The organism is Corynebacterium sp. KPL4072 (assembly GCF_037908395.1).
Lineage (GTDB): Bacteria > Actinomycetota > Actinomycetes > Mycobacteriales > Mycobacteriaceae > Corynebacterium > Corynebacterium kefirresidentii.
The window spans coordinates 114,344-227,898 of record NZ_JBBMGE010000002.1 but is presented as its reverse complement, the minus strand read 5'-3'; the positions used below and the strand labels follow the sequence as shown (position 1 = coordinate 227,898).

The 113,555-nt window shown below is 59.4% G+C and carries 111 protein-coding genes (2 of these 111 running past the window's edge); 35 read left to right on the top strand and 76 right to left on the bottom strand.

Annotation, left to right across the window (positions count from 1 at the left end):
• Positions 1-1,493 carry the 5' portion of a pyruvate carboxylase gene (locus tag WMP97_RS02935; protein WP_239208744.1) on the bottom strand. The gene continues 67 nt to the left of window position 1, outside the view, so only the first 1,493 of its 1,560 coding nucleotides appear in the window; the start codon lies at positions 1,491-1,493; its stop codon lies off the left edge, out of view.
• A gap of 398 nt (positions 1,494-1,891) precedes the next feature.
• Between WMP97_RS02935 and WMP97_RS02930 the strand changes: the two genes are divergently transcribed.
• Complete coding sequence (locus tag WMP97_RS02930; RefSeq protein ID WP_239208742.1) at positions 1,892-3,244, top strand: MFS transporter; 1,353 nt, start codon at positions 1,892-1,894, stop codon at positions 3,242-3,244.
• Between the two features lie 160 nt (positions 3,245-3,404).
• Here WMP97_RS02930 and WMP97_RS02925 read toward each other — a convergent pair whose 3' ends face one another.
• On the bottom strand, positions 3,405-4,046 hold the full coding sequence (locus WMP97_RS02925; RefSeq protein WP_086589098.1) for a 3-oxoacid CoA-transferase subunit B: 642 nt from the start codon (positions 4,044-4,046) through the stop codon (positions 3,405-3,407).
• A complete protein-coding gene (locus tag WMP97_RS02920; protein ID WP_023021017.1) occupies positions 4,047-4,790 on the bottom strand; it encodes a CoA transferase subunit A in 744 nt (247 codons plus the stop codon).
• Positions 4,791-4,905: 115 nt separating this feature from the next.
• On the opposite strand from WMP97_RS02920, the gene WMP97_RS02915 reads away from it, so the two are divergent.
• Complete coding sequence (locus WMP97_RS02915; protein ID WP_086589099.1) at positions 4,906-5,676, top strand: IclR family transcriptional regulator domain-containing protein; 771 nt, start codon at positions 4,906-4,908, stop codon at positions 5,674-5,676.
• Between the two features lie 12 nt (positions 5,677-5,688).
• A complete protein-coding gene (locus WMP97_RS02910) occupies positions 5,689-6,906 on the top strand; it encodes an acetyl-CoA C-acetyltransferase (protein WP_340439742.1) in 1,218 nt (405 codons plus the stop codon).
• Positions 6,907-6,961: 55 nt separating this feature from the next.
• Here WMP97_RS02910 and WMP97_RS02905 read toward each other — a convergent pair whose 3' ends face one another.
• The 3 genes from WMP97_RS02905 to WMP97_RS02895 all read right to left on the bottom strand — a co-directional run bounded on the left by WMP97_RS02905 (position 6,962) and on the right by WMP97_RS02895 (position 10,213).
• Positions 6,962-7,627: a DUF1707 SHOCT-like domain-containing protein gene (locus tag WMP97_RS02905; protein ID WP_259825542.1), complete on the bottom strand. Its 666-nt coding sequence runs from the start codon at positions 7,625-7,627 to the stop codon at positions 6,962-6,964.
• A 4-nt stretch (positions 7,628-7,631) separates the two neighbouring features.
• Positions 7,632-8,846 carry a non-hydrolyzing UDP-N-acetylglucosamine 2-epimerase gene (gene wecB, locus WMP97_RS02900; protein WP_311201259.1) on the bottom strand — a complete coding sequence of 405 codons (1,215 nt, stop codon included), beginning with the start codon at positions 8,844-8,846 and terminating at the stop codon, positions 7,632-7,634.
• An 86-nt stretch (positions 8,847-8,932) separates the two neighbouring features.
• On the bottom strand, positions 8,933-10,213 hold the full coding sequence (locus WMP97_RS02895) for an acid phosphatase (protein WP_259825543.1): 1,281 nt from the start codon (positions 10,211-10,213) through the stop codon (positions 8,933-8,935).
• A gap of 432 nt (positions 10,214-10,645) precedes the next feature.
• Here WMP97_RS02895 and WMP97_RS02890 point away from each other — a divergent pair, with 432 nt between their 5' ends.
• Positions 10,646-10,927, top strand: coding sequence for a hypothetical protein (locus tag WMP97_RS02890; RefSeq protein WP_023021011.1), 282 nt, complete (start codon positions 10,646-10,648; stop codon positions 10,925-10,927).
• A 66-nt stretch (positions 10,928-10,993) separates the two neighbouring features.
• Here WMP97_RS02890 and dnaG read toward each other — a convergent pair whose 3' ends face one another.
• A complete protein-coding gene (dnaG, locus tag WMP97_RS02885) occupies positions 10,994-12,916 on the bottom strand; it encodes a DNA primase (protein ID WP_248099624.1) in 1,923 nt (640 codons plus the stop codon).
• Between the two features lie 211 nt (positions 12,917-13,127).
• On the opposite strand from dnaG, the gene WMP97_RS02880 reads away from it, so the two are divergent.
• Together WMP97_RS02880 and WMP97_RS02875 are read left to right on the top strand one after the other, a co-directional pair.
• The gene (locus WMP97_RS02880; RefSeq protein WP_239208734.1) at positions 13,128-13,589 is read left to right on the top strand and encodes a ribonuclease domain-containing protein; all 462 of its coding nucleotides are present in this window, start codon (positions 13,128-13,130) and stop codon (positions 13,587-13,589) included.
• A 2-nt stretch (positions 13,590-13,591) separates the two neighbouring features.
• Positions 13,592-13,825: a barstar family protein gene (locus WMP97_RS02875; protein ID WP_023021008.1), complete on the top strand. Its 234-nt coding sequence runs from the start codon at positions 13,592-13,594 to the stop codon at positions 13,823-13,825.
• A 150-nt stretch (positions 13,826-13,975) separates the two neighbouring features.
• On the opposite strand, the gene WMP97_RS02870 is transcribed toward WMP97_RS02875, so the two are convergent.
• The 4 genes from WMP97_RS02870 to WMP97_RS02860 all read right to left on the bottom strand — a co-directional run bounded on the left by WMP97_RS02870 (position 13,976) and on the right by WMP97_RS02860 (position 18,441).
• Positions 13,976-15,268 (bottom strand): deoxyguanosinetriphosphate triphosphohydrolase, encoded by a 1,293-nt coding sequence (locus WMP97_RS02870; protein ID WP_248099619.1) that lies wholly within the window; start codon positions 15,266-15,268, stop codon positions 13,976-13,978.
• A 50-nt stretch (positions 15,269-15,318) separates the two neighbouring features.
• Positions 15,319-17,082, bottom strand: coding sequence for an FtsX-like permease family protein (locus WMP97_RS02865; RefSeq protein ID WP_340439738.1), 1,764 nt, complete (start codon positions 17,080-17,082; stop codon positions 15,319-15,321).
• Positions 17,079-17,651, bottom strand: a complete 573-nt coding sequence (locus tag WMP97_RS11800; protein WP_349839670.1) for an ABC transporter ATP-binding protein — start codon at positions 17,649-17,651, stop codon at positions 17,079-17,081. Before WMP97_RS11800 ends, WMP97_RS02865 begins: the two co-directional genes overlap by 4 nt.
• A 202-nt stretch (positions 17,652-17,853) precedes the next feature.
• Positions 17,854-18,441: a YdcF family protein gene (locus WMP97_RS02860; RefSeq protein ID WP_340439737.1), complete on the bottom strand. Its 588-nt coding sequence runs from the start codon at positions 18,439-18,441 to the stop codon at positions 17,854-17,856.
• A gap of 54 nt (positions 18,442-18,495) precedes the next feature.
• On the opposite strand from WMP97_RS02860, the gene WMP97_RS02855 reads away from it, so the two are divergent.
• Positions 18,496-20,514: a TPM domain-containing protein gene (locus WMP97_RS02855; RefSeq protein WP_340439736.1), complete on the top strand. Its 2,019-nt coding sequence runs from the start codon at positions 18,496-18,498 to the stop codon at positions 20,512-20,514.
• 60 nt (positions 20,515-20,574) lie between these two features.
• Here WMP97_RS02855 and WMP97_RS02850 read toward each other — a convergent pair whose 3' ends face one another.
• Genes WMP97_RS02850 through WMP97_RS02840 form a run of 3 tightly spaced genes read right to left on the bottom strand, consistent with a single transcriptional unit; the run spans position 20,575 to position 22,912 of the window.
• Positions 20,575-21,021, bottom strand: a complete 447-nt coding sequence (locus WMP97_RS02850) for a hypothetical protein (RefSeq protein ID WP_200288794.1) — start codon at positions 21,019-21,021, stop codon at positions 20,575-20,577.
• The gene (locus tag WMP97_RS02845) at positions 21,021-21,530 is read right to left on the bottom strand and encodes a hypothetical protein (RefSeq protein ID WP_239207874.1); all 510 of its coding nucleotides are present in this window, start codon (positions 21,528-21,530) and stop codon (positions 21,021-21,023) included. The genes WMP97_RS02850 and WMP97_RS02845 overlap by 1 nt, the downstream gene beginning before the upstream one ends.
• Before the next feature lie 2 nt (positions 21,531-21,532).
• Positions 21,533-22,912, bottom strand: a complete 1,380-nt coding sequence (locus WMP97_RS02840; protein ID WP_200288792.1) for a glycine--tRNA ligase — start codon at positions 22,910-22,912, stop codon at positions 21,533-21,535.
• Positions 22,913-23,095: 183 nt separating this feature from the next.
• Between WMP97_RS02840 and WMP97_RS02835 the strand changes: the two genes are divergently transcribed.
• Both WMP97_RS02835 and WMP97_RS02830 read left to right on the top strand, forming a co-directional pair.
• Complete coding sequence (locus WMP97_RS02835) at positions 23,096-23,386, top strand: ArsR/SmtB family transcription factor (protein WP_200288791.1); 291 nt, start codon at positions 23,096-23,098, stop codon at positions 23,384-23,386.
• Between the two features lie 70 nt (positions 23,387-23,456).
• Entirely contained in the window at positions 23,457-23,876 is a 420-nt protein-coding gene (locus WMP97_RS02830; protein ID WP_049361563.1) for a Fur family transcriptional regulator, read from the top strand.
• 110 nt (positions 23,877-23,986) lie between these two features.
• Here WMP97_RS02830 and WMP97_RS02825 read toward each other — a convergent pair whose 3' ends face one another.
• Complete coding sequence (locus tag WMP97_RS02825) at positions 23,987-24,649, bottom strand: CPBP family intramembrane glutamic endopeptidase (RefSeq protein ID WP_200288790.1); 663 nt, start codon at positions 24,647-24,649, stop codon at positions 23,987-23,989.
• A 120-nt stretch (positions 24,650-24,769) separates the two neighbouring features.
• Between WMP97_RS02825 and WMP97_RS02820 the strand changes: the two genes are divergently transcribed.
• Positions 24,770-25,237, top strand: a complete 468-nt coding sequence (locus WMP97_RS02820) for a hypothetical protein (protein ID WP_234288167.1) — start codon at positions 24,770-24,772, stop codon at positions 25,235-25,237.
• 3 nt (positions 25,238-25,240) lie between these two features.
• Positions 25,241-25,435 carry a helix-turn-helix transcriptional regulator gene (locus WMP97_RS02815; RefSeq protein WP_239205122.1) on the top strand — a complete coding sequence of 65 codons (195 nt, stop codon included), beginning with the start codon at positions 25,241-25,243 and terminating at the stop codon, positions 25,433-25,435.
• 24 nt (positions 25,436-25,459) lie between these two features.
• On the opposite strand, the gene WMP97_RS02810 is transcribed toward WMP97_RS02815, so the two are convergent.
• The 4 genes from WMP97_RS02810 to WMP97_RS02795 form a co-directional block, all read right to left on the bottom strand.
• On the bottom strand, positions 25,460-26,215 hold the full coding sequence (locus tag WMP97_RS02810; protein ID WP_259825551.1) for an isoprenyl transferase: 756 nt from the start codon (positions 26,213-26,215) through the stop codon (positions 25,460-25,462).
• Positions 26,216-26,225: 10 nt separating this feature from the next.
• Positions 26,226-26,942, bottom strand: a complete 717-nt coding sequence (recO, locus tag WMP97_RS02805) for a DNA repair protein RecO (protein ID WP_049361567.1) — start codon at positions 26,940-26,942, stop codon at positions 26,226-26,228.
• 6 nt (positions 26,943-26,948) lie between these two features.
• Positions 26,949-27,986 carry a GTPase Era gene (gene era, locus WMP97_RS02800; RefSeq protein ID WP_200288786.1) on the bottom strand — a complete coding sequence of 346 codons (1,038 nt, stop codon included), beginning with the start codon at positions 27,984-27,986 and terminating at the stop codon, positions 26,949-26,951.
• 182 nt (positions 27,987-28,168) lie between these two features.
• Positions 28,169-28,315: a hypothetical protein gene (locus WMP97_RS02795; RefSeq protein ID WP_234288166.1), complete on the bottom strand. Its 147-nt coding sequence runs from the start codon at positions 28,313-28,315 to the stop codon at positions 28,169-28,171.
• On the opposite strand from WMP97_RS02795, the gene WMP97_RS02790 reads away from it, so the two are divergent.
• On the top strand, positions 28,314-28,694 hold the full coding sequence (locus WMP97_RS02790; RefSeq protein ID WP_200288785.1) for a hypothetical protein: 381 nt from the start codon (positions 28,314-28,316) through the stop codon (positions 28,692-28,694). The genes WMP97_RS02795 and WMP97_RS02790 overlap by 2 nt on opposite strands.
• Before the next feature lie 84 nt (positions 28,695-28,778).
• On the opposite strand, the gene WMP97_RS02785 is transcribed toward WMP97_RS02790, so the two are convergent.
• The 8 genes from WMP97_RS02785 to hemW all read right to left on the bottom strand — a co-directional run bounded on the left by WMP97_RS02785 (position 28,779) and on the right by hemW (position 36,820).
• Positions 28,779-29,795, bottom strand: coding sequence for a formamidase (locus WMP97_RS02785; protein WP_200288784.1), 1,017 nt, complete (start codon positions 29,793-29,795; stop codon positions 28,779-28,781).
• Between the two features lie 276 nt (positions 29,796-30,071).
• Positions 30,072-30,920, bottom strand: coding sequence for a pyridoxal kinase PdxY (pdxY, locus tag WMP97_RS02780; RefSeq protein ID WP_200288783.1), 849 nt, complete (start codon positions 30,918-30,920; stop codon positions 30,072-30,074).
• Positions 30,921-30,971: 51 nt separating this feature from the next.
• A complete protein-coding gene (gene ybeY, locus WMP97_RS02775; RefSeq protein ID WP_200288782.1) occupies positions 30,972-31,589 on the bottom strand; it encodes an rRNA maturation RNase YbeY in 618 nt (205 codons plus the stop codon).
• Entirely contained in the window at positions 31,586-32,566 is a 981-nt protein-coding gene (locus tag WMP97_RS02770; RefSeq protein WP_340439735.1) for a PhoH family protein, read from the bottom strand. Before WMP97_RS02770 ends, ybeY begins: the two co-directional genes overlap by 4 nt.
• A gap of 23 nt (positions 32,567-32,589) precedes the next feature.
• On the bottom strand, positions 32,590-33,351 hold the full coding sequence (locus tag WMP97_RS02765) for a 16S rRNA (uracil(1498)-N(3))-methyltransferase (RefSeq protein ID WP_200288780.1): 762 nt from the start codon (positions 33,349-33,351) through the stop codon (positions 32,590-32,592).
• Positions 33,351-34,502, bottom strand: coding sequence for a molecular chaperone DnaJ (gene dnaJ / locus WMP97_RS02760; protein ID WP_200288779.1), 1,152 nt, complete (start codon positions 34,500-34,502; stop codon positions 33,351-33,353). The genes WMP97_RS02765 and dnaJ overlap by 1 nt, the downstream gene beginning before the upstream one ends.
• Positions 34,503-34,571: 69 nt before the next feature.
• Positions 34,572-35,621, bottom strand: a complete 1,050-nt coding sequence (gene hrcA, locus WMP97_RS02755; RefSeq protein ID WP_200288778.1) for a heat-inducible transcriptional repressor HrcA — start codon at positions 35,619-35,621, stop codon at positions 34,572-34,574.
• Between the two features lie 59 nt (positions 35,622-35,680).
• Positions 35,681-36,820 carry a radical SAM family heme chaperone HemW gene (gene hemW, locus WMP97_RS02750; RefSeq protein ID WP_200288777.1) on the bottom strand — a complete coding sequence of 380 codons (1,140 nt, stop codon included), beginning with the start codon at positions 36,818-36,820 and terminating at the stop codon, positions 35,681-35,683.
• Between the two features lie 147 nt (positions 36,821-36,967).
• Here hemW and WMP97_RS02745 point away from each other — a divergent pair, with 147 nt between their 5' ends.
• The 3 genes from WMP97_RS02745 to WMP97_RS02735 all read left to right on the top strand — a co-directional run bounded on the left by WMP97_RS02745 (position 36,968) and on the right by WMP97_RS02735 (position 40,513).
• On the top strand, positions 36,968-38,362 hold the full coding sequence (locus tag WMP97_RS02745; RefSeq protein WP_239207877.1) for a hemolysin family protein: 1,395 nt from the start codon (positions 36,968-36,970) through the stop codon (positions 38,360-38,362).
• The gene (locus WMP97_RS02740) at positions 38,362-39,420 is read left to right on the top strand and encodes a CNNM domain-containing protein (RefSeq protein WP_284798752.1); all 1,059 of its coding nucleotides are present in this window, start codon (positions 38,362-38,364) and stop codon (positions 39,418-39,420) included. Before WMP97_RS02745 ends, WMP97_RS02740 begins: the two co-directional genes overlap by 1 nt.
• A 220-nt stretch (positions 39,421-39,640) precedes the next feature.
• Positions 39,641-40,513: a hypothetical protein gene (locus WMP97_RS02735; protein WP_200288774.1), complete on the top strand. Its 873-nt coding sequence runs from the start codon at positions 39,641-39,643 to the stop codon at positions 40,511-40,513.
• Positions 40,514-40,754: 241 nt separating this feature from the next.
• On the opposite strand, the gene WMP97_RS02730 is transcribed toward WMP97_RS02735, so the two are convergent.
• From WMP97_RS02730 to WMP97_RS02720, 3 genes are all read right to left on the bottom strand, one after another.
• Positions 40,755-42,257: a hypothetical protein gene (locus WMP97_RS02730; protein WP_200288773.1), complete on the bottom strand. Its 1,503-nt coding sequence runs from the start codon at positions 42,255-42,257 to the stop codon at positions 40,755-40,757.
• 366 nt (positions 42,258-42,623) lie between these two features.
• On the bottom strand, positions 42,624-43,304 hold the full coding sequence (locus tag WMP97_RS02725) for a hypothetical protein (RefSeq protein ID WP_086588326.1): 681 nt from the start codon (positions 43,302-43,304) through the stop codon (positions 42,624-42,626).
• Positions 43,305-43,555: 251 nt separating this feature from the next.
• Positions 43,556-45,388, bottom strand: coding sequence for an AMP-dependent synthetase/ligase (locus WMP97_RS02720; protein ID WP_340439734.1), 1,833 nt, complete (start codon positions 45,386-45,388; stop codon positions 43,556-43,558).
• Between the two features lie 94 nt (positions 45,389-45,482).
• Here WMP97_RS02720 and malQ point away from each other — a divergent pair, with 94 nt between their 5' ends.
• Entirely contained in the window at positions 45,483-47,606 is a 2,124-nt protein-coding gene (gene malQ, locus WMP97_RS02715; protein WP_239207881.1) for a 4-alpha-glucanotransferase, read from the top strand.
• 50 nt (positions 47,607-47,656) lie between these two features.
• Here malQ and WMP97_RS02710 read toward each other — a convergent pair whose 3' ends face one another.
• Positions 47,657-47,896 carry a hypothetical protein gene (locus WMP97_RS02710; protein WP_086588323.1) on the bottom strand — a complete coding sequence of 80 codons (240 nt, stop codon included), beginning with the start codon at positions 47,894-47,896 and terminating at the stop codon, positions 47,657-47,659.
• Positions 47,889-48,104 (bottom strand): hypothetical protein, encoded by a 216-nt coding sequence (locus WMP97_RS02705; RefSeq protein WP_200288770.1) that lies wholly within the window; start codon positions 48,102-48,104, stop codon positions 47,889-47,891. Before WMP97_RS02705 ends, WMP97_RS02710 begins: the two co-directional genes overlap by 8 nt.
• Positions 48,105-48,142: 38 nt before the next feature.
• Between WMP97_RS02705 and WMP97_RS02700 the strand changes: the two genes are divergently transcribed.
• The gene (locus tag WMP97_RS02700; RefSeq protein WP_239207882.1) at positions 48,143-49,441 is read left to right on the top strand and encodes a carboxylesterase family protein; all 1,299 of its coding nucleotides are present in this window, start codon (positions 48,143-48,145) and stop codon (positions 49,439-49,441) included.
• Here WMP97_RS02700 and idi read toward each other — a convergent pair whose 3' ends face one another.
• Together idi and WMP97_RS02690 are read right to left on the bottom strand one after the other, a co-directional pair.
• Positions 49,442-49,978, bottom strand: coding sequence for an isopentenyl-diphosphate Delta-isomerase (idi, locus tag WMP97_RS02695; protein ID WP_239205092.1), 537 nt, complete (start codon positions 49,976-49,978; stop codon positions 49,442-49,444).
• Complete coding sequence (locus tag WMP97_RS02690) at positions 49,975-50,523, bottom strand: hypothetical protein (protein WP_239205090.1); 549 nt, start codon at positions 50,521-50,523, stop codon at positions 49,975-49,977. The genes idi and WMP97_RS02690 overlap by 4 nt, the downstream gene beginning before the upstream one ends.
• Before the next feature lie 181 nt (positions 50,524-50,704).
• Between WMP97_RS02690 and WMP97_RS02685 the strand changes: the two genes are divergently transcribed.
• The 4 genes from WMP97_RS02685 (at position 50,705) to WMP97_RS02670 (ending at position 56,628) form a co-directional block, all read left to right on the top strand.
• Positions 50,705-52,594, top strand: coding sequence for an ABC transporter ATP-binding protein (locus tag WMP97_RS02685; protein ID WP_239207883.1), 1,890 nt, complete (start codon positions 50,705-50,707; stop codon positions 52,592-52,594).
• A 91-nt stretch (positions 52,595-52,685) separates the two neighbouring features.
• Positions 52,686-53,816, top strand: a complete 1,131-nt coding sequence (locus WMP97_RS02680) for a MalY/PatB family protein (RefSeq protein ID WP_239207884.1) — start codon at positions 52,686-52,688, stop codon at positions 53,814-53,816.
• Between the two features lie 205 nt (positions 53,817-54,021).
• Positions 54,022-55,422, top strand: coding sequence for a branched-chain amino acid transport system II carrier protein (brnQ, locus tag WMP97_RS02675; protein ID WP_200288765.1), 1,401 nt, complete (start codon positions 54,022-54,024; stop codon positions 55,420-55,422).
• Between the two features lie 186 nt (positions 55,423-55,608).
• The gene (locus tag WMP97_RS02670) at positions 55,609-56,628 is read left to right on the top strand and encodes an LLM class flavin-dependent oxidoreductase (RefSeq protein ID WP_200288764.1); all 1,020 of its coding nucleotides are present in this window, start codon (positions 55,609-55,611) and stop codon (positions 56,626-56,628) included.
• Here the strand turns inward: WMP97_RS02670 and WMP97_RS02665 are convergent.
• The gene (locus WMP97_RS02665; protein WP_340439733.1) at positions 56,625-57,161 is read right to left on the bottom strand and encodes a hypothetical protein; all 537 of its coding nucleotides are present in this window, start codon (positions 57,159-57,161) and stop codon (positions 56,625-56,627) included. The genes WMP97_RS02670 and WMP97_RS02665 overlap by 4 nt on opposite strands.
• A 200-nt stretch (positions 57,162-57,361) precedes the next feature.
• On the opposite strand from WMP97_RS02665, the gene WMP97_RS02660 reads away from it, so the two are divergent.
• From WMP97_RS02660 to WMP97_RS02635, 6 genes are all read left to right on the top strand, one after another.
• Positions 57,362-58,126 carry a GntR family transcriptional regulator gene (locus tag WMP97_RS02660; RefSeq protein ID WP_316349229.1) on the top strand — a complete coding sequence of 255 codons (765 nt, stop codon included), beginning with the start codon at positions 57,362-57,364 and terminating at the stop codon, positions 58,124-58,126.
• Positions 58,127-58,165: 39 nt separating this feature from the next.
• Positions 58,166-59,713, top strand: a complete 1,548-nt coding sequence (locus WMP97_RS02655; RefSeq protein ID WP_340439732.1) for an ABC transporter substrate-binding protein — start codon at positions 58,166-58,168, stop codon at positions 59,711-59,713.
• The gene (locus WMP97_RS02650; RefSeq protein WP_340439731.1) at positions 59,710-60,678 is read left to right on the top strand and encodes an ABC transporter permease; all 969 of its coding nucleotides are present in this window, start codon (positions 59,710-59,712) and stop codon (positions 60,676-60,678) included. The genes WMP97_RS02655 and WMP97_RS02650 overlap by 4 nt, the downstream gene beginning before the upstream one ends.
• Positions 60,678-61,499 (top strand): ABC transporter permease, encoded by an 822-nt coding sequence (locus WMP97_RS02645; RefSeq protein ID WP_340439730.1) that lies wholly within the window; start codon positions 60,678-60,680, stop codon positions 61,497-61,499. The genes WMP97_RS02650 and WMP97_RS02645 overlap by 1 nt, the downstream gene beginning before the upstream one ends.
• Positions 61,496-62,950 (top strand): ABC transporter ATP-binding protein, encoded by a 1,455-nt coding sequence (locus tag WMP97_RS02640; RefSeq protein WP_340439729.1) that lies wholly within the window; start codon positions 61,496-61,498, stop codon positions 62,948-62,950. Before WMP97_RS02645 ends, WMP97_RS02640 begins: the two co-directional genes overlap by 4 nt.
• Positions 62,951-63,017: 67 nt before the next feature.
• Positions 63,018-64,709, top strand: a complete 1,692-nt coding sequence (locus WMP97_RS02635; RefSeq protein WP_340439728.1) for an FUSC family protein — start codon at positions 63,018-63,020, stop codon at positions 64,707-64,709.
• On the opposite strand, the gene thpR is transcribed toward WMP97_RS02635, so the two are convergent.
• The 3 genes from thpR to WMP97_RS02620 form a co-directional block, all read right to left on the bottom strand.
• Complete coding sequence (gene thpR / locus WMP97_RS02630; protein ID WP_340439727.1) at positions 64,706-65,248, bottom strand: RNA 2',3'-cyclic phosphodiesterase; 543 nt, start codon at positions 65,246-65,248, stop codon at positions 64,706-64,708. The genes WMP97_RS02635 and thpR overlap by 4 nt on opposite strands.
• A 3-nt stretch (positions 65,249-65,251) precedes the next feature.
• Positions 65,252-65,374, bottom strand: a complete 123-nt coding sequence (locus tag WMP97_RS02625) for a hypothetical protein (RefSeq protein ID WP_275042107.1) — start codon at positions 65,372-65,374, stop codon at positions 65,252-65,254.
• Positions 65,375-65,459: 85 nt separating this feature from the next.
• Positions 65,460-66,854, bottom strand: a complete 1,395-nt coding sequence (locus WMP97_RS02620; RefSeq protein ID WP_239207893.1) for a YeeE/YedE thiosulfate transporter family protein — start codon at positions 66,852-66,854, stop codon at positions 65,460-65,462.
• Between the two features lie 173 nt (positions 66,855-67,027).
• On the opposite strand from WMP97_RS02620, the gene WMP97_RS02615 reads away from it, so the two are divergent.
• Positions 67,028-67,408, top strand: coding sequence for a hypothetical protein (locus tag WMP97_RS02615; RefSeq protein ID WP_340439726.1), 381 nt, complete (start codon positions 67,028-67,030; stop codon positions 67,406-67,408).
• Positions 67,409-67,427: 19 nt separating this feature from the next.
• Here WMP97_RS02615 and WMP97_RS02610 read toward each other — a convergent pair whose 3' ends face one another.
• From WMP97_RS02610 to WMP97_RS02585, 6 genes are all read right to left on the bottom strand, one after another.
• The gene (locus tag WMP97_RS02610; RefSeq protein WP_340439725.1) at positions 67,428-68,081 is read right to left on the bottom strand and encodes a response regulator transcription factor; all 654 of its coding nucleotides are present in this window, start codon (positions 68,079-68,081) and stop codon (positions 67,428-67,430) included.
• Positions 68,078-69,289 (bottom strand): sensor histidine kinase, encoded by a 1,212-nt coding sequence (locus WMP97_RS02605; protein WP_340439724.1) that lies wholly within the window; start codon positions 69,287-69,289, stop codon positions 68,078-68,080. The genes WMP97_RS02610 and WMP97_RS02605 overlap by 4 nt, the downstream gene beginning before the upstream one ends.
• A gap of 66 nt (positions 69,290-69,355) precedes the next feature.
• Positions 69,356-70,021 (bottom strand): response regulator transcription factor, encoded by a 666-nt coding sequence (locus tag WMP97_RS02600; RefSeq protein WP_340439723.1) that lies wholly within the window; start codon positions 70,019-70,021, stop codon positions 69,356-69,358.
• Entirely contained in the window at positions 70,018-70,629 is a 612-nt protein-coding gene (locus WMP97_RS02595) for a hypothetical protein (protein ID WP_340439722.1), read from the bottom strand. Before WMP97_RS02595 ends, WMP97_RS02600 begins: the two co-directional genes overlap by 4 nt.
• Positions 70,626-71,846: a sensor histidine kinase gene (locus WMP97_RS02590; protein ID WP_340439721.1), complete on the bottom strand. Its 1,221-nt coding sequence runs from the start codon at positions 71,844-71,846 to the stop codon at positions 70,626-70,628. Before WMP97_RS02590 ends, WMP97_RS02595 begins: the two co-directional genes overlap by 4 nt.
• A 42-nt stretch (positions 71,847-71,888) precedes the next feature.
• On the bottom strand, positions 71,889-73,265 hold the full coding sequence (locus tag WMP97_RS02585) for a M20 metallopeptidase family protein (protein ID WP_023020965.1): 1,377 nt from the start codon (positions 73,263-73,265) through the stop codon (positions 71,889-71,891).
• Positions 73,266-73,422: 157 nt separating this feature from the next.
• On the opposite strand from WMP97_RS02585, the gene WMP97_RS02580 reads away from it, so the two are divergent.
• Positions 73,423-74,412, top strand: coding sequence for an HNH endonuclease signature motif containing protein (locus tag WMP97_RS02580; RefSeq protein ID WP_200288749.1), 990 nt, complete (start codon positions 73,423-73,425; stop codon positions 74,410-74,412).
• A 79-nt stretch (positions 74,413-74,491) separates the two neighbouring features.
• Here the strand turns inward: WMP97_RS02580 and efeB are convergent, their stop codons facing one another.
• The 4 genes from efeB to lepA all read right to left on the bottom strand — a co-directional run bounded on the left by efeB (position 74,492) and on the right by lepA (position 81,013).
• On the bottom strand, positions 74,492-75,772 hold the full coding sequence (gene efeB, locus WMP97_RS02575; RefSeq protein WP_316360518.1) for an iron uptake transporter deferrochelatase/peroxidase subunit: 1,281 nt from the start codon (positions 75,770-75,772) through the stop codon (positions 74,492-74,494).
• Positions 75,772-76,935 (bottom strand): EfeM/EfeO family lipoprotein, encoded by a 1,164-nt coding sequence (locus WMP97_RS02570; protein WP_340439720.1) that lies wholly within the window; start codon positions 76,933-76,935, stop codon positions 75,772-75,774. Before WMP97_RS02570 ends, efeB begins: the two co-directional genes overlap by 1 nt.
• A 3-nt stretch (positions 76,936-76,938) precedes the next feature.
• Positions 76,939-78,903, bottom strand: coding sequence for an alkaline phosphatase family protein (locus tag WMP97_RS02565; protein ID WP_340439719.1), 1,965 nt, complete (start codon positions 78,901-78,903; stop codon positions 76,939-76,941).
• Positions 78,904-79,162: 259 nt separating this feature from the next.
• Positions 79,163-81,013, bottom strand: coding sequence for a translation elongation factor 4 (gene lepA / locus WMP97_RS02560; RefSeq protein ID WP_340439718.1), 1,851 nt, complete (start codon positions 81,011-81,013; stop codon positions 79,163-79,165).
• An 18-nt stretch (positions 81,014-81,031) separates the two neighbouring features.
• On the opposite strand from lepA, the gene WMP97_RS02555 reads away from it, so the two are divergent.
• Complete coding sequence (locus WMP97_RS02555; protein ID WP_023031165.1) at positions 81,032-81,568, top strand: type II toxin-antitoxin system PemK/MazF family toxin; 537 nt, start codon at positions 81,032-81,034, stop codon at positions 81,566-81,568.
• 227 nt (positions 81,569-81,795) lie between these two features.
• Complete coding sequence (gene rpsT, locus WMP97_RS02550; protein WP_049361613.1) at positions 81,796-82,059, top strand: 30S ribosomal protein S20; 264 nt, start codon at positions 81,796-81,798, stop codon at positions 82,057-82,059.
• An 83-nt stretch (positions 82,060-82,142) separates the two neighbouring features.
• On the opposite strand, the gene WMP97_RS02545 is transcribed toward rpsT, so the two are convergent.
• The gene (locus WMP97_RS02545) at positions 82,143-82,721 is read right to left on the bottom strand and encodes a TetR/AcrR family transcriptional regulator (RefSeq protein ID WP_340439717.1); all 579 of its coding nucleotides are present in this window, start codon (positions 82,719-82,721) and stop codon (positions 82,143-82,145) included.
• 331 nt (positions 82,722-83,052) lie between these two features.
• Here WMP97_RS02545 and WMP97_RS02540 point away from each other — a divergent pair, with 331 nt between their 5' ends.
• Both WMP97_RS02540 and WMP97_RS02535 read left to right on the top strand, forming a co-directional pair.
• A complete protein-coding gene (locus tag WMP97_RS02540; protein WP_340439716.1) occupies positions 83,053-83,895 on the top strand; it encodes a DNA adenine methylase in 843 nt (280 codons plus the stop codon).
• Positions 83,888-85,240 carry a type II restriction enzyme gene (locus WMP97_RS02535; protein WP_301732153.1) on the top strand — a complete coding sequence of 451 codons (1,353 nt, stop codon included), beginning with the start codon at positions 83,888-83,890 and terminating at the stop codon, positions 85,238-85,240. The genes WMP97_RS02540 and WMP97_RS02535 overlap by 8 nt, the downstream gene beginning before the upstream one ends.
• Here the strand turns inward: WMP97_RS02535 and WMP97_RS02530 are convergent.
• The 22 genes from WMP97_RS02530 to WMP97_RS02425 form a co-directional block, all read right to left on the bottom strand.
• The gene (locus tag WMP97_RS02530; protein ID WP_340439715.1) at positions 85,237-85,884 is read right to left on the bottom strand and encodes a LysE family translocator; all 648 of its coding nucleotides are present in this window, start codon (positions 85,882-85,884) and stop codon (positions 85,237-85,239) included. The two genes, WMP97_RS02535 and WMP97_RS02530, sit on opposite strands and share 4 nt — an antisense overlap.
• Positions 85,881-86,270: an ankyrin repeat domain-containing protein gene (locus WMP97_RS02525; RefSeq protein WP_340439714.1), complete on the bottom strand. Its 390-nt coding sequence runs from the start codon at positions 86,268-86,270 to the stop codon at positions 85,881-85,883. Before WMP97_RS02525 ends, WMP97_RS02530 begins: the two co-directional genes overlap by 4 nt.
• A gap of 10 nt (positions 86,271-86,280) precedes the next feature.
• Positions 86,281-87,258 (bottom strand): DNA polymerase III subunit delta, encoded by a 978-nt coding sequence (gene holA, locus WMP97_RS02520; RefSeq protein ID WP_239205028.1) that lies wholly within the window; start codon positions 87,256-87,258, stop codon positions 86,281-86,283.
• Between the two features lies 1 nt (position 87,259).
• Positions 87,260-88,672 carry a ComEC/Rec2 family competence protein gene (locus WMP97_RS02515; protein ID WP_340439712.1) on the bottom strand — a complete coding sequence of 471 codons (1,413 nt, stop codon included), beginning with the start codon at positions 88,670-88,672 and terminating at the stop codon, positions 87,260-87,262.
• A gap of 18 nt (positions 88,673-88,690) precedes the next feature.
• On the bottom strand, positions 88,691-89,401 hold the full coding sequence (locus WMP97_RS02510; RefSeq protein WP_023020950.1) for a ComEA family DNA-binding protein: 711 nt from the start codon (positions 89,399-89,401) through the stop codon (positions 88,691-88,693).
• Positions 89,402-89,500: 99 nt separating this feature from the next.
• Positions 89,501-90,376 (bottom strand): DegV family protein, encoded by an 876-nt coding sequence (locus tag WMP97_RS02505; protein WP_340439711.1) that lies wholly within the window; start codon positions 90,374-90,376, stop codon positions 89,501-89,503.
• Complete coding sequence (locus WMP97_RS02500) at positions 90,376-91,074, bottom strand: histidine phosphatase family protein (protein WP_023020948.1); 699 nt, start codon at positions 91,072-91,074, stop codon at positions 90,376-90,378. Before WMP97_RS02500 ends, WMP97_RS02505 begins: the two co-directional genes overlap by 1 nt.
• Before the next feature lie 6 nt (positions 91,075-91,080).
• Positions 91,081-91,524 (bottom strand): ribosome silencing factor, encoded by a 444-nt coding sequence (gene rsfS, locus WMP97_RS02495; RefSeq protein ID WP_179387589.1) that lies wholly within the window; start codon positions 91,522-91,524, stop codon positions 91,081-91,083.
• A gap of 146 nt (positions 91,525-91,670) precedes the next feature.
• Positions 91,671-92,288, bottom strand: a complete 618-nt coding sequence (gene nadD, locus WMP97_RS02490; RefSeq protein ID WP_023020946.1) for a nicotinate-nucleotide adenylyltransferase — start codon at positions 92,286-92,288, stop codon at positions 91,671-91,673.
• Positions 92,285-93,244, bottom strand: coding sequence for a cutinase family protein (locus tag WMP97_RS02485; protein ID WP_340439710.1), 960 nt, complete (start codon positions 93,242-93,244; stop codon positions 92,285-92,287). Before WMP97_RS02485 ends, nadD begins: the two co-directional genes overlap by 4 nt.
• Positions 93,245-93,255: 11 nt before the next feature.
• A complete protein-coding gene (locus WMP97_RS02480; RefSeq protein WP_340439709.1) occupies positions 93,256-94,524 on the bottom strand; it encodes a glutamate-5-semialdehyde dehydrogenase in 1,269 nt (422 codons plus the stop codon).
• 72 nt (positions 94,525-94,596) lie between these two features.
• Complete coding sequence (locus WMP97_RS02475; RefSeq protein ID WP_023020943.1) at positions 94,597-94,932, bottom strand: hypothetical protein; 336 nt, start codon at positions 94,930-94,932, stop codon at positions 94,597-94,599.
• Positions 94,932-95,837 (bottom strand): D-isomer specific 2-hydroxyacid dehydrogenase family protein, encoded by a 906-nt coding sequence (locus WMP97_RS02470; RefSeq protein ID WP_023020942.1) that lies wholly within the window; start codon positions 95,835-95,837, stop codon positions 94,932-94,934. The genes WMP97_RS02475 and WMP97_RS02470 overlap by 1 nt, the downstream gene beginning before the upstream one ends.
• The gene (locus WMP97_RS02465) at positions 95,837-96,766 is read right to left on the bottom strand and encodes a D-isomer specific 2-hydroxyacid dehydrogenase family protein (RefSeq protein WP_023020941.1); all 930 of its coding nucleotides are present in this window, start codon (positions 96,764-96,766) and stop codon (positions 95,837-95,839) included. The genes WMP97_RS02470 and WMP97_RS02465 overlap by 1 nt, the downstream gene beginning before the upstream one ends.
• 33 nt (positions 96,767-96,799) lie before the next feature.
• A complete protein-coding gene (gene proB / locus WMP97_RS02460; protein ID WP_034660157.1) occupies positions 96,800-98,032 on the bottom strand; it encodes a glutamate 5-kinase in 1,233 nt (410 codons plus the stop codon).
• Between the two features lie 60 nt (positions 98,033-98,092).
• On the bottom strand, positions 98,093-99,625 hold the full coding sequence (gene obgE, locus WMP97_RS02455) for a GTPase ObgE (protein ID WP_340439708.1): 1,533 nt from the start codon (positions 99,623-99,625) through the stop codon (positions 98,093-98,095).
• A gap of 1,801 nt (positions 99,626-101,426) precedes the next feature.
• Positions 101,427-101,561, bottom strand: coding sequence for a hypothetical protein (locus tag WMP97_RS02450; protein WP_023020938.1), 135 nt, complete (start codon positions 101,559-101,561; stop codon positions 101,427-101,429).
• A 36-nt stretch (positions 101,562-101,597) separates the two neighbouring features.
• Positions 101,598-101,777, bottom strand: coding sequence for a hypothetical protein (locus tag WMP97_RS02445; RefSeq protein WP_023020937.1), 180 nt, complete (start codon positions 101,775-101,777; stop codon positions 101,598-101,600).
• Positions 101,778-103,199: 1,422 nt separating this feature from the next.
• Positions 103,200-103,259, bottom strand: coding sequence for a hypothetical protein (locus WMP97_RS02440; protein ID WP_232212622.1), 60 nt, complete (start codon positions 103,257-103,259; stop codon positions 103,200-103,202).
• A gap of 775 nt (positions 103,260-104,034) precedes the next feature.
• On the bottom strand, positions 104,035-104,313 hold the full coding sequence (rpmA, locus tag WMP97_RS02435; protein ID WP_005324079.1) for a 50S ribosomal protein L27: 279 nt from the start codon (positions 104,311-104,313) through the stop codon (positions 104,035-104,037).
• Positions 104,314-104,355: 42 nt separating this feature from the next.
• Positions 104,356-104,661, bottom strand: a complete 306-nt coding sequence (gene rplU, locus WMP97_RS02430) for a 50S ribosomal protein L21 (RefSeq protein WP_005324077.1) — start codon at positions 104,659-104,661, stop codon at positions 104,356-104,358.
• Between the two features lie 226 nt (positions 104,662-104,887).
• Positions 104,888-108,724 carry a translation initiation factor IF-2 N-terminal domain-containing protein gene (locus WMP97_RS02425; RefSeq protein ID WP_340439707.1) on the bottom strand — a complete coding sequence of 1,279 codons (3,837 nt, stop codon included), beginning with the start codon at positions 108,722-108,724 and terminating at the stop codon, positions 104,888-104,890.
• Positions 108,725-108,926: 202 nt separating this feature from the next.
• Here WMP97_RS02425 and WMP97_RS02420 point away from each other — a divergent pair, with 202 nt between their 5' ends.
• Positions 108,927-109,694, top strand: a complete 768-nt coding sequence (locus WMP97_RS02420) for a hypothetical protein (protein ID WP_340439706.1) — start codon at positions 108,927-108,929, stop codon at positions 109,692-109,694.
• Here the strand turns inward: WMP97_RS02420 and arsB are convergent.
• Positions 109,691-110,755: an ACR3 family arsenite efflux transporter gene (gene arsB, locus WMP97_RS02415; RefSeq protein WP_239207916.1), complete on the bottom strand. Its 1,065-nt coding sequence runs from the start codon at positions 110,753-110,755 to the stop codon at positions 109,691-109,693. The genes WMP97_RS02420 and arsB overlap by 4 nt on opposite strands.
• 109 nt (positions 110,756-110,864) lie before the next feature.
• Here arsB and WMP97_RS02410 point away from each other — a divergent pair, with 109 nt between their 5' ends.
• The gene (locus tag WMP97_RS02410; RefSeq protein WP_239207917.1) at positions 110,865-111,215 is read left to right on the top strand and encodes an ArsR/SmtB family transcription factor; all 351 of its coding nucleotides are present in this window, start codon (positions 110,865-110,867) and stop codon (positions 111,213-111,215) included.
• Between the two features lie 13 nt (positions 111,216-111,228).
• Here the strand turns inward: WMP97_RS02410 and WMP97_RS02405 are convergent, their stop codons facing one another.
• From WMP97_RS02405 to WMP97_RS02390, 4 genes are all read right to left on the bottom strand, one after another.
• Positions 111,229-112,533, bottom strand: coding sequence for an exonuclease domain-containing protein (locus WMP97_RS02405; RefSeq protein WP_340439705.1), 1,305 nt, complete (start codon positions 112,531-112,533; stop codon positions 111,229-111,231).
• A 161-nt stretch (positions 112,534-112,694) separates the two neighbouring features.
• A complete protein-coding gene (ndk, locus tag WMP97_RS02400) occupies positions 112,695-113,105 on the bottom strand; it encodes a nucleoside-diphosphate kinase (protein ID WP_005324068.1) in 411 nt (136 codons plus the stop codon).
• Positions 113,106-113,183: 78 nt separating this feature from the next.
• Positions 113,184-113,495 carry a hypothetical protein gene (locus WMP97_RS02395; protein ID WP_023020931.1) on the bottom strand — a complete coding sequence of 104 codons (312 nt, stop codon included), beginning with the start codon at positions 113,493-113,495 and terminating at the stop codon, positions 113,184-113,186.
• A 55-nt stretch (positions 113,496-113,550) separates the two neighbouring features.
• A protein-coding gene (locus WMP97_RS02390; protein WP_023020930.1) for a DUF4233 domain-containing protein crosses the window boundary here: on the bottom strand, positions 113,551-113,555 show its end. 508 nt of this gene lie beyond the right edge of the window; the window shows 5 of its 513 coding nt (coding positions 509-513); its start codon lies beyond the right edge, outside the window — the gene reads right to left on this strand; the stop codon is at positions 113,551-113,553.

The following is a 113,555-nucleotide window of genomic DNA, read 5'->3' as shown; positions in this document are numbered from 1 at the left end:
GAAGAGTTGTAGATTTGCTGGACGAGGGAGGTCAAGACGCCTCCTTTGACGCCTTCGCCCTCGCCGGCGCGGCCCTCAGCTACGAAGCGCTTCATTTCATCGACTTGGCTGCCGGCGAACATAACGCGCAAAAGCAGGGTGTCGATGTCCTCGTCCGGATGCGCCTCTTTCAGGCCCGGCAGTACCGGCTTGAGTTCTGGGATTTCCTCGGTGATTTCGGAGGAACCGTTGGCCAGGATCTTTTCCAATACCTCTGGGTCCAGCGGGGCCAGAGGTTCACCGTAGTAACCCAGGGCATACTTCTTAATCTCATTTGGGACCACGGAGTAGCGCTCACCAGTCATCACATTCATGACGGCCTGTGTACCCACGAACTGGGCAAATGGCGTAATCATGATGGGGTATGCCAGCTCTTCTCGCACGCGAGCCACCTCATAGAGCAGCTCCTCAAATCGATCTCCTAGTCCCGCAGTTTCCAGCTGAGATTCAAAGTTCGTCAGCATGCCGCCTGGCAGCTGGTGCATATAGTGGAGGCCGTCGAAAGCACGCGGCACACCCACCGGCTTATCCTCAGTATCGGCGATTTCTTGGATCCGGTCACTGGCAGAGGCGATGCGATCATCGTCAACGTTTACGGTATAGCCGAGCGCCCGCAGATCTCGTACCAAGGCCTGGGTCGCAGGCTGACCGGGGCCGTTGGCAAGCGGGGCGATGGAGGTGTGAATGGAATCCACGCTCAACTCCGCACCAAAGAGATAGGTCAATGGAGATAAGCCAGTCAGGGAGTGGGTGTGTACCTCCAGCGGGATATCTTCTCCAATGGAGCTGCGGATAGCCGGGATAAGGGTTCTCATGCGGTCCGGAGTGAGCAATCCGCCGGCGTCCTTCAGCATGATGCGGTCGACGTCGGTGCGTTCAAGCAGCTCCTCCGCCTTTTGCTTGTAGAGCTCATCGGTGTGCACTGGGCTAAGGCAGTAGGACAGTGCACCAAAGGTCTCAGCGCCAAGTTCCTTGGCAAGCTTGAGGCCCTTGTCAATGTTGTCGATGTCATTGAGCCCATCAAAAGAACCAATGACACGGAAGCCGTTGGCATAAAGGCGTTCAGTCCAGTTAAGGATGGCATCATCCGGCAGGAAGTCAAAGGATGCCAGATTCTTGGAGCGAATCAGCGCGCGGAACTTAGTACCGGGGGCGGCATGCTCGTGGACGAGGCGCACACGTTCCCACGGATCCTCTTTGAGATACCGCACGGCCACGTCGAACTGAATGGGGGCAACTAGGTCAACGTGTTCGAACCCGGCATTGGTGATGTCATCCAGCAGAGAAAGGATGTGTTCCGTGGTCATTCGGGTGGCCCAGATACTCTGGTGCGCATCGCGCAGGGTGGTATCGATGATCTTTATTTCACGCTCGCTATCGGCTGGGCGTCCGCCCGCGGCCATGACTTCGGCGAGGCTTTCTGTGCTCAATTCCTCGGGACTAAGAGCAGTCATAAATCCCTCCTTAGGGTGTGGCTCCGACAAGACTCGGGTGGCTTAGGACTCATACCTTTCCGTCCGTGTCATGTGTCACACGCTACACCAGTGTCCACCCCTGTGAACCTAAAACTTTTACCTAAGGAGGGCTTTCCCGCCGTTATCCAAGCTCAGAAACGCTAGACATTTACCCAACTACCCCCAAGTGGGGTCACAATGCGCACCCAAGTTCACAATGCGAACCATAAATCTAACCACAGGTTGTCCCCGAAAGGGGTTCATCACGTGCAGTTTCTCACGCGGTAAACAACATCAATAGCGTCAGACGATCTCAATACTTTGGATCCTCGCCGCCCATTTGTGTGATCTAGGTAATATTTTTCCCAACCGTCCCGGTCCCACTACAAGGAGAACTCATGACATCCACCACCAAACCGACATCGCCACCAGATACCGAATCCGGCAAAAACGCAGCTTCTACCACCGACATCAAATCCCTAGGAGCCAGCCTTACCGGGCAAATCCTAGAGTGGTATGAGTGGAGCTCCTATGCAGTCTTTGCCCCATTCATTGCCACCGCAATGTTCAATAAGGGCGACTCCACCTCCGCCCTTTTAGCTACCTTCGGCGTTTTTGCCGTTGGTTTCCTGGTGCGTCCACTCGGAGGAATCGTCTTCGGCCGCGTAGCAGATAAGCGCGGCCGAAAATCCGTACTTATGATGACCATCATCATGATGGCCATCGCCTCCGCGATCATCGGAGTCATGCCCACCTATGAGCAGATCGGCATTTGGTCCTCTGTGGGTCTTTTGGTGATCCGTATCCTGCAGGGCTTCGCCCACGGCGGTGAATCAGCCGCCGCCAATAGCTATATCCCAGAAATCGCCCCCAACGCCCACCGCGGTAAATGGGGCTCTATGGTCTACGTTTCCATTTTCGGTGGCTCCGTCATCGCCTACGTGCTCGGCGGCCTAATCTCCCTCGTACTCAATGATGACCAACTTGCCTCATGGGGCTGGCGCATACCCTTCTTCCTCTGCGCGCTCTCTGCCTGTGTAGCGCTATACCTACGCCGCCACATGAAAGAGTCTGATCACTTCAAGGAAATTGACAGTTCCGATCCCAGCGTAGACACCCCAGCGCGCAAGGAGCGCGCAGCAATCCCTCAATCTGCCTCCGCTACTCGTCCGGCTTGGATCAATATCCTGCTCATTATCGGCATGGTCTCCGGCGTTACTTCAGCGCACTACACGTGGACCTCCTACGTTTCTACCTATGCCATTAGCCACGAAGGAATGACCACACAAGGCGCGTACTGGGTCACGGTGGTTGCTCAAGTTGCTGGCCTTATCGCTCTACCGCTGTGGGGCAGTCTCTCGGACAAGATTGGGCGCAAACCCGTCATCTATATCTGCGCGGTAGGTATGGCCGTTTTGCAAATCCCACTCATGGCGTTGATCGATTCCCGTCCGTGGACCCTGCTCGTCGCTTCTACTGTAGGCGTGATTATCGTCGCCGCCGGTGGTGCGCTGCTATCTTCCATCATGTCCGAGGTCTTCCCTACCGCCCAGCGCACGCATAGTATCGGTCTTGCATACTCCCTCTCTGTAGCTGTCTTTGGCGGAACCGCGCCCTATATCTACCAGTGGTTTGTCGCGCACGATCTGGCGTGGGCCTCTGGCTTTTATGTCATCGCCCTATGCGTCCTCACCATCATTAGCATGTACATTCTCCCTGAAACCAAGGGTGTAGACCTACGCGATGTCTAACTAGTACCTCTCTCATTCCCACCTAGGGCTGGGCCGAAGCATGAATCATTTCGGCCCAGCCTTTAGCTAATTCAGTACCAAAGAACCCCACTCATTAGAAATGAAAAAGAAAGCCCGCCTTCCGGGTGCTAGAAGGCGGGCTTTCGGGAACAGTTCAGGACTAAGACAGGTCCAGCGTGAATGGGGCATCAGTAACCTCGCGGATGGAGTCCTCAGTCTCCCCCTCAGCCATCTGAACTAAGGTCAGACCTTCTAACTCATCAACCTCGAAGACGGCGCGGTCCGTAATAATAAGATCCACGCAACGCGCGCCGGTGAGCGGCAGTTGGCATTCTGAAAGGATTTTGGACTTGCCATGTTTGGACACGTGCTGCATCATCACCACGATGCGTTTGGCGCCATGAACCAAATCCATGGCACCGCCCATACCTTTGACCATCTTGCCCGGAATCATCCAATTGGCAAGGTCTCCGAATTGGGATACTTCCATGGCACCAAGTACCGCTACGTCGATAGCGCGTGATCGAATCATTCCAAAGGATTCCGAAGAAGAAAAGAATGAAGCTCCGGGAGCAGCAGTGATGGTCTCTTTGCCAGCATTGATAAGTTCCGGGTCCACCTTATCTTCGGCCGGGTACGGACCTACGCCCAAGATGCCATTTTCAGAATGAAGCACCACTTCGAGGCCCTCTGGGAGGAATCCAGGAATCAACGTTGGCATGCCAATTCCTAGGTTGACGTAGTCGCCGTTTTTCAATTCCTGTGCGGCCCGAGCCGCCATTTCTTCACGTGACCAGGTCATTTACTTGCTCACCGTCCTAAATTCGATTCCAGTTTCTTGCTTTCCCACTTCTACGACGCGATCGACGTAGATGCCCGGCACGTCAACCTCGGCCGGCGGAATCGCCTCCACCAATTCTTCTGCCTGCACAATGGTGATATCAGCGCAACGAGCGGCATCCGGGTTAAAGTTCTGCGCAGTCTTGGCAAAAGCTAGGTTGCCGTATCGATCTGCGCGAGCGGCATGAACGAAGGCAAAATCTGGGGTCAGTGCCTCCTCCAGCACGTAGAGCTCGCCGTTAAACTCACGAGTTTCCTTCGGCTTAGAAGTCTGCGCTATGGACCCATCCGGGTTATAACGGGTGGGGATATCCCCTTCCGCAAGCGGGGTTCCCACGCCGGCCTTGGTATAGAAGGCGGGAATGCCAGCACCGCCGGCACGCATACGCTCGGCCAACGTTCCCTGCGGGGTAAATTCCACAGTCAGTTCTCCTTCGAGATACTGGCGGGCGTACTCCTTATTCGTTCCGAGATAGGAACCAATAGAGCGGGAAATGCGATGATCTTTAAGCAAGAGCCCGAGCCCGAAATCGTCGGTACCAAGATTATTGGAAATGATGGTGAGGTCTCCAGAGCCGAGTTCGCGCAGAGCATCAATTAGACGCGCCGGAATTCCCACGAGCCCGAATCCGCCCACCGCAATGGAAGCGCCGTCTGGAATATCTGCTACGGCATTTTCTACTGAGTCGATGACTTTATCTAACATGGCTTCAGCCTACGTGTGGTTCATATATTGCACAAGGGTTCACAGTGCGAACACTTTTGGATACAATTACGAGACGTAGGCCACTTCATCAATTTTTAGAATCGGAGACCACACCTTGAACGACACCCCCACGGTGCAGTCACTCGCCCGCGGATTAGCCGTTTTGCACTCTTTTAATGGCGAGCGCCCACGCCAGACTCTGGCCCAGGTTGCCGAGGTCACAGGGCTAGCACGTGCCACTGCACGTCGTTTTTTGCACACCTTGGTAACGGAGGGGTACGCGCGCACGGATGGCTCTGAGTTTTGGCTTACCCCCCGGGTTTTGGAACTGGGCTATTCCTACCTATCGAGTTTGGGCCTTCCCGATATTGCCCAGCCCCATTTGAGGGAGTTATCCACCAAACTCGATGAATCCTGCTCTGTCAGTGTGTTGGATAGGGACACCGTGGTTTATATTGCCCGCGCCGCTGCACACCGCATTATGGCCACCAATATCACCATCGGCACCCGCTTTCCCGCGCACGCGACCTCAATGGGACAGGTACTGTTAGCGGATCTCACTCCAGCGCAGTTGGACGAATTCCTAGAAACGGCGTCGCTGGAGAAAGTCACCCCTCACACGCTCACCGCACCCGCGGATCTTCGGGCGCGCCTAGCGGAGATCCGGAAACGCGGTTGGGTCATCGTAGACCAAGAGCTGGAGAAGGGCCTGCGTTCCATTGCAGTTCCTATTCGCGATGGTTCGGGCCGCACTGCTGCAGCCATCAATGTCTCAACCCAAACATCCGTCTATTCCACTGAGGATCTCACCACGCGCATCCTGCCGGAGCTCATCGCAACCTGCAAGGCAATCTCCCATGACCTTGCCACCACCGAACTTTCTTAAAGGAGAATTATCATGCACACCCGCGACGTAGTCCTTTGCTACCCCAAGCGCACCCCTGTCGGCCGTTATGGTGGCGCGCTAAAGTCCGTCCCCGTCCAAGAATTAGCTAGCCTCGTGGTCAAGACCATTGTGGAAGAGTCCGGTATCGACCCCACCAAAATCGATGACGTCATCTTGGGCCAAGGCTCCCCTAATGGTGCCGCACCCGCTTTGGGCCGCGTGGCTGCCTTAGACGCTGGCCTGCCCACCACCGTGCCGGGTATGCAGCTCGATCGCCGCTGCGGATCGGGTCTGCAGGCCATTATTACCGCAGGTGCCCACATTGCTACTGGCGCTGCCGATGTCATCATCGCCGGCGGCGCGGAGTCTATGTCCCGCACCGAATACACCGTTGATGCGGATGTACGCTGGGGAGCAAAGGGAGGAAATATGATCTTTCGCGATCGCCTCCAAGAAGCCCGCGAGGCCGCCGGCGGAAAGCACCACCCGATTGCCGGCGGCATGATTGAGACCGCCGAAAATCTCCGCCGCGAATACTCCATCGAGCGCGTCGCCCAAGACGAGCTCGCTGCACGTTCCCACCGCAATGCCGCCGCTGCACAGGAGCAATCGCTTTTCGACGCCGAAATCATCCCCGTCACCGTCCCCCAGCGCAAGGGGGAGCCTATCGTCGTAGACAAGGATGAACATGTCCGCCCAGATTCCAGTACAGACAAGCTATCTAAACTGCGCGCGGTCATGCGCAAGGAGGACGAAGAGGCAACGGTTACCGCCGGTAATGCCTCAGGCCAAAACGATGGTGCCGCGGCCGTCCTAGTGACTACCCGTGAAAAAGCCGAGGAGCTGGGTCTTACCCCAATGGTCACGCTCAAGGGATGGGCCCTAGCCGGCGTGGATCCGGAACGCATGGGTATCGGCCCGGTGAAGGCTTCCCGCAAGGTTATGGATCGCCTCGGCATCACCTTCGATGATCTTGACCTCATTGAGCTCAATGAGGCCTTTGCCGCCCAAGCGCTGGCTGTACTCAAAGAATGGGACATTTCGGCAGATGATCCGCGCTTCAACCCGCACGGTTCTGGCATTTCGCTCGGCCATCCCGTGGGTGCTACCGGTGCCCGCATCGTCGTCACCGCCGCGCATCACCTTCACCGCACCGGCGGTAAGCTCGCGCTGGTTACCATGTGCATTGGAGGCGGACAAGGTCTAGCAGCGATCATCGAGGCCGACTAAGCACTGGCCCACGCTCATTAGTGCAAGTGGTTGCTTGCCCTACAATCGCGCTTGGTTACTCGCCGTAGCGGCGCCCCACGTGAACGTCTACGCCGCCGAAGAGGCTATAGCAGTTCACAATAATTTCTGGCGCGTCTACCGGGAGGTCATTCGGATGGATGGCGCCGTTCTCTACCTTGAGGTCATGTCCGCCAAAAAGGCCTACGCCACTGACGTGGACGCGGAAGCCTTCGGGAATATAAACATCGACGCCACCAAAGACGCCCGCCGCGTTGATGGTGGTAGTACGACTGTGCAGGGCGACGCCCGTGAGATCGATGTCCACTCCGCCGAAAAAGCCCAGGCCTGTCAGAGAACGAGCTACTGCCCCGCCGCTGACAGTAGACCCGCCGAAGATCCCCGCCGCAAGGGAGCGGGTCTCCTGCACGCTCGGCTGCACCTGGCGGATAGCCTGCTCCACCTTGGCGATGGCTTTGGATTCTTGCTGGCCCGCATAGGCCTTTGCGATTTTTCGTTCTTGCCCGAACAGGAGAATTTCTGGGTCCTCTACAAGGTCAGCCAGCGGCTCGATGAGCTCAGCGCGAGTCGTTGCATTAACGCAGACGGCCGAGCGTTTTTCAAAATCATCGAGGTCAATCTGCCCTGCCGAAAGCGCATCTCCTAAAATATCTGCAGCTTTCATGCGCTCTCGGTGGTTACAGCGGATATCCAGCGGTTTCATACCTTTAATATATCCGCTTTCTCCGGCAGGCGCGCGAGTTATTCCTCGCCTTGGGGCCCCTAGAGGAACCTGCCTCCGGCAGAAAATCCTCTACGCGCTCGCCTACCCCGGTCAACTCTGCGATAGCCGCAATAGCGCGCTGCGCGCCCTTGCCGTCACCATAAGGATTGACGGCGTTGGCCATGGCGTCGAATGCGGCGGCGTCGGAAAGCAAAAGCTTTGCCTCTGCCACAATGAGCTCGCGATTAGTGCCCACCAGCTTAACCGTGCCGGCGACCACGGCTTCGGGGCGCTCGGTGTTTTGGCGCATGACTAGCACCGGCTTGCCCAATGCTGGTGCCTCCTCCTGGACTCCGCCAGAGTCAGTCAGGATGATGGTGGCACGGTTTTGTAGCTGCGTGAACTGGTCATAAGGCAGCGGATCCGTGATGATGATATTTGGCAGGTGCTCGACCTCCGGCAGGACCGCCTGGCGCACCTTGGGGTTGAGGTGCAGCGGCAATGCGAAGTTAATCTCCGGATAGGCTTCTGCCAAGTCCTTAACTGCACCACCGATTTCCTTCATCGCCTCAAGGTTCTCGCGGCGGTGGGTGGTAACTACGACAAGCCGCTTATCGGACTCTGCGGCTTCCTGCAGGGCAGGGTCTGCGAACTTCGTGTCCCACGATGCTGCTTCCAGCAGAGCGTCAATGACGGTATTACCGGTGACCACAATGTCCTTGGAACGCACATTCTCGCGGCGCAGGTTCTCCATCGAGCCTGCGGTTGGAGCCAGATGCAGCTCGGCTACCTGGCCAATGAGCTTACGGTTAGCTTCTTCTGGGAACGGCGAGTGGATATTGCCGGTACGCAAACCGGCTTCGAGGTGAACGATCTTGACCCCGCGATGGAAACCGGCAAGTGCTGCAGCCATAGCCGTAGAGGTATCGCCCTGGGAGATAATGACGTCCGGCTTTTCTTCTTCAATGATGGAATCCAGACCCGCAATTGCGCGGGACACAATCTCATTGAGTCCCTGGCCCGGCTTCATAAGCCCCAAATCATGCTTCGGGGTAATGCCAAACATGGTGTTGACCTGCTCCAGCATCTCCTTGTGCTGGCCAGTAGAAACCGGAATGGATTCAAAGCGCTCATCTTTATCCAGCGCCTTAACGACGGGGGCGACCTTAATGGCCTCCGGCCGGGTGCCGTAAACGGTCATTATCTTGGGCTTAGTCACTAATCTTTTCCTTTAGAGTGACGGAGATATTTCTAAATTGAACCATGTGCGGGAGAGCTGTACCCCCGCTCAGGTATTGGAGCGTTCTAGCCGCTGACGCTCACGCCGCCGTCTGGGGCGATGGTCACCCTGGCCGCCATGGCGCGGGCTAGATCGAGACGCTGCCACGAGCCTCCCTCTGCTTGCCAATCCAATGGGTTGCCGGCTGGACGCGCGGTCTGGCGCAGCACCTCGGCGCGCTGATACCAGGTCAGCTCTGGGTGGGACGCTGCTAGCAGCACTGGAGCGGCCTGCGGGACGACCATCGGGGCGTCGGTTCGGTAGCGCGGGGCGAAGTCATAGTCCATGAATGTGGAGTATTGTTCTACCGCATCCGCCGTGGACCGATAGTCGGTGCCCTCTTCCCTATCCTGGGCCACCAGTTCTTCTACCGTCTTGCCGGTGCGCCACTTAATTTCTTGGCGCACTTCCATCGAGGCTTCCCATAGGGCATGGCGCATGCGCTTATCGTTGAGACGATCTGCCGCGGCGGCCTGGCCTGTCATGCGCCCACCGATGACATCCAGCGGGTAATGCACGCCCAGTACTACGCGGTGGTTGCCGGCCTCCGCGCCGCGCAGCATGAGCTGTGGGCCTACCTCAGGCAGCATGAAGGACATCAGCGTGGTAATCCACGTTGCCTGATTGGTATGGCCCGAAGGGAAGGCTGGCGAGGTGGGATAGAGATCCTTGGAGCCATCGTCATAGCGCTTAATCGCCTGCGGCGCGCGCTGGTACGGGCGTTGATAGTTGAAGTAGTACTTCTCCGACATCGTGGAATTGGCCAGTCCGCCTGCGCGGGCCGCATAGCCATTTCCTAGGAGGTATTCGGTCTTGGGCAGGCGGTGCTCGGCCAAGGCAGCGCGGAAGGCATCGCCTAGGTTCTTGCCCATCGAGTCAGAAACGGCGTTGAGCACGCTCGTCGAGCTGGCTTTGGCATCGGCCTGCGCGCGGCGGATCAAAGCGGGGTCACCGGCTGCGGCGTTATTGATGGCCACGGCCTTGTCCATATTTTCTTGGCGGATTTCTGGCTGAGCCTTGATGTGATCAAAAAGCTGGACTACCTGCCAGTAGTTGCCAAATTGATAAGAGGAAACATCGGATTCAAAGCCCGCGATATAGTCCGTGGTAAACGGCTCTGGAACCGGGGCACCGGGGTGCTGGACCGGAGGAGCGCCGGTGGTCTGCTGGGTAACAGGCTCGCGGAGCTGTGGCACGGCCACGGGGAGGGCGGCGCTGGCAGCCGGTGCCAGCGTTATGGTCAGTCCGGTGGCCGCGCACAAGGCGAGTGCGCGAACTGCCGGGCGGAGTTTATTCCGATAGTTCAACGTGGAAACCTTTCACTAGTAACGAATTCCCACGCATAATATCTAACTAAAGTTACAAAAAGGTGAACGTGACGCTAAACCCGCATGCACAAAGCTGGGACGGTGACTACACCTTCCCGGTACTATCTAGCAATCCTCGGACCAAGCTGAAGCTTTCTGCGTAGTAGCAACACCGGTGTTCTGGTTACTCGATTCTGCCGAAATACTCGCGGTAAATAGCGCGGCCAGCGCTACTGCTGAGGCCGCGGCCGAGTCCCTACGCGCGTTTATGTCCACCTCTTTAAACTAGCGCGAATTCCTGTTTATGAAAAGAGCTGTTCTACAGCAAATCGAGCTTTACCCCTTAACGGTGGCTAGCAGCGAGCGACGGGCCTTCGCGGTAGGCTGGTGGAGAACTTTTACTCGTACTGGAATAAGGGGACACGCTAAATAATGATCCAATTCGTCTTCGGCGCCGCAGCAGGATACGTTTTTGGCACCAAAGCAGGCCGCAAGCGCTACCACCAGATCAAGGGCGCCTACGAGAAGGCCATCAACTCCCCCGTGACCAAATCTGCCGTCACTTCTGCACGCAAGGCAGTAGCCAACCGCTTGGATCCGGAACCGCGCATGCGCGAGGTTCGCGATCTATCTTCCAAGCGCAAGGGCAAAGGCCGGCTGCGCGGCTCCCAGGTAGACAACGCGGACCGCATTTATGAACCTGATGAGGACTAAATTAGTTTCAGCCTCTTCCCTCCCCTCGCTGCGCACCTGAATCGGTGACATGGCGAGGGGATATTTTTAACTTTGGGGAGGCGTGCCGCGGAAGGCGCGGTCATTGAGCTCGCGGCGGGCCTGTTCCAGAGCGACGAGGTCAGCAAAAAGCGAGTTATAGCTAGCCTCATCATCGGAGGGACGCATGCGGCCAAGACGAGCCTTCAACTGGGCGATTTGATCGCCCACCACCGTCTCTTGCAATCGGGAGAGCACGGAGTCGGCGTATTTTTCGGGACCGACGTCGGTGGGCAAAATGGCCTCTACGGCAAGCTCCGAGACGAAGTTGCGGCCGGTAAGGTCCTGCATTTCGCCGGCCACCGCGGCGATCCACTCCACGGCCGGCATGGTGGCGCCCTGAGCTGCGCCACCCACAGTAGAAATGGCTTGGCGCACGAGGCGGTAGGCGTCGTTGGTATAGGCGTCGGCAGTAATGCCATCGAAATAGGAACCTGCCACCTGCGGCATCTGCAAGGCCAGCTTGAGGGCCTCGCGCTGAGGCCACAGGTGGGTCTCCTTCGGGCTCGGCGGGTGGATCATCGGCACGTCTTGTTGTGCCGGCTGTTGCTTCGCATTGTCGAAACGACGAATGGTGGGCTTTTCGGCCTTTTTGGGTTTGCGCGCTTCCGCGCGGACCTGTCGGAGAACCTCTTCCGGATCCGGCCAGCCCACCCAGCCGGCGAGGCGGCGGGCATATTCACGCTGCAAAGGTTGATCACGGATCTGTGCGACGACGGGTACCGCGCGGCGCAGGGCCTGCAAACGCCCCTCGGCGCTGTCAATGCTGTACTCCGCGATGACGGACTGGATAACGAACTCGAACATGGGGATGCGGTCCGCGATGAGCTCGCGCACGGCGGCATCGCCTTTGTGCAAACGCAGATCGCACGGATCCATGCCGTCGGGCGCTACGGAGACAAAGGATTGACCGGTGAACTTTTGCTCGCCGTCAAAGGCGCGCATGGCGGCCTTCTGGCCTGCCTCATCGCCGTCAAAGGTATAGATGAGCTCGCCATTGAAGTAGGAATCATCCAGCATGAGTCGGCGCAGCACTTGCAGGTGCTCGCCGCCAAAGGCGGTACCACAGGAAGCAACAGCGGTCTTGACGCCTGCGGCATACATAGCCATGACATCCGTGTAGCCTTCCACCACTACGGCCTGGTGGTTTTCGGCAATATTGCGCTTGGCCAAATCGAGGCCAAAGAGCACCTTGGACTTGCGGTAGAGCATGGTCTCAGAGGTGTTCATATACTTGCCGAGCTTGTCGTCGTCGAAAAGCTTGCGGGCGCCAAAGCCAATGACGTTGCCGGAAAGGTCCTTAATCGGCCACAGCAAACGACGATGGAAGCGGTCGATGGGACCACGCTTGCCCATCTTGGAAATGCCAGCTGCTTCCAGCTCTTCAAAGGAAAAGCCTAGGCGCAGCAGGTGTTTGGTAGCCGTATCCCATCCCTCTGGGGCATAGCCGCACTCGAAGTCATAGATGACCTCGCGGGAAAAACCGCGATCCAGCAGGAAATCGCGGGCTGTAGCCGCTTGTGGGGTCTCCAACTGCTGGCGGTAAAACTCGTGGGCGGCTTTATTGGCAGCGATGAGGCGCTGCCGCGTGCCCGGCTTCTCATTGCGCGCGCCCGTAGAACCGCCCTGGTAGTTAATGTGGTAGCCGATCTTCTGCGCTACTGCCTCAACTGCTTCTGGGAAGGAAACCTGCTCCATTTCCATCAAGAAGCTGAAGACATCGCCACCCTTGCCGGTGGAAAAGCAGTGATAGTAGCCGCGCTGCGGGCGCACGTGAAAGGACGGCGTCTTTTCATCCTTGAACGGGCTAAGGCCCTTGAGCGAATCGTGCCCAGCGGGCTTGAGCTGCACGTACTCGCCGACGATTTCTTCTAAAGGCGCGCGTTCACGGATAGCTTGGATGTCGCTGTCCGGAATTCTGCCTTTTGCCATGCGTACAGACTACCCCGCGCGTGGTGGGAATGTTCAAATAGCTAGGGCAGGATGGTGACGTTGAACAGGGTTCACAGTTTGGACGCAAATTACCCTCTGTTGGGGTACTTTCCACATACTGTTACCTACCCCCGTGACGGGGCAATTTTTGACCTCGCCATTGTCTCGGGCCAATTTCCACTTTTAGCGCCGCACCTGCAACAATAAAGGTATGCCCAAGTCCAAAGCGTCCAAGAAATCGCTCCCCGTTGCCCTCGGCGGCCTTGCGCTTGTCGTCGTAGCAAGCTATTTCGGTTTCGACCTCGGCGGCGATGGTGATTCCGCTGCCTCCTCCACTTCTGAGTCAGCACAAGCGGCCGCAACTGGCGACACCGATACTTGCGAGATGTCTTCCCTACCCGCCGAGGCCAAAGACACCGCGGACGATATCTTGGCCGGTGGCCCCTACGACTACCCGGATAATGACAACGTCCGCTTTGGCAATTACGAGGGCCGGCTGCCTCAGCAGGACAAGAATTACTACCGCGAATACACGGTAGAAACCCCAGGCAGCCACAACCGCGGCGCCCGCCGCATTATCACCGGTGGCGGCAGCGAGACCGACCCAGACGTGTGGTACTACACCGATGACCACTATGAAAGCTTCTGTTCTATTCCGGACGCAGAGGAGTAATCATGCGACGCATCCTCATTACTGAACACATCCGCACCCGCGCGGACTTCTTTAACGCACTCGGCCGCACCCGCGGCTGCGAAGACTGCGGCCCGCGCAACCTCGATGACCTAGCGGATTTCCTACGCGAGCAGCGCACCAGCGTCATCGTTGCCTCCAATATGGATATCGAAGGCGAGGACCTAGCGGCGGTAGCTAGCGTGCTCGAGGACCAAGGTGTCGCGTTGGTGCGCTAGCGACTCGGGCCCTGGGGTTGGAGCTGAGGCGTTAGGTCCATAGATATGAGGCCGAATTGAGGGTTTTGAGCTCTCAATTCGGCCTTTTCGCGCTCAGATCGGCCTGATGACTCTCGACCTAACTCTAGCGCGGTGGTGGGCAAGCCAGGTTTAGCTGAGGAACCCAGACAGCTCCGCACTCCGGCGGGCCAAGCGCTCGAGGCGAGACTCGGTCATAGACGCAATTTGGTCAATGATGGCGCGGTCGCGGGCGGCGTCAGTTTCGGCTTGCTCCCACCACAGCCGGAAGGTGGCATCGAGGGAGCCAGGGGCGCCGGCGACAAGGTAATCGTAGACGCGGTAGATGCGCTCGCGTTGACGGTCCTGGCGGGCAAGGTGGGCGGGCTCGTCCATGACGTAGAGGACCGCGATGGTTTTAAGCAGCTTGACCTCGGCCTCGGCTTGCTTGGGCACAATGAGGTCACCGTGCATGCGGCCAAGGGTATTGGAGGAGATGAGCTCGGCATTGGCTTCGCTGGTGGCGCCGACGGTCGCACCGACATAGCGGCCTACGAGCTCAGAGGTCATCTTCTTCAAGTTGGCATAGTCGCGCAAGGAGTAATCAAAATCGCCGATGGCGTTGATGACGCTTAAGTTGCGCAGGCTATCGGCCGCCTCCAAGAGCTCATCGGCGGTGCCGCCAAAAGCTTTAGCGCCCTTTTCTGCCAGCTGGGCTAGCTCAACTAGGTCCCACAGAACATTGAGGGAGATGCGCCGGGAAATAATGCCGTCTTCCACATCATGCACGGAGTAGGCGATGTCATCGGACCAGTCCATGACCTGAGCTTCGATGCATTTGCGATTATCGCTATGGCCCTCGCGCAGCCACTCGAGCAGATCCGCGTCCTCGTCATAGGCGCCGTATTTGCGGTTGGTGCTGCCATCGGGATTGGTTTTGGTCCAGGGGTATTTGCAGGCACCGTCGAGGGCGGCGCGGGTGAGGTTGAGGCCGAAGCTGCGCGGCACGCCGCTGGCATCGTCCACGATGATCTTGGGCTCTAGGCGGGTGAGGATGCGCAGGGTCTGCGCGTTTCCTTCAAAGCCGTTGAGGGCGACCTCATTGAGTGCGTTTTCGCCATTGTGCCCGTAGGGCGGGTGGCCGATGTCATGGGTCAGCCCTGCCATGTCGCACAGATCAGGATCGAGTCCAAGTCCAGCACCGATGCTCCGCGCAATTTGGCCCACCTCCAGCGAGTGGGTCAGACGGGTGCGTGGAGTATCGCCATCGCGCGGCCCGACGACCTGAGTTTTATCGGCCAGACGCCGCAAGGCTGCCGAGTGCAGCACGCGGGCGCGGTCACGGGCAAAGACGCCGCGATGTTCTTCCACGGTATGGAAGGCTGAGCCCTTCGGCTTTTCATCGGCCAGGCGGGCGAAGTCGGCGGCGGAATAAGAATAGGACACGACCCAAGCATATTCCGTGAACTGGCCTTTTGGGTGAGCAACGTGGCCGCCTAGTTTTTAGCAGGCCGCGGGCCTTTCACAAAGTTGCTGCCCACCGCTGCCAGGCCCACAACCACCACCAAGAAAAGTATGAGTCCAAATGGGACATCCGGAAAGTGCAATACAAGTTTATGCGCTATATAAGAGTCCATATACGTGCTCAGTAGAACAGCTGCTCCTAGCGACAAAGCCAACGCAAAAGCCGAAGGCAAACAATTGGCCAATTTCCTGTTTCTGTGCGCTTCTGCAACTGAGACGCCTTGTTCCCAAATGGTTTTAGTGAAGCGGATAAGCCGACCTTGTTGTGCTAAGGCCAGTCCGAAGATGAGAACTGCTCCCCCAACAATCACGTAGGCAAACAACGGAATAAATTCGCTTGTACCGGTACCGTTTGGACCGTAAAGCAACGTTGAAGGTAGGTTTTCTGCCCATTGCTGAGCGCCTACAACCTCCATCGCTTGGCTGTCGCTCAATTCCACTTGCTTCGAAAAAATGGCTACAGCATAACCTTCGTCTTGCCTTTCGCCCGTTCCCCAAGAAGGATCTGCTTCAGAATTAAAGGTTTTATCCCATGGCCGCATCCACGTTTGGTCAAACGGCGATCGGGGTTCCGTCTCAACTACCTCTCGGTCATTAACCAAGGAACTTACTGTTCCGTCCCGATCTTCTACCAGCGCAAAGACAGCGCCTTCTTCCATGGTGGAAGGTTGGAGCTCTTCCGAGTCTTGGTCAGCAGGCACCCAGCTAAGAACTCCTAGGCAATCTGCGGCGTGATCCTGACAAATGTTTTGGGCAGTGGATGTGCTGATAGTTTGTTCATCCTGCGGCGACCCTACATACACGTTCTTCACATTGTCAGCTAATTCTTCCCTTGCTGAGTAGAGTGCCGAATCATTCGCAATAAAAGGAATGATGGGAAACAAGATAAAAATACAAGAGACCCGCAATATGGTGGTGGCGATAAAAGATCGCGCATATCGGACTCCCAAAATCGGAGGATTCCATCCCCCAAACTTGAGGGAGAGGTATTCGGCGGAATATAAGACAACCGCGTAGACAAATACAGAGGCAGCACTCACCAAGAAGGGCACGCAGTAGACGAAAATAAACGGCCACCTACTAGATGGATCCGCTTGGGGCATCGCCACAAATCCCACTAGCAATACAACACAGGCTGCTATCCCCAGCGGATATCGAAGGAGTTCTGCAGCCCGCGGATTCCTTGGAGTTGGATCTATGCGAGTTGGGCCTTGGCTCAAATCCTCCAAAACTCTCGTTTCCTGTTGGAAAGGAACGAAGCTCAGACAAACGATAGCGCACCATGAGATCACAGCGACGAGTAGTGGTGAAGGGAGTCCTTGAGGAAGATCAATGCCAAAACCCGAATACAGAACCAAGAAGATTGGCTTCATCAGCACTGGAACCAGAACTGCGCTAACTATTGAAAAGAAAAAATAAACCGTAAGTAGCTCAAGGAATAGCACTCGGCGAATTCGTTTTAATGTTAACCCAAATAAACGAAGCGCCTCATAGTGGTGGCGCCTCCCCTCCACCACATGCCTAAAGCAGTATTTGAGCGCCAGAGCAAAGGGAATGATCGATATGAAAGCCGAATACATCAGCCCCATTGACATAGATTCGGCTACCTTGTCCGCCGCTACTGTGGAGACTAACAGACAGACAAAGAAGAAAAGCACAAACGAGGTAGCTAGTAACGGGATACTCTCCACAAAAGTGCTCTTACGGATCCTCGCTTCCACAGCGCGAAAATTCATTGGTTTACCCCGATTTCCAAAACCTGATCACAAAACTGCGCTAAACGATCATCGTGGGAAACTACCAAGGCGATTGCGTGGTTTCTTACTGTGTAATTATGCAGATATCGCAACACTGAATATGTGTTGTCCTCATCCAAGGCACTCGTCGGTTCGTCTGCGAAAACGAGTTGGGGCTTTTTGGACATTGCCGTTGCTATGGCCGCGCGTTGGCGTTGTCCCCCTGAAAGCTCGTGCGGTAGAGAGGCTCCGTATTCACTCATATTGAGTTGAGCTAGCAAAGAGCTATTAGCGTCCGAGTCCGCAGTGGCTCCGCTTAGCCCTTGTGCGAAGGAAAGGTTTTCGTCGATTGTCAAACAGGGCACTACGCCGGAATCTTGAAACACTATTCCCATCGATTTAGCTCGAAGCCTATCTCTATTTCGAGCAGAAGAGCTCCATAAGTCATGTCCGAAAATACTGACGGTTCCTGATGTTGGCTTCTGGAGTCCAGAGATAACGCGAAGCAGCGTGGATTTGCCGGACCCAGAGGCGCCTCGAATCCAAGTGAGGGTGCCTGGCTCATGCACAGAGTCGATAGAGAATAGCGGGCTACTTTTCCTGCTTAGCTTTACAGACAGGTTCTCCAGTTTTAACACGCTTTCCTCCTGAGGCTTCGTAGCATTTCAGCGCTGGCCGACATGGCTCGGTGTTACTTCCTGATTTAACGGAAAAGAACCCCTTTTTCCCTAAAAATGTATCGGCAGCTTAAAAAATATCATGCGATGCTTCTTATCGCCGGGGAAAAGAATCCCTATCTTCCTGCTCAATCGTCTGATGCCGCAGCTTTTGATTCGGGCGCAGGAGCTGCTCCACGCGGTAGAACCCATTGCGCAGTGCGGCGGCACCGCGCGGGGGCAAAAGTCCTGCTACCAGCGCGTAGGCCACGCCACCGGTTTCGTGGGCAAGGTAGCGCCACCAGGGTTTGGAAAAGCGCGCGGCCGGGTAATACGGCGTGCCGGATACGGTGGCTTTTAGTCCTTCCTGGCGGGCGATGAGTGCGGTGCGCGGGCGGTGGAGGGGATCGGTGATGATGGTGGCGTCGGAAAGCGCGAAGGCTTCCTTGGCCGCTTTCAGGGAGCTGCGGGTATCTAGCCCCTCCTCCACCGCGTGGACGGTCAGGTGTGGGTAGTGCTCGCGCAGAAAGGTGCGGCCGACGCCGGCCTCAGTAAACCTATCGCCGGGTAGCTTGCCGCCCACGGTAATAACTTCCAGGCCCTCGGCGGTGGCTAGCTCGCCGGCATGGCGCAGGCGTCCGGCAAGGATGCGGGAGGGCCGGCCGTCATATTGGGCAGTGCCTAAAACAATTACGTACTTCACTGCCCCATTACACTACCCGCCGAAGAGCTAAGTGGAGCCGGTAAAGTGGTGGGCATGAATTTGAGTGCACGTTTGGGCCGCGCGGCCGTCGCCGCTTTCATTTTGGGCTGCACCTCCATCGGTGCGGGGTCTGCCTTTGCCGCTGAAACCACCACCGTGGCGCAGGGCACCGGTACGACCACCCTTAAGGAGAAGGTTACCGATGACGCGGGCGTTTTAAGCACCCAAGAAAAGGCCGAGCTGAGAGAAAAGATTGGCCAGCTACAAAAGGATGAGCACCGGGTCCTCTTTGTCTACATCACCAATAAGCTAGATGCGGATCCGGAAAGCTTTGCTGCCCAAGTGGTCAAGGACAAGGGGGAAAACTCTGCGGTGTATGTCCTGTCCGTCGATGACCGCAAAATGGGCGTGCAGACCGGCAAAGCTTGGCCCAAAGGCCGGCTCGACCAGATGTATGACGCTGCCTATGACAAGCTGGCCAGCGATGAATACGGTGCTTCCGCCCTCGCGCTTGCCGACGCCGCCCTGGGCAACCCTAGTGCCTCCAGCTCTTCTGGCTCCTCCGATTCTTCCGGCCTAGCGTGGCTGGGCGGTGGCGCGGCCGCCATTGTCGCCGCCGGTGGCGGAATCATGTACTACTCCCGCCGCAATACTAAGAAGAATAAGGCGCAAACGCTCGAGTCGGCCCGCGAAATCGCCCCGGGCGATACCGGTCAGCTCAACCGTTTGTCACTTGAGACCTTGGACCAGTTGGCGCAGGAAGAGTTGGTCTCTACCGATGAGTCCATTCGCCGCGGCAAGGAGGAGCTCAATATCGCGCTTTCGGAGTTTGGTCCAGAGCGCGTGCGCCCGTTTACCAAGGCGATGAACCACTCTACTTCTACCCTGCAAAAGGCTTTCCACCTACGCCAACGCCTAGATGATGCCGTTCCGGAGTCCCCGGCCGAACGACGCCAGATGCTCGTGGACATCGTCTCTTCCTGTGGTCAGGCCGACGATGCCCTGGATGCCCAGGCCGCTGAATTTGCCCAGATGCGCGACCTACTTATCCACTCCGATGAGAAACTGGACGAGCTCACCCAGCGCACCGTGGGCCTGCGCGCCCGCCTGCCGGAAGCCGAATCCACGTTGGCTCGGTTGAAGGGCAACTATGACGAGCACGTTTTGTCCTCCATTGCCGATAACCCGGAGCTTGCCGCCGCTTCGCTTGATGAGGCAGAAAAACTGCTAGAAAAGGCCCGCGGGGTCCAGGCCCAGCCGGCCGGTCAGCAGGGCCCGCTGGTGGGGCTCATCCGCGATAGTGAACATGCCTGCGCGATGACGGATCGCCTAATTTCCGGCGTGGAAAACGCGGAGGAGAATATCGCCACCGCCCGCGCTAACCTCGAGTCCCTCATTGCCGAAGTCGAAGGCGAAATCGACGAAGCCCGCGAGCTCGAGCGCCAAGGCAAGGCGCAGGGAACCACGGCGGATTGGAACGCGCTCGAGGAACTGCTCGGTCGCGCTGGCTCCGCAGTCACTGAGGCCAAGGCCCAAGGCCAGCAGGATCCATTGGGCCAGCACACCGCACTTACTTCTATTGACACGCAGCTGGATGAGGCGCTTGACCGCGTGCGGGAAAAGACCTCCACCCACGCGCGCCAACTGGATCTCTTCCGCCAGCAGATTTCCGTGGCGGAATCCAATATTCAGGCTGCGGAGGACCTCATTTCCTCCCGCGGGCGCATCATCGGCTCGGGCGCACGCACCGCGCTTGCCGACGCCAAACGTCTCCACGCCCAAGCCCTCCACACCGAGCGCAGCGATATCCGCGCCGCCCTGCAGTCTTCCCGCGAAGCGGTGGCCGCGGCCCAGGCGGCGCTGCAGCGCGCCAAGGATGACATTGACGAGCACCGTCGCCGCCAGCAGCGGCAGCAGATGGGCAACGCGGCCGGCAATATCGTCACCGGTATGGTCCTGGGCCAAATGCTCGGCGGCGGCCGCGGCTTTGGTGGCGGTTTCGGAGGCGGCGGCTTTGGTGGAGGCAGCTTTGGCGGCGGCGACGGAGGCGGCTTCCGCGGCGGCTCCTTCTAGCCGAGCAAAGGCCGCCCCGTCTCACTCTCCGTGGGCGGCGCCTTCGTTGATTGCGCCGGACTAGGTGCGCAGGGTGCGCGGGGTGGCGTCGAGAAGCGCACAGGCGTAGCTCAAGAATATGGCGTCGAGCTCCGGCAGCTCACCCACGCTCACCTGCAGTCCGTTTCCCGCCGGGGCGGTGCTGGCAACCTCGGCGCCCGAGCGGCGAGCTACGATGCGGCGCTCGCGGCGGAAAGGGTTGCGGCGTTCTAGCAGGTACTCGCGCTCCCCGCAGGCCGCACGCAGGCGGGTGATGGTAATCCCGGCCTGGGAGACCGAGAAATCCTCGCCCGCGCCCGCCGCGGTCTGCGCGCGCAAGAAGAAGCGCGGGGAGGAGTAATCCAGCGAAGATTCCAAGGTTAGGCGCTCGCCGGCCGCGGTGGCGAGCACACCGTCGCACACGGAAGCCAGTTGCTCCCCCGCGGCACTGCTGAGCGCACCCTCGCCCCAAGTCCACTGCACAGTCATTAGAAGATGAAAAGCGCGAGGATGGCAACGATGGAAGCGAGGACCAAGGTGATGATCCACGCCCAAGCCTTGCCTTGGGTATTGGCATCAAGGATGACGCGGGTAAACCAGCTCAAACCGGCAATTTCGGCGGTGGTGAGTCCTTCGGCTTCGTGCTCGAATTCGAGGATGGACTTGCGCACCCCAGAGTTGCGGGAGGAGAACTGGCCTACCTTGTCATCATCGACATCATCGATGATCCAGTCGCCGCTGTTTTCATTGATGAAGTGAAAAGTGCGGCCGTTGAGCGATGCCTCTAGGCGCTTATCGCGGCCGAGGCGGCCGGCGAGGCGGTAGATGGAGCCGTCGGCAAGCGTGGCAGAGGCGCCAAGGTCACTGACCTCGGTGCGCCAGAAGTGGCCGTCGACCTCCGCGGAATGCTCCGAGAATACGCCCAGCTGCTCCGGGCCGTCTTCGGCCAAGAGCACGGGTTTTGCGCGGTCAGAGCGATCCCAGCTGGTGTAATGCATCCCTAGCACCCAATCAGGCGGGAGGCGAGGTAAGCCTCGAGGTCATCGAGCTTCACGCGCTCCTGCTCCATGGTGTCGCGCTCGCGCACGGTCACGGCATCGTCTTCGAGGGTGTCGAAGTCGAAGGTGACGCAGAACGGGGTGCCAATCTCATCCTGGCGACGGTAGCGGCGGCCGATGGCACCGGAGACGTCAAAGTCCACGTTCCAATAAGCGCGCAGCTTATCGGCCAACTTGCGGGCAGGCTCAGAGAGCTCTTCCTTCTTGGAAAGCGGAAGCACGGCTACCTTGATGGGGGCCAGGCGGCGGTCCAGGCGCAGGACCACGCGCTTATCGGTACCACCCTTGGCGTTGGGAGCTTCTTCCTCGTCGTAGGCATCAACCAGGAAGGCCATCATGGAACGGCCCAATCCGGCGGCCGGCTCGATGACGTACGGGATCCAGCGCTCGTCATTGGCCTGGTCATAGTAGGACAGGTCCTCGCCCGAGCCCTTGGCGTGTACGGACAGGTCATAGTCGGTGCGGTTAGCCACGCCTTCCAGCTCGCCCCACTTGGAGCCCTTGAAGCCAAAGGCGTACTCCACGTCCACGGTGCGCTTGGAGTAGTGGGAGAGCTTTTCCTTCGGGTGCTCGTAAAGGCGCAGGTTTTCTTCCTTGATGCCCAGGTCCACGTACCAGTTATAGCGGTCATCGATCCAGTACTGGTGCCACTCTTCGTCCTCGCCTGGCTTAACGAAGAACTCCATCTCCATCTGCTCGAACTCGCGGGTGCGGAAGATGAAGTTACCTGGGGTAATTTCATTGCGGAAGGACTTGCCAATATTCGCAATGCCAAACGGCGGCTTCATGCGCGAGGAGGTCATCACGTTCTTGAAGTTAACGAAGATGCCCTGTGCGGTCTCCGGACGCAGGTAGTGCAGGCCCTGCTCATCATCGACTGGGCCAAGGAAGGTCTTGAGCAGGCCGGAGAAAGCCTTCGGTTCGGTCCAGTCACCCGGCTGGCCGGTTTCCGGGTCATTGATATCTGCCAGGCCGTTTTCTGGCTCGTGGCCGTGCTTTTCCTCGTAGGCCTCAATGAGGTGGTCGGCACGGTAGCGCTTACCGGTGTGGCGGGATTCCACCAGCGGGTCGGAGAATACTTCAACGTGACCGGAAGATACCCAGACCTGGCGTGGCTGGATGACGGAGGTATCGACACCCACGACGTCTGCGCGGGACTGGACCATGTGGCGCCACCACTGACGCTTGATGTTTTCCTTGAGCTCTACACCAAGAGGGCCGTAGTCCCACGCGGAGCGGGAACCGCCGTAAATTTCACCTGCCTGGTAGACCAAGCCGCGGCGCTTACACAGGTTTACAACGGTATCGATGACGGATGCCATAAGTTTTCGGACTCCTCTGGTAGGGGACAGTCTTGACAATCTCGTTCAGTCTAACCCTAAGCGCTTGCCGGCGGTGGATTAGGGCATGAATTTAATTTGAAATACATACGAGTTATTGAACACATCGGGTAATATAAGGGTGCCCGACAGGTAATAGGTATTTAATTGAAAGTGACATTCCCTATGACGACCACTGATACGGCGATTAATAGTTCTGCGGCCGCCGGCGTGATCGCTGCCCTCGATTCGCCCCTACGCATCGCCATCATCTCCCGCCTGGCCGAACGCGATCACTTTGTACACGAGATCGTCAAAGCCACCGGCAAGTCTCAGCCGCTCATTAGCCAGCACCTGCGCGTTCTCAAGCAAGCGGGCATTGTTGACTCCGAGCGCAGCGGGCGCGAGGTGACCTACTCACTCATTGCGCCGCAGGTATTGGACTTGCTTGCCGACGCCGCCAGGATCGCCTCCTAGCCCTCCCCTCCTTGCATATAAAGCCGCCTGACTATGCAGTTGTTGAAAAAGAATTGATAATATAAAGGTCATGGCTTTACACGACAGTATTCCCAAACTAGGAGCGCGCAATACCAAGCAGCGCACCGCAGTCGTCGAGGTGCTGCGGGATATGGAGAAATTCGCCTCCGCCAAGGAGATCTATCACGAACTTCAGGAGCGGGAGGAAAAGGTGGGTCTGACAACCGTGTACCGCACCCTGCAGTCCCTAACCGATATCGATGCAGTGGACGCGCTCCACATGCCCAATGGCGAAACCCTCTACCGCCATTGCGAGACCGACGCCCATCACCACCACTTGGTATGCACCAAGTGTGGCCGCACCGAGGAAATCGACGGCGGCCCCATTGAAAAGTGGGCGACCTCCGTGGCCAAGGAGTACGGCTTCGAGCTCACCGGCCACGATGCCGAGGTCTTTGGCATCTGCAGCAACTGCGCCGCTTCCGCCTAAGCATCCCCACTCCGCCTAGTGAAGCCGCTCCTCCCCTAGCCCCAGTCTCCACTCCGGAGCCTGGGGTTTTCTTGCGCGGCCCGACTGTGGCAGGGCCTTCCACGCCAAGACTATAGCGCCGAGACCGCAATCAACTGCACGACCACATTATTGACCAAGTGCACAATAAAGCCTGCGCGCAGCGAATTGTGGAAGCGGGTTACAAGCGCGCACCCCATTCCTAGAAACGTCGCATACACCATGACCGGCGGCGCAATATGGACGAGACCAAATAGCAAAGAGCTGAGGATCACGCTGGCAAACGCTGGGACGCTGCGATCTAGATACCCCATCAGCAGGCGGCGAAACACAATTTCTTCCACCAGCGGTGCCAGCAAAAGATAGGAGGCCAAAGAAACGACCACCATGACACCGCGTCCATCTGCTGCAGATGTACTTTCCGAGGGCGATAGCCCCAACAGCGGCCCCACAATCGCGGCAGCGACTCCCGCTACAAAAATGGCGAGAGGAACTTGCCACAATAAGTGCCAACCACGTCGACCTAAGGGAACAAAGCCGAGACTAATTCCCCGACGCTTGAGGTAATACACCAACGCAACAGTCGGCACTACCACTGAAATAACAAGTGCAGCAGGCAGAACTACACCGAGCCCACCCGTGGTCAAACCGGTCTTCAGCATGGCAAAAACTGTCACTACCAATAGGACATCCATTGAGATGATTGCCACTATTCCGATTAGTGCGTCTTTTAGCCTGATGTCGTCTTCTGCCATGCTTTTACCCTAAAAGGCCGTCAATCATCCTTAAGAATGAATTTACCCGGGACAGTAAAGCACCCTTTACAGTAAAGGATGCTTGACATATAGTGGGCGTCAAGCACGCTTTACAATCACTTGTTAGAAGAGGCTTCCTTGCAGACCACCCGCTTTGGCCGCCCCAAGTTTGGCGGCACCCAAACCAAGCTCATCACACTATCCGTTGCAGCAGGCGCGGGCCTTGCTGCAGCCGCCGGTGCCATCGTGGCCGCTTTCGTACACGATGATTCACCGCTACTAGCGTTTGCTGTGTACGCACTGTGCCTATTTCCTGTAGCTACGGCGGCTAGCTGGGGATTCATGGTGGATCGAGACACCATCCGTGGGGCAACACCCGATCCGGAAAATTCCATCGAATCCCATTGGTATTCGCAAGCCTCCGAAAACACCCTGCACGCCATGCTCTTTGGCATCGGCGGACTTGGCATCGCCTCCTCTTTTTGGGATTTCCACGTTTCGGGCACCCTGCTCACTATCATCTTGGGAGTCTTTGTGACCGGCACCTTTGGCATTAGCTACTTTGCCCACAAGCGGGCGGCAAGCTAAGCCATGGACAACCGGCTTAAAGAGATTCGCGAGAGCCAAGGTCTCTCCCAGCAGGGCTTAGCCACGGAGCTAGGCGTATCGCGCCAAACGGTCATCAGTATTGAAAAGGGGCGCTACGATCCTTCGCTCCCCCTCGCATTTCAGATCGCGCGCCACTTTTCCTGCCGAATCGAGGACATCTTTATCCCCGAGGTATAAAGCACACCACTTTGGTGCTGCGCGTTACTTCTTAACGCCACCGAAGCGGCGGTCGCGCCGCGCGTATTCCTCGATGGCGGCGAAGAGATCCTCCGGGGTGAAATCTGGGAAGAGCTTATCCTGGTAAATCATCTCCGCATAAGCCGACTGCCACAGTAGGAAGTTGGAGGTGCGCTTCTCTCCGGACGGGCGCAGGAAGAGATCGACATCCGGCATGCCCGGGTCATAGAGATGCTGTGCGATGGTTTCTTCCTTAATATCGCGCGGGGTGAGCTCGCCGGCTGCAACCTGCTTGGCGATGTCCCGAAAACCATCCACCAGCTCTGCCCTACCGCCGTAGTTCACGCACATGGCCAAGGTCATCTTGGTGTTATCCTTGGTCAGCTCTTGGGCGGCCTCGAGCTCCTTAATCACTGAGCGCCACAGGCGCGGGCGGCGCCCAGCCCACACCACGCGCACGCCCCGCTCGTTGAGCCACTCGCGCTGGCGGCGCAGCACGTCGCGGTTAAAGCCCATGAGGAACCGGACCTCCTCGGGACTGCGGCGCCAATTCTCCGTAGAGAAGGCATATGCCGAAAGATAAGGAACGCCGGCGGCCAGGCAGGCATCGACGACGTCAAGAAGCACGGCTTCGCCGCGCCTATGCCCCTCGGTGCGCTTCATGCCCTTCTCTTGGGCCCAGCGGCCATTGCCGTCCATAACCAGCGCAATATGGCGCGGCATGAACTCATCCGGGATATTCGGCGGGGTCAAAGTGCGGTTCGGGTCTGGCGTAATCACGGGCTATATTCTACTGCTCCATTACCTGCAATGCGGAAACATTGCGCTCCATGTGCCACTGCAGGTGCGCCCGCGCTAGGCGATGCCCCTCCTGCTTTTGCGCATTCGTGGGATTCGTCGGGTAGTTATGCGCTAAAAGCCACAGGTGATGCAGCGTTTCCGGATCCACCTCGGCTGCACCCGGCGGCCGGCATTCGTGGCACGCCGCCCCGCCGACTGCCGGGTGAAAGGCGTGGTGCGGGCCGGGCCGGTTGCACTGGGCACAGTTGAAAAGGCTCGGCGCCCAACCGGCATGCGCCATCGCCTGCAGCAAGAAGGCATCCAGAGTCATGGTTGGGTCCGCAGTTTGCAGCCGCTCCAAGGTCGCGGTGACGGATTCGTAGAGGTAGGGGTCATGGGCTGCGTCGGCAAAAGCCAGGCGCTCGGCTGACTCCAGCACCGCGCAGGCCGCCGTGTAACGCTCATAGTCCTCGATGAGGCGCGCGCCAAAGTAATCCACCGTATCCGCTTGGGAAATGGTGGCTAGGTTCTTGCCCACGTACAGCTGAACATCAAGGTTAACGAAGAGCTGCAGGCGCGAGCCAAAGCGCGACTTGGCACGGCGCACGCCCTTGGCCACCGCGCGCACGAGGCCGTGATCGCGGGTGAGTAGGACAATGACGCGATCGGCCTCACCAAAATCGTAGGTGCGGATGACCACTGCGCGGTCACGATAGTTCTCGCGCATAGTGGTTTAAAACCCGAGCCTACCCAGCGACTTCGGGTCAGACTGCCAATTTTTCAGCACTTTAATGCGCAGGTCTAGGTATACGTTCTGGCCCAGCAACTCGATGATCTCCTTGCGGGCATTGCCCACAATGCGGCGGAAGCGCAGGCCATCCTTGCCTTCGATAATGCGCTTTTGGCCAGGCCGCTCCAAATACAAAATGGCGTGGATATCCAGCACACCCTCACGGGTGCGCGATGGCAACATCTCATCCACCTGCACCGCCACCGAGTGCGGCAGCTCCGCCTTCAAGCCGGATAATGCAGCCTCACGAATGAGTTCCTCGATGCGCTTTTCCTGGCCTTCATCGGTGATGTGATCATCTGGGTAGAACTTCGGGCCTTCTGGCAGGTGATCCACGATGACCTGCACGAGCTCATCAAGCTGTACACCTTCCTTGGAGGACACCGGGATGACTACCGCATTCGGGTCATCTTGGGAAAGTAGCTCGTGCAGGGCCAAAAGCTGTGCGCCTACCTGGTCTTTGCTGGCTTTATCCAGTTTGGTGACGATGCCGATGATCGGCGTCTTCGGCGCAATGGAGCGCACGTTGTCCAGGATCCAGCGGTCACCCGGGCCAATCTTCTCATCGGCCGGGATGGTCAGGCCAATGACATCCACATCGGCGTAGGTATCCTTGACTACCTCATTGAGGCGCTCACCCAACAGGGTGCGCGGGCGGTGTAGGCCCGGCGTATCCACGACGATTACTTGGGCATCTTCGCGGTGTACCAAGCCACGGATGGTGTGGCGGGTGGTCTCCGGCTGGTCAGCCGTAATCGCAATCTTCTGACCTACCAGGGCATTGGTCAGCGTCGATTTACCGGTATTCGGGCGGCCGACAAAGGACACGAAGCCGGAACGGAATCCTTCCGGGGTGTCGGTGTACTGCGAATAGTCAAGCGGGGCGGCCGCATTCTCGGCGCCTTCCGGCACGGCATCATCGGGGTCTTCTGGAAGACCCTCGAATGCCGCATCAAACTGTGCATCAAAATCAGAACTCATTACCCGCAATAATAGCCCACAGAGCCAAAATCTCCGATTAGTTCACAGCCAATTTCTACCAGCGGTACAGAATAGGGCTAATCTATGGAGAAACCTCTTCTCCCCAGCACAAACCGTGCTGCCTCCCCGGAAAGGCTCCTCCATGCCCCGCACCTCTCCTGCGCTCATTTTGAGCGCTGCTCTTACCCTCTTCCTCTCCGCCTGCTCCTCCCCGATTCCGAGCCATCAGCAGAGACGAGCACTACCTCTGCGACGACCTCTTCTTCGTCCGCCACCAGCTCTTCGAGTACGGCCTCTTCTGCTGCTACCAGCAGCGGCGAAGAGAGCATGCCTGAAGAACCTGCAAATAGCGTTGCTGCAGAGCCAGAGACCCAGGCCGAGGCTGCAGCTGCGGAGCCAGAGTTGCTGTATTGCGATGACGGGCTAGGCGCGTTTGGCCATTTTTCCGATGGCTCTTGGCACCCAACTGAGCTCTGCAACACTCCAGAGCTACAAAGAGCTGTTCGGGCTGAAGAAGTCTGCGGTGGTCCAGGCGGACAATATAAGTACCCCGAAGAATGGGCCGAGCTGTGCAATGGAGGCCTTCCGCCTTCAGATTCGCTTAATGACTATGGCGACGTAGATGCCGGATACACACCAGAGTCTGACGCAGTGTTAGATACGCCAGCCGATGCCGATACAGGTGCGGTAGAAGGCGACGAGTATTAGCAGCAAAAAGACCGCACGCTGGACAACACCAAGGCCCTGCGCCCGTCGAAACGGGTGCAGGGCTTGCCGCTAAATTAGTGAAGCTTACTTAAACTCGTCCGGCAGCGGTCCAAGCTGCGGGCCGTCCGGGTAGTACTTCCAGCCGTCCTTGATGCGGACGTCGTCAGCCCACGGGAGCTTGTATTCGCCCTTGGCCAAGTCCTCGACCCAGGTGAGATAGTTTTCGGTCTTGCCGCCGGGGTAGCCAACGTAGCCGCGGTTACCCAGGTTGAAGATGTTGTTTTCAAGGCCCCAGTTGATGCGAGCCTTATCGGCCAATTCTGGGAAGATTTCGGCGGTGACGATTTCACCGGGGTTGCGGTGACCCTCAGAAATCATGTGGCCATCGTAGTTGCAGACGTTGCCCTCACCGAAGTAGTAGAAGGTGTTGTCATAGCCAGCCAGGTTCACCGAAGCAGTGAACATGAGGTTCTGGAAGGCATTGGTCTTATTGGTCATGATCCACTGATCCTGGGTCTGCGTGGAGTAGCCAGAAATGCGGATATAGACATTGGCGCCCTTATAAGCGGCCTCGCGTGCCAGCTCGGGGAACATGCCATCGTGGCAGATATTCACGGCGAGCTTGGAACCCTTGGGACCGTCACATACCGGCATACCCAAATCGCCTGGGTACCACGGTTCGATAGGAGTCCATGGCTGGAGCTTGCGGTAGTGCAGCGCAATTTCGCCATCGGAGTTGATGATGATGGCGGTATTAAATGGCGGCTTTCCTTCCTCATGGTTGGGCTCCATGATGGAGAAGACGCCCCAAACGTCATTTTCCTTACAAGCCTGCTTGAACTGATCTACCTTGGGATCATCGAGACCAATGAGGAATTCATCATAGGACCAAATCTTGGTGTTGAGACCGGAGGAAGAATATTCCGGGAAGACAATGAGATCGAGATCTGGGTAGCCCGCCTTGGTGGAGGCAACCATGCGGCAGATTTCATCCACGCTGGCTTGGACGTCCTCTGGGGTGTTAACCACGGGGACGGGGTACTGAATGAGTGCCATCAAAAGGCCGTCGGGAGAGGCGCTGATGCTTCCGGTACTAGACATGGTGAGCTCCTTCTACTTGATGAGAACGTGACTGCCGCCATATTAATAGGGCATGGTGCGCCATACCACTTTTAAGCAGGCGTGGGTGTCTCATATGAGAGACTCGGAAAGTAATACAAGGAGCAGATAAAGAAAGCCGAGCTGAGGCTGCATCCTCAGCTCGGCCAAATCAAGCTAGACCTAGCGTGGCATTACGCCGCAGTGCTGCGCTAGGCAACCTAACCTCTCACTGGATAGGGTCCGCAACAATGGGCTTTCCGTAGAGATTGCCCAGGCCTAAAGCTCCTCCGCGTGGAACTGCATGCGCGGGTGTGCGAATACATCCTGAGACTGGATGAGCTGAAGCTCAGCAGTCTCGGCCTCATAGGTGTTTTCCAGCAGGTCGTAGACAGAGGAGGCGGTGCGGCGCAAGGACTCCTTAACGTCGCTGGTCTCGGTGTAGTGGCCGGTAAACAAGGCGGCGGTGACATCGCCGGAGCCGTTACGCTTAAACGGCAATAGTGGCGTGGACACTAGGAAGGCGCGGTCGCCGTCAACGGCGAGCATCTCAATCTGGCCCTCTGGAGTTTCGGGACGCTTGACGGAGGTAACCAGAACGGTCTTTGGACCGATTTCCTGCGCCTTCTTCACCGCGGCGAGGGTCTGATCGAGGGTACCGACCTCGGAATCGGTGAGGTAGCCCAGCTCAAATTGGTTGGGGGTGATGATATCGGCAACGGGCACAACGCGGTCACGCAGCAGCGGCGGGATCTCATCGGAGACAAAGCAACCGGACTTAGCATTGCCCATTACAGGATCGCAGGCGTAAAGCGCCTTGGGGTTAGCGGCCTTAATGCGGCGGACGGTTTCCACGATGGCGTCGGCAATGTCGGCGCCGCCCTGGTAGCCAGACAGAATGGCGTCAATCTGTGGGAAGGCACCGCGCTTTTCAATGCCATCGATAATGGAGGTGACATCGCTGGCCGGAATCATCGGCCCGCCCCAGTCACCGTAGCCAGTGTGGTTGGAGAAATTCACCGTGTGGACCGGCCATACTTCATGGCCGGCGCGCTGCAGAGGAAAGACGGCCGCAGAGTTGCCAACGTGGCCGTAGGTGACGTGGGACTGGATGGAAAGGATAGTCATAGGTTTCCATTGTGCTATGCGGCGCACGCGCTCACAAAAGAAAGCGAAAAATTATTCTTCCGGGCGATCTTGTGGTTCTCCCACCGCAGGTATTCCCCCACCGGGAACCTGCTTGTCCAGGTTGGCGCGTTCGGCGGCATCGGGAAAAGCCTTCGGCCCGGAAGGCTTGGGCTGATAAGCCACGCCACGATCGGCCACATCGTCGTACCAATCCGCAAGCAGCTCGTTTTGGCGGCCGAACATTTCCTTTTCCTCGGCCGGAGTGGAGTGGTCATAGCCCAGCAGGTGCAGGCAGCCGTGGACCGTAAGCAGGGCAAGCTCGTGACCTAGGGAGTGCCCAGCGGCATCGGCCTGGCGCAATGCGAATTCGGGGCACAACACAATATCGCCCAACATGGCCGGGCCTGGATCGGCGGCATCCGGGCGGCCGCCACCAGCAATCGCACCGGGGGTGAGCTCATCCATGGGGAAGCTCATGACATCGGTAGGGCCTTCCAGGTCCATCCAGCGCACGTGGAGATCCTCGATGGTCTTCAAATCCACGCAGGTAATTGTGCACTCGGCATCGGGGTTGATGTCCATGGCGCCGAAGGCATAAGAAGCGACGTCAATCAGCATCTCCTCGTTGACGCCCTCGAAGCCGGATTCATTGAGAAACTCGATACTCATTCCATTCCCTCGTATTCTGCGGCTTTCTTATTATCAAAGGTCTCATAGGCATTGACGATGCGCCCGACCAGCTGGTGGCGCACCACGTCTTTCGCTCCCAAGTCCGCAAAGTGAATATCCTCCACGTTGCGCAGGATGCGGCGCACGATGCGCAGGCCGGAGACCTGGCCATGCGGGAGATCCACCTGGGAGACGTCGCCGGTGACCACGATCTTGGAGCCAAAGCCCAGGCGGGTGAGGAACATCTTCATCTGCGCGGGCGTGGTGTTTTGGGCCTCATCAAGGATGACAAACGCATCGTTCAATGTGCGGCCGCGCATATAGGCCAACGGAGCGACCTCGATGATGCCGGCCTCCATGAGCTTAGGGATCATCTCTGGATCGAGCATGTCCCGCAGGGCGTCGTATAGCGGGCGCAGGTACGGATCAATCTTGTCATTGAGCGTGCCCGGCAAAAAGCCCAGCTTCTCCCCTGCCTCTACAGCCGGGCGGGTGAGAATAATGCGCGAGACCTGCTTGGTTTGCAGAGCCTGCACCGCCTTGGCTACCGCGAGGTAGGTCTTGCCGGAACCGGCCGGGCCGATACCAAAGACCACCGTATTATCGTCGATGGCCTGCACGTATTCGGACTGGCCCACCGTCTTTGGGCGGACGGCCTTGCCACGGCGCTTGACGATGTCCGCCGCCAGCGCCGCCGAAACCGACTGCGGCGCCTCTACCGCCACCATGTCCATCGTGTGCTTGACCGTATCGGTGGATACGGCGTGGCCACGGCGGGCGATGGCTTCGAGCTCGTCAAGGATCTTCGCGGCGCGGGCCACCTCATAATCGGGACCGGTGATAGTAACGACATTGCCGCGGGCAAAAAGGTCCGCATCCAGGCGGTTATTGAGCACGCGCAAGTTATAGTCCGCGCTACCCAGCACGATGCTGACGTAGGCGGAATCTAGCTCACATTTCTTCGTGATGATAGGCACGTGCTTTAGGCTACCAGCGCCGGCTACCACCGCTGGGTGCGCATGCCGATTGCCGCCAGCGCCACCATTGCCGCGCTGGCTGTGCGCAGCACCTCCGGGCCGAGCTTGATAGGCGTGGCGCCGGCCTCCTTGAGGCGATCGAGCTCGGCGTCACCGATGCCGCCCTCGGGGCCGACGAGCAGAACGACATCGTCTGCGAGCGTGACATCCTTGATGGAGGCGGTGGCTTCTTCATGCAGGACAAGCACGGTGGGTGCAGCCGCCGCATCACCGGCGGCACGGTCGCGGCTGAGTTCTTGGACGAGCTGCGGGGTGGTCAGCGGGCCGCGCACCTGGGGGATGCGGGCGCGGCGGGATTGCTTGGCCGCAGAATCTGCGGCCGCCTGCCACTTGGCCACCGCTTTTGGTGCCTTCTTGCCGTCCCATTTGGCCACGCAGCGGTCTGCCTGCCAGGCGATAATCTCATCGGCGCCGGCTTGGGTGGCCAGATCCACGGCGAGCTCGGCACGCTCGGACTTCGGGATGGCCTGCACCACGGTCACCCGCGGGGTGGGCTCAGGCGTGGTGACGATGGACTCAACCATGCCCTCTAGGGAGTCCTTGCCCGTGGCGGCGGTGATGGTGAGGGTGAGGCGGATACCGGTGCCGTCGATAAGCTCGAGGCGCTCGCCCTCCCCCATGCGCTTGACCGTCACGGCGTGGCGGGCCTCCGGGCCAGAGAGGCTGAAGGCCTCGCCGGTGCGCGCGGCGGAAAGGTCCGGGTGGATGAAGACGGGGAGCGACATTAGCGGCGGAACTTATCGCGGATGCGGCTGAAGAAGGATTCCTCTTGACCGTCGCCGGTGGTGCGCACGCGCGCGCCCTCGTCGCGGGAGTTGCGAATCTTCTCCAGGGACTCGCGGGTCTTGCGGTCCAGGTCCTTTGGCACGACGACGTCCACGTGGGCAAAGAGGTTGCCAAAGCCATCGGTGCGCAGGCGCGGCATGCCGGCACCGTCGACCTTGATGGACTCACCCGGCTGGGTGCCCGGTTCGATATCGATCGTGAGCTCTTCGCCATTGAGCTGGTCGATGGTGAAGTTGGTGCCCAAGGCGGCGTCAATCATCGGCACGCGCACGGTGAGGTTCAAATCATCGGCGTTGCGCTGGAAGACGGGGTGCTCCTCCGTGTGGACCTCAACATAGAGGTCACCGGCCGGGCCGCCGCCGTGGCCGACCTCGCCCTGGGACGCCATGCGGATGCGCATGCCGTCGTTGATGCCGGCCGGGATATTAACGGTAATATCGCGACGCTTCTTCACGCGGCCGTCGCCGGCGCAGTGGTTGCATGGATCGGTGATGACCTCGCCAAAGCCCTGGCACTTCGGGCACGGGCGGGTGGTCATCACGTTGCCCAAGAAGCTGCGCTGCATCTCCTGGATTTCACCCATGCCGTTGCAATTATCGCAGGTAACCGGCTTGGACTTGGACTCAGAGCCGGTGCCGCCGCAGGTATCACACAGCACGGCGGTATCCACGGTGACCTTCTTCTTCAAGCCGGTATAGGCCTCTTCCAAGGTAATGCGAGTGCGCAGCAGGGCATCATTGCCCGGTTGGACGCGGGACTTCGGGCCGCGGGAGCCGCCAGCACCGCCGCCAAAGAACTCGGCGAAGATATCGCCCAGGCCGCCGCCACCGAAGCCGCCAAATCCACCCGCACCGGCGCCACCGCCGCCTTGTTCCATGGGGTCGCCGCCCATGTCCACGATCTGGCGCTTTTGCGGATCCAGTAGGACCTCCTGAGCCAGCGCGGCATCGCGGAACTTCTCAGCCGCGGTTTCATCATCCGGGTTTAGATCCGGGTGATACTTGCGGGCCATTTTGCGGTAGGCCTTCTTAATCTCCTGGTCAGTTGCGTTTTTATCAACACCGAGGATGCCGTAATAGTCACGAGCCACTGTAAGAGATATTCCTTCTAATTCGTCTTGTTGGGGTTAACTTGAAAAAATAATGCGCGACCAGCTAGTTTACTCGCACTGCTCGCCGGCCAAAATTTCGCTCACATACCGTGCAACGGCAGAGACCTTAGAGATTGTTCCCGAGTAATCCATAAAGGTAGGCCCCACCACGCCAAGGCCGCCGAGCGTGGCCACCTCATCGCCGGTGCCGAGACCATAGCCCGTGGCCACAACGGAGGCTTGGCGCAACTGGTCTTCTTCGTTTTCCTCGCCGATGACCACGGAGACGTTGCCTAGATCCGGCACACGGGCAAGCAGCTTGAGGACGACGACCTGTTCTTCCAACGCCTCAATAATCTTGGGTAAACCTTCTGGGAACTCGCGGGCCACGCGCGTCAGGTTGGAGGCACCGGCCATAATCAGCCGGTCGGAGGGCTGCTCCACTAGGGTCTCGATGAGCGTGGTGGCCACCTTGAGCACATGGTGGCGGATATCCAAGGGAGCCTCGTCGACGAGGTGGGCAAGTTCCACGGAGGCGTCGCTAAGCGTCTTGCCTACCAGCGCACTATTGACGATGTCACGCAGGCGGAAGGTCTGATCCTGGTCAATGATTTCATCGAGCTCCACGTTGCGCTGGTCCACGCGGCCGTTATCGGTAATAAGCACCAGCAGCAGGCGCACTGGGGACAGCGCCACAACCTCGCAGTGCTTTACGCGCGAGACCTTAAGGTTGGGCAGCTGGACGACGGCCGCCTGCTTTGTCACCTGCGCCAATAGCTGCACCGAGCGACGCAGCACGTCTTCCAAGTCCACGCCGCCTTCCAAAAAACTGAGCATCGCGCGGCGCTCCGGGGTCGAAAGCGGCTTGACCTCATGGAGGGAGTCGACAAAATGGCGGTAGCCCTGCTGGGTGGGCACGCGGCCGGAGCTGGCGTGCTGTTGGGCGATAAGGCCCTGGGATTCCAGCACGGCCATATCATTGCGGATCGTGGCCGAAGAAACACCTAACTGGTAGCGCTCCAGCAGCGTTTTAGAACCGACCGGTTCTTGGGAGGCAATATAGTCCGCCACGATGGCGCGCAGGACTTCCTTGCGGCGGGCATCGGTTGAGGTAGACACTATGTCGCTCCTATTCGCTTGGCTCTTTCACGTGCTTTCGAGTGTAGACGGGACGAAGATTAGGTTTCTTCAGCGACGAGGAGATCGGTGATGATGCCATCGGCCAGCAAGCGGCCGGGCTTAGTGATGCGTACGCGTTCGCCGGCGCGCTCGAGCAGGCCGCGGCCTATGAAGCGCTCGAGGGCGGGAGTGGCATGGGTATCGATCCAAGCCTCCGGGATACCTTCGCGCAGGCGCAGGCCAAGCATAACCTTTTCCATGTGGCGGTCGGCCTCAGTGAGCGCTTCGGTTTCCTTAATGGGCAGCTCACCGCGGCCAAGGGCGTCGATATAGCGCGAGGGGTGCTTGACGTTAAAGAAACGCTCGTTGCCTAAGTGCGAGTGGGCGCCGGGGCCTGCGCCCCACCAATTGCCATCTACCCAGTAGATGCGGTTGTGCTCGCACTCGCCACCAGGCTTGGACCAATTGGAGACCTCGTACCACTCAAATCCTTCCGCTTCGAGGGTGGAAGAAATCATCTCGTAGCGCCGGGCCAGCACGTCCTCATCAGGGGCGGGCAAGATGCCTTTGTTGACCTTACGAGCCATGCGGGTGCCGTCTTCGACGATGAGCGAGTAAGCGCTGACGTGGTCCACGCCGGTCTCCAGCACGCGGTCTAGTGTTTCGCGCACATTGTCATCCGTTTCGGTGGGCGTGCCATAAATCATGTCCAGGTTGACGTGCTCGAAGCCGGCGGCGCGAGCCTCGCGAGCGGCGGCGAAGGCGCGTCCAGGGGTATGGGCGCGTTCTAGGACTTGGAGAACGCCGGGGGAAGCGGACTGCATGCCGAGGCTGATGCGGGTATAGCCGGCGTCGGCAAGCTGGGCGAAATACTCCGGTGAGGTGGACTCCGGGTTGGATTCGGTGGTGACCTCCGCTCCGGGCGCCAAGCCGAAGGTGGAGCGGACGGTGTTGAGGATCCGGGTCAGCCCCTGCCCGCCCAGCAAAGAAGGCGTGCCGCCGCCAATGAAGACGGTCTCGGCCGGGCGGCCTACGCGCGCGGCCGCCAACTCCAGCTCGCGGTCCAAGGCATCCAGGTAAGGCCCGGTGAGATCGCGCGGGCTGCCGAGCTCTCCTGGGGTATAGGTGTTGAAATCGCAATACCCGCAACGAGTGGCGCAGAAAGGAACGTGGATATACAGCCCGAAGGGTTCAGTCATGGATAAAACCCTAATAGGGCGGGAACAAAATGGCCGAAAGGGGGGTTAAGCATGTAGTATGTTTGCATCTTCCCAAGTAGAAAGGCACCCTCAGTGGAACCTCCCAGTCGATGTCCCTACCTCCTTCTAGGCGGTGGGGAGTAAATCATGTTATCGGCTATTTTGATGATCCTGGCCGGATTTGTAGTCATCGGCCTCATCATCGTCGCGAATGCATACTTCGTGGCCCAGGAATTTTCTTTTATGTCCGTGGACCGCACACAGCTGCGGTCCCAGGCTGCTGAGGGGGATAAGACGGCGCAGCGCGCGCTGGCTATTACCCAGCAGACCTCCTTCATGCTCTCCGGCGCGCAGCTCGGCATTACTATTACCGGCCTGCTCATCGGTTATGTGGCCGAGCCGCTCGTGGGCCAAGGACTGGGCGTCCTGCTCGGCGGTGTTGGTGTACCGAGCGCAGTGTCTATTACCGTGGGCACCATCCTGGCGCTTTTCATCTCCACGATTGCAACCATGCTCTTCGCGGAGCTTTTCCCCAAGAACTACACCATCGCCGCCCCTATGAAGACGGCGCGCTGGCTGGCCTCCTCCACGCAGCTTTACCTGCGGCTATTCGGCTGGCTCATCCACTTCTTTGAGTACTCTTCCAATGCCATCCTCAAGGTTTTTGGCATTGAACCGGTAGAAGACGTGGACTCCTCCGCCACCGCCGATGACTTGGAATCCATCGTGGATTCCTCCCATGAGGCCGGCGATCTGGATGAGAATACTTATATGGTGCTCGACCGCCTGCTGGATTTCCCTGAGCACGACGTAGAGCATGCCATGATCCCGCGCTCCCGCGTGGACGTCATTGACCCGGACACCACCCTTGGTGAGGTTCGCGAGATGATGTCGTCCGATCACACCCGCTACCCCGTCATCGATGACGAACATAACCCGGTGGGCGTGGTGCATCTTATCGACGTCCTGGGAAGCGACCTTCCCGCCGCCACCAAGGCCACCAGCATCATGCAGGAACCCGTCGTGGTTCCTGAGCTGATGCCGCTGCCGGATGTGGTAGAGGAGCTGCGCGATAGCGACCAGAAGATGGCCTGTGTTATCGATGAATACGGTGGCTTTGTGGGCATCGTGACCATGGAGGACTTGGCCGAGGAAATCTTGGGTGATGTCACCGATGAGCACGATATCGAAGAAACCGAGGAAATCACGGAGCAGGACGATTCCCACTGGGTGGTAGATGGCGATACGCCCATTGATGAAATCGAGCGGGCCATCGGCCACGACCTGCCTGAGGGCGACTTCGAAACCGTCGCTGGCCTCGTCATCGCCCACTCCGGCGCGTTGCCAGAGGTCGGTGAGGAACACGCCATTCAGCTCGAGGCCGAGCCCGATGATTGGGTGGACCACGATGAGGCGCCCGTGCGCTCTATCCGCCTGCGCGTGCAAGAGGTGGACCGCCACGTGCCCTCCGTCCTTGCCATCGAGCTGGTGGAGGATTACCCCGACCAGTCCGATGATGACGACGAGAAGGAGGATGCATAATGACCGAATCTTGGTGGTTTAACCTCCTCGTTACCCTACTTATCATCGCCGCTTCCGGCTTCTTTGTGATTATCGAGTTCTCCTTGATGGGCGCTCGCCGTCACCGTTTGGAAGAGTATGCGGAAAATTCCCGTACTGCCCGGGCCGGCCTGCGCTCGCTCAATGAACTGACCATCATGCTTGCCGGCGCGCAGCTGGGCATTACCGCCGCTACCTTCGTGCTGGGTGCCGTGACCAAACCGTGGGTCCACCACTTGCTCATGGCCCCGCTCGAAGCTGCAGGCCTACCACTGGGCATTGCCGATGTCGCTAGCTTTATCCTCGCCCTCTTCATCGTCACCTTCCTTCACTTAGTGCTGGGTGAGATGGCGCCGAAATCTTGGGCGATCGCCCACCCAGAAACCGCACTGCAGGTCATCGCGGTACCCGCGCGCGGCTTCGTGTGGATCTTCCGCCCGCTGCTGAAATGGATCAATGTCATGGCCAATAAGCTCGTGGCCATAGCTGGCGAAGAGCCCGTCGATCGTGCCGGTGCAGCCGGCTACGACGCCGAGACCCTGCGTACCTTGGTCGAGCATTCCCGCGAAACCGGCGCATTGGATGATGACTCCGCCAACCAGATTTCCGATGTCATCGAGTTGGAAAACTCCACCGTTGGCGCCATGGCCCGCGCCCATGGCTCCGAGGTAGTGCCCCTGCCTTCCGACGCCACCGTGGACGATCTCCAGGACCTCGTCGTGCGCAAGAACATCATGCGCGTACTGGTCTTTCCTAAGGACTCCCGCGTTCCCCGCGTAGTCCACGTGCGCGATACCTTGCTGGCAGCTCCGGAGACCCCGGTCCTCGAGTTCTCCCGCCCTGCCCTGTCCGTGTCTTCTTCTACTACCGTGCAAAAGACCTTGGACCATATGCGGGCCCGCAACGAGCAGCTCGTCATGGTGGGTAAGGCCGATAAGGACAATGCCGTGTGGATCCTTACCTGGGATGACATCATGGGCCAGCTGTGGCCGCAGATTACCGAGCAGCTAGACAAGGTCACCCCTCCCCCGGCCGTCTAAGTCCCGCTCGTCCCCGCCCGCGCCCGCCCCTTTTTTGCCGGCGCGGCCTTTCCTATTTCCCGCCCTCGCGCAAGTGCAGCCTCTCCACCTTGTGGACAAGTTCGCCCCTGCTTACCCCAGCAGCCACTTTGAGCACTTGACCATCTCAGCCTCCTCGTTATCCACAAGCCCGGCCGTTACTTCCTCGCGCAGGCCAGAAGCGTGTCCTTTGCTTAAAGGCATGACAACACCACTGACCAATATCGATTCCATCCGCGCTAACCACCCCACCTTTTGGACCGACCTGAAAAACGGCACCTACCTTAAGCTCGCACCGCGCATCGCTGTCCGGCGCGATCACTATCATTGCCTCGATTTCCCGTCCCAACTGCGCCTGCGCGCCATTGCCGCCGCTCGCAGTGCCTATACCGCAGTACTCATCTCCAAATCCGCCGCCCGAGTACATGGCCTGTGGGTCATCGCCACGGCCGAGGAACAGATTGAGATGGCACTTCCCACCAATACGCTCCCCCACAAAGACCGCCGCCACCCCGAGCGCATCTACCGCAAGGCTTCCCTGCCTGAACCTGTCCTCGTGGACGGCGCCCGCTGTGTTTCCAAAGCCCGCGCGGTTATCGATATCGCCCGCTACCACGGCTTTCGCGATGGCCTCATCGCCGCCGACTCGGCACTACGCGCCGGAGTAAGCCGGGAAGAACTCACTCAAGAATTCGCCCGCATGGGAAGAGTACGCAATAGCCGCATCGTCCGCGCTGTGATCCACCATGCCTCTGAGCTTTCCCGTTCTCCATATGAGTCCTTTGCCCGCGCCCTTATCATTGAGGCTGATTTCCCGTGGCCTATTTTCTTCAAAGCACAGTTCAAAGCTCTTCCCGACATCACGACCGCTCTGTGTATCAACAACGCCTATCTCGTTGACATCGTCTCTGCGAAGGCGCTGCCCCACCTACGCGAGCGTCACCAGCTCCTACGAAAGGCGGGATTCACCGTCCTTTGTTATTCCCCGAGACAGCTCGTCGACCACCCCGACCGTTTTCTGTCCGACCTTACCGCCACCGTCTCCGCTGGGCAGAAGGCCGCCCGTTCCGCTTAAGTCCGCGGTTTCTACCTGCCGCCACATCTGACTTCCTCTCCCCTATCTTTCCCTCCCCTGCCATTCGCGCTCACCGGCAGCACTTTCGCGACGAAATCTGCCGCGCCGGTGAGCGCGAAGGGAGGGTGTGAGAATATTTCTCGGGATGCGACGCAACAGTGACTACAAATCGAAAGAGCCTCCCCGAGAACATGCTCGTGGAGGCTTTACCGATTCCAGCTAAAGACCTAAGAGAATGGTCTTACTGGTTGATGCGCCATGGGACGCTGTTCTTCGGCAGCATGCCATGGGTGTAGAGGTAGTCAACGGCAGACAGAATGCCCAGTACCGTGCCGCCACCTACCAGGGCTGCAAGGAAGGAGAAGCCGGCCACGGAAGATAGGTCCGCGTCCTTGCCATCCTTGCCGTTGATACCGTCGCGACCATCGCGTCCGTCACGGCCGTCGCGACCGTCGCGGCCGTCCTTGCCGTCCTGGCCATCTTCACCGTCGCGGCCGTCCTTGCCATCGCGACCGTCGCGGCCGTTCTCGCCGTCCTGGCCATCGCGACCGTCGCGGCCGTTCTCGCCGTCCTTACCATCGCGACCGTCGCGACCGTCGCGGCCGTCGCGGCCGTCCTGGCCATCTACGCCATCCTGGCCATCCTTGCCGGGAACAACGACAGCCTCGCTGGTAGAAGGCTCGGTGGACTCCTCAGGAGTGGTTTCCTCGGAGGAAGGTTCCTCGGAAGGATCGACCTCAGCAGGCTGATCCTTGGTCTTCTTGCCGTTGAGCATATCGGAGCACAGCTGGCCGGCCGGAGCGTTGACGGCTGCCAGGTCGGAGGCCGCCGTAGAGATATTGTTCAGGGAGTCTTCGATGCTCTTCTGCTGATCCTTGCTCAGCTTCAGGTCGCCAGCGACGTTCGCACCTGGAACCAAGCCAGCGATGGTAACGGCTGCATTAAAGAGCTTCAAGATAACCTTGGTTCCCTTGCCAAAGGTACCGTCTGCGAACTTGAGCAGGCCGGATACGGTCTTCTTTGCGGCATCCGGGTTATTCATATCAACATCGGCATCGGCATTATCGATACGTCCGATGGCCATGCCCTGGGCACGGGAAAGGTCCCAGGTAACGGTCTTGTCCTTCTCGCCTTCCTTGACCAGCTTGGCAATGCCATCCCAGGTCTTCCCGGAAATCTTATCGATGAAATCGGCCGGAACCAGGTCACCGACTACCGGAATGATTTCCCAGACGGTCTTGATAATCTTCTCGCCGCCATCGTAGAACGCCTTAGCTAGGGCAAGCTTGAGGTCGAGCAGGTTGCCTTCCTTTTCAGGGGCATCAGTCACCTCACAGACCAGCTGGTCCTTCTTTTCGTCTTTAACCACCTTGACGTTCACGTCGTCATTGGAGGCCTCGGTCTGTGCGAGCTCATCAAGAGAGGTCGGCTTTGCAGGCTTCTCGGGGGCCGGAGTCTCGGTGGCTTCCTCAGCACCATCTACAGCATATGGGGTGATGGAATCGGCGGCATCGTCTTCCGCGTCGAGTTCTTTCATCGCCTTATCACCGGCGTTGTTTTCCTCGAGCAGGTTGCCTTCTTCATCGAATTCGATGCCATTGAGGCTTACGGTATCGTCGGTGGTCTTTTCTTCGACGAAGGTAGTGTCCTCGGCAGCGACGGCGGTAGGAACAACGGTAATGGAAGAGAAGGTGGCTACGGCCACTGCGCTGGCAATGAGGCGAGAAGTTCGGCGTGCGCCCATGGTTTGACTCCCTGTAGATATGGTTGAAGAATTTAATTGCGCGCGCCGCGTGTAGATGATGCTAGGGCACGGCGTTCGCGTGGACGGAAAATACCCTACAGCGCTCTAAGAGTATTTTCTACTTAAATTTTAAGGGTGACCTGGCAACAACATCGCTGGCTACAGGATCTAATCAGCTGAACAGGCATAACGTGGACTATCTGAAACGGCTGTTAACCTAAAATTCTCCTAAATTTCTACCCGAATTGGGGCAGATCCCTCCGGAAATCCACGCATAAATCCACTGGAAACTTCAACGGCCACCGAGAGAGGGAATCTCGGTGGCCGTGAACATCCCCTTGTCTAAAACAAGGAAGCCTCAATAATTTATGCAGTAGTAGCCCGGCGAGCCGCTTCACGCTTAGCGCGAACCTTTTCCACCACCGCCGCTACGCGGGCACGCTCCTCCAAGAACTGCGGCGGGTTATGCCCTCGCATCGTGCGCACATAGGCGGGGTGGGTATCAAGCACCGTGTGCTTCCACGCTTGGACTGCAATGAGAGCAGACTCGCCGGTGCGCTTGTACAGGTGCGGCAGGGAGACCATGTCGAGGTTGCGGGCCACGGCGTCGGTTTGCGCAAGCACGTACTCGACTACCTCGCGCAGGTAATCCGCCACGGCCTGGGTACGGTAACGCAGGGACTGGGCCAGCTCGTGCACCACGATGGGCTTGGAGATGGGGAATCGTTCATCCAGCAGGCGCGGGGTGAGTTGTTCCGGCTCTTCCACGTCGTTCACACCGGAAGAAGCGGCGGAAATCGTGCCGGAGCGCACGCCGGAAACCAAAGCTTGGCGCAGGCCCATCAGCTCGCCCACGCAGCGGCCGGAGTCAACGCGAGCATCTTCGACGATATCGCCTAGCTCGGCCAGGCAATCCATGCACAGCTCTTCGTCCCAATCCTCGATGGCTTCAATGAGGTGCTCGAGATATTCTGCGACTTCGTCGCCGATATTATAAATCTCTTGCGTAAGCTCGCGGTGGCGCAGCTCGGCGGCGATTTTGTGCATTGGCTTCGAGCCACTCCTTCCACGGTCCCATTTCTAACCTCTAGTAGAGGTTGAGGTTTGCTGTAACGCTTCACGACTCTATGCGAGATCCGCCGCCACGGGCGCGCGACACTCCGAAGCCATTCACAGGTTTATGGCAGGTTCGACCGCCCAGAGCAGAGGGCGGCGGGTTGAGCTGCACAAGGGGCGTCGCCAAGCAGGGCAAAAAGAAACACCCGAGGACATGTCCTCGGGTGTACCCATCGCGCAGACTAGCGCTTGTACAAATGCTCAATGGCCGCAGCATAACGCTGCGCTACCACGTTGCGCTTGACCTTCATGGTGGGGGTCAGCTCATTTTCTTCCTCAGTAAGGTCAGACTCAAGGATGTAGAACTTCTTGATGCCCTCCGCGTGGGAGACGGTGGCATTGACCTGGTTGATGGCATCCTGCAGCTCCGCGCGCAGGGTGGGATCGGTGGCCAGCTCTCGCATAGAGCGATTTTCCGGAATATTGTGGTCCAGCTTCCAACGCTTCAAAATATCCGGATCCAGCGTCAGCAGCACTCCCACGAAGGGCTTACCATCGCCTACCACCATGGCCTGGGAGATAAGCGGGTGGCCGCGCAGGATATCCTCCATCGGGCCGGGCGAAACATTCTTGCCGCCGGCCGTAACAATCAGATCCTTCTTGCGGCCGGTGATAACGAGCTTGCCGTCCTCATCAATCTCACCCAAGTCACCGGTGTTGTACCAACCATCCTCGAGGGCTTCGGCCGTTGCCTCCGGGTTATTCCAGTAACCGTGGAAGACGATATCGCCCTTGATGCAGATTTCGCCTTCATCGTTAATGCGGAAGGTTACGCCGCCCATGGGCGGGCCGACGGCGCCGATGGACTGGTCCACAAAGTCCACCGCGGCCGCGGCGGCAACCTCGGTGAGGCCGTAGCCCTCATAGACCGGGATACCGATGCCGCGGTACCAGTGCAGCAGGTCGTGGCCCATGGCGGAGCCGCCGGTAATGCAGTAGTTCACGTTGCCGCCCACGCCCTTACGGATGGTGGAATAGACCAGCTTGTCAAAGACCTTGTGCTTGGCCTTCAGCAGGCGATCTGGCCCCTCCGGCTTGTCCAAAGCCTTGGAGTATTCGATGGCGACCTTTTCGGACTGCTCAAAGAGCAGGGTCTTGATGGCAGAATCGGCGGCCTTAGCAGCGGCAGAATTGCGCACCTTTTCAAAGACGCGCGGCACACCCAAAATGACGTTCGGGCGGGAGCGGGCGAACTCGATGGAAATGGTGGAAAAGTCCGACCAGTGGTTCTGGGAGGCACCGCGCATGGCCACCGCAATGGATACCGCGCGGGCAAAGACGTGCGCCAGTGGCAGGAAGGTCAAGGTATGGCTGCCCGGGACGGCAAAGATACCAATGGGATTGGTGCACAGGCCGCGGGTCTGGGCCAGCCAATTGCGGTGGGTGAGGATGCAGCCCTTGGGGCGGCCGGTGGTACCCGAGGTATAAACCAGGGAGGCCAGGTCATCGGTGGAAGTGGCCTTGATGCGGGCGTAGACCTCCTCCGCGGCCACGCCGCGGCCCTCGAACTTGAGGGTGTCAATGGCAGAGGAGTTGATTTCCAATACGCGGCGCAGCTGCGAAGGAGAGCCCTTGAGGTTGGGCTCGCCATCTTCTTGCAAAACCAGGTTTTCTACCAGTTCGGAGTGCTCGCGGGTTTCTGTAATGGCCAGCACTGCGCCGGAGTCCTCAATAATCCAACGCACCTGGGAGGCGGAGGAAGATGGGTAGACCGGCACGGAGGCGGCTCCCGCGGCCCAGATGGCAAAATCCAAAAGGGACCACTCATAGCGGGTAGCAGAGATGAGAGCGACGCGGTCCCCCTGCTGCACGCCAAGGGCGATAAGCCCTTGGGCTACTTCAAAGACCTCATCGATGAATTCTTTGCCCGTTACATTGACCCACTCGTAATTTGCTGGGCGGGTAAACATGACGCCGTGCGGACGCTTCTTCGCGGTGTCCATCAGGGCGGTCAGGCAGGTTTCGCCCGGCTCGATAGTAAATTGCGCCGGGGTATGCACTTCTTGCAGGGTCACGCGGTGTCCTTTCGAACAGCTATTTATTAATCTCCGCCTACTGTACCAATCTGTTTCCCAGCAGGCGCGTTGTCCCCGTGGCACAATGTGGCCTGTGACTACCCGCGACTTGCTTGAAGAACTCGCTCAGCGCCACGGCGTGGCCACCAGCTATGCCTCCCAGTCTGGTTTCCCCGTCCACGTTGCTGAAGACACTATTACCTATACCCTGCGCGCCTTGGGCGTGGCCATCGAAGATAACCCAGACGATGCAGCCCTGACGCAGCTGCTTTACGACGACTACCTCACCCGCTCCTCCCAGCCCCTTCCCCACTGCGTCGTCGCACCCCAGGGTCAGGAGCGCGGGTTCGTTGTGCATGTACATGCCGGCGACACCGCCAACGTACACATCGAATTGGAAGAAGGCGGCACCCGCGAGGTCTACCAAGATCGCAACGACGCCCCAGACGCAGACGTCGATGGCACGCTATGGGGCGAGGCCAGCTTCCATATCCCTGGCGATCTGCCGCTGGGCTACCACGAGCTGGTGCTGGAGTCAGAGGGCATCGGCAAGCATGCCTGCTCGCTGATTATCACCCCGGCGCACCTCACCACGGCCGATGAGTTTGTCGAGCACCCGATTAGCGGCGTGATGGCGCAGCTTTATTCGGTGCGCTCGGAGTCTTCTTGGGGAATAGGTGATTTCCAGGATTTGGGGCAGCTGGCTGAAACACTCGCCCCGCATGCGGATTTTTTGCTGGTCAACCCGCTGCATGCAGCCGAGCCGCTACCGCCGATTGAGGATTCTCCCTATCTTCCCACCACGCGGCGTTTTATCAACCCGCTCTACCTGCACATCGAATCCATCCCGGAGCTCAAGCTGTTGCCGGAGGACTTACAAGATGATGTGCGCGAACTGGCCGAAGAGTTTCGCCAGCGCAACCGCAGCGCAGATGAAATTGAGCGCGACACCATTTTTGAAGCCAAGCTGCAGGTGCTGCGCGAGCTTTTTAATTACCAGCCCACTCCGGAGCGCGAAGAGGCTTTCGTAAGCTATGCCCGCGAAGAGGGCCGCGGGCTGCGCGATTTCGCTGCCTGGTGCGCGCAGCGCGATGCCGCGGCGCAATCGGGCCAGCGCCATGCCGAGGGCTTGGATATGGACAAGCTCACGCGTTTTTATTCCTGGTTGCAGTTCCTCTGCGATGAGCAGCTAGCCGCCGCGCAGCAGCGTGCGCTCGATGCCGGCATGCGCCTGGGCCTGGTCACTGACCTGGCGGTGGGCGTGCACCCAGGTGGCGCCGATGCGGTAAATCTCACCGAATACTTGGCACCGCAGTGCTCGGTGGGTGCCCCGCCGGATGACTATAACCAGCAAGGCCAGGATTGGTCGCAGCCGCCGTGGCACCCGCAGCGCTTGGCCACCGCCGGCTACGCCCCGTGGAGGGAGATGCTCTCCACCGTGCTGCGCCATGCCGGCGGTGTGCGTGTGGACCACATCTTAGGGCTTTTCCGCCTGTACTGGATCCCGCGCATGGCCAGCCCGCTGACGGGCACGTATGTCTCTTATGATTTTGAGGCCATGGTGGGCATCTTGGCTCTGGAGGCGCAACGCGCTGGTGCCGTGGTCATTGGTGAAGACCTCGGCACCGTAGAGCCGTGGGTACAAGATGTGCTCGCTCAGAAGGCGGTGCTGGGTACGTCCATCGTGTGGTTTGAACGCGACGATGATGACTACTCCCCGCTGCCGCAGGAGAAATACCGCCAGCTGGCGCTGTCCTCAGTCAATACGCATGATCTGCCGCCCACCTTGGCCTACCTGCGCGGCGATCATATTTCGCTACGCGCGCACCTAGGCGTGCTTACCCGCTCGGTGGAAGAAGAGCAGCGCGATGACATCGAGTGGCAGGCCCGCGTACTCGCAACCGTGGCGGACCGTGGCCTCTTGCCACAGCGCGATTACCTCGTAGATCCGGCAGAGCGCGCTTCTCGCGGCGCGGAGGAGGATATAAGCGAAGCGCTGCATCGCTATATCGTAGGTACACCTTCGGCTCTTGCGTGCACCAGCTTGGTGGACATGGTGGGTGATGTGCGCGCACAAAATCAGCCGGGTACCACGCACGATCTTTATCCCAATTGGTGCGTGCCGCTATGTGATACCAACGGCGCTCCCCTGCTCATTGAGGATCTTCCTAGTCTGGAATTCTTCCAGCGCTTAGAGGCCACCAGCCGGAAAGCATAAAGCGGAAGGCCTAACGCCGGGCCTAGGCGCTGGTGCGGGGTGGAGCAGGTTTAGGTCCACAGGCCGATCAGTGCGACGACTATCACCAGCGCGATCATCGTCCACAACGTGAGCGTGACACGGGATTTGGGCAGAGCGCGCTTGCGTTTAACGGGCTGTGCACCAGGCGTGGCCGCCGAGGTAGAAGACTGGCCGGCGCGCTTGGCTTCGGGGTCCCAAAGGCCCTCGCGGGGGTTAGCGCGCAGCTCGGCGCGCTCTTGCCGTGCGCGCTCGTTATTTTCCTCAGCCATGGTGGTCTATTTTAGTGCTGTGGCTGCGTTGCTGGGAAATCATGCGTTTGCCTCGGTTGGCTATGTAGTCGACCACCCACATCAGGCACCACGCTACGACCACCATGAGCGGCACGGCGATGGCCACCACGATGACCATTTGAATCCACACGGGCGCCTGCACCAACAATTGCGATAGCGTGCTGCCCAAGCTCGTCAACCACTCCATGGCTACTTATCCTACTTGCTCGCGGTAGTCTGGCTGACATGTCGAGCGCCCAGATTCCTGTTACCGTCGCCACCGCTTCCGGCCGGATCACCGGCGTGCGCCGAGATGGCCTGCACTATTTCCATTCGGTGCGCTATTGCAACATCCCCAGCCCCTACTCTCCTGCCGAGCCATATGATCGCAGCGTCGATCAGGATGCCCGCGAGCCGCACCCAGAAGATATTGCTTTGTCCATTACCACTCCTGCCGATGCCAACGACTGCCCTGTGGTGGTCTATGTTCACGGCGGGCGCTACGAGCACGGATCGCACGAGGATCCGCGGCTTTCGGGGACAAAGAATGCCCGTCACGGTGTAATCCAAGTCAACGTCGGTTATCGGGTGGGGTTGGCTGGTTTCGTGCGCTTTGACGGCGATGAGGCGGACCGCTACCGCGCCATCGATGACTGCCTCCTAGCTTTGGAGTGGCTGCAGCACAATATCGAGGCCTTTGGTGGCGATAAAACCAATATCACCTTGGTAGGCCAATCCGCTGGGGCGGCGATAAGCTTGTGGCTCGCACGCCGCGATCACTTCCGGGGCGGTTTCCGCCGCGTGCTGGCGCTCTCGCCGGCATTCCCACGCGACCGCTTCGAGCACCGCGTCACCGACCTGCGCAAGGCTCTAGGTGTGCCGGTCACGCGCCAGGCTTTAGAAAAAATGGACCCAGAATCGCTGGCCAAAGGGTATGCCAAATTCCGCAAGAAATATCGCTTCGATGTCGCGTTGGGCCCCGCGCCACTGCGGGCCGAAGAACTGGCGGATATCCCTATCGTGGTGACATCTACCCGCGATGAGTTCTATGACATGCCCACAGCCCAGCGCATTGACAAGATGGCCCTGGCGGGCTTTATTACCAGCTATCTTTCGCCCAAGTTTGGGATTTCGCAGGGGCGCTTCAAGCAGTGGCGGCAACTGGCGCATTATGTGGATCCGCAGCGGCCGATGGGCCGGCTTATCGGTGATGCCGCAGTGCGACGTTGGACCGCCCAGGTAGCCGAGTATGCTCCAGGACCTACGTGGATGATGGAATTTACCCGCACTAATGCCCCCGCAGTGCACTGCGCCGAGCTCGGCCCACTTTTTGGCGGCAATGGTAGCGAAGGGGAAAACAACGCCCCCGCCGAAGAGCTCAACGAGTGGCTACGCCATTTTGCCACCACGGGTGAGCCCGGATTCCCCAGATATGGCGATGACCACCAGGTGCTGGAATTTGACCTCGATACGGGCGAGCGTCGCCTAGCCTATGCCACCTTGGACTATGTGGCCGCGGCCTTTTATAACGACGAGGAGCTGTAATTACAGCGCAGCACGCAGCTTTTCGTCCGCTAGCTCATCAATCATCCACGGGCTAAAGACGCCAGGCATGGCATCGGCGGCAGCAAAAAGCCGGGCCGGCTCGACCCACTGGTAGGAATCTACTTCCTCGGGATTGGGCTCCCACTGCGCATCGGGGGCAAGCTCGACGGTAAATACCGGGCAGATTTCGTTTTCTACCGTGCCTGAAGAATCCACCGCGCGATAAGAAAAATCCGGCAGGATAAGCCGCGGGGCGGATAGATCTGAAGGCGCGATGCCTAGCTCAAAGGAGGCGCGGCGCAGTACTGCAGCCGTATTCTCCTCGCCGGGAGCGGGGTGGCCGCAAAAAGCATTGGTCCACACGCCAGGCCAGGTGAGTTTGCTCAGCGCGCGGCGCGTGACTAGCACTTTGCCGCCGCAGGTTAGCCAGGCGGAGAAGGCAAAGTGCAGCGGGGTATCGGAGGTATGAACTTCGGCCTTGGGAGCGGTGCCGATGGGTTCGCCCGCGGCAGAGGCCAAGACTACAAGTTCCGTCATAGATTAAGGTCTCCTACCCAGGTCACGTTGCCTACGTGGAGGCGCGCATTCCACAGGTTGCCAGGAGTGACGTCGTAGCGGTATTGCAGATTCACCGAGGCACCCGCTCCCAACGGGTGGTCGAGTCCTGGTGGCTCCACATCCGGGGCAGACTGCTCGTCATAGGGCAAGGAATTAATCTTGGCCCAGCCACCATTGCCGTCGGCGCGTTCGAGGGTGGGATCTTCAAAGGCGTCGACCGGCAAGGGAACGTCGTTTTCATTCTTCAGCAGGATGGTCACTACGGAGCCGCCGGAATTGTTATCGGAATACACTCCCTGCAGTTCCCAGCTCACGCCCAAGCCCTTATCCTTTACCGGCTCGGCAAGGTTAGAAGTGACCTCTTTGTCATCGGTGTCCTTGGCCTCGTACGGGGCTTCTTCGGAGCTGGAGACGGTGATATTGTCCCCGAGCCCTGTTTCTTCCGGCTGGAGAACACTACATCCGGTCAGGGTCACGGCGAGAGCGCTGACCACGCCTGCGCCGAGTATGTGAGATTTTTTCACCGTGGATGGATCCTTTGCACGCGAAGATTGTTGTATTTCTGCACAAGTACCTTAGCCTAATCTTTCCGGAACTTAGGCATTTACTCCCGTGAACCCCGCATGTGGCATACTAGGCAGTCGCTTAAATCTCTCCTCCCTTAAAATCGCGCACTACCCGCCTTTTTGAATTGAGTGTGGTTTTATGAATTCCATCTTGCGCATTACTCGCAGTGCTTCTGCCCTGTGGCCCTATTACTTGGGCGTGCTACTAGCTGCCACGGTCACCGCAGTCCTAGCACTGATATCGCCCTTTTTGACGCGCCACGCTACCGATACGATCGTAGAGGCGCTGCAGACGGACGCCCCGGCCGGCGATGCGCTGCGCACCGTGTTGTTATTGGCTGTGGCGCTTTTTCTTGCCGACGCCGCCAATGCCCTCTTCCGCAATATTGGTGGCTACATCGGCGATGTCATGGTCTCGCGCCTGCGCGAGATTTTGTCTACCCGCTACTTTGCCAAGCTGCTCGCGCTCCCGCAGGGCTATTACGATAACCAGGTCACCGGCACGATCATCGCCCGGCTGGATCGCTCGATTGCCAATATCACGCAGTTCGTGCAGTCCTTTGCCAATAACTTCTTCACGATGATCATTCAAACCCTCGCGGTATTAGCCATTACCGCGTGGTTCTACTGGCCGCTGGCCATCCTGCTGGCTCTCCTCTTCCCGGTATATATGTGGCTTACCGCGCTGACCTCGAAGCGCTGGCAGAAATTTGAGGCCATTAAAAATGAGAATATTGACCAGGCTAATGGCCGCTTTGCGGAGGTCATAGGCCAGGTCAAGGTGGCCAAGTCCTTTGTGAGCGAGACCCGCGAGCTTTTCCACTTTGCTACGCGCTACCGCACCGTGGTGGATACCACTAAGCCGCAATCGCGCTGGTGGCACATGATGGATACCTTCCGCGGTCTGGCCATGGCGTTTATCTTCCTAGGTATCTACGGCGTTATCTTCTGGCGCACGCTGGAGGGGCATTTTTCCTTGGGCGATATGGTCATGTTGCTGCAGATGGTCTCCAGTGCGAAGCAGCCGGTCTTTATGATGAGCTGGATTGTCGATACCGCCCAGCGCGCAATAGCCGGTTCGAAGGACTACTTCAAGGTAATGGAAGAAGAGCTCGAGCCCACCGCCCCGCGCGAACTGGTGGCCGCCACCACCGGTTCGCATACCCCGCAGCTGGATCTCACGCCGGTTCGCCCGCTCGAGCCCACACCCGGCGCGCCGGTGTTTTCCTTTCAGCACGTTTCCTTCGCCTATGAGGAGGGCAAGCCCGTGGTGGAGGATATTTCCTTCGCGGCCGCTGAGGGCCATAAGGTAGCACTCGTGGGCGAGTCCGGCGGCGGCAAATCGACCTTGGTGAACCTGCTTTTGGGCCTTTACCACCCCTCAGCGGGGCACCTCGATGTGCTAGGCCACCGGGTAGACGATCTCACTGCCTCGCGCCTGCGCGCCTCGGTGGGCGTAGTCTTCCAGGAGTCTTATCTTTTCTCCGGCACCATTCGCGAAAATATCGCCTACGGCAAGCCGGGTGCCACGGAGGAAGAAATCGTGGACGTCGCCAAGCGCGCCAATGCCCATGAGTTTATCCGGGCCTTCCCGGATGGCTATGACACCGTTATTGGTGAGCGCGGCCTTAAGCTTTCCGGTGGACAAAAGCAGCGCGTCTCCGTTGCCCGCGCCATGCTTAAAGACGCCCCCATTTTGGTATTGGACGAGGCCACCTCGGCGCTTGATACCAAGTCCGAGCGCGCCGTGCAGGCCGGTTTGGATGAGCTGATGAAGGACCGGACCACGCTTATTATTGCCCACCGGTTGTCCACCATTGCGGACGTCGATACCATCATCACCTTGGACCGCGGCCGCATCGATGAGATGGGCTCGCCGGCCGAGCTGGCTCAATCCGGTGGCATTTATGCCGAACTGCTCAAACTCACTCAATCCACCTCGGCCGCAGACCGCCGCAGGTTGAAAAAATATGGCTTTGTCTCCGGCCACGCCTCCGAATCCGAGGAGGAAGAGGAGGCAGATGTCTAGGAGCCTGCACCGTCGCGGGAAGATAAGCCAGTTGAATAAAAGCGCATAAATGCGCTGGGGTGGCCGCGGGCTTCGCGTTAAGGTTGTAGCCATGGAGTTTCCTAGCCTAGAAGAATTGCAAGCCCGCGGAACCCGCAAGTGGACCGTCTTCGAAGAAGATGTGTTGCCACTGTGGATTGCGGAGTCCGACTTCCCCACCGCGCCCGCTATCAAGAAGGCGTTGGAAGAGATGGTGGATAGGGAAACCTTCGGCTATACCCCAGCACCCAAGGCCTCAGGACTGCGCGAGGCTGTGGCTAATTTCTATGACACACGCTATGGCTGGCGCCCTATCCCGGAGCATATTTTCTGGATTGGGGATGTAGTGCGGGGTCTTTTGCTAGGAGTGCAGTACTTTACCCGCGAAGGTTCCCCGGTCATCGTGCCAGTGCCTTCCTACCCTCCGCTGCTGGAGCTGCCGCGCACCGCTGGCCGCGAAAAGATCGAGACCAGCTTGGAGCTCGATGATATTGAGCGCGCCTTCCAGCAGGGCGCTGGCTCTATTTTGCTAGCCAACCCTTATAACCCGCTCGGCCGTGTCTTGGACGAGGACTACCTCACCGGCTTGGTAGAACTGGCGGAAAAATATGATGCGCGCATCCTGGCCGATGAAATCCATGCCCCACTGGTCTATGAGGGGCGGCATATCCCGGTGGCGTCGCTGAGCGCGGCGGCTGCCGAGCGCACCATCACGGTAACCGCTACCTCCAAGGCTTTTAATACTGCCGGGCTAAAGTGCGCGCAGATTATTTTCTCCAATACGTCCGATGTACACACGTGGAATGACCTTACTGGGGTGGCCAAGGATGGCACGGGCACCTTGGGCGTGCTTGCTGCGGAGACTGCCTACCGCGAGTGCGGCGACTTCCTCGATGAAGAAATAGCGTACCTGCGGCAGACCCGCGATTGGTTGGTGGAGGAGCTGCCGCAGCGCATCCGTGGTTTAAAGACCAGCAAGCCGGAGGCCACCTACCTGCTGTGGTTGGATTTTGCTGATACCGCTATCGGCGGCAATCCGCAGCCGGCCAAGTGGTTGCGGGAGAATGCGAAGGTCGCGCTCAATGAGGGCGATACCTTTGGCACCGGCGGTCCGGGCCATGCGCGGTTGAATTTCTCTACCTCGCGCGAGATTTTGGAGGAGGCACTCGACCGCATGGAGCGTGCCTTCGCCGCACTCGATTAGGTCGGCCCGGCTGGGTCAACCATGTATTCTGCGTCACCCCCACACTTTGATTTCTCACCATGTGGGCGGTAATGTCTCATTACACGAACAGGCGTGACCCGCCACCTCGGACCGCGGAGACGCACCCCACCCCGCCATCACCCCTCGGCGGAATAAGGAAAGCTTCCTCACATTCTAGCTGTACATGGAAAATTAAGGAGCCACCATGGCTACCCCAGTCGCGTCAAGCACTGCAAAGCCCGTCGCCACCATCGTAATTGCGTCGTTGATGCTGTTTTCGATGTTCTTCGGCGCCGGCAACCTCATCTTCCCACCCATGGTGGGAGTTTCGGCCGGCACCAATTTTTGGCCCGCCGTCCTCGGCTTCCTCGCCGCCGGCGTGCTCCTTCCGGTCCTAGCCATTGTTGCCGTCTCCATTTCGGGCCGCTCCGTGCGCGACCTGAGCTCCAACGGTGGCGCGCTTTTCGGCCTCGTCTTTTCTGTAATGGCCTACCTTGCCATCGGCGCCTTCTACGCCCTGCCGCGCACCGGCGCCGTTTCCATGGAAACCGCCATCACCCCGCTGCTGGGCTGGGAGGGAACCATGGCCAATGGCATCTTCAATGTGGTCTTTTTCCTTATCGCCCTAGCACTGTCTTGGAAGCCAAATTCCATTATCGATACCTTGGGTAAGTTCCTCACCCCGGCTTTGGTGGCGTTGTTGGTTGTCCTCATCGCCTTGGCAGCTTTCAACAATCCCCGCGATCCCCAAGCACCTACTGCGGACTATACTTCTTCCCCCATGGTCACCGGCCTTTTTGAGGGCTATAACACGATGGATGCCATTGCGGGTCTGGCCTTTTCCATCGTCATTGTCGGCGCTTTGCGTTCCAAGGGTTTTAAGACCAAGAAGTCCCTGGTTAACGGCACCATTACTGCCGCTCTGGTTGCTGGCGCTTTGCTGGCCGCTATCTATCTGGGCTTGGCGTGGGTAGGCCAAACCATTCCCAATGGCCAGTCCTATGAGTCAGGAGCGCCCCTGCTTGCCGACGCCGCAAATCTCACCATGGGCACCATCGGCCAGGTCGTCTTCTCCGCCATCGTCATCCTGGCCTGCATGACCACCGCGGTGGGCCTTATCACCTCCACCTCCGCCTTCTTCGAAATGCTTGTGCCTAAGGTGAAGTACCACGTCTGGGCCTGCCTCTTTACCGCACTGTCCATTCTCTTCGCCTTCCAGGGGCTGGAGACGGTGCTGTCCATTGCAGTGCCCTTCATTACTTTCCTGTATCCACCAGCTATTTCCCTTATCTTCCTCACCCTGATCCAACCAGTGGTGAAAAAGTCCGTGGTCTTTTATTGGACCTACCGTTTGGCACTGTGGGTATCGGTGCTGTGGTCGGCCTTGTCCGTTATCGCAGATCAGGGCTGGGGAACCGACGCACTCGATCCCCTCTTGAGCTTGGCTCCTGGCCAGTCCGTAGACCTCGGCTGGATCGTCCCTACCGCCATCGCGGCAGTCATCGGCCTCGTTGTCGATATCGCCACCAAGGCAGGCGAGAAGCACGAGGCCGCCAACCCACCGGCAACAGAGCCGGCGGAGGCCGACGCCCTCGCTGAGGCTTAGTCTCTCCTTCCTACCTCCCCCTCCCACTCCACACCTCACCACGGTGCCGAGGCGGAGGGGATTTTTATGTCAACAGGCCCCTGCGGCGATGCGGTATAGCCCCGCCCGGAATAGTCAGGCGGCGCGTACCGTTGGAAGAAGAGAACTTAGACAGGATTTACCGAAAGCAAAAGGAAGGCTCTCCCCGTGACCGAACGCGCGCATCTTTCCGTCTTGGACTTCTGCACCATTTATGAGGGCGAGACCCCAGCACAATCCATCGCCCGCTCCGTGCAGTTGGCACAGGAAGCAGAAAAGCTGGGCTATTCTCGCATGTGGTACACCGAGCACCACAATATGAAGTCCATCATGTCTTCTTCTCCGGCCGTGCTCATCGCCCACATTGGTGCGAAGACCGAGCGCATTCGCTTGGGTTCCGGCGGAGTGATGCTGCCTAACCACTCCCCTTATGTCATCGCCGAGCAATTCGGCACTTTGGAGGAGATGTATCCCAAGCGCATCGACTTAGGCGTAGGCCGCGCACCCGGCACGGATATGAATACCCTGGGCCGCGCCCTGCGCCGCGACGCCCACTCTGCCGAACGCTTCCCCGAAGACGTCAAAGAGCTCAACTCCTATCTCGAGGGCAAGTCTTATATCCCGGGGGTCAGCGCCGTTCCAGGTGCCAATACCAACGTGCCGATCTATATTTTGGGCTCGTCCATGTTCGGCGCCTCGCTAGCCGCCAAGCTCGGCCTGCCTTATGCCTTTGCTTCTCACTTTGCCCCGCAGCACCTCGAGCAGGCTACCACCTACTACCGCGAGAACTTCCAGCCTTCCGAGCGCTTCAGCAAGCCCTACCTCATCGCCGGAGTCAACGTCACCGCCGCCGAGACCACCCAACAGGCGCAGGAGGAATACGAGCGCGTGTGTTTCAACCGCGTCAAGGCCTTCGCCGGCCGCGGCAAGCACCTCACCGATGAGCAGGTGGAGCAGATTATCGGCTCTTACCAGGGCCAGCAGATCCTAGACATGCTGAAGTACTCCGCCGTGGGCACCGCCGATGAGGTGGCAAACTACCTCGAGACCTTCCAGAAGCACGCTAAGGCCGATGAGCTGATGGTTTCCTTGCAGTCCAGCTCGCACGAGGAAGTCATCAAGAATATGCAACTGCTCGCACAGGGCTGGCAGCTCGATCCGGCACGCGTAGCCGGCACCCCGAGCTAGCCTTCGGCCCTTACGTGGCCTAGGTGGTCAATGGGGACCTCGGGGAACCGTTCCCGGAGTTTTCCCTCAAGCTCCCGCGGTCCCAGGTTCGCCTGCTCCGGCAATCGCACCGAATACTGCTGCGCTTCGTCCAAGGTAGAAACGCGTACCCCACGCGGAATCAGGGCCAGGAAATTTTGGCCCGGCTCGAGCGAATAGAACTGCATGCGCTCTAGCTCAGCGGCCGAAAAGCTAACCCGTTGGAAAGGCAAGGAAATTTCCTCGCCGATGCGCAGCAGCGCACGGGCTCGGCGGCGCGCGGAAGCTACCACCGCCAGCATCGCGCACAGCGCCCCGCCTAAGGGCATGAGCGCGGCAATGAGGTAGACGGTATGCAAGCGTGTACCGGCCTGTTCCTGCAGCGCCGAGTAAATAAGCACTCCACCGATTAGCAGCAGCGCGACGGCGATTAAAACAGCAACCGTCACTGCCTTGCCCAAGCGCGCGGTTCCACCGGCTTCGCGTACTTCAATGGTTTCGGTGCTCTCGTCCACGAAAACTTAGCCTAGCGCGCTCCCCTACCAACCTGGCGCTGATAGAGCGGCGCGTGGTCTTTTGGTTAGTGCTTTTCACTCAAATAGCGCGTAGTTTCTTAGTGACGCTGTTGCATTAGCGCACCCTAGCAAAATGGAATAACATTGACGTGTTTCGCTCCGCTGCGAAAAGCCCCGGAGAGACTAAGGACAAAGGTTGAATGAGCCCACGCGATAAACAGCAGCATAGAAAGATCGCTGATTACCTGCGAGAGCAGATCAGCTCTGGCGTGCTGCAACCAGGCGATTTTCTGCCTAGTGAAGCAGATTTATGCGAGAAGTTTTCTTCTTCCCGCGGACCCGTGCGCCAAGCAGTTGCGGCTTTGCGGGCCAAAGGGCTGGTTTCCTCCGGCCGGGGGCGCCGCTCCACCGTTTTAGCCTCTACCCAGGCAGAGCTTTTTGAATCCATCTATTCCATCTCCAGCTGGCTCAGCGAATATGACGCGGATCCCCAACAGCACACCCTGTGGCTAGCTCGCCGCCGCGCCCCGCGGGAAATTACCCGTTTTCTGCGTGTTGACCCAGAACAAAATGTGGTCTTTGTCCATCGCGTGCGCTATACCGAGGACCACCCCATTGCCATCGAGCGCATGTATTTCCCCATGGTGGTGGGAAAGCACATCCTGGACTTCGACGCGGATGGCGGCTCTATTCATGCGCACCTGCGCGAATGCGGCGTGGACTTTGATAATGTGCGCCGCGAACTCACATTGGAAGAAGCCACGGCTGAGGATGCCGAGGCACTTGAAGTGGCCACTGGCACCCCACTGTGGCGGCTCCAGATGGAAATATCCAACCACTCCGGCGAACCGGTGGAATTGGCGGTATACCTCTATCGCGCGGACCGCATGAAGCTGGCTATGAATAACGTACGTGGGGGTGTTTCACCCCTAGAAGTTATCCCCACACCTGGAAATTTTGCATAAGTTTCACGGCAGCTATCCCCACCGGCTACCCTGCTTCCTATGAGAAGATTTCGCGCCGGCAGGGCGCTGGGTAGCCTCGCCATGGCGGCCGCTGTCGGAACCGTATCAGCGTGCTCTGCAGGCCATACCGCGGTGGTTGATACCTCCCAAGCAGATAGCGACTCCGCTTCTGCTTCCCTTACCGTAGCCTCCACCTCGGCGGCCACTTCCCTAGATTTCACCACTACCGGTGGTGCTGCCATCCCCGCCGTACTCATGGACAATGTCTACGAAACTCTCGTGCGCATCGATGAGAATGGTTCTATCACCCCAGGGCTCGCCACCTCGTGGGAGATCAGCGACGATGCCCGCAGCTATACCTTCCATCTGCGCAAAGGTGTCACCTTTTCCAATGGCGATGCTTTTACCGCCGAGACCGCGGCCTTTTCCATTGATTACGTTCGCGAGAAATGGACCAATGGCATCTCAGCAGCCATGGATCCGGTAGAAAAAGCCACGGCCACCGATGAACACACACTAAAGGTGCGCCTGAAACAGCCGTCGAATGGCTGGCTCTGGTCCATGGGCACGGCCACCGGCGCGATGATGACGCCTAATGGCATGGATAACCTCGCCGCCCAACCGGTGGGTACCGGGCCCTTTGAGGTGTCCCGCTTTGCGCCTTCGGAATTTGTGGAGCTCAAGGTCCGCAAAAATTATTGGGGAAAGCCCGCCGCGCACGATGTCACCGTTCGCTATTTCCCAGACACCATCTCCTCGGTCAATGCCCTGCAGGCCGGCGGCGTGGATGTGGTCTGGGGTGTGCAAAACCCGGAGCTTCTCGACGACGTCAAGGACGGCATCGCTACCGAGGTCGGCACCACCAATGGTGAGGTGTTGCTATCCATGAATAATGCCCGGGCTCCCTTTGATGATCCGCGCGTGCGCCAGGCAGTCGCCTATGCCGTCGACCGCAAGGCGGCCAATGACATTTTGTGGAATGGCCTAGCCAAAGACACCGGTGGTGCACCAATCCCACCTACAGATCCATGGTTCCAAGGCAAGCGCTACTACGACTACAATCCGGATAAGGCCCGCCAGTTGCTCGAAGAGGCCGGCGCAGAAGGGGCCGAAATCACGCTGACTACACCGACGCTGCCCTATGCCCAGACCGTCGCCGAGCTGCTGTACTCGCAACTCACCGAAGTTGGCTTTAAGGTGAAGCTGGAATCCGCCGAGTTCCCAGCCGTATGGTTGGGCCAGGTCATGGGCGCCAAAGACTATCAAATGTCGCTCATCTCCCACGTAGAACCGCGCGATGTGCCAACCCTATTCGGCGATCCGGACTATTACCTCAACTACGATTCGCCGCGCACCCGCGAGCTTTTGGCCCAAGCCGACTCCGCGCCCGAGCAGGACTATCCCCAGCTCATGGCACAAGCCGTGGATCAGATCATGGCTGATGCCGGCGCGCTGACCTTGATGAATATGCCAAATATCGTGCTCACCCGCACAGGCGTGCGCGGGCTGCACCCTGATCAGGTCACGGACGCGCTGATCTTGCGCGATCTCAGCTCCGCAGTGACCACCGAAAAGGAGGCACGATGACTTCCCTTCGCCTTACTGGGCGCGCCATCGTGCGCCCGCTGCTGCGCTTTGCATTAACGCTCTTTGCCGCCTCCATCATCATCTTCGCGCTCATGCGCGCGGTGCCAGGCAACCCGGCGCGGGTGGCGCTGGGAGTGAATGCGACCGAAGAGGCCGTCGGCAAGCTCAGCTCTGAGCTGGGCCTGGATCGCCCGCTGCTCACGCAATATTGGGAGTGGATAAAAGGCCTATTTACCGGCAGCTTTGGGCAGTCATTGTCCTCGCAACAAGATATTACGCCGCTGGTACTAGACCGCGCCCAGGTCACGCTCATCCTGATTGGTTTAGCGATGCTGCTCGCGCTGGCCGGGGCAATCCCGGTGGGAATGTGGTTGGCACTGCGCAACCGTACCCGCGGCGCGGATGTGGTTTCTGCCGGTACGCAGCTGGGCATTGCGGTGCCCAGCTTCCTGCTCGGCATCATCTTGGTGGCCATCTTTGCCGTTCACCTAGGCTGGCTGCCGGCCAATGGTTGGGTGCCGCCAAACCAGGGCGCAGGCGAGTTTATTCGCCACCTCATCTTGCCGGTCATTGCGCTGGCCGTGGTGCAAGGTGCGATGCTGACACGCTATGTGCGCTCGGCTGTGCTCGATGTACTGCATCAGGACTATATCCGTACCGCCCGTGCACTGGGCCAGTCCCCGTGGCAGGCGCTAAAGCGCCACGGCCTGCGCAATGCGACGCTGCCCGTGCTTACCGTGGCCGGCGTACAGCTAACCACGATGGTCGTGGGCGCCGTAGTAATTGAGTCCGTCTTTGTCATCCCCGGCATAGGTTCGATGCTGCTAGATGCGGTGGCGGTGCGCGATCTGACCACGGTGCAGACCTTGGTCATGCTCCTCGTCGCCTTCGCCTTGGTGGTCAATGTCCTCACGGATGTGGCCTACCGATTCATCGATCCGCGCATCACGGCAGGTGATAAATAATGAAGCTGCGTTTTTCTGGTTGGCTGGGAGCCATCCTCGTCGCCGCCACGGTGCTGGTGGCAGTGATTTCGCTGGTGTGGACGCCGTATGACCCTACTCTCGCGCACCCGGATGTGAGCCTTGCCGGCCCCAGTGTCGAGCATCTCCTCGGTACGGACCGCTTCGGCCGCGATACCGCTTCCCGCATCATGGCAGGTGCCCAGATTACGGTCTTCGTCGGCCTAGTGGCGGTGGGAATTGCTGCCGTGGTCGGCGTGCCGCTCGGCATCCTCGCTGGCATGCGCCGCGGCACGTGGGCCGATGCGTTAGTGATGCGGGGTGCAGATTTGTTGCTTGCCTTCCCCGCGCTACTGTTGGCGATCATTGCCGGCGCGGTATGGGGCCCCTCAACGCTGACGGCCATGATTGCCATCGGCATCGCCGGCATTCCCTCCTTTGCCCGCGTAGCGCGCTCGGGCACGCTGCAGGTCATCACGCAGGACTATATTTCCTCCGCGCGCATCTCCGCAGTGCCAGGCTGGAAGGTGGCGGGGCGCCATATTTTGCCTAATCTTGCCGGTCTGCTCATCGTGCAGGCCTCGGTATATTTCGCGCTTGCCATCCTGGCCGAGGCCGGCCTGTCCTATCTGGGCTTAGGCACCGCCCCACCGGCTGCCTCGTGGGGCCGGATGCTGCAAGATTCCCAGTCGCTTCTGGGCACCGCTCCCCTGCAGGCCTTCTGGCCCGGCCTGGCCATTGCGGCGACAGTGCTGGGCTTTAACCTGCTAGGCGACGCCCTCCGTGACCTCCTCGATCCCCGCCTGAAAGGATCCGCGCGATGAGCCTGCTCAAAGTAGATAACCTGGCGGTCACCGCCGCCGGATCCACCACTGCCCTTTTGGGGCCGCTTAACTTCGAGCTCGCGGCCGGCGAGAAGCTCGGCATTATTGGTGAATCCGGCTCCGGCAAATCGCTCACGGCGCTATCCATTATGGGTCTTTTGCCCGATGGAGTACGCGCAAGCGGCTCCGTCACCGTAGATGGCCACGAGGTGATAGGCGCACGCGATGCCCGTATCCGCCCGTTGCGCGGGAAGACCATGGCCATGGTCTTCCAAGAACCGATGAGCGCGCTGGATCCGCTTATGCGCGTGGGCAAGCAGCTGGCCCACGCCGGGGTGCGCGATGCCGCAACCGCTCTCGAAGAGGTGGAGCTTGATGCCGGCATTGCCTCCCGCTTCCCGCACCAGCTCTCCGGCGGTCAGCGCCAGCGCGTGCTCATTGCCATGGCCATGGCCGGGCACCCCGATCTGCTCATCTGCGATGAACCGACCACCGCACTGGATGCCACCACGCAGGATGGCGTGTTGCGCGTCATCGAGCGCGTGACCAAGGCTCGCGGCATCGCGCTGATCTTCATCACCCATGACTTGGGAGTCATCCGCCGCATGTGTCCCCGCGTTGTGGTAATGCACCACGGCGCAGTGGTGGAGTCTGGCCCTACCGAGCGGATTCTTGCCCAGCCCGAGCATCCCTATACCCGCGAGCTCATCGATTCCTCCCAGCTGCCAGAGATGAGCCTTGCCCCGGCCGCAGCGGAAGATTCCCTGGTCACGCTCGAAGGGGTTAGCAAGGTGCACGGCACTCACGCCGCACTCGACGGCATCGACTTGCGCGTGCACCACGGCGAGCGCCTCGGCATTGTGGGTGGCTCCGGATCGGGAAAGACCAGCCTGCTCAAGCTCATTGCCGGACTCGACCAGCCGACAAGCGGCGAGGTCACCGTCCGTGGCCGAGTGCAGATGGTCTTCCAAGATCCGCAGGGCTCTCTCAACCCGCGGCTAAAGATCTGGAAATCCATCGCAGAGGCCATGCCGGGCAACCCAAACAAAGCCGAAAAGCGCTCCCGCGCCGCGGCCGCGCTCGAGGAGGTCGGGCTTCCGACCGATAGCCTCGACCGCTTCCCGCACGAGTTTTCTGGTGGCCAGCGCCAGCGCATTTCCATTGCCCGCGCGCTGTGCGGCGAGCCAGATATCCTGCTGGCCGATGAAGCAGTCTCGGCCCTTGATATGTCCGTGCGCGCGCAGGTTTTGGAGCTACTGGCAGAGATCATCGACAAGCGAGAGCTCACCTTACTCTTTGTCACCCACGACCTTGCGGTGGTACGCCACCTATGCGATAGTGTCGCCGTCCTCGACCGCGGCCGGCTCATCGAGCACGGCCCTACCGAGGCCGTATGGTCCTCCCCCAGCACGGACTACACGCGTCGGCTTATCGCGGCCGCCGAAATGTGAAGCGGGTGCTGGTGGGCGTAAGGTAGTCGGGTCAGATAACTCCACTTAGAAAGGATCCTGCTGCTCCGTGGCCGCCCAGCTTGACTATCCCATCCCGCAGCGCCCTAGCACCACCCAGCTACTCACCGCATTTAATAGCGCCTCGGTGCGCTGGCCTGGTGCACTGCGCGCGGGATTGGCGATTCTCCTGCCCGGCGCCATTGCGCTGCTTACCGGCCACGACTACGCTATCCTGCTCATTTCCACCGGCGCGTTTACCGTCATCTTTGGCGAGGGACAGCCCTATCGCACCCGCCCGCGCGTCATGCTCACCGCCGGCACCGCGCTCATTACCGTCGCCGCCGTCGGCGTGTTGGTAGGCCATCTTATCTTTGCGCCCGGCCACGGCCATTGGTGGCTCCTACTCGCAGGCCTCTACTCCACGGCATTGGCCGCCGGTTGTGGCTTTGCCCAAAATGCGCTGCGCCTGCCGCCACCGGGCACCTTCTTCCTCGTCATGGTCGGCGGCGGCTCGGTCATGCTCGCCCGCACCGATGTCACCGTGGGCCAGCTGCTCTTTTGGGCGCTGACGGGCATGGTGGCCAGCTTGATCCTCGGCATGGCCCCGGCCCTTTTTGACCCGCACGGCCCTGAGCGCCGCGCCGTAGCCAGCCTGGAAAAGGCCGCGTCTGCCTTCCAGGCCGGACAGGATGATTCACTCGCCCGCCACCACCAAGCACAAACCGCACTTTTTGCTGCTTGGCAGGCGCTTTCCGACGCCCACATTATCCGCGGTGGCCGCATCATCGACTCCCAAGGAGCCCACCTAGTAGAGCGCACCCTTGCTGCCCAGCACACCATCGTGGCACATAACCGCGCCCTTGACCTCGACTCCGATTCGGACCAGCTTACCGATCATGTCACCGACGTCGACCCGAATCGCACCGCTATCCCCCATACCCGGCCCACCGGCCGGTACCGGCTTTACCGCGCCGCGGTGCGGGATTCGCATGCCATGGTCACTACCCAAAAGGTGGTTCTTTCGGCGATCATTACCGTGCTCGTGGGCCTTAGCCTCGGCTTCGACCGGCCGGACTGGGGCGTGGTCTCTGCCTTCCTCATGCTGCAATGGGGACCCGACCATGTGCCGGGCACCGTCCGCGGCATCCACCGCATGCTCGGCTCTGTAGTGGGCGTGCTGCTATTTTCCATCCTTCACTACTTCGGTATTAATGGCTGGACGTTGCTGCTGGCGTTGGCTGCCTGCCAATTCTGTGCCGAAATCTTCGTGGCGAAGAACTACGCCATCTGCGTTATCTTCTCCACCCCGCTCGCTCTTCTCATGGGCAACTCGGCCACCCGTCCTCTGTTGCCCACTATTCAAGCTCGCTGCGGCGAGATCCTCTTGTCCATCCTCATAGCCACCGCGGTGCTGTGGCTATGGCAGCGCAGCGCCCCAGTACGCAATCAGGCCCGCCTGCAGGTCCGTGCGATGGAGTCCATGGCTACCCTGCTCGGACTGCTCTTTGTCAATACCCCAGATTCCGTATTGTCCGCACGCCGTGACCTACAGTACGAGCTGCTTTCCGAGCGCCGCGCCATCCAATCCCTCGCCGCCGATAACCCAGAAGCCGTGCGCCAATTCTGGGCCCGCCACATCGCGCTGCAGCACGCCGGCTATTTCCTTTTGGATTTTTGCACCACTCACCCGGACCGCACCGCCACCCGCGAAGAGCTCGATGCCCTCGTGCGGGAAATCCGTGCCGCCCGCGCCGCCTAGACTAGGGGGTATTCCTCAATTACTTCGTAGCGCGGCCCGCCGCCGCGGCCCTCGCCCAGGTGCGATTGCATAAGGCATACCCGGTCCGCACAAAAGTCCGGCCCTCGGTACACCGACAACGCGCGCACGACATCCCCCAGTACCCACGGATCACGGGTACGCCGGCCGGCGCGCGCGACGGTCAGGTGGGGACGGTGGTGATGAAAGGCGACGTCGGCAAGCTGGCAATCCGCCATCAACTCCCGCACACCCCGCGCCTGGCCACCGACGCCCAACCACAGGGTGCGCTGCTCAAAACTTCCCGCTCCGCTCACATGCACATCCAACGCCGAGCGCCCAGCCACCGCGTGGGCGAGGTGCTCGCGCACGGCCGCCGCATCATTGGGCTGGTCGCCATAAAAGGCCATGGTCACATGCCAATTATCCGGATCCGTCCAGCGCAACTCGTTGGTAGTTGCCGCATGGATGGGCCTAAGCGTATGTACCATATGCTCGCGCGCGGCGGCAGAAGGCAGCAGCGCGGAAAAGACGCGAATCATGGTCTAGCTGGCATACACGCTAAGGCGCAGTTCCGCGTCCAGCACGTGCTCTTCCTCGCGTTCAAAGACGGCGAAGGCATGCAAAATATCCGCAACGGCGGTGGAATTATCATCAAACTCGGGCATGAGATAACTTCTTTCAAACCACAAAGGAGGCAGAAGAATCACGCGCGATTCTTCTGTCTCCACATAGTAGCTGACAATGATGTAATTAGCCGCCCTTGACTACCGTGACCTGCCAGCCGGCATCGCCCGCGCGATGGAAATCACGAATCTCATGGCCTTCATCGGCCGCCCACTGCGGAATCGAGTCGGTGGCCTGGGTGCAGTCAAAATCAATGACCAGCGCCTCACCAGGCTCTAGCTCCGCCATGACCTGCTTGGCCTCAATCAAGGGGAACGGGCAGACTGCACCGAGGGTATCCAGCGCGTAGCGCCCACCGCCTAGAGCACGGGCCTTTTCCTTGGCCTGCGGTTTGGTCTTGAGCGCCACTGCCCCGGTGGCAGAGGCAAAGCTCGGCAGCACCTTCTCCTCGGCGGAGACCGCCGAGTTATCCACGGACTCCTCGGTGGAGTAGGTCTGCGGCTGCCGTGACTGGTGGCCCTGCGCCTTCTTCGGCTTGAGCCATAGGCGTGCGCCCGCACCCACGCCGAGTGCCATAAAGAACAACGATACCCAGCCCTGGAAGCTAAACAAGGAGGTCTCCACCATGCCGTTGCCCACGGTGCAACCGCCAGCCAGCGAAGCACCCACACCCATCATGATGCCACCCCAAATAGCGCGGGTTGCAGTCTGTGCATCCGGAACGCGCACGCGGAACTCGCCGGCGGACTTCGCGGCAATGAAAGCACCCACCAGAAGGCCGATGACCAACAGGGTGCCCCAATTCATGCGCACGGAATCACCGGTGGCGGCCCAGCGCACGATATCCGCAGTCGGCGTGGTAATGCCGAGCCCACCATTGCGGCCGGCGTCGGCAGAGAGCACGAAACCCACCGTGCCGATGATGCCAACAGCAACCGCCGCGATATTCATATTCAACGGCTTGGCGTACCACGGCTGGCCCAAGTCCACCTTCGGGCGCCCGGCATCCTTGGCGCGGTAGTGGCGACACAGCATAAAGGTCACGCCCCACAGCACAGCCACGAGAATCCACGGCGAGATATGCAGCGCGTCGTGGATGGTGGTTACCGGCAGGCTCCACTGCTTGAACCAATCATTCGCCCCGGCCAACGGGCCCGATTTCATCGCGGCGGCTGACAGCCCATAAAACAGCAGCGCAATCCACGAGCCGACTAGGCCCTCAGCGGATCGGTACCACGTTCCGGAGGCGCAGCCGCCAGACAAGATGATGCCAAGGCCAAAGATGAAACCACCCACAATAACGGCTACCGGTTTGAAATCAGCAATCTCCGGAGAGAGCACGTCAGCGCCGGCCAACAGGGTAAGGCCAAAGGCATGGACCGAGATCAAAATGAGCAGAGCGGTAAAACCGCGCCAGGTCTTATTGAGGAAAATATCGCGCAGCATGCCGGTCACGCAGAAGCGCCCGCGCTGCAGCACAGCACCGAAGACGATGCCGGTGAGAAGTCCGGTAATAATCACACTGTCTCCTTGTATCGAGTCAAGGGCCTCAGACTACGCCCTCTAAGACAGATTTGTCTATAATTGACGTACAACCCGGTTCTAGGGTGGCAGATTTCCGCGTTTCCGTCGGCCTTCCCTATGCCACCTCAGGCGCCCCAGCCGCTCCGGGCACAACTAAGGAGAATTAACCTATGGGAATCCCAGACGACGTTGTCCTCGATGGATATACCCTCATCGAGCAACACGCAATCGACCACGAGTTCCTGCTGCGCGGCTCTCCGCTGGGCACCGAAACTCCCCTCCTATTCGCCCTGACCATTGCAGGCGTACTGCTGGTCGCGGCGAGCTTCTTCCTGCGCGGTGGCGCGCGGGTTGCCACCGGCCTGGTGGGTGCGATCCTGGCGCTAACCAAGCTGTGGTGGATGCCCTTCGCGCTATGGCAGCAGTTCGATGACGGCCAAGTATTCGGCTACACGCTCAAGTACTTCCCGCAGTACTGGCCGGTGGCCTCCCTTATCGTCGGCGTCATCGCGCTGGTGGGCCTAGCCTCCGCCATTTTCCGCCGGCCCTAGCGGCCCAGCCCAGCCACGCCTAACCGCCGAGAACCGCAATCGCGATGTGCACCCGGTTGGTGCCATCGATCTTGGCCAGGATGTGCTTCATGTGCGTCTTGACCGTGGTCAGCGAGATGAAAAGCTGCTCGGCAATCTCGGCGTTGCTCAGTCCTTGGGCCACCAGCTGGGCGATTTCATTTTCGCGCTCGCTCAGCTCGGCCAGCCCGCTGGGTTGAATCATCTCTTGTTCCGGCTGCGGCGGCGTGGCCGCCAGCCCCACCAGGTTTTCTAGCACCTTCGGGCTGAGCTGTTGCTGGCCTTGGGCCGCCGCTCTTACCGACGCCACCAGCGCCTCCGGCGCCGTCGTCTTCAACAAGAATCCCACTGCCCCAGCGCGCAGGGCGTGCAGGATGAACTCGTCGGTATCAAAAGCAGTGAGCATCACCACCGGAATATCACGCGCGCCGGCGAGCGAGTGCAGCTGCGCCGTCGCCTCGATGCCGTCCATAACCGGCATGCGGATATCCATCAGCACCACGTCCGGCTCCTCGGCCAGGATGAGCTCCACTCCTTCCTTGCCGTTGCCGGCCTCGCCAATGACGCTAATGCCCGGCGCGCCTTCCAAGATCACGCGCAGCCCGTGGCGCAGCAGCGGCTCATCGTCGACGAGCACCACCCGAATTTCACTCACTTTTCTTCCTTCCTCGGCAGGCGCAGAGTCCACGAGAACCTATCTTCCTCATCGTTTACCTGTAGCGATCCGCCCACCACACTAGCGCGCTCGCGCATGCCGACGATCCCGTACCCACCACTGTGCACGCCTGCCTTTTCCCCAGTCTGGGCGGTGGGGTTAGACATGGTGATAGACAGGGCGTCGGCAAGCGTGGCGATGGTGATGGTAACCGGCTGGCCCGGCGCGTGCTTGCGGGCGTTGGTTAGGCCCTCCTGGACCGCGCGGTTGAGCGCGTGACCGGCCATGGTGCTCAGCTCTTCCAGCGATTGCGGCCCCGCGCCCGCCTGGTAGCGCACTTCCACCTCCATGCCCGCCTGGCGGGAACGCTCCACCAGCGATTCCACGCCCTCGCGCGGATCGATGCGCCCCTCGCTGCGCAGCGAGTGCAGCGCCTCACGCAGATCCCCCACGGCGGCCTCGGCTTCATCGCGAATCGTGCGCGCGGATTGCCGCGTCTCTTCCGGATCTAGGTCTTTGCGGTAGGCCAACCCGCCGGCATAGACCGCAATCATGCTCAGCCGATGCGAGAGCGTATCGTGCATATCCCGCGCAATCCGGTCCCGCTCTTCCTGCCGCGCAAAATTCTCCCGTGTGGTCATTTCCTCGTGCGTGAGCTCCGCCTGCGCCTGCAGCGCAATCGTGCGCTCTTTTTGGTTCGAGCGAACCAACCCGACCACTAAAACCACTACTGCTGGGAGGATGTGGGCAAGTAAGAATCCCAGCTTCCCGGGCGCACTATGATCTTCGCTTCGAGATAGATCCATAGTAACCAACTCCGAGACCAACATGGCCGCACATACCGTCGCCATCCACCACCGGCTGCGGCGCGAGGCCGCCGAAAACGCCGCCATCATTACCGAAGGCCGGAACCGAGCAATCGACACCGTCGCCGAAATAATGGTTGCGGCTACCAACGCGCTGCGCGGGCCAGGCTGGGTGCTACGCGGGTCCCGCTCCGCTGCGGCGTGGCGCAGGGCAAAGGGCAATAGGATCCAGGTGCCTATCGTCGCCACGAAAAAGAACACTATCCGATCTTCCGGTGCTTCGGAAGAACTTAGGCGGACGGCGACGACCATAAAATCGCCGATCAATGCCACCGCAGCGATGAGTAGCTTTTGCCAAAGCGGGCGCTGGAGCATCTCGTCGGATTTTCGGAATAACTTCATAACGCGCACCAGTCTAAGTCGACCCGCCGGCGGCGCGGTATCCCCCGCAGGGAGGATTCTCCGGCGTTAGCCGCGCGCCTCTAAGACCATAATGGCGATGTGCACGCGGCTGGTACCGCCGATCTTTTTCAAAATATGCTGCATATGCGATTTCACCGTCGCCATGGACACCACCAGTTGGTCGGCGATGTCTTGATTATTCAAGCCTTGGGCTACCAGCCCGGCGATTTCCCGCTCGCGCGAGCTCAAAGTGGAAAGCCGGGTTCGAGCGGTGCGGGTGTGGTGTGAATGGGCGTCGGAAAGCGCGCGGCTTTGCATGCCTACCAGCTTGTCGACGACCTGCGGGCTCAACAGCGGTTGCCCCGCTGCGGCCGCACGCACGGCCGCCATGAGCGATTCCGGCGGCGTTGACTTGAGCAAGAACCCGGCCGCCCCGGCGCGCAGGGCTCGCAGGATAAAGGAATCGGTATCAAAGGCCGTAAGCATGATTATCGGCACGGCGTGGACCGACAGAATCTTCTCCACGGCCGCGATGCCATCCATAACCGGCATGCGGATATCCATTAACACCACATCGGGCTGCGAATCGAGGACGGTAGCCACCGCGTCCCGGCCATTGCTCGCCTCGGCCACGACTTCGATATCGGGCGCATGAGACAGCAATAGGCGCAGCCCGCTGCGGACTAGGTCTTCGTCATCAACGAGCACTACACGCAGGGCATCGGCCATCATGCTTCCTTTCCCACTGGTTGATTCCACCGCGCGCGCCAGAGCTGCGACGCGACGGGCGTATACGCCACTGTAAGCGCCACAAGAATCGCCAGCGCTACCGGCACTATAGTGGCGTGGCCTGCCACTACGCCGTTGAGGAACGAGGGCACGAGAATCTCGTTTATCTTTTCGAAGAATTTGGGGAAAAAGTCGATGACAAGCGTGGCCGCAATGAATGTCAGCGCAGTCTGCAAAAGCAATGTCCACAGGTTCACCCGATGCAGGCGCTTATCGACGTCCACCTTCCCCACCGCCGCAAACATCACCCTCGCTCCTTGCCCGCGAAACTGTGGCACGATATAGCCACGGCGCTCCACCAGCGCGATGCGATCTGCGTCTTCGGGCGCATTATCATCGCTATTTCCGCGCAGGAATTCCACGCTATAGGCCGAGTCATCGGTATCGGTGTAGCTGAGCTTGCGCGTAGTGCCGTTGACCGTGGAGGTAAAAAGGCTGCGCTTAGAATCTAAGTATTTTCCTGTCCAGCCCTCGCGGGTCCTGGTTTCTTCTAGGTCAATGCGCATAAGCCCGTAGTCGGGATGGCGCAACTGCCAACTCATTTCGCTCATTGCGCGGCCTCCTTATGCGCCAGTGGTAGCAGGATGCTCCAGCGAAATTCCTCGCCTTCTTCACCGGCGTGGACATTCATGCGCCCGCCGGATAGCTCCACGCGCTCGCGCAGGCCCACCAGCCCGTAGCCTCCGACGCCGCTACCTGCGCGCTCCTCGGCATTAGCCACTGGGAGCGGGTTGCGCATCTCGACGCCCACCTCACCGGCCACCTCGCGCACCGTGATGCTCACCGGCTGGCCAGCGGCGTGCTTGCGTGCATTGGTCAGGCCTTCCTGTACTGCGCGGTGCACGGCGTGCTGCGCCATCGTGGATAGCCCAGTAAAAACATCCGGGCTGGCACCGTCCGCGTAGGTCACGGTCACCTGCGTGCCGGCCTCCTGCGCGGCCGCGACTAGCTCTTCTAAGGTGGTGCGCGGATCCTGGGAAAGATCTTCACGTAGAGCGCTTAGGACGGTGCGCAAATCTTCTACCGCGTTCTGGGCCTCCGCGCGGATGGTGCGCGCTGCGTCTGTGAACTCGGCCGGCACGCCTTCACGCGGATAGCTCAGCGCACCCGCATGAATGGCCACAAGGCTCAGCCGATGCGAGAGCGTATCGTGCATGTCCCGCGCGATATTCTCGCGCTCCTCTCGCCGCGCGCGTTCTACCTTGGCACGCATCTCTTCGCGATTCATCCGGGCTTGCTGCTCCACCCGCCACCGCTTTTCGCGCAGATTGGCGCGCTTTTGGCCTACCAATAACCCCGCGACTATCACGACCACAACGAAGATGGCACCAACCCATCCGATATCGTCCCAGGCCATATAGGGGTTGAAGAACGCATCAATCGCAAACGCCGCCACGAAGCACGCCACTGCGGCCACCGAGCGCGAAGTCGAGCGGCGCGAGACCATGGAAATGAAAGCCACGACTCCACTAGCCGCACCAAAATAGGAGCTCGACCCCAGCAGCACGATACAGCCAGCGATGAAGCTACGGGTGGAGCCGCTATAGTCGACGTCGGAAAGCTCGCGCGGCTGGTGCTCTAACGCAAAGGGCAGGGCGATAATCGTCACCACGCCCACCGCAAAACCGGTACAGATATAGGGCCCGTACTCCTCAAACGACGGTGAATACTCCTCGATATCCATGCTCATCAGTACTACGCCGATAAGCCAATTCGCCACCGCACAAGCGGCAACGATACCGGCCGTGCTCCACTTCGTTCTGATCATGGCCTAAAGCTTAAGCCAGCGGCCATAATCCCTAGGGATGAATTATTTTTGCACCCCGGCCGCATCGCGCATGGCCTTCGTCTGCGCGGACGGGTGCTCGTTTTCGGTGGCCAAGCGCTCAAATGCGACGGCCGCCAGTGCCGCGGACTGCATTCCCAGCACCGAGTCATCAAAGCGCATCATCGGCGAGTGGTTCCACTCGCGCTCATTTTCGGGCTTGTCTGGATTGGCCGTGCCCATCCACATAAACGTGCCCGGCACTTGCGCGAGGACGTAGCCGAAGTCTTCGGAGGCCATCATCGGGGCATCGAAAGGCTGGACGTTTTCGGTGCCAAACATCTGGCTCCACAAGGTAGCAGCGAACTGATTTTCCCGCGGATTCGTCTTGGTGGTGGGGTACAAGACCTCGAAATCCACCTGTGCGGTGCACCGGTGCGAAGCAGCGACGGAGCTGGAGACCTCCGTAATCATCTGCCGCACGGCGTCGATCTTCTCATCCCGCAGCACGCGCACCGTAGCGCCCAAAGCTGCGCGCTCCGGGATGGCGTTATACGCGCCATCACCCGCCCACAGGTTAGTCACGGTAATAACGATGGGCTCGAGCGCATCGAAGCGGCGGGTCAGTGCGGTCTGCAAAGACATTTGAATCTCCGCCAGCGCCGCTACCGGGTCAATAGCATCGTGCGGGCGGGAGCCATGCCCGCCCTTGCCCAGCACCGTAATGGTCAGGTTGGAAGAGCTAGCCATCATCGGGCCTGGCACATAGTGGAAGGTACCGCGGTCCTGCGGGCCAACGTGGAGGCCGTAGGCGGCAATGGGGCGTCGGCCAGCGGCGTCGAGCACGCCCTCTTCAATCATCGGCAACGCGCCGCCCGGCCCCTCCTCGCCGGGCTGGAACATAAACGTGACATCGCCGTGCAGCTCCTCCCGATGCTCACACAGAATCCGCGCCGCGCCCACCAGTCCGGCGGTATGCAGGTCGTGCCCGCAGGCGTGCATATACCCATTCGTCGAGGCAAACGGGCTGCCGGTCTGCTCGCGTACCTCGAGGGCGTCCATGTCCGCGCGCAAAAGCACCGACACCGGCCGCTCGCCGCGCTGGCCGCCGCGCAGCACGGCGACCACTGAGCTCAGATCCTGACCCACGTGAATCTCCAGCGGCAGGCCTTCGAGCGCTTCCAAGACCTTCTTTTGCGTGCGCGGCAGATCCAGGCCAATCTCTGGGTTGCGGTGCAGATCGCGGCGGAAGTTCTGCAACTCCTCGAGCATCCCCTCGCCCATTTCCTGGAAAACCTCGGTGGCCATCCGCTCGCCAATGCGCGCCCGTGTCACCGGCAGGGGCGGCAGCTGCTGGGCCTGGCGTGGGGCAGCCAGGCGTCCGGGGTTGGTAGGACGGATTCGCTTGGTCGGGTCAGACATGGGGAGCTCCTTTTCTCGCTTTCGCATTCGAGGGTACCGCAGGTTATCCACAGGCTGCCGGGTGGGTTCGGGGGCGGTGTGACGGGAGAGGCGAGTTATCCACAGGCTCACGCGGGGGCGCTGCTGCGGCCTTGCGGGGTGTCTTATGCTCACGGGCATGACCCGCTTGCAGGACTACGCCCGCCAACTTGCCTCGCCGATGGAGCTTCTCGGCGAGGTCTCCGGCGTGCGCGAGGCGGATCTGCGTCGGCTGGGCCTGCCCCGGCAGGAAGCTCGTAGCCTACTCGCGCTTGCCGACGTCTACTTTGGCCCCACCTCCTTCACCCGCCGGCAGCGCTCGTGCCGGGCCACCACGCATTGCCTGGCCACGTTGAAACTCATTGAAAAATACGTCTCCCGCACGAAATCCAAGCGGGACGCGTGGGCGCTGCGCGCTGAATTGTGCGCGACAGACCGGGATGTGGAGCATCTTGCCCGCACGCGGTTGAAGGAGATGTATCCGCCGCGGCAGCCGGAGAAGGGGGTGCGGATGACGCGGCGCAAGGGCGGGCCGTCGACGCTTTCGATTACCGGTGATTCCGATTTCATCGCTGACCTGCACGCCAGCATCAGCGAAGAGAAACCCTTGGATTCCGTGGAGAATATTTTCTTCCGCGGCGGGGCCACGGCTCGCCCTGCCGCGATGACGAATATCATCATCCAGCTCGATGAATTAGATGAAATCCTCGACGGTGGAGGCGAGGAAATTACGCTGCGGTTGACCAATGGGGCCGAAATCAGCGGTGCCAAACTGGTGGAAAAGCGCCTTGCCGACTGCGGACTTGTCACGCTCGTCCATCCCTATGAGGGACCGGTGAACCTGTATCGCACCTCGCGGCATGCCTCGGACAAGCAGCGGCTGATGGCGAGCGCGGAAAACCCCACGTGCCCGTGGGCCGAGTGCAATTATCCGGCAGATAAGTGCCAGATTCATCATCTGCGGGCGTGGAAACACGGCGGCGAGACCAATATGGCGAATCTCAGTGTGGCGTGTCCGTACCACAACGGCGTCAATGACGATGACCCGAACGCCCCGCCGGTGCGCGGCCGGTTAGCGCGGCGGCGGGGCCGAATAGTCTGGGTCCCGCCGTGGGCCAATTCAAGCTGAAGACCCTGCCCTCATTTTTTGGGCGGACGCTTCCCAGATCACACGGCTTTCCCGCACAGTGCGAGTCGGTGAAGCATTTCTAGGCTTGGAGGAGGGAGCGGCCGAAAAAGTCGGAGTCATCAGCGACGCCGGGCAAAGCATAAAAATAGCCACCACCATAGGGTCGGATATAGTCCGCTAGGGGTTCACCTTCGAGGCGCTTTTGCACCGTAATGAACTGACGCTCCAAGTCCTGCTGGAAGCAGATAAAGACGAGACCGACATCGAGGGTGCCGTTATCGCGCACGCCATTGTCGTAGTTATAGGCGCGGCGCAGCATGAGCTGGTCCGCGGTTTCTGGCGTACGCGGATTCGCCAGGCGAATATGCGCGTCGGTGGGAATGACATCGCCGGTGGCATCGTCGAGGTAGTTGGGCTCGGCATATTCGTCGCCACCGGAAAGCGGGCCACCGGTTGCACGGTCGCGGCCGAAGATTTGCTCCTGCTCAGCAATGGAGATGCGATCCCAGAATTCCGTATACATAGCGATGAGGCGAACCACCATATAGCTGCCGCCGGCGGCCCAGTCCGGCTCGTCCGTACCGGCCCAAACCAGCTTGTCCTGATCCTTTTCGGCTGGATTGACGATGCCGTCTTTAAACCCAAGGTGGTTGCGCTGGGTGCCAGACGGCCGCGGTTCATTCATATAACCGTTTTGGCGCCAACGCACGGCCACATCTCCACGGGTGTGCCGCAAGATATCGCGCAGCGCGTGAATGACGGTGTCGTGCTGGTCGGCGCAAATCTGCAGGGCGAGGTCGCCGTGGCATAGCTCCTCCTCCAACGTGTCATCGGCGAAAGCCTGCATGGAACTTAAGTGGACGGGTTTGTGGGGTTTAAGACCGAAGCGGTCGTCGAAAAGCGAATTGCCCACGGCGAGGGTAATGGACAAACTATCGGTGGGAAGCTGCGGTCCTAGCTCCCCGGAATCGCCGGCGGGATAGCCAATGCCATCGGCCGCAGTAGCGCCGCCGGAGGTAAGAATGCGGGCGCGCTCAGTCACGGTGCGAAGCAACTTCTCTAAGCGCGATTTCTCGGTGAACTGTACATCGAGGGCGACGACCTCGGAATACTTTTGGGCTGGGGTCACGATCCCCTGCTGGTGCTCGCCGTGGAAAGGAAGTTCGAGCGGAGCGTCCGCCTCGGTGCGCGGCGATGGAGAAGCATGGTCAGCAGCGCCTTCGCTTCGCTTAGAGGAACCAAAGGAAGAGCACGCGAGGCTGGACTGCGCATTGGCAGCTGCTGCCGGGCCAGAAAGCGCGGCGGTGGCCGCGAGCCCAGAGAGAAACGAGCGGCGGGAAAAATTAAACGGGCAGGGCACTAATCCATCCTTCTGACTACGGTCATCGTGGCGACAGGGGCAAGCAGTTCATTGGCACGCGCGACGGCGGACTGCACACGCATCCGGTCCTTCTGAGACCACTTATTAAAAGCGGTGTCATATTTTTCATCGAACTCTGCGGCGAGCTTGTCAAGTTCATCCAGCTGCTCATAGATGGGCGAGGCATCGAGCCCACGGCCCTCGACAAGGGCGCGGACGGCATCCAGCGTCAGCCGGGTTGAAATGACATCGCCACGCAGCACGGTGGGCAGGGCATGGGCGCCGAAATCGCGTTCGCCGCGCATATCGAAGCGCTCGAATTCCTCCATTACTTCATGGGTGCGCAGCCCGTAGTCGGGGGCGGGAATGGCGAAATGGGAGGTATCGAGGGCGCGGGCGGTTTTATCGACGGCGTCGGCAAGCGCGCGGGCAGGCTTCGCCGCATCCTTGACGGGGCGCCTGGACCACAGCAGCTTTTCGACGTCCATGTATCCCTCCAAGCCGGGCCCCGGCCACATCTCGCTGGAATCGTCGAAGGATCGGTAGGTCTCGAGGTAGTCAAGGTAGGCCGCTTGGGCAGCGCGGCGATCTTTCGAGGTGGCTTTAGCAAGAGCGTGGGCTTTCTTCTGTAGCTCGGGCACACGCTTTTTCTGCCTGTCCGCTTGCTGAATGGCCACGGCCGCGACCTCGCGGTCAGTAATGGGGACCATCTTGGGAGCATCGGTGATGGTGGAACCGGTGACCGCAAAACCATCAGATTTCACGGCCGAATCATTGTGGAAAACGCAGGTGAGGTGGTATGTGCCGTCCTGCAGTTTCGGGGCCCAGGCGCGCTTGGCTGGGGTGCCTACACGCTCGAGGACCTGGTAGGCGTTGCCCGCATCATCTGCCACGTAGACGGTGAGCGCAAGCCCCGAGGTGTTATAGACCTTCCACGATGCCTGCCCCTGTACCTTCTCCGGCGTAGGACATGAATACACGTCGCGCACATTCAGCTGTGGTTCTTTCGGCTTCGTGCTTTTGCTTGTCGACGCCGCCGGCCGCGAGTCTCGCGAGCTAGACGAGCTAGAACCGAGAGAGCTCAAGGAGCTTTGGGCGACGGCAGTAGGAGCTATGGCCGCGATGGCAAGCACCGCGGCGGTGGCAAAATGGAAGGTTTTCATTGATTAAAACGGGAGGTTGGGCAATGGCGGGAGCTTAAAATCTTGCAGCTTCTTCAGATCTAGGCCGGGGTGGCCATTCATGTACCAAGCAACAACCCCTGCGCCGACGCCCAGAGCCGTAAGGATAGCCGCAATGATACCGCCCTTAGAAGAACCAGCGGAAGAACTGGAACTCGAATTATCGGGCTTATTCGCACCGGGCTGTGGCTTCGCATCTTGGTGCAGCTTGGTGATGTCGGGAACGCCCTGTTCGGTGACCTTGGGGTCGTCCATGCCCTCGACGACGTCCTTGAGGTTGGTGCCGGCGCGGGAGGAATTATCCACCTTTTCAATGGAGGCGTAGTCCTTGGCCACGGTACCGTCGGTCTCGTTCAAGAAAAGCTTCGGGGCCTTGTGGGCGGCGTTGAAGTCAAACATGTTGTTGAGCTCGCCGGCGCGCTCGTCAAAGGCAATGCCCCCTAGACGGCCGAGTCCCCAATTGTCCTGAATGAACTTGGTGACGGAAGTCTGCTCGGTGTAAGTGGAGTCGATGTGGTTAGTCTTCGCGTATGGGGAGATAACCAGCAAAGGCTGGCGGGTACCCGGCCCGCACTGGCCGTCCTTTCCGCCGGCAACGCCTACTTTTGCTGCGGCGGCGGTGCAGATTTCTTTGTCCTGGTGCGGGTCATTGGAACCATTGCGGATTTCTGGGGCCTTGTGGTCGTACCAGCCATCGGAGTCATCGTAGGCGATAACGACCGCGGTGGAATCCCACTCTGAGGAATTTTGCAGCTCATTGATGTAATGGGTGATGAAGGCCTGCTCGTCTAGCGGGTTGGAGTAACCGGCGTGTCCGTCTTGGTAGTTGGCAGCCTTCAGGAAGGACACGGCCGGCAGGTTGCCCTGCTCCAGAGCGGTATCGAAGTCCTGCAGATCGTACTGGTGGTTGGCGCGGTCAGTCTTGCCGATCATGTCATCGCTCGACGGCGCCAAGTGGTGCGGATTCGCGGTGGAAGCGTAGTACTGGAACGGCTGGTGGTGCGGGTTATAGTCCGTCTGGTTCTGGCCGGTCAGCGTAGTGTGGGAGGCGCCGCAGCGTGCGCGAGCGTCGTCTGTAGCTTCCTCGGTTGGCCGGAAGCCGCCTTGGAACCAGCCCCAAGTGATGTCCTTGTCATTGAGCTGGTCACCGATGTTCTTGGAGTGCATCGCGGTGACCTGGTTGGTGCCGGCGGAAGAGTTATTCGAGCAGTCGTCGTAAAGCGGATCTGGGTCGCCGACAACAGTGGCGGTCTTGCCATCTTCGGATACCCCAGCGAGGGCGTGGTTCTTGCCAGGTTCGATCTTCTTCTGCTCGCCCGTGGCTGGGTCATGCATGGTCCCGCCGGCCACGGTTCCGGAAATTAGATTCAGCGCGCCTGGGGTGGATGGGCCGAAGATAGTGGAGTAACTATTATCGTTCATCGCAAAGTTTTGCGCGTAGTTCCACATTCCGGTGACGGTATTGCCGTCGTAATAGCCCATAGTCATGCCTGGAACGGCATAATAGCCGTTGGAAGACTTATCGATGTCGGTGGATACAGTCTCCGGGAACTTGTCCATCTTGCCGCCGTTGTATGCGGCCTGCTCATCGCCGTAGTGGTGATTCTGGTCCGTAGTTACTGCATGGTCTGGCCCGATGCGGAAAGGCTTGACGGAGTTGGGGTTCTTGTCCCCCATTACGCCATCATTTTCGAGGTTTTTCGCTTTGGGGGTGTCCTTCTTGGCGGTAAATTTTGGGGCGTCCTTGTCGCTTCCCTGCAGCTTTTCGCCGTCCTTATTCAGGGCGTTTGGGTAGGTGCCAAAGTAGTGGTCGAAGGAAATATTCTCCGAGTAAATGACAACGACGTGTTCAATTGGGGTCGTGGTGGCTGCCTGGGCAACGCCGGGGACAAGGGACGTAGTGGCGGCTGCGGCGGCGCAAAGGGCCACAGCGCGAGAGCGAAGCTTCATTAAAAATCCAACCTTGGTCAAGAATTTGCGGGGCAGGTCGAAAGTGGCTGTGGCTCACCAGGCGAGTCATCGGTCGCTTTCGAATCGAAATTTAACGCCGCCAAAACACCGACTGCAACTAGATTAAAAGGGCGTCCCCGGCCGTGGGGGCGCCCTATAGAAGCAGCTCACTTTGAACTTTTGCCGGCCGCACCCCGGGAGCCGTTAACGAAATGTTAAGAATCTATTCGGCTCCACTTTGCCAATAGGGGGTACGGGGTTAATCGTCGGCGTCGGTAGACAGCGCAGCCACGAAAGCCTCTTGCGGCACCGAGACGGAGCCCAGCGTCTTCATGCGCTTCTTACCGGCCTTCTGCTTCTCCAACAGCTTGCGCTTACGAGAGATATCGCCGCCGTAGCACTTGGCCAGCACGTCCTTGCGCATGGCCCGGATATTCTCGCGGGCAATGATCTTCGAACCAATGGCCGCCTGCACCGGCACCTCGAACTGCTGGCGCGGGATGAGCTCTTTAAGCTTCTTGGTCATCTTATTGCCGTACCACTGGGCGGAATCCCGGTGGACGATGGCGGAGAAGGCGTCGACCGGGTCGCCGTTGAGCAGGATATCGACCTTGACCAAGTCCGCGAGCTGCTCGCCGGCCTCTTCATAGTTCAACGAGGCGTAACCCTTGGTACGGGACTTGAGCATATCGAAGAAATCAAAGATGATTTCACCCAGCGGCATGGTGTAGCGCAGCTCTACGCGGTCCTCGGAAAGGTAATCCATGCCACCCATCTGGCCGCGCTTGGACTGGCAGAGCTCCATGGTGGGGCCGACGAATTGCTCGGGCACGATGACGGTCATCTTCACCACCGGCTCATAGACCTCGTTAAGCTTTCCTTCCGGCCAGTCAGACGGGTTGTGAACCCACTTTTCCTCGCCGTCTTCGGCCACCACGCGGTAGGTCACCGACGGCGCGGTGGAAATCAGATCGAGGCCGAACTCGCGCTCCAAGCGGTCGCGGGTAATTTCCATATGCAATAGGCCCAAGAACCCGCAGCGGAAACCAAAGCCGAGGGCGACGGAGGTTTCGGGCTCGAAGGTAAGGGAGGCGTCGTTAAGCTGCAGCTTTTCCAAAGCATCGCGCAAGTCTGGGAAGTCGGCCTGGGAGATGGGGAAAAGGCCGGAATAGACCATTGGGTCCGGGTCCTTATAGCCCTTGAGCGGAGTCTCAGCGCCGCCGTTGGACCAAGTGACGGTATCGCCCACCTTGGTCTCGCGCACGTCCTTTACGCCGGTAATTAGGTAGCCCACCTCGCCGGGGCCCAAGCCCTCACACTTTTGCATCGTAGGGGACACGATGCCGATTTCGAGCAGCTCGTGGTTGGCGTTGGTCGACATCATGGTGACCTTCTGGCGCGGGGTGAGCTTGCCATCCACCATGCGAATATAGGTCACAACGCCGCGGTAGGTGTCATAAACGGAGTCAAAAATCATGGCGCGGGCCGGCGCATCCGCGTCGTACTCGGAGGACGGCGGCGGCACCAACTCGCAGACCTTGTCCAGCAGCTCGACCACACCCTCGCCGGTCTTGCCGGATACGCGCAGGACCTCTTCTGGCTCGCAGCCGATGATATTGGCGATTTCCAGCGCGTACTTTTCCGGGTCGGCGGCCGGCAGGTCGATTTTATTGAGGACCGGGATGATTTCCAGGTCGTTTTCCATCGCCAGGTACAGGTTGGCAAGGGTTTGGGCTTCGATGCCCTGGGCGGCGTCGACAAGCAGGATGGCGCCCTCACATGCCTCAAGGGCGCGGGAGACCTCATAGGTGAAGTCCACGTGGCCAGGAGTATCGATCATCTGGAGGACGATCTGCTCCCCTTCGTCCGGACCGGACTGGGGTACCCAGGGCAGGCGTACGTTCTGCGCCTTAATGGTGATACCGCGTTCGCGTTCGATGTCCATATTATCGAGGAACTGGTCACGCATATCGCGCTCCGCAACCACCTTGGATAGCTGCAGGATGCGGTCCGCCAGCGTCGACTTGCCGTGGTCGATGTGAGCAATAATGCAGAAGTTTCGGATTCGGGCGGGATCCGTAAACGTCGTGGCCGCAAAGTTTTCAGACATACGTCTACAATAGTCGACATGAAAAGCGCCATGCTCACCCGACTGCGCCAAGCGCTGGGAATCAGCGAGCGCGAGCCCATAGACACCGGCCTGACCCGCATTAATTCCCGGTTGGGGCTGGATAGGTCGGACGAGTTCCACGAGCCGCGCAAGGCCGCTGATATCCGGGTCGAGGCCACCGCCTCTCACCCCCGCTCCATATTTTTCTCCCCCGATATGGATGGCCAGGCTGATTCCGGCGAGGTGGTCTGGGTATGGGCCCCGGCCGAAGGCAAGCAGGCCCCGCCGCGTGAGCGCGCCATCCTGGTTGTCGGCCGCACGCGCACCACGGTGATGGGTTTGCTTATCTCCCCCAACCCGAAGCATGCGCTTGACGACGCCTGGCTGGAAATCGGCGCCGGCGAGTGGGACGAATCCGGGTGCGATTGCTGGGTGCGCCTCGACCGCTTGCTGGAGGTTTCCGAAGAACAGGTGCGCCGACAAGGCACACTTTTTCCCGAACGCCGGTTCGAAAGAATCGCGAATAGGTTACGCGCGCGCTACCACTGGGCCTAACCAGTCGCACAGACGGCGGCCATGCTGAGAGTTTTGGCAGGTCGGGTTCGGTACTGCTATTGTATGTTGGTTACTTACTTGCCGGGCGCGTTGGTCGGGGCGGGCAGGACCTTGGGTTCGCTCTTCGAATACCAGCGCCGAGCGTGCCAGCGATTGCTGGCCGCGGGAGTAGTCCGAGTAGGTCGGTTTCTACGTCAATCACTTTCGATTACTAAGAGGTATTTTTCATGGCAAATATCAAGTCCAAGCAGAAGCGCGTTATCACCAACGAGAAGGCACGCCAGCGCAACAAGAGCGTTCGCTCCGCCGTCCGTACCGAGATCCGCAAGTTCCGCGAGGCCGTTACCGCTGGCGACAAGGCTGCTGCTGAAAAGCAGCTGCGCGTGGCATCCCGCGCCCTGGACAAGTCCGTGTCCAAGGGTGTCTTCCACCGCAACACTGCAGCCAACAAGAAGTCCGGCATGGCTTCCGCGTTCAACAAGATGGACTAAGAGCCATTGCACTGACAATCCCCCGGTCGCACTCTACGGAGCGCACCGGGGGATTTTCTTAGCCTAGACCCGAGCGGGGAGGCTTAGGCCAGTTCGTCGTTGAAGTAATCTTCGAAGATGGCACCGGCGTTGCGGAAGGCTTCACTAAGCGAAGTTCCACCACGGGTTTCCACAAAAATCTCGAAGGCGGTCAGGAACTGGGTGTGGATGATGTTGACGGTCGGCGTGAGGCGCGAATCGGAGGACTTCCAGCCCTCACGGGCTTGCACGGCTAGGCGGAGGCGCTCAATAGTGCGGCTATTGCGCTGGTAATACAGGGCACGCAGCTTCGTATCCTTAGCTAGCGCCTGGGCCGTCAGCTGGGAAATTTCGGGGAAGAACTCATCACCCACGGCGCGGTCAAATACGGCTTTGGCCACGATTTCAGAATCTTCGCGCAGGCTTCCGGTGGGCAGTCCGGCGGCGAAATTCTGAAATTGGTGCTCTAGCTCCTCCGAAAATTCGGGACCTAAAACTGCCGATTCTTTGTCTTTTATGTAATTAAAAAGGGTACGGCGGGAAACGCCTACCTTTTGGGCGAGTTCCTCCATAGTAAACCCGCCGTATCCGGCTTCGATGACGAGGTTGAGCGCAGCGACTCGGATTTGTGATATACGCGGCATAAATGCCCCTTTCTGTCCCGACGCTCTAAGGGCCTTACTTTCGTTTTCTAAACCCTTAAATCTTTAGGTGAAAATGGTATTTCCCTACAAACTAAGGCGTTTGGGGTGATTTTATTACCTAATATTCGACTATGGAAACAGCCGTGCGCACGGGAAGAATTTACTACCGGCATGGCCGTACGTTTAGGCCCGTCATAGAACTATTTAACAAAGCTGTGATGTTAGACAACCAAAGTACCTGTGCGGCCAGCCCTCCGCTCCAGTTATCCGCCCGCACGTTCGAAAGCCCAATGGTGCTCGTGTCGGGTAGGGCCGCTAAGATGAGTCAACGATGAAAAACGTTAAGCCACTGGTGAAATGGGCGGGCGGAAAGCGCCAGCTCTTGCCACATATCCACGCCGCCCTACCGGCGGATAACCCGCGACGGTTTTATGAGCCCTTCATCGGTGGCGGCGCGGTGCTTTTCTCGCTCCAACCAGCCAGCGCACGGGTCAATGATCTCAATGCTGAGCTCATCAACCTATATGAGGTGGTACGCGGCGGCGTCGACGAGCTCATTGCAGAACTCGTGAGCTATCCCAATGAGGCGGAGTTCTTCTATGCGCTGCGCGCAGTGGACAGGGATGCGAAGCGGTTTGCCGCCCTCTCCCCCATCGAGCGTGCTGCACGAACGCTGTATCTCAACCGCACCTGCTATAACGGTCTGTATCGCGTGAATACGGCAGGTCAATTTAATGCGCCGTTCGGGCGCTATAAGAATCCCACCATTTGCGATGAAGACACGCTGCGTGCGGTGCACCGCTATTTTGCGGAAAATGAGGTGATCTTTTCCCAAGGCGATTTCGCCGCAGCGGTGGCAGAAGCAGGCGAAGGCGATTTTGTCTATTTCGACCCGCCCTATGACCCAGTCAATGTGACGAGCTCGTTTACCGGCTATCAAAAGGGCGGCTTTGACCGCGCGGAGCAAGAACGGCTCAAAGAGGTCTGCGATGAGTTGGACGAACGCGGGGCAAAGTTTCTGCTGTCGAATTCGGCCACCGAGTTCATCCGAGAGCTCTATGCGGATTATGAGGTAGGCATCGTGGGGGCAACGCGGGCGATCAATTCCGTCGCTTCGAAGCGCGGCAAGGTCGATGAGGTACTGGTGCGCAATTATGAGGTCAGCGGTGACTAGCGGGCCGAAGGCGCACGCGGGGCGGGAGCTGCAGGAGGAGCTGCGGGCACGTTTTGGCGTTCCGGAGTCGGTGAAGCTAGGCGTTAATGACTGGGGTTGGCTGCGCATCTTGGCGGCTGGCTACGGCGAAGAATTGGAACGGCGCGGGTATTTTTTCATCAGCGCGCGGGAAGTGGAGAAAATCTCTGCTCGGCAGCCACGGTTGATGGCCAAGCATGATTTTTCCACCTCGCGGCCTTGGATCTTTCAGCGCCTGCAGCTCGGCATCGTGCCGGTAAGCCGCAGCGAATACTTGGTGGGCCGGTTCAACCTCTACGAGAAGTTTCCGCAGGCACAGCGAGGGGAGGTACGTACGCTGCAGCTGCCAGCGGGTCTAGATACCCTCTCGTTGGAGGGGGTGAGCTCGGAGGCGGTGGCGTTAAATGGGGCGTCGGCAAGCGGGATGCTAGAAGACTTTCTGGCCTGCGGGCCTTTGCAAGCTACGGTGGCAGGCCGCATGTCCACGCGCGAGATGCAGGTGCGGCTACCGGACCTGGGCGTGGAGGTGGCGGTGGACCGCGCACAGATGGAAATCGACGGCGGTTTTGAATCGCTCGAGCATCTAGTGCTGGTGGAGGCGAAAAATCACCTCTCGGATGATTTCAATATCCGGCAGCTATATTTTCCCTACCGGCGCTTCCAACAGCGCCTGGCAAAGGAAGTGGTACCGGTTTACCTGGTGTATTCCAATGGCATTTTCCACCTATACCGCTATGAATTTAGGGATCCGGCCGATTTTCGCAGCATTGCGCTGGTCGATAGCGCCCGCTACGCACTGTCGGCCTCGCACCTGGATGCGCAGGCATCGCTGGATATCGTTCGGGCGGTGGAGCCCGACGTCGAGCCGGAGGTGCCCTTTCCGCAGGCCAATAACTTTGAGCGGGTGGTCAACCTCTTGGAGCTCATGGCGCTGCAGCCGCTGAGTAAGGCAGAGATTACTCAGCGCTATGATTTCGATCCGCGGCAGGCGGACTATTATGCCAACGCCGCGCGTTACCTGGGGTTGGCGGTGCAGGTGGATGAGGCCTGGGAGCCCACCGAGCGCGGGAGGAGAATTATCGAGCAGCCGCAGCGCGATGCCCGAAATGCGGCGCTTATACGGACGTTGGCGGCGCGGCGGGTATTTCGCGAGGTGCTCGAACTCAGCTTGGCGCGGGGCGCGGTCGCCAGCACCGCGGAGATTATTGCGGCGATGGAGGAATTGGGGCTGAGCTTGGCGACGTCCCGGCGGCGCGCCTCCACCGTCGCCCGCTGGACCCAGTGGGTGCTCGACACGGTGGCGGAGGGAATGCCGCGGCTGTTTTAGTGCAGGAGGTTCTGCGCGCCGGAGACAATAAGGACGATGCCGGCGATAATGAAAAACAGGCCCGAGCCGATATCGATCCATGGACCTGCGGCGATGAGTTTGCGGCGCACGGCGTTGGTGGAAATTACCGTGGCAACGACGAGGAAAAAGAGGAAGGCCGAAAGCGATAAGGACAGCGTCAACCCGATGGCCAACCAGATGGGAGGGCTGGCGGGAAGCAGCGGAGCGATCATCGCGGCGAGGAAAAGCACGATTTTCGGGTTGGACATATTCGTGGCTAATCCGACTTTGAAGGCAGAGCGTAGGCGCCCGAGTTGCGCGGCGGCGTCTTCCAGATCCACCGGCGGGTTGTCGCGCTGGGCGATGCCGCTGCGCAAGGCGCGCGAACCCATAAACACCAGGAAGCAGCCGCCAACGGCCTGAACCGCTCCCAAAATTTCCGGAAAAGCCGTCAGCAGCGCTGCGGCGCCGAAAACGGTGGCGGTGCACCAAAAGAGCACGCCGATTTGGATGCCGGCGGCTGCGGCTATGGCGTGGCGCCGCGAGCGGGTGGCGTAGCGGGTCACCAAAATAATGTCGGGTCCGGGCGAAGCGACGCCCACCAGATTCATCAACAAGAGGGTGAAAAAGGACGTCCAGGTCACTCCCCTGCCTCGCTTTCTAGGCGCGGGATAAGGTCCTCGCGGCCAAATATGCGGGCAGACTCCAGCGCGGAGGGATGGCCGGCGGCAGGGTCGGCGTGGGCGGCCAAGAGGGCGTCGATGACCGCATCTTCCTTTTTGAAAATGGCACCGGCCAGGGGTGATTGACCGCGGTCATTGAGCAGATTAACGTCCGCGCCGGCGCGAGCAAGTGCGGTAACCAGCTCGGCGTGGCCGTGATAGGCCGCGAGCATGAGGAAGGACTGGCCGTCCTGGTTCACGAGGTCAATATTTACGCCGTGGTCGATATAGGCCAGGAGGTCCAAGCTGCCCTCGCGTGCCATGTCAAAGAGCCGACCGGCGAATTCCTGCACTTGCGTCTCAGACATAGCTTCTAGCTTATCGCGCCAGTTCCGCGACTCGTTTGACGGCCGCTTCTATGGCGAATTCGGGCTCACCGCCTTGGCCTTTGACGGCGGCATCGAGTTCCGAGACGAGGATGACGGCCTTGGTGACATTATCGGCGGACCAGCGGCGAGCCACCGGCTGGGTCATCTTGACCACGTAGGGCGCTAGGCCGGTTTGGCTAGCTAAAGAATACTGGTCCCCGCGGGCGGAATACAGGCGGGCTACGGCTCCGACCTTATTGGCTAGCGCTGCGGCAATCGCCACGGGGCTGGCGCCAAGCTGCAGGGCGCGGCGGCAGGTGGACACGGCGGCTTCGACGCGGCCGGCAACGGCGGCATCGGCAATATCCCAATTGGCAACCTCGGCCACGCCGACGTAGTAGTTCTGCACGGCCTCGCGGGTGACGTTGCCGCCGGTATCGGACACCAACTGGGAGATGGCAGAGGCCAGCTCGCGTAGGTCAGAGCCCACGCCTTCGAGCACGGCATGGATGACGTCCGGGGTCGGGCGCACACCGTGGGAGGAGAATTCGCGGGTGGCCCACTGCCCCAGCTCATTGGGATAGAGCGAGAAGACTTCGTGAACCTCGGCAATCTTGCGCAGCTTGGCCACCAGTTCAGGTTGCTTCTTCTTTTTCTTTAGGGTCTTGGCCGTCACGGAGTAAATGATGACCATGGTCATGCCCGGCGCGGGGTTCGCGCAGGCACGCAGGATGATATCGACTACTTCCTTGCCGGCTCGCTCGCAGTCACTGATGACGATGACGCGGCTATCTCCAAAAAGAGAGGGGCTAGTGGCCTCGAGGATTTCGCCCTCGGAGACTTCGGAAGCTTTAAGCTTGGTCAGCTCGGGGCGAGCACCGGTTGGGCCGCTCTCCTCGGCCGCGGCACGCTGAATCTGCAGGCGGGCGCGTTCGGTGAGGAATTCATCGTCGCCAAGGATGAGATGTACTGGAGGCATGCCCGCCATTCTAACCTGCCGCCACACCGAGCCAGGCGATGCCCGCTAGCGTCAGCGCCAGAGTCAGCCAGGGGCGGTGATAGAGGAGGCCGGCAATGATCCAGGCGTAGGCAAGCAGCGTAAAAAGCGGGCTAGCGGGGATGGTGACCACCGGAAGGTGGGCCACGCCGTGGGCGATGGTATTAATCCACCACGAAAAGGGTTCTATAAGGCGCAGCAAGCCCGCACCTAGCACATCGAGTGGACCGAGCTGGGCGAAGACGGCGGCGATAAGCCCCACGATGGTAATCGGCACGGTGGCGGGCTCAACCAGGATATTGGCCAACACGGAGACCACGGAGACCTCGCCGGACATGAGTGCGACTAGCGGGAGGGTAACGATATCGGCGGCAATGGCCACAGCGACCGCGCGCAGAAAAATGGCGGGCCAGCCGGTTGTGGCCAAGTGTTTATAAATGAGCGGGCTAAGCGCCACGATGCCGAGCGTCGCCGCGCAAGAAAGTGCGAAACCAAAGTGCACGGCGAGGTCGGAATCCACGAAGAGCAGGGCAATGATGCCGAGGCTAAGAGCATGAATCGGCTCCATGCGCGTGGAATTAAGCACGGCGAGCAGCCCCACCAGCCCAGCCACGGCCGCGCGCTGGACGGAGGGCTCAAAACCCACGAGCACAACATAGGTGGCCAAAGCACACAGAGAGGCAGCCACGCGGGCGCGTGGCCCCAGCGCGAAGGCGGCGCAGACCATGGCTGCGGCGGAGCACACGATGGCGACATTTGCACCGGAAACTGCGCTTAAGTGCGAAAGGCCGGTGATGATATACAGGTCGCACTCTGAAGAGCTTTGCAGGCTAGTATCGCCGAGCACCATGCCAGGAATCAGGCCCTGGCTGGAAGGACCGACGGTATCTACAACCAGCGCGCGAAATGTGTCGGACACGTGGGCCGCCCAGCCGGCTAGGCCTTCGGGCTCACCGGTTACCTGCACGTCTGTGGCAGTGGCGCTGAGCTTTCCGACGCCCGCCCTATCCGACTCCCTCACCTCCACCCTGGCCGTGAGTTCGGCGCCCGCAGCGGCCGGGACCGGTTCCGAGCTAAAGACCGGCAGTTGAGTCGGATACCCTGGCACCTTGAGCTTGAGCAGCCAGCCGCCCGTGCTAGTCTGCGTCGGCGCGGTGGTCAGGCGGCCGGTAACCTCGGTGCCGAGGTCGAACGCAGCGGCACGGGCCTGGCGCACCGCGGCAACCAGCGCCGCGGCTGTCGCGACCATTCCGGAAAATAGCGCTTGGCCCCATTGGCGGGCGATCAGGCAGCACCCGACGACCGCCGCAATGATAAAGATTGCCCAGCCACGGCCGCCTAGCAGCACAGCAATGACAGCCAGCCAAGCGGTGGCCGCGCCGGGGACGAGCCGCAGTTCTCGCATCGCGTGCTCGTACTCAGCTTAGAGCTGGACCTGGTCTTTAAGCTGCGCTAGCTTCGCCGGTCCGATGCCGGTGACCTCGAGTAATTCCTCAATATCTTGGAAGCCGCCATGTTCCTCGCGGTACGCCACGATAGCTTGCGCGGTGACCTCACCAACGCCCTTGAGTTCTGTAAGTTCCTCCGCGGTGGCGTTATTCAGGCTCACGCCGCTGGCACCGCTCCCGCTGTTGCCGCTCTCGCTGATGCCGTTGCCGTCGGCTGGGGCTGGTTCGCCGGGTGCGGGAGGTGGGGCGGCGCCGGAGGGAAGGATGTGGAGCTGCTGGCCGTCGGAAAGCCGCTGGGCATGGTTGAGCGCGATTGTGTCTGCACCGGGAAGGGGTTGAGCGGCGTCGAGGGCATCGGCGACGCGCGCGCCGGGCTCGAGGGTCTGCAAGCCGGGCTCGGCCACCTCGCCAATGACAGAGACGATGATTTCACTGGGCTCTGCACTGGGTGCAGTGCCAGAATCACCGCTTATTGCCGCAGGCTCGGGCATGCCCGAGGATTCATCGGAGCGGGCGTTGATGCCAAGCCACGCCACCACGCCGACGACGAGAATGACCGCCACGGCGCAGGCTTGCCACGGGCTAATGCGCAGACGCGGGCGAGGATAATCGACGGCGAGGAGCTCTTCCTCACCGGTGGGTTGGGTAAATTCGCGGAGTCGTTCGCTAATCTTGGGTGCCGCCATGGCGCTGAGAATAAAGGCGTGGGCGCTAAGGCAGTAGGTACAGCGAAGGCGGGCTGTGGATAACTTGTTGGGGACGTCAACGAACCCGGCGCACTGGGCCTAGTTATCCACAGAACGGCGCGGTGGGAAGGCGCGTGGTCGACCACGCGTGTGAGGATGCGCTGGATCGGCGGGAGGCTCCGAGCTAAACACCGCAGATACGCCGATGGCGGAGGGGCCGACGTGGACGGAGAGGACGTCGTTAAGCGGGGTGCAGATAAAGGACGAGCCCTGCGGCAGGGCCGCTTCAAGCAGCGCCTCCAGCTTGGCGGCCGCGCCTTCGGCGTGGTTGTGCTGGATGGCGACGAAGGCCGGCTTCCCGTTGGCGCGGGAGGCAATTAGGTCTACTAGCTTGGTAAAAGCCTTGGTCTGGGTGCGGGTTTTTCCCACCAGCTCCAGCTTGCCGCGGTTAATCGACATGATCGGCTTGGTTGCCAAAAGCGCCGTAGATAACACGGCTGTGGCCGGCGAAAGGCGGCCGGAGCGGCGCAGATCCTCCGTGGAATGCAGGTACACCCAGGTAGCCGCGCGCTTGAGGGTGTCCATGGCCGCAGCGTAGCACTCCTCCAAGCCGGCTCCGCGGGAGGCGAGCTTGGCTGCGGACATGGCGGCCGCACCCATCGCCATGCCGGCCGACCCGGAATCAATCACCCGCACCGTGTGCGGGAAAACGCCCGAAGCAGTAACTGCGGCGGAGTAGGTGGAAGAAAGCTCTTTGGATAGGTGTATGGCCACCACGCCATCATCCTGAGAGCGCTCCATTTCGCGGCCATAGGCGGCTGCCAGCTCCAGCGCGTTTAATCCCGAAGTAGATTGCTCCAAGCCATCCTTGCCGTGGCGTTCCATGAGGTGGAGGTCAATGACGGTGATGGATAGCTGCTCCGCCAGCTCCCGGGGCAGGCCCGCAGCGGAATCCGTAATGACGCGAACCGCCACTAGATATCCGCCCCGCCATCCCCGGTGACCTCGCCGCCCATATTCCAGCCGTCGAAGTACCACTGGGCATTGCCCACATTGTCGGGGGTGAATTCTAGCGAGGACAGCGGCGTTCCCGGGTTAAAGTCCGGGCGAGCAGTCAGCTGTGACCAGTGGGTATTCTTTAACCCCGAAAGGATCCCGTACTGCGCGTGGTCAAGGCCAAGCAGGTGGCAGGTAAGCGCCGAGATGGCCCCGCCATGGGCCACGATGAGGACGGGGCCGGCGTCCCAGCCGGCAAAGTCTTCCATGAGCTCATCGATGACGGGGCGGGCACGCTCAGCCACGTCCACGCGAGACTCCCCCTCCGGCGGCGCCCAAGTGGGGTCGTGGCGCCAAATAGCACGCGCGCCTGGAAACTCGGCGTCTACCTCAGCAGAGGTTCTGCCCTGCCACTGGCCCAAGTGAGTTTCGCGCAGGCGGGCATCCGTGCTGAAGTCCACGCCGAGGGCTTCGGCGACGACGCGGGCGGTTTCCTTCGCACGAATGAGATCGGAGGCAACGATTTTGGACACGCCCTGATCCTGGAGCAGGCGCGCGGCAGCGCGGGCCTGCTCATAGCCCAGCTCAGACAGCTCGGTATCCAAGTGGCCTTGCATGCGGCCGGTGGCGTTATAGGTAGTTTGTCCGTGGCGGATCAGGATCAGGCGGCGACTCATATGGGTTTAAAGCTCCTCGTCCTCACCTGGGACCTTATCGGCCAGTGGGAGCTCGTCGATGGAATCTACCTCACGCGGGTTGACGCCATTGGTCCATTCGCCCGGACGCTCCGGGGCTTCGATGCCCTCAATCTCCAGTGCCGGGCAATCATGGTAAAGGCGGTCCAAGCCGTAGAACTCGCGCTGGTCATTGCGCTGGACGTGGACGACGATATTGCCATAATCCAGCAGCACCCAGCGATTTTCGCGGTTGCCTTCACGGCGCTGCGGTTCAAAACCCTGCTTGGTCATCTCATCTTCGACTTCATCCACAATGGAGCCCACCTGGCGCTCGTTATCTGCAGAAGCCAGCACGAAGACCTCAGTAATTGCGAGGACATCGGAGACATCAATAGCCGCGATATTGGTGGCTAACTTTTCTTGCGCCGCGTGTGCCGCGGTTTCTGCCATGCTGCGGGCGAGATCAGAAGTAGACAATGTGTATAAATTCCCTTTTCGCGTCTGAGTGCATTCGAAATGAACTATCTCTAGTGAGAATCTATTCTTGCACGTTTAGCAGGCCCGTGCCCAAAATCTGGGAAAGGCCGTGAAAGTTTCTACAGGGGCTTGTCCGGGTTGGGACCGTAGAGATTGTTTTTGGTGATGTACTGCACCACTCCATCCGGTACGAGGTACCACACGGGCTGGCCTTGGGCAGAGCGCTCGCGGCACGCGGTGGAGGAAATGGCCATGGCGGGGATATCGATGAGGTCAATATCCTCTTGCGCATCGGCAGGCAGCATATCAGCGCTTAATTCGTATCCTGGGCGGGTAACCCCCACGAAGTGCGCCATCTCCAGCATCTCTTCCCAGTTATGCCAGCTCATAATGGAGGCCAGAGAATCGGCGCCGGTAATGAAATAGAACTCCGCTTCTGGGAAAAGCTTACGCAGATCCCGCAGCGTATCGATGGTATAGGTAGGCCCCTCGCGGTCAATATCTACCCGCGAGACGGTAAAACGCGGATTGGATGCGGTTGCCACCATCGTCATCAAGTAGCGGTGCTCGGCCGCAGTGACCTCGCGGTGAGACTTCTGCCAAGGCTGACCTGTGGGCACAAAGATGACGCTATCGAGGGCAAAGCGATGCGCGGCCTCACTGGCGGCTACCAAGTGACCATTGTGGATGGGGTCAAAGGTGCCACCCATGATGCCAATGCGCTGTGGGCTAGTCATGGGTGGTGATTATAGTCCCCGGCCGAGGAGGGAGTAAGCAAGGTGGCGAGGGAGTCGGCAAAAGCGGCGTCGCCAAGCGAGGGCTCTACAAAATAAGAAGCATGGCGAGCCGCCTTGGTAGCCAACGCGTCGTGGGCGGAGGCGAGGTTCAGGTCGCAAACGAAGTCTCCGTCCAGGCAATAGTTAAGCCGGCGCGAGTCCGGCAATGCCGCAGGTTGTAAGAGCAAACGCTGCGGTAGCCAGCCCGCCATACCGTGGGGACGGCTGAGGGGATTGCCCAGGTAAACTGCCCCCGCGAGCTTGCCTCGTTGTGCAAGGTAGCGCTCCGCGCTGGTAGCGACAATGGCGCCTTGGGAGTAGCCAGCCGTAATATAGCGCGGCTGGCAGCCTGTTTCGCGCTCATACTTTTCCACCACGCGCGGAGCGTTGGCCATGCCGGTGCGCAAACTATGTACAAAACCAACGGTGACCGAATACGCCAGCTCGTGCAACGGATGCTCCATCACTACCCCACCGAGGCGGCGAATAAGCTGGAGCGGATTCAACTGCTCACCTTCCTGCGCCAGCGGCGGCAGGTTCATTGACGCCGGGTATGCCTGGGGGTCAAGGGCGAGGACATGGACTTTATCCATCGTGCCGGGATGGCGTTTTTCCACTAGATGAAAAAGCGCGGAGAGGTTTGCCCCTTCATAGCCATTCGACGGCGCGGCATGCGGCGAATACTGCTGCGGTCCGAAATACTCGCCGTATTCCTCATTCTGGTCGGAGCCACGAGCAGCCAAAACAACGAACTCGGGACACCCAGCAGGCTGCGGCGATGGGGCGGATTGTGCTGCTGCCTGGGGCACGACCGGGGCAGCATTCGCGGTGGCGGCAGCGGCGGGGGCTATAGAAACGGCAAGCGCCGCCGAGGCGCTTAGGGCGACGGCGGCACGGAAGAAAGCAGATCGAATCATGGCGGGGAGAATTATGGACGGGTCTGACCTGTACCCTGCAGGATCCACTTAGAAGAGGTGAGCTCCGGCAGCGCCATTGGGCCACGGGCGTGCAGCTTCTGGGTGGAAATGCCGATTTCGGCGCCCATGCCGTAGACCTCGCCATCGGTGAAGGCGGTAGAGGCATTGAGCATCACCGCGGCGGCATCCACCTCGTTGCCGAATTTCACTAGGACATCGGCGTCTTGCGCGGCGATGGCCTCGGTGTGGCCAGTGGTGAACTCGGTGATATGCGCGATGGCGCCATCTACGCCGTCGACCACCTTGGCGCAGATATCCATAGATAGTGACTCCTCGCGCCAGTCTTCATCGGTGGCCTGCACGGCATCCTTGACGCCGAAGGCCTCGAGCTCGGCGACGTCGCCGTGGATGGTCACGCCAGCATCCTGCAGCGCGGCGATGATGCGGAGCTTGACGGAGTCATCCAAAGCGGCGTCGATAAGCACGCACTCCGTGGAGTTGCACACGGAGGTGCGGCGGGTCTTGCCGTTGATGACCATGTCGATGGCCTTATCAATGTCTGCAGAGGCATCCACGTAGAAGTGGCAATTGCCGGTGCCGGTCTCAATGGCGGGGACGGTGGCGCCGGTAACGACGGCCTCAATAAGCTTTGCGCCACCACGCGGAATAACCAGGTCCACCAGACCACGGGCGGTAATGAGGTCCTGGACGGAATCGTGCGTCTCGCACGGCAAAAGCTGCACGGCCTCGCGCGGCAGGTCAAACTCAACGAGGGTATCCTGCAAGATTTCTACCAGCTTGGTGTTGGAGTTGCGGGCGGATTTGGAGCCACGCAATAGCGGCACATTGCCGGACTTGATGGCCAAACCGAAGGCGTCCACGGTGACGTTCGGGCGGGCCTCATAGACCATGCCCATGACACCGAGCGGCACGCGCACCTGCTTCATCTGGATTCCGTTATCCATGGTGCGACCCTGCAGGATCTCCCCTACCGGGTCCTGCAGGCCAGCTACCTGGCGCAGGCCGCCGGCAATGCCTTCCACGCGCGCGGCGTCGAGAGACAGGCGGTCAATAAGGGACTCGGACATGCCGCGTTCGCGGCCGGCATCGATATCCTGCTTATTGGCGGCGAGAATGGCTTCGGTGTGGGTAATGAGGTTATCGGCTGCGCGCTGCAAGATCTCATTCTTGCGCGGCGTGGACAGCTGCGCCACGACGGGCGCGACTTCCTTGGCAGCACGGGCTTTGGACAGAACTTCTTCGCGTTCAGTGTTGCTCATGTCATACCAGCCTAACGAAAGGCCGCGCGCTTTTCAGCCAGTTGGGCGGCAAGCACCCGCACGGTGGTGTCCTTATTGGCCGAGCTCGCGGCTCCGCTTGTCGGATGCCCGGCGGCGGCGCTTCTCGTCCTTCCGCTCGAACATGAGGTATTCCTCTTCGTAATAGCTCAAGTTATAAACGTGGCGGGCTCCGGCCGAGCATATAAAACAGATAATCGGGATAACCCAAAAATAGGACCAGTGGAAGAAGAAATAGCCGAGCACAACGGAAAGGATGGTGGCCGCCCAGGCAGCATAATCGACCGCCTGTACCTTCTTCCGGCGCTCCTTCATATCCGCGACCTCGGCTTCGGTGGGATTAAAAGAGCTCCCTTGATAAGAACCGTCTTGTGAGGCGGCGTTGTCCATTAATAACCCGCCTGAATATCGACTTCCGTGGGGATTGCTTCACCTGCGGAGTAGCGCTCCATGACCTGTACTGTATGCGAGCCGATGCGCCGGCGCACCGAATAGGGAGGGTTGGCCAGGTGCGGGGTGATGACCACGTTAGGCATGTCCCACAGTGGGTGCCCATCGGGCAGCGGCTCAGGGTCGGTGACATCCAAGCCAGCGCCGGCGATGTCTCCTGCCCGCAAGGCTTCGACTAGAGCATCGGTGTCCACCAGTGGTCCGCGGCCAACGTTAATAATCACGGCGTGATCGGGCATGGCACGGAAGGCAGCGGCATTAAAAAGCCGGTGGGTCTCGTCCGTTAGCGGCGCAAGCGCCACGAAATAATCGGCGGCTGGCCAGACGCGCTCAATATCGGCGGTGGCGAAGGTTTCATCGGCACCCTCGACTGGGTTGCCGGAGCGATTGACCGCGATTATGCGTGGTCCGAAGCCTTCCAGCATACGAATAAGCCGCTTGCCGATGCCCCCGGCGCCCACCACCGCTACCGTCTTATCTTCAAAAAGGAAGCTGGTATGAGCCTCAACCTCATCGCGGTTAGACCAGCTAGTCCCCACGCGCTTATGCGCATGCAAGTGGGCGAGCAGGAGCGCAATGGTAGATTCCGCCACGGTGGCGTCATACAGGCCGGCGGCATTAGACCAGCGGGCGGTGGTATCACGCATGACGTCGAGCAGGTGATCCACCCCAGCGAAGGGGACCTGCACCAGGCCCACGCTCGGTGGCAGGGGCCGTGGGAAATCATCTGGGCCGCCGTTGAAGATGAGAACCTCGGCATCTTCCAGTGGGGCGCGCTCGTGACCCGCTGCATCGAGTGCCTGCAGGGTTTCCTCCCACGGGGTGGGTAGCATCGCGTACTTCATTAGTAGCCGGCCTCCACATCGACGCGGGTAGGCATCGCCTCTCCCCTCTCCCACGCCGCGGCATTGGCGTTGAAGATAGCGCCCAGGTGGTACTGCGCCACGTGCGCGGAAGCAGCCATGTGCGGCGTCATGGTGCAATTGGGCAGGTCGTATAGCGGATGGCCATCAGGCAGTGGCTCGGGATCCATAACTTCCAGCCCGGCGCCGGCGATCTCACCATCGCGCAGGGCCGCCACTAGATCGTCGGTTACTACGGTGCTGCCACGGCCGACGTTGATAAAGATGGCGGAGGATTTCATCGCGCGGAAAGTGGCGGCATCAATGAGCCCCTCGGTGTCCGAGGTCGCAGGCAGGATACAGAAAATGAAATCGGCCTCGCCCCACACATGATCGGCCTTATCCATGGGCACGACCTCATCGGCGCCTTCCACCGAGCGGCCGGAGCGATTGACCGCGGTAATGTGCACGCCAAACGGTTTCAGCAGCTTAATAAGCTGCTTGCCGATGCCCCCAGCGCCGAAGATGGCTACCCTCTTCGGCCCTCGCTGGTTATAAAGCCACGCCTGGGACTCGTCCAGCTCCTGTGCTACCGACCACGAAGCGGCCTGGGCGAAAGCTTTGTGGTGGTGCGCCTGTGACAGGGCCAGGCCAAGTGCAGATTCGGCTACCGGCTGGGCAAAAGCGCCGGCGGAGTTGCACCATGGCACGCCGTCTGGGGTGATGACCCCGGCATCAATGAGCTGATTTACGCCGGTAAAACAATGCTGCACCCAACCGATGTTCTCCGGCATCTCGGGGATGCGGCGCGGGTTGGGCGCATTGTTGATGTAGACCTCGGCATCTTCAAGGCTATTTACGCGTTCGTGCCCGGCAGCCTCGATATCTTCTACCATCGGCTGCCAGGCGTCCGGACCCATGAAATATTTCATGCCCCAACCATACGGGGAATCAGGAACTTGGGTTTAAATACGGGAGGCGAAGTTGGAGAGGTAATCGGCGTGAACAACTGAGCGGCGCTGCTCCTCAGGAAGTTCTTCCATCTTCTTTCCCTTAATACCGTGCAGTTCCTCGGAGTCGAAACGGACTTCGCCACGTCCGATGACCTCGCCATTCGGACCGAGGATATCGATGATTTCGCCCTTGGTGAACTCGCCTTGCACATCGGTAATGCCCACGGCCAGCAGTGAATTACCGCCCTCGGTCACGGCTTGTTTAGCGCCTTCATCGAGGCGGACGGCTCCGCCGGTATCTGCGCAGTAAAGTGCCCAGAACTTCCAGGCGGAAAGCTGGCGTTCCTCGCGGGTGTGGAAGACGGTGCCCACAGAGGCGTCGGCAAGCGCGGGGCCAATATTATCCGTGGAGGTCAACAGCACCGGAATGCCGCCGCGGGTTGCCAGGCGGGCTGCAGAGACCTTGGTGGCCATACCACCGGTGCCCACCTTGCCGCCATCGCCAGCTACAACGCCCTTCAAGTCCTTGCCGGTGCGCACTTCATCGATGAACTTAGCGTCCGGCTCGGCCGGGTTCTTGTCATACAGGCCATCCACATCGGAGAAGAGGAAGAGCGCATCAGCACCCACCAGGTTGGCCACCAGCGCGGAGAGGCGATCGTTATCGCCAAAGTGCATCTCCGAGGTAGCCACGGCGTCATTCTCGTTGACGATAGGAATGGTACGCAGCTGGCGCAGGCGATCAATGGTGCGCTGCGCGTTGCGGGCGCGATCGCGGTGACCAGTATCTGACGCAGTCAACAAAACCTGGCCGATGGTGCGCTGATAGCGAGCAAAGGACTGGCCCCACACATAGGCCAAGTGCACCTGGCCTACAGAAGCGGAGGCCTGCTTGGTAGCCAGATCGGTGGGACGCTGGTGCAGCCCGAGCGGCCCCATGCCGGCGGCGACCGCACCAGAAGAAACGATAATGACATCGGAGCGGCCCATGCGCGCATGAACGGCATCGACGATGTGATCAATCTTTTCCTGTGAAACACGGAAATTCTCATCCGTGAGAGAAGAGGAACCAATCTTGACCACGACGCGCTTGGCGTGCGCGATCTCGTGGCGAAGTTCAGATTCAAAACCGGACGCTACCGGGTTCTCATCGAGCGGTTCTGGAAAGGGAGTATCGGCGGTAGGCCCGTCAAAAGGCTCTACCGGAAGTGGAAGGATGGGCTCTTTCTGTTGATCAGAAGACATGCCAACCGAGTCTACAAAGCGCCCCCTCTTATACACCCCAAGAAGAGGGGGCCTACCGAGCTAGCCTTGCCACCTATCCCGATTAGCACCCTCGCGAGTGACCTCTTCGTCGGTGCCGTAATCGTATTCATCGATAAGACCACGGCGTGCCTGAGAGGCACGCTTGCGCTCGGCGGCGGAAACGCGGCTAGTGCCCTTCAAACGGGCGTCCTCGCCGCGGCTGGCCATCGTCGGATCACCGCCAGTCATCGGCTCCCACTCGAAGGTAATGCCGCCGATCGTCACCGGACAGCCTTCCACAGCGCCCTGCTCGCGCAGCTCTTCCTCCACGCCGGCCTTGGCCAAGCGGTCCGCCAAGAAGCCCACTGCCTCATCATTTTCAAAATCAGTTTGGGTAATCCAGCGATCAATCTTCTTGCCCTCAACAATGAAGCCACCCTCGACCTCAGGATCGGCCTTCACGGTGAAATCAGCAAATACACCGGTATGCTTCTTATGGCCCTGGGCCTTGGGATGGATAACGGTGTGGTTCTTATCCTTCTTTGGCAATGGCTGGGCCTTGCGATGCTCGGTCACCATATCCATGAGCCGGAACTTCAGCGGATCCAGGCCCTTGCGAGCGACGGCCGAAATAATAAAGACAGGCCAGCCAAACTTCTCTTCCAGATCATCCTTGACAAATTCCGCCAGCTCTTCGGCCTCAGGCACATCTGCTTTATTCAAGATGATGGCGCGGGGGCGCTCACGCAGATCCCCTAAACCAGTATCTTCCTGCAAAGCCTCCTGGTATTTTGCCAGCTCATTTTCCATCGCCTCAATATCGGAAACGGGATCACGGCCGGGCTCAATGGTGGCAGTATCGACCACATGGGCAAGCACCGCCGTGCGTTCAATGTGGCGCAAGAAATCCAGGCCTAGGCCTTTGCCATCGGCCGCGCCTGGGATAAGCCCCGGCACGTCCGCGATAGTAAAGGAGCTATCTCCCATATCCACCACGCCCAGGTTCGGCTGCAGCGTAGTAAAGGGGTAATCACCGATCTTGGGCTTCGCGGCCGACAAAACCGAGATAAGCGAGGACTTACCAGCCGATGGAAAGCCCACCAGCCCTACATCCGCCATGGACTTCAGCTCGAGGATAAGATCATGGGCTTGGCCCGGCTCACCCTGGAGAGCAAAACCCGGTGCCTTGCGGTTCTTTGAGGCCAATGCCGCATTGCCTAGTCCGCCGAAGCCGCCTTCTGCGGCCACAAACCGCGTTCCCGGAACGGTAAGGTCCGCCAAGGTTTCGCCCTTTTCAGTGCGGACCACCGTGCCCGCCGGGACCTCCAAAATCAGGTCCTCGCCGCGAGCACCATTGCGCATATCGCCGGCTCCATTGCCGCCGCGTTGCGCCTTAATATGCGGGCGGTAATGGAAATCCATAAGCGTATGGATTTGTTCAGAGACCTCGAGGATGATGTCACCGCCGTGGCCACCATTGCCGCCATCCGGGCCACCCAATGGCTTAAACTTCTCGCGGTGGACAGACACACAGCCGTGTCCACCGTCACCTGCTTGCAGGTGCAGGACAACGCGGTCAATAAAACGTGCCATGGTCAAATCCTCCGTGCATTGAATAGTTGTCCTACTCAGTGTAATGCGTATCTTGGGCTGGACTCCAACCGTTTAACATAATGTGAATATTGAATATTCTTATTAGGAGGACTTGGATTTTGCTAGGTAGACACCTAGTACCCCGCTTGGTGGAGAAGAAATGAACTGTACCACCATGCCTAAATACTCCGAACAACTCAAACGTGGTGCTATGGTCCGCTCAGAGTGCATTGAAGTCGCCTGCTTCCTTCAGCTTCAGCGAGGTTTGTTGAAAACGTTCCCGCCTTTTTCAGGCCCACTAACACGGCACCAGCAAACGTTCCGGCACTAGAGCTTTGCGCGATATTGCCTATGGGTGAGGGCCAATTTCGAGCGAATCCGCCAGGTAGAAAATCATAGAGTTGCACGAACAACAAGATATTTTGCAAAAGGCTGCAAATTCTTTTGAGTAAAGAGACATGTGGGCAATAGAGAGTGTCTGATGGTTTGTAGGCAGATACCCAACCTGCATGAAGAGTTAGACCAGAATGACTACTGCGACACGACCAGATCTAAGCTTATAAGACCACGACTCATGCAATTGATAAGAAGCTTCTTGCCCACCCTAAAATTGCGAAACACATTGACAGCCTAGAAACGACCACCACGGCTGCCAATAACCTAGTTCGACGCACGTTACAAACCGTAATGACCAGAGACTAAAACTGCCGCCGAAACCGACAATTACCGCAACGAGCCGTACAAAGACAGCGGACAGTAACTACAGCCCAGCCACATTGATATCCCTATGAGATTACCACTCGTTTAGTGGACCCTATTCGTACGGATTTTGTGCCCGTAGGAGAAAATGATCATTGTGAGCTAACAGCGCAAGAAGTACACGCCGGAATATCGGCGCAAAGCCACGAACCTAGTATTCGAGTAAGAGCGCCCGGTATCTTATGTGGCTAAGGAAATCGGTGTTTCCGCCGAGCTTTAGACCAGCGGGGCATACTCGAGCGTGAACAAACCTCCCGGCTGATGCGCTTGGCCGACAATTCTGGCAAGGCAAAGGACGCTCACCTATAACAACGCGCAAGCCCAACGCGCCAAATTTGCACCAAACCTAGCCAACCATGAGTTTAAACCCCAATGCCCCTACAAACTGTGGATGACCGACATAACAACCGCGCGCACAAAGAAAGGCTTTGTGTACACCGCGATTGTCACTTATACGTTTACTCAACACATTGCCGGATCGTCGTAATCAAAATCCATGCGCACCGAAGCATTGCCGCTGCATGCTTTCAACCCAGTGATCTTATCCGCCAAAGAAAAACAGGTTCGGTGCACCATTCCTACCCCGGCTTGCTGTAAGACTACGTTGTCTACAACAAACAGCTTCCCCGGCAAGGAATCACTCCTTCCACCGGAACTGTCGGGAACTCTTACGACAATGCTCTAGCCGAAAAATTTTAATGGTTCCTACGACCATGAACTCATCCATACTCACAGTATGTGATAATGCTGCCGATGCGGAACCTCCAAACCCCAAATGGTGTCGTGATGGAACAAAACCAAGCTCCACGAAAAATTTAAGACACCCAGACCCAGCCGAGACGGAAACCGAATTATCCAAACCAGAACCCACCACAGGAAATAATAAAACCCCAAGGCAAAAGCTAGGAACAAAACTCGGGCCACTTCAGTACCGAAAAATTTACCCCACTTGCCCTAAGCAACATTGCTAGTCAGGCAAATGGGGTAAATACGCAGTAGACCAAGTATCTTTTTGACACCTGCGGTCTACTTGGGCAGGTTCTTAAACGAACATACCAATGAGCTGGGAAGCGCCGTCAGCAATATTTACAAACGGCTCAACAATAGCCTTAACAACCTCTACGACTGTATTGGAAACGCTGGATAGCTCGGACACAACGCTGGATAGCTCGGACATTTTGACTCCTTCAGGAATTAGGATACTTGAATTATTTTATTCGGACTCGGACAGCGGGTTGATCACATCAACAGCATTTTCAAGATTCTTGCCAGAGAAGATCTCGGTCACGCCGGACAGAATCTTGTACCAACCTTCTTGGGTGTTGACGAAGTTGTCCAAGTGAAGCTGGATGGTGGATAGGTAATCCTGGATGGTCGACAGGTCAAAGTTCATACTCATACTCCTCGGTATCCTCTGGCGAGCTTTCAGCCCAGATAGGGTTCGATTGCAGGACCGCTCTCACGTCCCACTAAAGGTATTCTGCCATAAGGTGACAATTCCGCAACAGAAATTCTGCTCCACAAACTAATTGCACCCCCTTTCAACTAGGAAATCATAATGCTAACCCAGCCTCAGTTAAGCCTATACTCATCTTTTGGGAATTCAACAGCGATTATGTAGCCCGCCTTTCAATTAAATTGAAGGATAGGTTAAAAGAGATAAACGCGTAGGTTAACTATCCGCGTTCTAATTTAAAAGTCTTTATTTTTACCTAGCGCCCAGGCACCCCTAATAACACCCCTTTATAGGGGGTTAATCTGTACGCTTTATTCCACTGAACAGTTGGCTCTTCTTAATAGCTTCTCTTCCGATTATGTTCCTGCGGGCCTTTTACACGTTGGCAAATCAGCTTTTTATCCTTTCTGACGTGCCGCAAATCCCCAACTGAGCGACCGCTCTCTACAGGAATCAGTGAAGATCCCTTAAGACAACAAGGGTTTCCCTTGCGACACACTATACGTAGGGATATTTTTATTTGATCCCATCTGCTGGCCTACAACCCGTCAGGTGTAGACCACATCCTTCACCAAGTCTGCATTGGCGCCACCTACACGGCAGCTGCTCCATACCTACCATGCACTGCACGTCATGAGCATCGCTCCCCGTTAAGATCCTACTTATATGCCAACAGCCTACACAGAAATATAAGAGTATCTTACGAGATCTAGCGGCCACATATACCGCAAGTCTCTCTTGCTAACCTCCTTCAGACCGCTACCATCTGACTCAGACGTCAAAGGGAACGAGCTACCCCAGCTACAACAACGCTGTCCTACAACAAGGTGGTGCAATAATCTTCTGAACTCAAGATAGCAATTGTTTTAGTAAACCCTTTGTTTACTTCGGAGGCACTACATAGCGTATGGTTCGCTCTACTTGAGCGCCCATTTGCAGACTGGTTATCAACACCTAGGATGAGATCAGCTACACAAAGACCTGGTACCGCCCAGTCGGAAATCATGACCGTAGGATCGACATACCGCTTGCGGGCGCGCTTCGCGTGCCACGAGGTCGACGTTGCGCGTGATCTCGACGTAGTGCAGCAGCGACTTCTTTTTCGACTCGTATTTAGCCTGGGAAAACAAAGGTTGATAGATCCTTTCAGGACACACGTACGTAGCCTCATCACCGGGATAGCAACTACGCAACCACCCGCACATCTGCTGCGGCGAGTACCTATCTTTCACCATCGCCCAGACCGTCTCACGCAAACGTGGATTGGCATCAATCCTGCGCTTCCGGCGTAAACGTACTCGACGCCGATTTACGGTGCGCATATGTGGGAAGATACACCCCAAACTCGTCCCGGTTACGCTAAAGCTTCTTGCTGATAGTGCTAGCAGAGTACTGAAAACGCCGAGCTGTCTCACACACGCTTTTACCCTGCCGGTCAAGATCAAAGATGAGCTCACGCCTTCTACCGACAGGTAACGCGAAGAAATACGCCTATCAATACGCTCTTGTGGAATAGCCGGGCCAAGGACTGCTTGGCGGCCAACGACATACGGGATTACCTACATAAGCTTGTTATACAGCGCCAAATCCGGGCCAGCCGGGACAAAAGCACATGCCCAGTGGAAATTTTAATAACGCCTGGTCCATATCAGCAACATCACGCGGATGAATTCCACAATCTAAAGCTACATCTTTGAGACCTACACATTCACGCAGCTGCATATAACCACACCGGCGAGTAGTTGCGCATCTTCGCGAGCATGCGGATTGCGCTTCCACAACCCAAGCTCATTACCAGTCCCATAAACCGGACTAGAGCTTATAGAAAGCGGACTCGCAAAATGAATCGGTGTCACACCTTCAAGCCGCAATCAGGCTATCGCCTGACTGTCACACAGCTAGTACGCCTGCGATGATTGCGCGGCAAGTCCAACTCACCAGCAGGCCGATAAGCCACAGACTTTGCTAAACCATCCACACCAGCAGCCACTCAGAATGAACCACCAACCTGATCAACGCTGCAAACGGCGACATAATAGGAGAAACTGGACCCAATTCGACTCCATACAATAACCCCACCGACAACAGGTGTTCCCCGAGAAGCAGAATCCGAGAGCCCTTTTACAACAGAAAATCCCCAAGCCCTTCACACTGCTGTGGGACGGACTCGAGGATTAGCCTAATCGGCCTGAAGTTAGGCAGTCGCTTCTGCAGCAACCTCTTCAGCCGGGACGATGTTGACCATACGACGGCCACGCTTGATACCGAACTCAACGGAGCCAGCTGCAAGCGCAAACAGGGTATCGTCGCCGCCGCGGCCTACGTTCTCACCTGGGTGGAACTTGGTACCGCGCTGACGCACGATGATCTCGCCGGCATTAACCTGCTGACCACCGAAGCGCTTGACGCCGAGACGCTTAGACTCGGAATCGCGACCGTTGCTGGAGCTGGAAGCACCCTTCTTGTGTGCCATGTGGTTTTCCCTCCTTCAGGGATAATTACAGCCGGTTAAGGCTTACTTGATACCGGTGATCTTCAAGGTGGTCACAGGCTGACGGTGGCCCTGACGCTTCTTGTAACCAGTCTTGTTCTTGTACTTCAGGATATCGACCTTCGGGCCCTTACCCTGCTCAACGATTTCTGCGGAAACAGAAACCTTCTCCAAGTCGGAAGCCTTGGACTTAACATCGGCGCCATCGACGAGCAGAACCGGGGTGAGAGCTACGGCAGAGCCTGGCTCACCCTCGATCTTCTCGACCTTGACGAGGTCACCTTCAGCAACCTTGTACTGCTTGCCGCCGGTCTTGACGATCGCGTACATAGAGGGTTACCCCTTATCTAAACTCGCTCGGAAGCAACCGGGGAGGCCGCGTTCCGAATGGACACTTACATATTGCGTTTAGTTCCCGCGCGAACATGCCCGTACAACTCACTGAGTGAGTGTCGGACTGATCCAGCGCTGTGAGTACTAAACAGCGACTGTCAAAGACTACCCCGTAGCGGGCACAAAATACAAACCACGCTTTTCGTGCCCGCGTGGCGTAGCCCTAAGACTTGCTTCGCCGTGCTACGCGGCGCCGCCCGCGCCCAGATTTAGCTGAGGCTTTTTCTGGGTGGACTCCGTTCGCCGCAGGCTGCTTCTGCTCGTCGTTATCCTGTGCTTTTGGGGCCCTCGCTCTTGCCGACGTCCTCTTCTTGCGCACCGCCCTCTTCTTGCCACGGCGCAAGACCTTGGAATCGCTCGAGCCCGCCCGGTTCCCAGAACCGGTGCGCTCCGGCGAGCCTTCCTGTCGCGTAGAACGGCCCGACTCGGCCTTCGTTGCCTTCGGGTTCTCTGCTACGGCTTTCTTAGGGGAAGCCTGACGCACGGCACGGCGACGCCCGCGGCCCTTGCCACCGGTGCGCCCCGCACGTGTGGTGCCAACGGCCTTTTCATGACGCTGCTCGGCCGAGCCGCCCGCCTGCTCGTGCTCCTGCGTCTTCTCCTTTACCTCGTGTGGCAGGCGCGAGGAAACACGGCTTTGGGCTTGTTGAGTGCGCACCGTGCGACGGCGACCACGCCGGCGGCCCTTTCGCTCCCCGCGCGAGTCCTTCTGCCCCTGTTGTGCTGCGGCCTCGCTTGCGTTACCGCCATCGGATGCGGGTACCGCGTGATCGGCCTTGGGTACGGCAGACTCCTGTTCACCGGCAACTGCGAATTCCTGCGGCTGTGGACGCCTATCAGAACGCGAATTGCCGCGTGTGCGGCGCTTGCGGCGCGGGGAAGCTTCAAACTCAGCTACGGCTTCCTCATAGGTCTTGCCTGCTGCAGACTCCGGGGCTTTCTGCTCGCTGCCTGCGCCAGCGCGTGTGGCCTTAGCGCGGCGCGTCGCCCGGCGCGGCTTCTTGCCACGTTTGGGGCCCGCCCCAGCATCTGGGTGGGCCTTAGCGATGGCACCCGAGTCCGCGTCCGTATCCGCATCGGGGACGTAGGAATTAAATTCCTGTACCTCGTCGCTTTCCGCAGCATTATCCGCCGCAGCGTATGCGATGGCCTCGATATCGGATACTTCAGTCTGGGTGTGCTTGCGAGCCCGACGGCGGCCACGGCCGCGTCCGCGCTCCTTAGCGCTGTCTCGGTCTCCGCTGTGCGTGTTCTGATCAGCGTGCGGCTCGTCCGCACCGCGCTCATCCACAACGACGTTAGCTACGAGATCCTCCAGCGACGTCTTTGCGGATTCCCGTGCGGCGTCTTCGCTCTCGGTGCCGTAGACCGGCGCCTGCGTTTTCTTAAAGCGCTTGGGCTTGGAATCGCTTTCAGGGGCGTCATCAAGCTCGTGCTTATGCATCGCCACCGCAGCCGGGTGCTGCTGCGGATCATGAGTCTGCTTTTTGTGCGACTTGGACTTGTGCCCAGAGTGCTTCGCGCGCGAATCGTCCTCAGCCTCGTCCACTGGGTACTGGTGAATGATGATCCCGCGGCCATGGCAGCACTCGCACTCGGTAGAGAAGGTCTCCACCAGCCCGGTGCCAAGGCGCTTACGGGTCATTTGCACCAAGCCCAGAGAGGTAACCTCAGAAACCTGGTGGCGGGTGCGGTCGCGGCCCAAGGCCTCCTTCAAGCGGCGCAGGACCAAGTCCTGGTTTTCTGGCAAGACCATATCAATAAAGTCCACCACAATCATGCCGCCCAAATCACGCAGGCGCATCTGGCGCACGATTTCTTCGGCCGCTTCGAGGTTATTGCGGGTTACCGTTTCTTCTAGGTTGCCGCCAGAACCGGTGAACTTGCCGGTATTTACGTCGATGACGGTCATGGCTTCGGTGCGGTCAATCACCAGCGTGCCGCCGGATGGCAGCCATACCTTGCGCGAGAGGGCCTTATGCAGCTGCTCGTCAATGCGGTGGACCTCAAAGGCATCCTGCCCGCCGTGGTCCTTAGCGCGGAAGCGCACCACGCGATCCGCAAGGTCAGGCGCCATGGAATCGACGTAGGCGCGGACGGTATTGAACGAACGCTTGCCATCGACGACGAGCTCGGTGAAGTCCTCGTTGAAGAGATCGCGCACCACTTTGATGAGCATGTTCGGCTCTTCGTACATGGTCACCGGCTTAGCGCCCTTGGAAGACTTTTCCTTCTTGGCGTGGGCGATGATGTCCTCCCACCGGCTGTGCAGGCGATTGACGTCGGTAGCGATCGCCTCTTCCGAGACATTTTCGGCAGCGGTGCGGATAATCGCTCCCCCATCGCCCGGCACCACGCGGCCCAGGATATCCTTCAAGCGCTTGCGCTCCGGGGCGGGCAACTTGCGGGAAATGCCCGCGCTGCGGCCGCCTGGCACATAGACCAGGTAGCGGCCGGCAAGGGAAATCTGGGTGGTCAGACGCGCGCCCTTATGACCAATTGGATCCTTGGCCACCTGAACCAATACCTGATCGCCGGACTTCAGGGCGTTTTCTACCTTGCGGGCGCGCCCATGCAGCTTGGTCTTGCGCCAATCGATTTCACCGGCGTAGAGCACGCCATTTCGGCCCTGTCCGATATCTACGAAGGCCGCCTCCATCGACGGCAGGACGTTTTGGACGCGTCCTAGGTAAATATTGCCAATCAGCGAAGCCTGGGACTCGGTGGTAACGAAGTGCTCGACCAGCAGGTCATCTTCTAGCACGCCCACCTGCGTGATGATTCCGGCACCATCCTCGCGCTCCTTATCGCGCACCACCATGGTGCGCTCCACGGCTTCGCGGCGGGCAAGAAACTCTGCCTGGGAAACAATGTGCTGGCGGGTGCGGCCCTTTGCGCGCAGTTCCGCGCGGCGGCGCTTTTGGGCCTCAATGCGCGTGGAGCCACGGATGGCCTTCGGCTCGTCAATGTATTCGGGCTCGGTAGCCTGATCCTCACGGTTCGAGCTAGCGCCGCGTCCGCGGGAGGCGCCGCGGCGACCTCGACGGCGAGCCTCGGATTTACCAGAACTACGGCCGGAGTCCGGCTGCTCACTCACTTCCTCGGCAGCATCGTCGCTTTCGGAGTCATCGCCGGAGAAATCTTCCTCCGCAGCGTCTGCAACTAGTGCGAAGGCCGCTGCATCATCTTGCTGTGGGGCCATGAAGATCGGCGCAAAGTCATAGTGCCCGGATTCTTCCTCAGATTCAGCGCGCGGGACAATGTGCGGGGCGTAGTAGTCATCCTCGAAATCCTCGCCGGCCTCCGCAAGCGCTTCGTGCAGCTTCGCCGCATCAACTGTGCCGGTATCGAGTGCACTCGCCGGCGCTTCTTCCACCTCATCCGCGGATTCCGCCGCTGCGGCGTCTTCGGCAGCTGAGCCGGTATCGGCTGCGGCCTTGGCGAGTGACGCTTCTACCTTGTCTTCGATTTGGGAGATCTCATTATCCACGTTCTTGCGCACGCGGTGGCGTAGGCGTTCTTCGTCTTCTGTGGGCTGCTCCCCCGCTGCGTCGGTCTCGGCCGACTCTTCGGACACCGGGGCTGCGGATTTGCGAGTGGCCTTGCGTGCGCGCTTGGCGCGCTTCTTCGCCGGCTTCTTCTCGGGCTGCTTGCCTGAATTATCTTCCTGCGGTACAGCAGCATTGTCTGCGGACTCCGTGTCCGGTGCGGCGGTGGAGGCTTCGCTGGTATCGTCAGAGGAGGCATCGCCAAGCGCCGCGGCTTTAGCCACAGCATCGAGCACTTGGCCTGCTTCCTCACGGGTAAGGGAGCTTTGCGCGCTCTTTTTTAGCCCCATCTCTTTCAGCTGCGCCACCAGATCGCGCGAGGCAAGCCCCAGCTGCTTGGCAAGGGCATAAACGCGGACCTTGTCTTTGAGCTGGCCACGATCCAAGTTCTGGGCCAAAGACGCCGCCGCCTTGAGGTTTTCAGTTGTTTCTTGAGAGTTCTGTGCCACCATGTTCGGGCTTACTCCTGTACATCGTCTGTTTCAGGCGCTACCTCGGGCGCAGGCACAGCCATGGACTGTACCGCCGCCGCGCGAGGCATTCTGCGCGCTATAAAAGTTTGTGGGTATTAAGTTATTACGCGTCTCGTACGCGCTAATTACCATTGTGTCACAGAAACGCAGCCAGGCTGGCAGGCGGTGTTATGTTGACAGGGTGGCAGAACTAGCACGAATCCCCGCCCGCGAGCTGGCGCAGTATCGGCAGCGCAATGAAATTCCCGCACGCTCGGCGCTTTACTTCGGCGTACCGGCCGGCTTTGCCATTGGATTCGCCAACACCGGCGTGGATTATATGCTGGTAGGAGCCGGTATTTTTGCCATCTGTGCGGTGCTGGGGTTAGTGCACCTCATCCGCAACTACCCACGCGGCATCAACGCCGCGCGGGAGGAGTATCGCGAGGGCGACTATCCCACCATTGCCTATATCGCCCCGCTTATCCCCATCGCCGCGCCGCTGGCCATGGCTCCACTAAGTGCAGCCGGGCTAGTGCCGGAGGTAGAACTTGCCCCGCCCATTGCCGGTGTCCTGTCAGGGGCGTGGTGGGCGTGCGGCTTGCCTTTGGGGCTGTGGGCAATGTTTTCTCAATCCTTTCGGATTGGCCGGCGGCGCATCAATAGGATCCTGGAAAAAGATCCGCTCGAAGGAGTAACCGAGGCTCGCCTAGAGCTTGCCGACGCCCACGTGGACACCCTCACCGCCCTCATAGCCGCCGGCGCGGTGCAGGGAAATACGGTCTCCGCTAAGGCCCTGTCCACATTCATGCAGGTCGATCTCGACCTAGTATGCGAGAACCTTGATGAATTGGCACAGGCGGGCCTAGTGAAACTTGACCGCATCGCCCTGCGCTCTGCGCCCAAGGACTGGAAAAACACCGTCACACCGACCGGGGTTCGTTGCCTCTACCAATTGGGCAAGCGTTAACGCGGCAAGCTTTCGTCTCCTGGAAATAGCTTCGGCCCTATCCAGAGCATGACGTACACGAGTCCCACGAGCACGGGAATCTCAATGAGAGGTCCGATGGTGCCGGCGAGCGCCTGTGCAGACGCCGCTCCAAAAGTGCCAATGGAAACCGCGATGGCTAGTTCGAAATTATTACCAGCTGCGGTAAACGCAACGGAAGCGGATTGCGCGTAGTTCATTCCCACGACCTTTGCCACACCCAAAGCTAGGAAAAACATTCCAACGAAGTAAATGACCAACGGAATCGCAACCTTGATCACCGCCGTGGGCTGCGCTACCAACTGTTCTCCCTGGAGGGAGAATAGCAACACAATGGTATATAGCAAGCCGATCATCGCCAAGGGAGATACTGCCGGAAGGAAGCGGTTTTCAAACCATTCGCGGCCTTTGGCTTTCTCACCCCAGACCCGTGAGAGGACACCAAGCAGCAGTGGCACTCCCAAAAATACGAGAACCGCCGTGACGATGGACCAGAAAGAAAAATCAGCAGAGGTGGTATCCAGGCCTAGCCAACCAGGAAGAACCTGCAGGTAAAACCAGCCCATAACGCCAAACATAGCTACTTGGAAAACGGAATTAATAGCCACGAGAACAGCGGTGGCCTCGCGGTCGGCGCAGGAGAGATCGGACCACACCAGGACCATTGCGATACAGCGGGCTAACCCAACAATAATCAGGCCGGTTCGCAGCTCGGGCTGGTCGGCAAGAAATATCCACGCCAGGGTGAACATCAATGCAGGCCCCACCAGCCAGTTCAACACAATCGATACCACCATCAACCGGCCATCGGCAGCAATGTCTCGGGTCTTTTCGTAGCGGACCTTAGCCAGGGGCGGATACATCATGACTAGCAGACCCAGTGCAATCGGAAGAGAAATACCGCCTACCTCTAGGGCAGATAGTGCTTCTCCAATACCTGGCAGGAAGTGGCCGATCAATAGCCCCACAGCCATGGCCATGATGATCCAGACGGGCAGGAATCTATCGAGAAATGACAATTTTGGGCTTTGCGGAATGGCCATAGCTCTCCTTGCGCGACGAGGAATTCACATTTCAAGGCAGTACTTTAATCACCCATATTGATACTCGTCAATACAACGGAGTAGGAAGCAGCCTCCTTATACTGTGTGCATGGACTCCTCCCCTAGCAATGCTGATAACACCCCCGACGGGCAGTGCTGCTCCCTGAGCAGTGGCCCGCTCAGCCAGAGCGATTCCTTGCGCTTTTCCCAGCAATTTAAAGTACTTGCTGACCCAGCCCGGCTTCGCCTGCTGTCCATATTGTGTGATGAGGGCTGCGGCCCGATGAGTGTTACGCAGTTGACCGAGCTCTCCGGGCTTAGCCAACCGACGGTATCTCATCACCTCGGCAAGTTGAGGGAATCCGGCCTTTTAATCAAGCGGCAATCGGGCCGTACCGTTACCCATCGAGTGCAAAAGGAAGCCTTCAGCACGCTGCGCCAATTGCTTTCCTTCGATTAGGAGAGCTCCAGTCCTAGTCTGCGAAGTGAATGACCTCACGGGCGACGTCTTCCGCAACGATGGGAATGCCATACTGCTTCGCTTTCTTGGCTTTGCCCGATTGCGAGTCCGGGTCACCGGCGATGAGCACCTTGGTCTTTTTGGCTAGGCCGCCAATCTCCACGCCGTGCGCGGCAAAATACTCTTCCCATTCTGCAGTCGAGTAGGCCTTAGCTCCGGTAATGGTTACTCGCTCGCCAGCGCTCACCACAATGCCGCCCATGCTGGCGAGTCCGCCAATACTGCCGGCCTTTTCAGAACCTTGCGGCGCCTCTTCACTAGGGGCACCATGCCGACCTTCTGCCTGTGGAGCGGTGTCGGGGTCTACGGCAGCCTCGATATCAGAAGCCGGGATCCCCAAGGCGCGGCCGACAGAAGCCAGGATGTCGCGTTCCTCAGCCGTGACAACACCATCAGCCCAGGCTTCTTCAATCAGCAGCGTGATATAGGCTTCATGCAGCTCGCGCAGACCATGTTCATCGAGCCCATGTGCTTGAGCAAAGGCCAGCAATTGGGTTTGCTCGGTGGCGGAGAGGTGGCGGTCGAGCAAGGCGGCATCGAGAAGCTTGAAATAGTCTTCCGCAGCCGTATTCGATGGCGTCTCACGTTGTGCGACGAGCCCGGCGAACCAGCCGCCGTACTGTGCCGCTTGCTTGGCGGATTCCGCAGCTGCGCGGCTGAGAAGTGCCGGCTCCACCCAACCCGGGTGGGGTGCCAGGCTGCGATACAGCTGTTGCTCAGCCAAGCGCTCACTCATATAGTTCTCTTGGGCTGCCGGGGTATTGGCCAGGAAATGCTGGAATAGTTGCGCCGTGGCCATCGCATCCGCCAATGCGGAGTGTGCCAACTCATTATGAATTCCCAGATGGGCGCAGCAATCCCCCAGCTTCACCTTGGGAAGACCAAGATACCTGCGTGCCAATACGGCCGTATCGATCGCCGGCAACGCCTCTTCAGAACAGGCGCGACAAGCCAGCAGCTCGGACTGAATAAAGGTCCGATCGAATCCCGCATTGTGAGCAACGAATATGCGGTCTTCGAGAGAATTAGCCAGCTTGTCCGCTACTTGCGCAAAGGTGGGCGCGCCTAGAACATCAGAGGCGGAAATGCCATGAATTTCCGTGGCCGCGATATGGCGTTGCGGGTTAATGAGCGTTTCCCAGGAATCCTGCACTGCTCCTTCCGGCGATAGCTCCACGACGCCAATTTCAACGATGCGGTGCCCGTGCTTATAGGAAAATCCGGTGGTCTCAATGTCTACGACCGCGTAGCCGCGCATATGCGCCTCCCTACGTCTTGTTGAAAATAGTTCTTAGCCGCACCAGTGTAGGCGTGTTGTGCTCCTGCTCGCTGCCCATATAACGAGGGACCAGGTGACGCTATGAATAAAGCCCGAGCCGGTGGCTCGGGCTTAAGTGCGTACGAAACGCTATAAAGGCTTTAAAGGTTCGGGAACCAGATAGCGATTTCGCGCTCTGCGGACTCTGGGGAGTCAGAGCCGTGCACGATGTTCTCGCCAACGGTCAGAGCGAAGTCGCCGCGGATGGTGCCCGGGGTGGCCTTGGAAACTGGGTCGGTGCCACCGGCCAGCTGACGCCATGCCTCGATGGCACGCTCGCCCTCGACAACACCAGCGATAAGCGGTGCGGAGGTGATGAACTCGACGAGGTCACCGAAGAATGGCTTATCCTTGTGCTCCTCGTAGTGCTTCTCCGCGGTCTCGCGGTCAGCAACGCGCAGATCGAGTTCGGCCAGCTTCAGGCCCTTGCGCTCGATTCGGGAGATGATTTCGCCTACGTGGCCGTTCTTTACGCCGTCCGGCTTGATGAGAATCAGTGTACGTTCAGTCATGCCCCACACTGTACCGAAACCGCACGCATGCGTCGCGCGCTGGGGTATTCCTTTGGGGTAAAAGTGTGGGGTCCAGGGCTATGCGAGTTGTTTAACTATCTCTTCGGCGCGCCCCTGCGAAGTCCCCCTGAACCACAGGCGTACCTGGCCTACTGCGGCGCCAAACTGTCCATTAGCCAACAGGCGTTGCAGCTCCGCTCGCTGTTCCTTATCCAAATCCTCGAAGGTGGCTTCTTTGGCCGGTTCGAAGTTGCTCCGCAGGGCCAAAACCAGAAAAACGCCGCCAATAATGAGGGCGACTAGCGGTAGCCACGGCGTTCCCGTAGCGGCGCGGGCTACCACCGCGGCAACACAAGCGAGTGCGGCAAGGACGAGATAGAGAGTGCGCATGGCCGCCAGTCTATCGCGTCTTGGCCACTCGCCGAAGGCCGTCAAGGCTACCGTGCTATT

What these genes read in the sequence shown, in the direction of transcription:
- WMP97_RS02540 (WP_340439716.1), top strand. Translation starts at nt 83,053, where the DNA reads ATGAAAAACGTTAAGCCACTGGTGAAATGGGCGGGCGGAAAGCGCCAG.
- pdxY (WP_200288783.1), bottom strand. Translation starts at nt 30,920, where the DNA reads ATGACTATCCTTTCCATCCAGTCCCACGTCACCTACGGCCACGTTGGC.
- WMP97_RS02445 (WP_023020937.1), bottom strand. Translation starts at nt 101,777, where the DNA reads ATGAACTTTGACCTGTCGACCATCCAGGATTACCTATCCACCATCCAG.
- ndk (WP_005324068.1), bottom strand. Translation starts at nt 113,105, where the DNA reads ATGACTGAACGTACACTGATTCTCATCAAGCCGGACGGCGTAAAGAAC.
- WMP97_RS02510 (WP_023020950.1), bottom strand. Translation starts at nt 89,401, where the DNA reads ATGGCGGCACCCAAGATTAGCGAACGACTCCGCGAATTTACCCAACCC.
- dnaG (WP_248099624.1), bottom strand. Translation starts at nt 12,916, where the DNA reads ATGGCAAAAGGCAGAATTCCGGACAGCGACATCCAAGCTATCCGTGAA.
- rpsT (WP_049361613.1), top strand. Translation starts at nt 81,796, where the DNA reads ATGGCAAATATCAAGTCCAAGCAGAAGCGCGTTATCACCAACGAGAAG.
- WMP97_RS02825 (WP_200288790.1), bottom strand. Translation starts at nt 24,649, where the DNA reads ATGGCAGAAGACGACATCAGGCTAAAAGACGCACTAATCGGAATAGTG.
- proB (WP_034660157.1), bottom strand. Translation starts at nt 98,032, where the DNA reads ATGTCTTCTGATCAACAGAAAGAGCCCATCCTTCCACTTCCGGTAGAG.
- WMP97_RS02405 (WP_340439705.1), bottom strand. Translation starts at nt 112,533, where the DNA reads ATGCGCGGCTACGCGGTCGTAGACATTGAGACCACCGGATTTTCCTAT.
- WMP97_RS02700 (WP_239207882.1), top strand. Translation starts at nt 48,143, where the DNA reads ATGTCGAGCGCCCAGATTCCTGTTACCGTCGCCACCGCTTCCGGCCGG.
- WMP97_RS02470 (WP_023020942.1), bottom strand. Translation starts at nt 95,837, where the DNA reads ATGAAGTACGCGATGCTACCCACCCCGTGGGAGGAAACCCTGCAGGCA.
- rsfS (WP_179387589.1), bottom strand. Translation starts at nt 91,524, where the DNA reads ATGGCAGAAACCGCGGCACACGCGGCGCAAGAAAAGTTAGCCACCAAT.
- WMP97_RS02725 (WP_086588326.1), bottom strand. Translation starts at nt 43,304, where the DNA reads ATGCACAAAATCGCCGCCGAGCTGCGCCACCGCGAGCTTACGCAAGAG.
- WMP97_RS02845 (WP_239207874.1), bottom strand. Translation starts at nt 21,530, where the DNA reads ATGCATTACACCAGCTGGGATCGCTCTGACCGCGCAAAACCCGTGCTC.
- WMP97_RS02680 (WP_239207884.1), top strand. Translation starts at nt 52,686, where the DNA reads ATGGAGTTTCCTAGCCTAGAAGAATTGCAAGCCCGCGGAACCCGCAAG.
- rplU (WP_005324077.1), bottom strand. Translation starts at nt 104,661, where the DNA reads ATGTACGCGATCGTCAAGACCGGCGGCAAGCAGTACAAGGTTGCTGAA.
- WMP97_RS02465 (WP_023020941.1), bottom strand. Translation starts at nt 96,766, where the DNA reads ATGAAATATTTCATGGGTCCGGACGCCTGGCAGCCGATGGTAGAAGAT.
- WMP97_RS02660 (WP_316349229.1), top strand. Translation starts at nt 57,362, where the DNA reads ATGAGCCCACGCGATAAACAGCAGCATAGAAAGATCGCTGATTACCTG.
- thpR (WP_340439727.1), bottom strand. Translation starts at nt 65,248, where the DNA reads ATGATTCGCGTCTTTTCCGCGCTGCTGCCTTCTGCCGCCGCGCGCGAG.
- rpmA (WP_005324079.1), bottom strand. Translation starts at nt 104,313, where the DNA reads ATGGCACACAAGAAGGGTGCTTCCAGCTCCAGCAACGGTCGCGATTCC.
- lepA (WP_340439718.1), bottom strand. Translation starts at nt 81,013, where the DNA reads ATGTCTGAAAACTTTGCGGCCACGACGTTTACGGATCCCGCCCGAATC.
- WMP97_RS02655 (WP_340439732.1), top strand. Translation starts at nt 58,166, where the DNA reads ATGAGAAGATTTCGCGCCGGCAGGGCGCTGGGTAGCCTCGCCATGGCG.
- WMP97_RS02910 (WP_340439742.1), top strand. Translation starts at nt 5,689, where the DNA reads ATGCACACCCGCGACGTAGTCCTTTGCTACCCCAAGCGCACCCCTGTC.
- recO (WP_049361567.1), bottom strand. Translation starts at nt 26,942, where the DNA reads ATGCGCGAGAACTATCGTGACCGCGCAGTGGTCATCCGCACCTACGAT.
- WMP97_RS02645 (WP_340439730.1), top strand. Translation starts at nt 60,678, where the DNA reads ATGAAGCTGCGTTTTTCTGGTTGGCTGGGAGCCATCCTCGTCGCCGCC.
- WMP97_RS02925 (WP_086589098.1), bottom strand. Translation starts at nt 4,046, where the DNA reads ATGACCTGGTCACGTGAAGAAATGGCGGCTCGGGCCGCACAGGAATTG.
- WMP97_RS02515 (WP_340439712.1), bottom strand. Translation starts at nt 88,672, where the DNA reads ATGCGAGAACTGCGGCTCGTCCCCGGCGCGGCCACCGCTTGGCTGGCT.
- idi (WP_239205092.1), bottom strand. Translation starts at nt 49,978, where the DNA reads ATGACGGAACTTGTAGTCTTGGCCTCTGCCGCGGGCGAACCCATCGGC.
- WMP97_RS02790 (WP_200288785.1), top strand. Translation starts at nt 28,314, where the DNA reads ATGCCTGAAGAACCTGCAAATAGCGTTGCTGCAGAGCCAGAGACCCAG.
- WMP97_RS02765 (WP_200288780.1), bottom strand. Translation starts at nt 33,351, where the DNA reads ATGTCGCTCCCCGTCTTCATCCACCCGGACCTTTCCGCCGCGCGCACC.
- WMP97_RS02425 (WP_340439707.1), bottom strand. Translation starts at nt 108,724, where the DNA reads ATGGTGGCACAGAACTCTCAAGAAACAACTGAAAACCTCAAGGCGGCG.
- WMP97_RS02855 (WP_340439736.1), top strand. Translation starts at nt 18,496, where the DNA reads ATGAATTTGAGTGCACGTTTGGGCCGCGCGGCCGTCGCCGCTTTCATT.
- WMP97_RS02880 (WP_239208734.1), top strand. Translation starts at nt 13,128, where the DNA reads ATGCCCAAGTCCAAAGCGTCCAAGAAATCGCTCCCCGTTGCCCTCGGC.
- WMP97_RS02395 (WP_023020931.1), bottom strand. Translation starts at nt 113,495, where the DNA reads ATGCGCACTCTCTATCTCGTCCTTGCCGCACTCGCTTGTGTTGCCGCG.
- WMP97_RS02740 (WP_284798752.1), top strand. Translation starts at nt 38,362, where the DNA reads ATGACCGAATCTTGGTGGTTTAACCTCCTCGTTACCCTACTTATCATC.
- WMP97_RS02565 (WP_340439719.1), bottom strand. Translation starts at nt 78,903, where the DNA reads ATGAAGCTTCGCTCTCGCGCTGTGGCCCTTTGCGCCGCCGCAGCCGCC.
- WMP97_RS02745 (WP_239207877.1), top strand. Translation starts at nt 36,968, where the DNA reads ATGTTATCGGCTATTTTGATGATCCTGGCCGGATTTGTAGTCATCGGC.
- WMP97_RS02835 (WP_200288791.1), top strand. Translation starts at nt 23,096, where the DNA reads ATGACGACCACTGATACGGCGATTAATAGTTCTGCGGCCGCCGGCGTG.
- WMP97_RS02450 (WP_023020938.1), bottom strand. Translation starts at nt 101,561, where the DNA reads ATGTCCGAGCTATCCAGCGTTGTGTCCGAGCTATCCAGCGTTTCCAAT.
- WMP97_RS02485 (WP_340439710.1), bottom strand. Translation starts at nt 93,244, where the DNA reads ATGATTCGATCTGCTTTCTTCCGTGCCGCCGTCGCCCTAAGCGCCTCG.
- WMP97_RS02890 (WP_023021011.1), top strand. Translation starts at nt 10,646, where the DNA reads ATGATCCAATTCGTCTTCGGCGCCGCAGCAGGATACGTTTTTGGCACC.
- WMP97_RS02500 (WP_023020948.1), bottom strand. Translation starts at nt 91,074, where the DNA reads ATGAGTCGCCGCCTGATCCTGATCCGCCACGGACAAACTACCTATAAC.
- WMP97_RS02600 (WP_340439723.1), bottom strand. Translation starts at nt 70,021, where the DNA reads ATGATGGCCGATGCCCTGCGTGTAGTGCTCGTTGATGACGAAGACCTA.
- WMP97_RS02570 (WP_340439720.1), bottom strand. Translation starts at nt 76,935, where the DNA reads ATGAAAACCTTCCATTTTGCCACCGCCGCGGTGCTTGCCATCGCGGCC.
- WMP97_RS02815 (WP_239205122.1), top strand. Translation starts at nt 25,241, where the DNA reads ATGGACAACCGGCTTAAAGAGATTCGCGAGAGCCAAGGTCTCTCCCAG.
- WMP97_RS02590 (WP_340439721.1), bottom strand. Translation starts at nt 71,846, where the DNA reads ATGATCAGAACGAAGTGGAGCACGGCCGGTATCGTTGCCGCTTGTGCG.
- obgE (WP_340439708.1), bottom strand. Translation starts at nt 99,625, where the DNA reads ATGGCACGTTTTATTGACCGCGTTGTCCTGCACCTGCAAGCAGGTGAC.
- WMP97_RS02595 (WP_340439722.1), bottom strand. Translation starts at nt 70,629, where the DNA reads ATGAGCGAAATGAGTTGGCAGTTGCGCCATCCCGACTACGGGCTTATG.
- WMP97_RS02795 (WP_234288166.1), bottom strand. Translation starts at nt 28,315, where the DNA reads ATGCTCTCTTCGCCGCTGCTGGTAGCAGCAGAAGAGGCCGTACTCGAA.
- WMP97_RS02480 (WP_340439709.1), bottom strand. Translation starts at nt 94,524, where the DNA reads ATGAGCAACACTGAACGCGAAGAAGTTCTGTCCAAAGCCCGTGCTGCC.
- ybeY (WP_200288782.1), bottom strand. Translation starts at nt 31,589, where the DNA reads ATGAGTATCGAGTTTCTCAATGAATCCGGCTTCGAGGGCGTCAACGAG.
- WMP97_RS02555 (WP_023031165.1), top strand. Translation starts at nt 81,032, where the DNA reads ATGAAAAGCGCCATGCTCACCCGACTGCGCCAAGCGCTGGGAATCAGC.
- WMP97_RS02605 (WP_340439724.1), bottom strand. Translation starts at nt 69,289, where the DNA reads ATGAAGTTATTCCGAAAATCCGACGAGATGCTCCAGCGCCCGCTTTGG.
- holA (WP_239205028.1), bottom strand. Translation starts at nt 87,258, where the DNA reads ATGGCGGGCATGCCTCCAGTACATCTCATCCTTGGCGACGATGAATTC.
- WMP97_RS02685 (WP_239207883.1), top strand. Translation starts at nt 50,705, where the DNA reads ATGAATTCCATCTTGCGCATTACTCGCAGTGCTTCTGCCCTGTGGCCC.
- WMP97_RS02930 (WP_239208742.1), top strand. Translation starts at nt 1,892, where the DNA reads ATGACATCCACCACCAAACCGACATCGCCACCAGATACCGAATCCGGC.
- hemW (WP_200288777.1), bottom strand. Translation starts at nt 36,820, where the DNA reads ATGACTGAACCCTTCGGGCTGTATATCCACGTTCCTTTCTGCGCCACT.
- WMP97_RS02410 (WP_239207917.1), top strand. Translation starts at nt 110,865, where the DNA reads ATGGACTCCTCCCCTAGCAATGCTGATAACACCCCCGACGGGCAGTGC.
- WMP97_RS02730 (WP_200288773.1), bottom strand. Translation starts at nt 42,257, where the DNA reads ATGGGCGCACGCCGAACTTCTCGCCTCATTGCCAGCGCAGTGGCCGTA.
- WMP97_RS02905 (WP_259825542.1), bottom strand. Translation starts at nt 7,627, where the DNA reads ATGAAACCGCTGGATATCCGCTGTAACCACCGAGAGCGCATGAAAGCT.
- WMP97_RS02705 (WP_200288770.1), bottom strand. Translation starts at nt 48,104, where the DNA reads ATGGAGTGGTTGACGAGCTTGGGCAGCACGCTATCGCAATTGTTGGTG.
- WMP97_RS02850 (WP_200288794.1), bottom strand. Translation starts at nt 21,021, where the DNA reads ATGACTGTGCAGTGGACTTGGGGCGAGGGTGCGCTCAGCAGTGCCGCG.
- WMP97_RS02785 (WP_200288784.1), bottom strand. Translation starts at nt 29,795, where the DNA reads ATGTCTAGTACCGGAAGCATCAGCGCCTCTCCCGACGGCCTTTTGATG.
- WMP97_RS02865 (WP_340439738.1), bottom strand. Translation starts at nt 17,082, where the DNA reads ATGAATTTTCGCGCTGTGGAAGCGAGGATCCGTAAGAGCACTTTTGTG.
- WMP97_RS02580 (WP_200288749.1), top strand. Translation starts at nt 73,423, where the DNA reads ATGACCCGCTTGCAGGACTACGCCCGCCAACTTGCCTCGCCGATGGAG.
- WMP97_RS02640 (WP_340439729.1), top strand. Translation starts at nt 61,496, where the DNA reads ATGAGCCTGCTCAAAGTAGATAACCTGGCGGTCACCGCCGCCGGATCC.
- WMP97_RS02615 (WP_340439726.1), top strand. Translation starts at nt 67,028, where the DNA reads ATGGGAATCCCAGACGACGTTGTCCTCGATGGATATACCCTCATCGAG.
- WMP97_RS02710 (WP_086588323.1), bottom strand. Translation starts at nt 47,896, where the DNA reads ATGGCTGAGGAAAATAACGAGCGCGCACGGCAAGAGCGCGCCGAGCTG.
- WMP97_RS02840 (WP_200288792.1), bottom strand. Translation starts at nt 22,912, where the DNA reads ATGGCATCCGTCATCGATACCGTTGTAAACCTGTGTAAGCGCCGCGGC.
- brnQ (WP_200288765.1), top strand. Translation starts at nt 54,022, where the DNA reads ATGGCTACCCCAGTCGCGTCAAGCACTGCAAAGCCCGTCGCCACCATC.
- WMP97_RS02545 (WP_340439717.1), bottom strand. Translation starts at nt 82,721, where the DNA reads ATGCCGCGTATATCACAAATCCGAGTCGCTGCGCTCAACCTCGTCATC.
- WMP97_RS02650 (WP_340439731.1), top strand. Translation starts at nt 59,710, where the DNA reads ATGACTTCCCTTCGCCTTACTGGGCGCGCCATCGTGCGCCCGCTGCTG.
- WMP97_RS02920 (WP_023021017.1), bottom strand. Translation starts at nt 4,790, where the DNA reads ATGTTAGATAAAGTCATCGACTCAGTAGAAAATGCCGTAGCAGATATT.
- WMP97_RS02585 (WP_023020965.1), bottom strand. Translation starts at nt 73,265, where the DNA reads ATGTCTGACCCGACCAAGCGAATCCGTCCTACCAACCCCGGACGCCTG.
- WMP97_RS02475 (WP_023020943.1), bottom strand. Translation starts at nt 94,932, where the DNA reads ATGGACAACGCCGCCTCACAAGACGGTTCTTATCAAGGGAGCTCTTTT.
- arsB (WP_239207916.1), bottom strand. Translation starts at nt 110,755, where the DNA reads ATGGCCATTCCGCAAAGCCCAAAATTGTCATTTCTCGATAGATTCCTG.
- WMP97_RS02735 (WP_200288774.1), top strand. Translation starts at nt 39,641, where the DNA reads ATGACAACACCACTGACCAATATCGATTCCATCCGCGCTAACCACCCC.
- WMP97_RS02525 (WP_340439714.1), bottom strand. Translation starts at nt 86,270, where the DNA reads ATGTCTGAGACGCAAGTGCAGGAATTCGCCGGTCGGCTCTTTGACATG.
- WMP97_RS02625 (WP_275042107.1), bottom strand. Translation starts at nt 65,374, where the DNA reads ATGCCCGAGTTTGATGATAATTCCACCGCCGTTGCGGATATTTTGCAT.
- nadD (WP_023020946.1), bottom strand. Translation starts at nt 92,288, where the DNA reads ATGACTAGCCCACAGCGCATTGGCATCATGGGTGGCACCTTTGACCCC.
- era (WP_200288786.1), bottom strand. Translation starts at nt 27,986, where the DNA reads ATGAGTTCTGATTTTGATGCACAGTTTGATGCGGCATTCGAGGGTCTT.
- WMP97_RS02875 (WP_023021008.1), top strand. Translation starts at nt 13,592, where the DNA reads ATGCGACGCATCCTCATTACTGAACACATCCGCACCCGCGCGGACTTC.
- WMP97_RS02830 (WP_049361563.1), top strand. Translation starts at nt 23,457, where the DNA reads ATGGCTTTACACGACAGTATTCCCAAACTAGGAGCGCGCAATACCAAG.